Below are 97314 nucleotides of genomic sequence, written 5' to 3'. Positions count from 1 at the left end.
CGCGCAACGGCACGCCTGTGATCAGCATGTCGTCGTTAATTCGGCCGTTCAACTTAAGCGGCCACCCGGCGCTAAGCCTTCCAATGTCGATCAAAGGCTCCCGACTAAAAGCGGGATTGCAAATCGTTGGACGTAAGGGCGCCGACGAACAAGTATGCGCAATCGCCGCAAGCTTCGAGCAGGCGCTGGCTCGGTAACCATCCGCCGCTACCGGAGCGGCTCACTATATTATTCCAACTCAGGAGTCAATTTATGTCTAAAAGAGTGGTGATGGTAACCGGAGCGGCACGCGGCTTGGGCGCCGCGATCGCAGAACGATTTCATGCCGCGGGATATCTTGTCGCTATTGCCGACATCGCCGAGAGTCAAGCCTCAAAGCTCGCAAGCATGTTAAGCGCGGATGGCTCGAGCGCGTGCGCTATCGCCTTAGATGTCACCTCGAAAGCCGCTTTTGGGGCGGCCCGCGAAGCACTTTTAGCGCGGTGGGGACGTATTGACGTACTGGTTAATAATGCCGGCATGTCAAAAGTCACGCCGATCATGGACATCACTGCAGAGCAATTTGACCATGTGATAAACGTCAACTTGCGTAGCGTCCTTTTTGGATGTCAGGTATTCGGACAGTACTTCGCAGACTTGGGCATAGGGCGAATTGTCAATATCGGATCACTCGCTGGACAGAATGGTGGCTCGGCAACTGGTGCTCACTATGCCGCGGCGAAAGGAGGCGTGCTCACGTTAACCAAAGTATTTGCCCGCGACCTCGCGTCGTCCGGCGTCACTGTCAATGCCATCTCACCGGGCCCGATGGACTTGCCGATAGTCTACGAGAGTGTTCCCGCAGACAAGCTCGATGCAGTGATTGCAAATATCCCAGTCGGCCGATTGGGTTCACCCGGAATGTGGCAGACATGGCCCTACTACTTGCATCTGAGCAGGCGTATTTTGCCAACGGCGCATGTTGGGATCTCAACGGCGGGCTATTCATGCGCTAAGACTGTACGCATCGCTTCCTGCAATGCGAGGCCGTCGTGTGCAAAATGATTCAGACCTTTGCTGCGCCCGTCTCCCTGGCCTTCCGCATATACGAGCGTAAGGTCTCGCAACGCATCGACCGCTTTACGTGCACCGTCGAGAAAACGCTGCTCTATCGCGATTGCGATTTCCTCCGCAAAGCCGATGCCATCGAAACTACTCGTGGCCACCGTGTCTCCCGAGCGGATCAGTTGCACAGCCTCCCACGCCGAGACGATTTTTCCCGTCTCTGGACTGCGTGGGAAAGACGGGAACTGCGAGAACACGGTTGTCATGGTGGATCTCCGGCAGAGTCCGTCCGCCCGTCCGGTCAGCCTCTACGAGCCCCCCTCGGCGACGTCGTCTTGGTCAAAGGGCAAGGCGGCCGCTACAACTCGGCACAACCGACGTTTATCCCTGTTCCACCAACCACACAAGGTGCAGTATGAAACGTACGCCTTATCACGAGGCTTTCTTGGCCGTGCTGGAAGTAACACCGTCGCGTAGTGGTTCACGAATTCCTGCGTCGTGCGTCCCAGCCCCGGTTCGTAGCGGTCGGGCTGCACATTCAGCGCACGCGGATTATCCGGGACAAGCAGGCTCGGGGCGCCTCCATAGAACCATGGCACCGATAAGCCCGCCGATCCAGTCGTGCGTACCCTCCGAGCGCGTCGCACAGGTATACGTGTGATTTGCCCGTTTATGCGGAACTCTGCATAAACGGGGAACTGGTTGTTCGCGGGTTCTCTGCGTGCTGGTCAACGAGCCGCGCCATCATGAGCCTGTTGCGTTCCGCACAACTCAATGGGCACGACCCGTACGTCTACCTAAAAGATGTCCTCACGCGACTACCGACCCAGCGGGCCGACCAGATCGCCGAATTGCTCCCGCATCACTGGGCGCCACCTGTCGCCTGATCGAGCCCACCCTGCCTTTACCGAGTGCTTACAGACGACGTCCGAAACTCACGAATTCGTCAACCTTTTCTCGTGCACTTCCGCTCGAAATTGCTCGCCGCGCCGACACTACACCAGCCTCGATCGAATCCACAGCATTCGATGCAAAGAGGGCGATGGCCGCATTCAGTACGATGCGATCACGCGCGCCACCCGGTGAATCGTCGAGGGCCTCGAGGAGAAGTTTTGCAGATTCTTCTAGATCGCACCCTGTCAGCGCGCTGTCTGCCATTCTCTTCAGACCAAAGTCCTCTGGCTGAAGCTCGTACTCGAGCACTTTATCGTTCCAAAGTTCACCGACGGCGATGGGGCCTTCAAGTGACACCCCGTGCACCCCGTCGCGGCTATGAACGACGAGTGCATGTACGGCACCCAACTGCTGAATCACGCGAATCTGACATCCGATCATCTCTTTCTGAGACACAACGATCATGTGGTGACGTACATCCGCAGGATTGGTGAGCGGAAGTAGGAGACTGAAGATATTGCTCGCACCTAGCTCGTGAGCGACGGGCGCAATCCTTTTCATCACCGAATGTTGGGTTGCCGATGATAGGAAACCCATCCCCGTTGCAGCGATGGATTCGCTAACCGTCCGCACGGAGACGTTTCGATTCAGGCCAAGCACCTCGAACAAGTCACCGCCACGAGGGTCGGCCGGCATGGCGTTGCACGCGTGCATTGCGACCTGAACACCCGTGGTCGCGACGACGAACATGGTTGCGGTCAACACCCCAAACGCGTTCGAGATGCCGTTGCTCGCGATGTTCAGCGCGTAACGGCCTTCATCGATTTGTACGCGAGGCGCAAACTCGCGCATTGCATTCACCATAGCGACAAGTTCATTCACGCTGCGTCGTTTTGCCTGCAAACCGACCAGCAACGCTGCCATCAATATCGGCGCCGGCTCAGTGCGCTCCATCAGGCGCATCACATCAGCCATATCGCTCGTCGAAATCTCTCGCCGATCGAGGATCCGCTGCAGGACGTTCTGGGGGGAAACAATCATGTCCGAAGTTCCCTAAGAGTCGCGCCATAGCTGCGTCGTGCAGGAGATGGGGCGTCCGCGCAATGACGATGCGATTCGCTTGCCGCCAAGACGGGCTCGTCGATCACCTCAATGCCCGATACCGTCGCTGCGTCGTGCGACGCCCCAATCAACGACAAGTCATCGAAACGGAAAAGATACATCCGGGTCGCCGGGGTCTGTGACCGAAGGGCTCGATATAGCGCCAAAGGATCGCTTCGATGCGACGTCGACACGTTCTGAGTAAGTTGCATAGACCCCCGCTTTCCTGCTGAGATCTCCTCCCGCGCGTCATTGACGGCTCGGATGTAGTGGCGCTGCAAACCAACGTCATATGATCGAATGCGCGGATGCTCGGCATCTGGAGGCAAATGCTCTCTCCCGTGCAAGCGGGATTGCAATTCTCGCAATCGCGATACCCCGCGCGCATAAGCGCCAGGCTCGGCAGGATCCACGTAGATAACCAGATAGAGCTTACCCGCGAGCCGGTCGAGTATCGCAAGCTCCTCCGTCAAAAGCAGTTGCATGTCGGGCAACGCCGGGTGATCACGGCACACCCGGCTGACCCTACCTTGACTGCGAATGTTCATCTCACTTGGAGTAAAATAACCGCTCAGTGAGACACATGGCAGCGAAAAACTCGGATGCTTCGCATATTGCAGGCGAGCCTGAAACCGCGCAGCGAATGCGAGGAGATCGCCGTTGCGAGCCTCAATCACCTCGCGATCCCGCACTACCTCGCCGGCTACGACGCCGTCAATATATCTGGCGCGTAAAATTGTTCGCGCAGGTAGGCCGATATAGGCATACCGGCTGTAGCACTGGCCATCGACAACGGATTCTGCCAGGAAAGAGTTTGCACCGTTGCGCTCACTTTGCGCGAGCTTGTAATACAAGGATATGGGTGTCTCCAGATCCGCCAGTGCAGTTGCTATCAAAGGAATGCGGTTAAAGCCGGCACTCGCCAGATGGTCGAATTCGTGCTCAGTCATGTTTGACATGTCTCGTCCGCCGTAGGCCATTTTTTGGCGCAGCGCGAAAAATGGTGTAACCGATCACTGATGTAGAGGTGCAACAACGAACACGCCCACGACAAGGCGAACAATGCCCAATCAGACCCCCATTCCATACATCATCTTGCCAATCCGCCGGCGTATGCCTCAGCATAGCGACCCATCAAATTTGAAAGGGATGCCGGTACACTCACGCAAAAATGACGATGGGAGATCAAACAGCGACAACAAAAAACGAAGACGACCCGCCTGAATGCAAGGCCATCAGTCAGTGTCCAGTTCAACGCCGCCAGCAACGCCAAAACCAGATGGCTAGGTCGCTAGGCAGTCGACTCCGTTTTTTGCTCATAAACATGAGGAAGACCAATTATTTGACTGATGTACGGAACACACTATAAAACAAGTGGTTCGCAAACATGATCCACAGACCGGACGAAAGGAGCAGCACCCATAGACTTGTACCTGCGTCAGTCGTCAGCGGACTCGTCTCCGCCCTTTATGGCAGACGGGTGAACCGCATAGACAGAATATTGCAACGTTAGTCCCTCCTTTTTCCCCTGTCCGACCGCAATGACCTTGTTGAGCCAATCGTACCGGACATCGCTCGTCTCGAACTCGGGTGTTGTAAAAAAATAAGGCGACGAACCAGGTTGTTGTCCCGGAGAAAAAGGTGCAGGAAAATTCGTAGAATCGTGACGGATACCACGATGGCGATAAGCAATCCCGGCACCATCGTCAGTCTGCAGTAGGAAGCCGACATCCTGCACGATAACGCCATCTTGCCGGACTCGGAGCCAGTCGCCCCCGTTAATTAACTTACCTTTCAATCCAGGACCGGAAAACCAACCAGTTGCACCGAAATACAATCGACGCTCACCTAACGGGACTTTTCCCAGCAGGTGTTCCTCGGCCACGTTGACATACAGATCAAACAGAAGCGATAAGTCGATGGGAAGAGATTGGATTGCCATTTGAACTTATCTCCGCCGGAAGCGTTGAAGTTTTTCTTCACTAAGTGTTACGCCCAGTCCGGGGCCATGCTTGACCCAGATACGATTATCCCGAATTTCAACAGGATCTTCGACAATCTCTTCCTTTAGCCAAATCGGGCCGATTTGTTCAGATCCATACGTCGCATTCGGCAGTGCACATGCAAGGCTTACCATAGCGGAAGATCCAATCGAAGCCTCCAGAAAGCAGCCTGCAAAGCAGGGAACACCGGCTGCTTCTGCAATACCCGCGATTTTCTGTGCCGCGAGAATGCCTCCGGACTTCATCGCCTTTAATGCAAACGCATCAGCGAACCGCAAGCTGCCGATTTTCAAAGCATCCTGCAACGTACATACTGATTCGTCTGCGAGCACCTGCGCGGAATATTTCCCCGTAATGCGTGCCATTGCTTCGTGGTTCCATCCTTGCACGGGTTGCTCGATCACTGATACTCCAGCGTCAATCATCACGGGTAGCCAGCGGTGCGCTGTACCTTCATCCCACGCCTGATTGATATCTACTCGTACCGTAGCGCCGCGGCTCAAGAGCGCACTTGCGAGGCTGCACGCAAATGCGACGTCTTCTTTCGGTTCGCGGTAGCCCATCTTGATCTTGAACTCCTGAGCCAGATTCTCGCTCAGCAAATGTTCCGCTTCAGCGACATCACGATCGATATCACCAATAGCGAGCGGCCAGCACGTCTTAACCGACTCACGCGCAAGACCGCCTAGCAACTGGTGCAGTGGCGCGTTAAATACCTTGCCTTTAATGTCGAAAAGCGCCATCTCAATACCAGCTTTGGCGAAGCTGTTCAAGGCGGCAATTTTGTTAAGTTTTCGGAGTACTTCGGGAATCTGAAGAGCGTCGCTCCCGATTAGCGCTGGTGAGAAATAAGAATCAATCATCAGCTTCATTGATTCGACCGATTCACCTAGCCACCAGGGTCCGCCCGGCGTCGTGGACTCGCCGATTCCAACCACGCCGTTGCGCGTCCGTATCCTGATCAACAGAATAGCTTGTGTAGTAATCGACGTAGCGGAAAATTTGTGGACCCGCTTGATGGGGACGTCAACGATAATTGACTCGACCGACTCGATCAGTTCGGAACTCATTTTAGTTGCCTGCTTGAAGGTGGAGACTAGTCTTTAAGCTACGTTCTGACACGCTCTAGGTTTGCCCTCGCGAGCCGAAGGTATCCCGTAGGCGCGAGATCAGCGTCTGTATTCAGATCCGATCAAGATAAAAGTCCTTTCGGATAACTTTCTTCCCATCGCTAAACTCAAAATCGTAGATGAGATCGGCACGAACGCTCTCAGCGCAGTCGGTATCGTTGTACTCCCCTTCCCTGAAATAGATTTGCGTGACGTGCTGCATAAATCCGTCTGCGTTGACGATAAAATGCAAATGTGCTGGCCGCCACGGGTGACGACCCATTGCTTTGAGCAGAATGCCTGTGGGTCCGTTATGCGGGATGGTGTAAGCATACGGAACTGTGCTTAGCAATCGGAAATTCCCGTCCTCCGGAATATGTACACGGCCGCGATAGTAGTCGTTTTTTGGCATATAGTCACAAAAGCCGCTGTAATTTCCGTCCGGGTCCGAATGCCACACGAAGAGCTCGGCACCTGGAATCGGGCGGCCGTCCACGTCCATCACGCGCCCCTCAATGATCAAAGGATCACCGTTCTTCTCAGGGAGCACCTTGAGTTCGGTGGTAACCGTTGGACAGTCCCCCTTGAAATACGGGCCCTGAGTGTTCGTCATAGACCCTTTCCGATGCGTCATCTCGGCATCGTGCACCGTGGCATCGAAGAATATATCCAATGCAAGCGGAATCTCGTACGCCGGAGCAGACAGGAACGTTGCCAGAAACGCCTGCGCTGCCAGATATTCGCTGTGTGTGACATCGTGTTTTAACATGACCTCCCGAACAGCTTTTATAATGTCGTACACCACGATATCAACTCGATTTTCTTTCATCGCCGTCTCCTTTACAATTTGTTAGATATACGAAATGTTTAAGGTTATTTCATAAATCAATAAGCTTTATTTCGTTTTCAAAATTAATTAGTATTTCTCGCCTTCATTTTGTCAATCGATTTGGAGGGCGCCAATCTTCTAACGTCCGAATTCCGGACAACGCGCTTACCACTAAACAGGCGAAACCGGACGCGACACTTTGGGTCGCTCCATTGTGAATCGACCTTCCTCGGAAATCTCAAAATAATCACCAGCGCCTCCCGCTCGTAGAATCGGACGTGCAGTTTCCGTCCTGTAGACTCCGTCGATTAGCAATGCCTTCGATATATGAACACCGATCACTTCACCAAGGATCACCCAAGTCGGAATCGAGGTGCCCGCAACATCCACTAACCTAACGATTTGCGTGCATCTGCATTCGAACGAAACGGGGCTTTCATCGACCCGCGGCCCGGCCACCAGCCTTGACGGCGTCGGCGTCAAGCCGGACAAAGAAAACTCGCTGATGCCGCTGTCGACCTCGGCGCAGGTCGCGTTCATCGCGTCGGCCAAAGCCCGTGTTGCCAGGTTCCACACAAACTCTCCGGTTCGCTCGATGTTGCGAAGAGTGTCCTTGCGGCCTAAGCTCGCGAAACCGATTATGTGCGGATTGTACGAAAATGCATTGAAGAAGCTGTATGGCGCAAGATTGAGGACTTCGTCCTTCGACACAGTCGATATCCATCCAATCGGCCTCGGTCCAACGATCGCGTTAAACGGATCGTGAGCGAGGCCGTGCCCGGCGTGCGGTTCGTAAAAATGCGTTTCGGTAGACATGGCAGAGTCGTTGGTTAACTTATACAATTCAATTCAGGAGCGCGCTTAGCGAATAGCCTGGATCTCGCATCCTCCGGATATCCACCTCGGTGCCTTTTTTCATCAACCTACGGGCAATAGCCACGTCCTTGCCTCGATTAACCGAAGCGATCGCCTCAAGCTTCCCGCCTTCTCCAACACCGTACACACTGAATTTACCGGAGTGAGGATCACCGCGCACAAGCCACTCCTGCGAGCGGTCGAACAACCCCAATGTCTGAATATTCCAGTCATATTGGTCGGTCCAGAGCCATGGAATCTCTTCGTACCGGAGTTCGCCGCCAGCCATATTGCCAGCGGCAACCACAGGCTGATTTTCTGCAATCTGCCATGACTCTATGCGGACATGCCGACGCAAGACGGGGCTGTAGTGAGCAGTAACGTCTCCCGCAGCGAAAACATTGCGATCGGCTGTCCGGCACGCTTCATCAACGACGATTCCGTTGCTGACATCTAAGCCTGCTAGCGCCGCCAACTCGACATTGGGTTCAGCACCTACGCCTGCCACGACAACATCCGCCCTAAGCTGACCACCGTCAACGTGGACGAGCAGCGATCCACAATCCCCGAGGCCGATGCGATGTGGCTGATTGCCCATCAGAAACCGTACTCCCCGAGCCTCGTGCATCCGCAGGATCCGTTCTCCAACTACGGTAGGCATCGAACGTTGCAACAACTGCTCATTTGGTTCAATTACCGTAACTTGGCAGCCCCTGAGAACCGCAGACGATGCGACCTCGAGACCAATGAACCCCCCTCCCAGGATAATTACCGCCCGTCCTGGCTCCAGGTTCTTTCTCAGTAGCTTCGCATCTTTCATGGTCCGCAGGTAGTGCACCTCGGCGCCGGGGTCGACTCGGCACGCCAATGTCCGCGCACGCGAGCCCGTCGCAAGAAGAAGCGCTCCGTAACCGATGGTGTCGCCATTTCCAAGCTCGATGTTTTGCGCATTTCGATTAATGCAAGTCACCCGCGTATTCAATAGCAACTCAATCTCACGATCCTGGTAGAACGCAGCGTTCCGAACAAATGCATCAATTTCCTTCTCCGGTTCAAGCAGGATCTGCTTGGACAGCATCGGACGATCATATGGGGCTACCGCTTCCTCCCCGATGATCAGAATCTCCGATGTGGAGTTTATTTTGCGCAGCTCTTCCGCAGCACGACGCCCAGCCTGACCACCACCCACAATTACATACTCTGAAGTACCGCGATGGCGATAAGATTTGCTAATTTTCGAGTCAGTCATTGGGAATATTAGTGACAATTGTGATCGCGCTCACCTGCGGGCTTCGATTTCAAATGTCGCCCACAGGAAAATCTTTTTCCCGTCTTTCTGCATGCTGCCGCTAGCCGTCAGACTGTCGTTCCTGCACGGCATTCGCTAGCGCGATGCCGATTGGAATATTCGATCGATGTTCTTATCCATCGGATAAGAGTACCCGAATTGCTTCAACCAGCCGATCCGCGAGCACGACCAACGTTTTAAGATTATTGAACCGGACGATTCATGTCCAATGCTATCTAAGACACTGCAATTACCTTTTAGGTATCAGTCGTGTGGATCGTGAAGCCAAACCGCGTGCATGATTTGTCGCTCCTCAAAAAATTTCCGCGCTTCAATCGTGGATATCGTCTGCCCGTACATGTAACGCCTGTTCGGTCGCGTCGAACTGCCTGACTGTTTCGAGAAATGCTTTGACGCTTGGACGTTCATCGTTGCGACGCACGACGCACCAAAGCGGGCTCGTCGGCCTTGGATTGGCGAGACGAATAAAACGCACGTAGTTGTTATGTGCGGAAACGGCCGATGCTGGCACGAGGCCAAGGCCAACATCGGCTGACACCAGCGCCAGGCACGCGTCAACATCATCGGATTCGTCAACGATGTGGGCCTGAAAGCCCGCTTTGTCACAAAGCAGGATCACTTCATCGGCGAAACCAGGACGCGGTGACCCTGGATAAACGACGAATGCAGAGTTCGCCAACTCGCGCAACGCTACCGATTTCCTTCCGGAAAACTCATTGCGCCGCGACACCGCGACGAACAGCGGCTCGTCTAGGACAAGCTGCGTCAGCATGTCCGGCTCAGGTCGGTAGGAGCGGCCAAATCCTATGTCAATCCAGCCCTGCCGCAACGCGCGGATCTGTTCGTCTTTTGCCATTTTTCTCAGACTGACCGATATGTGGCTTCTCAACTCCCGGAAGTCTGCCAGAATGCGCGGTATAACCTTGAATATGACTGAGCCGTAGTACGCAACATTCAGATGACCCTGCTCGCCGTGCTCTATCCTTCGGGCTTTTTCGATCGCTTCCCTGGTGAAGTTCAGTATCCGCCTAGCTTCTTCCAAAAAAACAGCTCCCGCTTCCGTCAATTCGACACCTCCTGCTGTCCGATTTAACAGGACAGCGCCTACCTGCTCTTCGAGCTGCTGTATCTGCCGGGACAAGGGAGGCTGTGACAGATTCAGGCGAATCGCTGCCAGCCGAAAGCTTCGTTCCTCTGCAACTGCCACAAAATATCTCAGGTGCCGAAGCTCCATTCCTGCCACCTCGCGAAACTTCCTATTCGGACGGTACGACTAGCGAACGGCCTCTTGCCAATCTACGACGGCCTCTCAAGATCGCTCAGAAATACCTCCACACGTCCGTTCAGAATACGGATCGGGTAGGCCCTAACCGGCGTCGTGACCGGCGCCCGACAGGCCGCGCCGGTGCGCAGGTCGAACGTGCCCTGATGGAGAGGACATTCGACACATCCATCTTCAACATACCCCTCAGACAATCGTGCCGCGCCGTGCGTACACAGATCATGTAAGACGAACAGTTCTTGTCCCTGTCGAAATACTGCAAGCGGGATGCCGCCGACCGTCACCGAGACGGGCTCCTCTTCGGAAAACAACTGCGGTGTCCCAACATCGTGCCAAACGTCCGTCATACTCTCCCCTGCTCCTCAGATAGGCGTCGCCAGAAGCGTCTGCACCCGGGAGGTGTCATACACCACCCGCTTGCTCCGATACAGCCACCGTCCGTCTACACGAACCACTTCATCGCGGTAGCAACCGGCTTGATAGACGGCGGAATCGCCGACCCGACTGGTATTGACCACCACGTAGCTGCTTGTTGTGTGAACAACATCGTCTATCGCAGAAGTGATCACCAGACCGGAGGTCATGTGCCGATACGTGTGTGCGTCATAGATGTTGGCGTTACGAAGCGACACCACGCGGTCCCTGAGCATCTTTTTGTTCACGCAATAGATCACAGGTGCCGGTAAACCCAGATCGACATTTTCCTTAGGGATGATCTCGTAACGGCATTGTTCCGTGAAATAGTCGGGCCATTCTTCGAGACGATCGTTGTCAAGTGCGCTGACATATCCATGCTGTAGCGCGCTCAATTCGGTCCACAATTGAAGATTGTTGTTCATAGCTCAATACCCCATCAGCTTTTGGTAGCCTTTCCAGAAACGCCTGATCATGTTTTCGGTAATTGCCGAGTTAGCCTCAGCCGGAACATCGAGCGCCATCCCCATGAAGGAATGCTTTTGCGGATCCCGAAGCGTCGCCCGCTGAACGAGCTCAGTGGCCTCTGTGTCTTCCATTGAGATGTATCCTGCCGGTCCAACGAGGTTGGCCTGAAGCAAACGGAGTTCACGCAACTCCGGCGTGTCGTCCTCATACCCGAAAAAATGGAAGACCAGTTCGAAATTGCCCGGACCCTTTGCCAGTAGCTGACGGGCTACCAGAGTATTGTGAATCTGCTGTACGACGAGCTGAGGAAAGATTGCCTGGATATTGTTCGTGGTAATTTCGTCATATTCTTGGGTCTGACCCAGCAACGTCGGGTCCTCCAGTGAGAAACCGCTGTCCATCGTTCGCAGCTTTTCAGCAGAGTACGCCGTAGTCGTATCTGCAGTGACGTCAGGCTTTGTCGAAGTAAAGATACTGTGCAGACCCGTTGCCTCGTCCGCGATGGAACGCACTTTCATCCCGACACGAAAGATATTGAATGTCGTGTGAAAGAGATGCAGGAGGCTGGCGTGGTAGCCGTCCTTTACGTTCTCCATGTACAGCTTCCAGTTAGATTTGGAATACTGTCGCGTGCATCCCAGATAGACGATCGGTTTATGAAATATACGATCGATCCAAGGCCGCATTTCCGGTCCGATGTATTCCGCTAATTGTGGCGTATCAGGTGAAAACGTGGCGAACAGGAGCCCTTTGTAGCTATCGACTCGCAGCTTCTCAAGGCCATGATCCGCTTGCACGAAATCACGTGTCATCCCTGCCATTCCCTTCTGGCCGCGCTTGAAAGGGATACCCTGCAGGTCACCGTTGGACGCGTAACTCCACTGATGGTAAACGCAGGTGTGCGACGTAGCGTTGCCGCGGCTCTGCCGGCACACCATCGCGCCTCGATGGGCGCAACGATTGACCCAGCACGCCAGCCCATCGACAGTTCGGGTTACAACAACGGGGGTGTCGCCAACAAAGGTGCTCTTGAAGTCTCCAACCTCTGGAATTTCGCATTCAAGACCGAGAAAGCTCCAGGTTGGCCCTCTGAAGATACGTTGCTGTTCCAGCTCGTACACCTCGAGAGAGCTAAACACCGCATAAGGTACGCGTGAGCCATCGGGTTGCGCAAAATCGATGCTACGCTGCGCGGAGGCGGGGGCATTTAAAGTCGCTTCGGACATCGACGTCTCCATATTGGCTTGATATGGAGCGCAGTTTAGAAACGACAAAAACACGTCGCTATCCGTTTTGCGAATCAAAACATCGAAACATTATCCGTTTCGCGCGCCCGGGCTAAACAACTGTTCCTTAGTCCGCAACTGGAGCCGTCTGAGCCATTCGTACCAGTGGCGATGTCACCGGTGTGCCGGGCCGCTTGTGGCGCTTGGAAGCTCGCCGAACCTGTCTCGGTAGTATGTCGCGAAACGCCCGAGATGGTTGAAGCCGAACCGAAACGCAACCTCCGTAACGTTCGCCGTATTGCCTTCGAGTAAGCTCGCCCGGACTGCATCGAGACGAATACCGCGCAAGATTTCGATTGGAGTCATGCCGCGCTGGTTCAGACATAGGGTTTGCAACGTACGCGGACTCACCCCCGCCGCACGGGCAAGGTCAATCAGCGAGAAGGGCGCGACTAAACGTCGTCGAATGTAGTTCTCCATCGCCTCCACGCGACTCGACGCGTTCATGAAGAGCATATCGTCATTCCCAGGCCCATCATCGGGATCACCGGAACCCGAACCTGCCAACCCGATGACGACTGGCGAGCCATGCGCGATTAGGAAAGCACCTACCACACGCTCAAAATGATCCAACCACTCGTCACCTGCCGCTGAACACGTCGGGCCTGACGCGGCATGTACCAGCGTCTGGATAAGCGACCGCCATTGCGGATCGAAGATCTTCGGCAACATCCCGATCGGTGCAAGATCGATTGATTGATCCGGATTTTCGCGCGTTCGCAGCAATTGGTTGGGGATTTTGAGAATCAGTTGCTCCGCTCCAGACTGCCAGCGCATACGCCAGGTTTTACGCGGCGCCATCCAACCCGTCCGGCCTTCGGTTAGAAGCATCCGATTACCATCGGCCACAACCTCCGCGGATCCTTTGAGCGACAGGTGCACCACCATAAAACCCTCAGTGGGAAGGGGTGTTATTTCCACCTCAGGGCCATAGCGCAGAGCAAATATCTGCATCTGCCGAACTTCGGCCTTGTACATCACTGTATCGACCACACCGCGTTGCCACCGCAGGCTGTGCTCGGCCAACTCATGTGCCGCCAGGACGTGCGAGTCCACCGCCCGGTCGGAACGAAACAGACAGTGTTGATACAGATATGAGAGATCCAGGGGCTTTTCGTGCATTGGCGAAGCAACAGTTAGAAACAGCAAAGGTACGAATACTCTACTTTAGAACTCCGAATCGGCAAAAGTGACTGTCATCGTACTATCCTTGGCCCAACCGTTTGCCAGGACAAAGGTGGCGCGGCTGCTTGCGTCTCCAGACGGGAACCGTACCGACAAAACACACGCGCAATCTGAAAGTTCAATGCGCTACCGTTCGGCAGAGACCGATTCAATGCTTGCCATCATGCGCGCTTCAAATTCTGCCGAGTCGCAGTGCGCAATATTCAATCTTAGTCCGTTTGAATCGCGATGGTCAGGCGAGAAGATGCTGCCGGGCGCCAAGACAAGACCGTGATGCGAAGCCGTCTTGGCGAGAGCCAGGGTTCCTCGCCCATCGGACCACTGCCCCCAAAGGAAAAATCCTCCCGCGGTTTGTACCGGCGTGTCGAATCCCAGCGATCGCAAACGACTGGCGACCCGCGGGCGCGTATCGGCGAGCCTTTCGCGCAAGCGCTCCATGTGGCGACGATATGCACCAGAAGTGAGCAATTCCGCAACTATACGTTCGCTTAATTCGGAGGTGGCGAGACACGTGAGCAACTTGCGTGCAGCGAGCCGACGCGCGATTTCGGTACCGGCAGCGAGGAATCCCACCCGCAAGGACGGAGAAATAGTCTTCGCGTAGCTCCCCACATAGATCACGCGTTGGAGTTGATCAAGATTTGCCAGACGGAAAGCCCGCCCCTCATAGAAATCGCAGTAGATATCGTCTTCGACAATTAGGAAATCATAACGCTCAGCAAGGCCGAGAATCTTATGCGCATTGATCGTACTAAGCGTACTACCGGTTGGGTTATGCAAAACCGAATTCAGGAAGAGCAACTTCGGTTCATGCAGACGGACTGCCTGCTCGAGCGCGTCGATATCTATCCCGTCGAACCGTCTAGGCACCGTTGCAAACCTAATGTTCGCTGCCTCCAGGTGCGAGAACAGCGTGTAATAACCAGGGTCCTCTATCAGAACCGTTGAACCCGCTGGTAATAGCGTACGCAACGTCAGATCAATCGCATGGCTTGCCCCAGCCGTCGTCACAACTTGTTCAGATTGAACCGAAATCCCGAGATCAATAAGCTTCAATGCAACCAAGTCGCGCAACGGACGATAGCCCAAAGGGCTCGGGTATTGCGAGAAGGAGTCCCCAGAGTGACGGACCGCAAAGCGGGCGCTCTGCCTAATCATCTCGCTGTCTATCCAGTCTGTCGGCAGTACACCCGCTCCAGCTTTGATCGAACCATCCTGCTCCTTGATCGCGCGAAAAAGCCACGGTGCGTCGATCGCACTCCCGGCAAGCAACGCTGGATCTTCCAAGTGACTCAGACTTTTCTGCGCTACGAAATAACCGCGGGCGCGTCGAGACACCAGATAGTTGGACGACACCAATCGATCGTATGCCGTTACAACGGTGAAAGTGCTGACATTAAGTTCCTCCGCCAACTGGCGGACCGACGGCACCTGCGCACCCGGCTTCAGATGACCACGCTCTATTAAAAGGCCGACCTGACGTTCAATCTGCCGCACTGCGGGACCAGAGTCATCAAGAGTGATAGGAAGCATCTTGTCCCATGTTTTGTGCAAAATACATAACAGATAGTTGATTTACCTAACAACTGTATATGGTTTTCATATTTTTCGCTCTATATATTCATTTCAACTTTTGCTATCAAAGCGCCTTCCCGTGAACATCTACCGCCACATAGTCGACACAGCCACCCTTGAGCGCGAGTACTCCCCGAGCTCGTACGTTTCCGACCTGCCGGCGATCCTTCGCGACTACGACCAACGCAGCTTGGCAGCACGGCGTCACCTGCCGCCGCGCACCTATCGCTATGGCCATACGGATGCTGAAACACTTGACTTCTTCACACCCGCGGGCGACAGGCGACAGATAGCACCGCGCTCAGTTGCCATTTATATTCATGGAGGCTACTGGCAGGAACTGAGCAAAGATCAACATTCATTTCCTGCTTCCGGGTTCGTCGATCAGGGGATGGCGTACATTGCGGTCAACTATGGTCTTGCGCCAGACGCAAGCCTGGCCGAAATGATCGATCGGTGCCGTCGCGCACTGTTATGGGTTGTTTCTCACAGCGAGGAGTTGGCCATTGACCCGCGTGGCATCCATCTTCTGGGCTGCTCCGCAGGTGGTCATCTGGCAGCAATGTGCGCGCTCACAGACTGGACAACGCTCGGGCTGGCCCAAAAGCCTATCCGGTCTGTGACACTATTGAGCGGCGTGTTTGACTTGCGCCCGCTGTCATTGACATACGTCAACGACGCCATCGGCATGACTACTGCCGATACTCTTTTACACAGCCCCTTGTTATTGGTTGATACAGCGTCGGCTCCATTGCCGCCCATGCTGCTGGTAGTTGGTGAAAACGAGACGAGCGAATTCAAGCGTCAGTCTCAGGACTTCACCGCGGCACTTCATCGCCGTGGCGCAAAGGCGCACCTGACGCAAATCTCGTTGCGCAACCACTTCGATCTTCTGTTCGACCTGAACGACCGACAGAGCGAGCTGGCCTCGATGGTCTTCAACCATATTGCCTCATCCTATATTTATGGAGCTTGAACGATGGACTCAAAAGACCTTCAGCAAGAATTGCGGGAGTTGCTCGGAGACTTGCCGCAAAGGGCGATACCAACCCAGACTGATGAAGACAGGGCACAAGCAGCGGCTAACACCGGCGGCAACCCTATTCTCGACGTAGCCGCCCACAGCAACGCGGGCAGCACGCCCTTCATCGACTACCTGAATGGCGACATCCTGCATACCCTGCAGCAACCGCGCAGCGACGAACCCGAGGAAATGACTTTCATCAGCCTCGCCCACGTCATGGAGGTTCTCTTCAAACTGCTGTGTTATGAAATGCTGCGCGCCAAAGACTCCATCGCTCGCGATGCACTCGACGAGACCCGCGTCACCCTACGTCGGGTGCACAAGACACTCGAATTTCTGGGGCAAACCTGGGGCGTGCTGTCCACGATTACGCCGCACGGGTATCTTGGGTTTCGCGATTACCTGGGTATTGGCTCGGGGTTCGAGTCCTTCATGTACCGGCGCCTCGAGTTTATGCTCGGTAATAAGCAGCCTCGGATGCTTGAACCTCACAAGCATGTTCCCAGTGTTTATCAGACACTGAAGCGAACGCTCGAGACGCGAAGTGTGTACGACGAGGTTATTGCCCTGCTTCATCGTCGCGGCTATCCGATCGACGCGCAAGCGCTCGATCGCGACTGGTCACAGCCCTATCAGTCTAACGAGTCGGTCAAAGCAGTGTGGGCGGACATATACCGTTCACTTCCTCCACACCACGAGTTGTACGAGTTTGCTGAATCGCTGGTCGATTTCGGAGACCGTTTCAAGCTCTGGAGATTCCGGCACTTCGTGACCGTCGAACGCCTCATCGGCTTCAAACCCGGCACCGGGGGTACCGCAGGTGTCGGATGGTTGCGCCACATCGTTGACCAAAATTTCTTCCCCGAACTGTGGGAAATCCGCTCGCAACTGTGAACCATCGTGAAAGCTTTCTGAAGATCCGACATCATGCCCATTTCCGCCACCGACGCAGATGCCCTTGATCGGGCAGATCCACTGCACTCCTTTCGCGCCGACTTTGATCTACCAGAGGGCGTTATCTATCTGGATGGTAACTCGCTGGGCGCGTTACCCCGTGCCACAGCCGAGCGCATGCATACAGTTGTAACCCAAGAATGGGGACACGACCTGATTCGCAGCTGGAACGCCCACAACTGGATCGATGCGCCCACGCGAGTGGGCGACAAGATAGCGCAGCTAATCGGTGCGGGACCGGGTGAAGTGGTGGTAGCCGACTCCACATCGGTCAACTTGTTCAAGGTGCTAAGCGCCGCATTGCAGATCAACCAGGGGCGTTCAGTAATCCTGTCTGAGCCCGGCAATTTCCCGAATGATCTTTACATTGCTCAGGGCCTCCAAGCACTGTCCGGCGGCCGGGTGGAGCTGCGCATCGTGGAGCGAGAACGGCTAGCAGAAAGTATTGACGAGGATGTGGCTGTCCTGATGCTAACGCACGTGCACTACAAAACTGCCGCAATGCATGATATGTCAGCGCTCACCGGCCTGGCTCACTCACGTGGTGCGTTGGCTGTCTGGGATCTGAGTCACAGCGCCGGCGCCGTACACGTGGACCTTGAAGCCGCACAGGCCGATTTCGCCGTTGGATGCGGTTATAAGTATCTGAACGGTGGTCCCGGCTCTCCAGCTTACCTGTACGTCGCCCGTCGGCACCAGGCGTCGGCAGTTTCACCCATAGCCGGATGGTTGGGACATAAGCAGTCGTTTGAATTCGTTGACGAATACCAGCCCGCCGCAGGTATCGAGCGCTATCTCGCAGGCGCGCACCCTATTCTGGGGATCTGCGCGCTGGAAGTTGGAGTCGATCTAATGCTGCGCGCGGCCCCTGCAACGCTATACGCAAAATCGAAACAGCTGTGCACCCTGTTTGCAGAACTGGCGCAGCAGCGATGCGGTATATACGGCGTAGAGTCGGTTCTCGCCGCGGATTCCACGTCACGGGGGAGTCACGTGTCGCTGCGTCATCCCCACGCGTACAGCATCATGCAGGCACTCATCGCTCGCGGCGTTATTGGAGACTTCCGTGCGCCGGACATCCTGCGCTTCGGCCTCACACCACTTTACGTTGGTTTTCGCGACGTGTGGGATGCGGTAGACATTCTCGCCGACGTGCTGCGCACAAACGTCTGGCAACTGCCCAAATTCCAGCAACGCCATCGCGTCACCTAAAAACAGGCGCAAATATATTAAAAAATGATGACCGTTTTTTGCGTCCAAGGCAATTGACCGGTCATCACAAATCTTAACTGGAGGAGAACATTGTGGATAGTCAACCTGGAAAGCCGGGTTTAAGGCGCGGACTTAAGAATCGGCACATTCAATTGATCGCTTTAGGCGGGGCAATCGGCACCGGCCTGTTTCTCGGCTCGGCGAGCGTGTTGCAGGCAGCCGGGCCGTCGATGATTCTGGGTTATGCAATTGGCGGCATCATTGCGTACATGATCATGCGACAACTAGGCGAAATGGCCGCGCAAGAGCCTGTGGCAGGGTCATTCAGCCATTTTGCGTGCAAGTACTGGGGCGACTTTTGGGGCTTTCTGTCCGGCTGGAATTACTGGGTGCTGTATGTGCTTGTTGGCATGGCCGAGCTGACTGCAGTCGGCACCTACGTGCACTACTGGTGGCCGGGTGTGCCTGCCTGGGTATCGGCGCTGGTGTGCTTCGTCGGTATCAACGCGATCAACCTTGCTAACGTCAAGGCGTACGGTGAATTCGAGTTCTGGTTCGCAATCGTCAAGGTAGTAGCGGTAATCGGCATGATCGCGTTCGGCGGCTACCTTCTGATCAGCGGTCACGGCGGTCCGCAAGCATCAGTTACCAATCTCTGGGCGGATGGCGGCTTTTTCCCGCACGGCTTTCATGGCCTGTTCATGACGCTGGCGGTCATAATGTTCTCGTTCGGTGGGCTGGAACTGATTGGCATCACGGCAGCCGAAGCTGACGATCCGCGCAAGAGCATTCCGAAGGCTGTGAATCAGGTGATCCTGCGTATAGCGATTTTCTACATCGGCTCACTGACGGTATTACTGTCGCTTTATCCATGGAATCAGGTCGCCGCAGGCGGCAGTCCGTTTGTGATGATTTTCTCGCAGATCGGTTCCATCCTTGCAGCGAACATCCTCAACCTAGTGGTGTTGACTGCTGCGCTGTCGGTGTACAACAGCGGCGTGTATGCGAACAGTCGCATGCTGTATGGATTGGCCGAACAAGGTAACGCCCCCAAGATTCTGATGAAAGTGGATCGACGCGGTGTACCCGTGGCTGCGATTGGCTTGTCGGCACTCGCGACGGGCACCTGTGTGCTCGTCAACTTCCTGATGCCAGCCAACGCGCTCGGTATGTTGATGGCCCTCGCGGTAGCAGCCATGGTAATTAACTGGTCGCTCATCAGCTTGACGCATCTCAAGTCCCGCAAGGCGATGGTCGCGCAACAACAGACCCTTGTGTTCAGATCCTTCTGGTTTCCTGTCAGCAACTGGATCTGTGTGGCATTCATGGTCACGATTCTAGGGATACTGGCCGTCACTCCGGGCATCAATATCTCTGCTTTCCTCGTGCCGGTGTGGTTGTTCTTGATGTGGGCAGCGTATGTAGTGAAGCGGCGTCGATCAAAGCTGGGACTATCAGTAGTTAGCCAACCGTGAAAGTGTCTTGACCAACCTCGCCTGAAGTCCGGGACGTTTGACATGCTTGATAGCCATCTTGTCAAATTAGGATAACTACATGATTGACGCGGACGCGCAGGCCCTGTGTGGTTTGGGTTGAGATAGACGAGGTAGTGCCCGATCCGGAAAGATGTGAACGTCATTGTCGGCGATGCGACGCATGCGCAGTTGCGACGGATGAAGGTTGCTCTTGAAGCCACCAACTATAGGAACCGCCATATTCGATATCGGAAAATACTAAGGATAGCGACAGCTTGTATCCTGCCCGCTCAGTTCCATGGTTACATGTGCGAGCTTGTCAAGTTGCGAGGATTAGTTAAGACCTCCGTTTGACCGAGGGCGTCATCGCACTCACCTCGAAATCCCCCCAAAGTGACGAACTTTTAAACGACAAACAATGGAGAAGCAAATGAAGAAAATCCATCTTGTGGCATGCTCCGGTGCAACCGCACTCATCCTGTCTGCTCCCAATGCATTCGCTCAGAGTTCGGTCACGCTGTACGGCGTCGTCGATACGAGTGTCCGTTACCTCACGAATGCAGATTCCGCGAACAACAGTCAAGTCGCAATGGGGGAAGGCGTCGAAACTCCGAGCCGCTGGGGTTTGAAAGGCAGCGAAGATCTGGGCGGCGGCCTGTCGGCGATTTTCCGGCTTGAGAACCAGTTCCAGCTCTGGTCGGGCAAGCTCGACAACAGCAGCAGCCAGCTGTTCCAGCGTCAGTCTTATGTCGGGCTTTCGAGCAACCAGTACGGCGCGCTTACCTTCGGCGGCCAGCAGACACCGTTCTTCGACCAGATGGGCAACACCTACGACCCGCTGACGGTCGGCGACTTTTGGCAGGACAGCTACGTGTATAACCCGGTCGGGCCATTCCTCACCACGAACAGCTCCGTCAAGTACAACGGTCATTTCGGTGGCCTCCAGGTCGAGGCTATGTACGGTTTTGGTGGCGTGCCGGGCAGCGTGGGCGAGAACAGCATGTACGGCGTAACGGCGTCGTACACCCTAGGCAGCCTGTCGGCCGACGTCGGCTTCCAGCAGAACGACGTCTCGGGCAAGAAGTTCAACATCGTGAACGTGAGCACCACGTACGCCTTCACCCCGGCCGTGAAGGTCCTCGCGGGCTGGCTGCATTCGCAGGACAACACCGGCCTCGCCGATGCCGACATGCAGCAAGCGGGCGCGCCCAAGCTTCCGTTCGTGAGCCCGAACCGCATCGACGACAGCTTCTACGTCGGTTCTACCTGGCAGGTAGCGCCACCTCTGGCACTGACGGCAGTCGGCTACTATGATCACGCCCGCAATGCGGCCATGCTAAACGGCACGCTCGGGGCCGGTATCAACTACTCCGCCACGCTGCTTGCCGAATACTCGCTGTCCAAGCGCACCGAAGTGTACGGCACGGTCGACTTCACCCGCGGAACCGGCGCGTTCCTGGCCGACTACCCGGGTCGGAATAACCAAACCGGCATCGCAATCGGCCTGCGTAATATTTTCTGATGTTACGCCATATCCGACGGGCGCCGCTTGTTTCACGCCACCTCGTCGGGCGCGATGCATGCGAATTGACGTACGTTGGTCATTGGATCCTCAAGGTGGTCGACATTGGAATGGTCGTGTCCCGCCACGCAGATTTGGGATGAGATCAAACGTTTGAAACAGGTCGAACTGAGACGGACGATGACCGTCTCAGTTTTCCTACGCAGCCGTTGGTCAAGCTCCAAAACAGATGTTCACAAGAGTACGCGCCGCACACCATTTGGCGCGACGAGATGGCCTTGGGACCGGAGACGTCACTGACCGTCCACTCGCATTGCCTTCAATACTTGATGGTTGCGCGGTGGGAAGAGGCGACCGACACACGCTTGCTATGCTCGAAGCATACGAACGTAGTCCCATGACACGGTTGACTTCAACAAGGTGTCCGGGATGGCAACGGTTGGGTTGCCCGGAAAGAACAATCAAATCGGTGATGAGCTTGGTATGAGACACGCTCTCTAGTGTAAAACGGCATACTTGGCCGAGCTTTTTTAGCGAAGTACGCGCTGACCGAACGCAGTGAATATCGTTCTTTCTCGGTTTCGCCATCGAGCGAACCCAGAAAAGCACCAACAATTGTGAGCAGGCTAGATGGAGTTCTGCCGTATCAGCAGTCCAACAGTACATTTTCAGTTTGCTTCGACGCACTCCTTAAAGGGTAGTGGTTTGCGGGAGTCCGTCGCCTGAATCGCCAATTTTTGCAGAGCAAAAATAAACAATGTTTACATCGATTCGATCCCGCATTATCGCTATCTCTGCCGCCACCGTGGTGTGCGCGCTCATTGTCGACACCTTCATGAGCTACTCCATCGCGAAAGCTTATGGCGACGACACGATTAGCGACAACCTTACGTCGATAGTGGCCGGACATGAGGCGGGAGTCGCCGATTGGGTTTCATCAAAAACGCAAATGATCGTCTCGCTCGAGGACGCCACCCTCCAAGCCGATCCCGCTGTCGCACTGAAACAGGTGGCTGCCGCCGGCGCATTCACAAGCGTCTATGTAGGGTACCCTAACAAGACAGCGAAGTTCTCCGATCCGACCGGTGTTCCCACCAACTACGACCCCACTGTCCGCCCGTGGTACAGGCAAGCAGTCGATGCAGGAAAGCCCGTAGTGACTCCGCCATACATCGACATGGGGTCCGGAAAGCTGGTGGTCACCTTCGCCGCTCCTATCCTGCGTGAGGGCATCTTGAAGGGCGTGGTGTCGGGAGACGTCACGATGGATAGCGTGATCGCCAACATCAAGTCGATTCACCCGACACCAGCCAGTTTCGGCATGCTGGTCGACGGACACGGCCGTATCGTTGCGCTCAATGATCCGAAGATGACGCTCAAGCCCGTGACTGATCTCTTTGCTGATCTCAAATTTACAGACCTTGTCTCGTCGTCAAGTAGCACGCACGTCGCTCCGATCGAAGCGCATGTCGGAAACAGTGCCAAACTGCTACGCGCGCGCGGCGTGACGGGAACGGACTGGATGATCGTGACTGCACTCGACAAGAACGATGCAACAGCGGGAATCCTCTCGCAGTTGCACGCGTCACTGATCGCACTGGTTATTCTCGTAGCGGTCGCGACATTGGTCATCAGTACGGTGACGGGTGCCGTCTTCAGGCGGCTCTCGCGCGTTCGCGATGCAATGAACTCTATCGGCTCAGGAACAGGAGATTTGACACAACGCCTGCCCGACGACGGAAGCGATGAGGTCTCGCAAATCGCACGTTCATTCAATAGTTTCGTCAGCCTACTTAATACTGTAATTAGCCAAATTCGCGACGCCAGCGAGACAGTACGTCTCGCTGCCAACGAAATCGCGGCGAGTAATTTGGACCTATCAGGCCGGACGGAATCCGCCGCGGCCAGTCTCCAACAGACCGCCGCCTCGGTCGAAGAGATTACGGCGACTGTTATGCAGTCGGCGCGTGCTGCGGATACCGCGAACGAAAAGGTAAAGTCGGCTTCAAACATTGCATTTCAGGGTGGTCAGGTTGTGCAGGAGGCTGTCGGCGCGATGCAGGTAATCGAAGTGGCGTCCAGCGAGATTGGCGAAATCATCGGTGTCATTGACGGCATCGCATTCCAGACCAATATCCTGGCGCTCAATGCCGCGGTCGAAGCGGCGCGCGCCGGGGAACATGGCCGAGGTTTCGCCGTTGTCGCAGGCGAGGTGCGCAATCTTGCGCAGCGCAGCGCATTGGCCGCGAAGGAGATCAAGACATTGATCAAATCGACGGTAGATAGCGTAGCTTTGGGTTCAAGCCACGTACGCCAGGCCGGTAACGCAATATCGCAGATCGTCCACAGCGTTTCCGATGTCACGGCCATCATGGGCGAAATTACTGACGCGACCAGTGAACAGACACGCGGCATTAGCGAAATTAATCGTGCAATCACGCAGCTTGACCAGATGGTCCAGCAGAACGCGGCCTTGGTTGAAGAATCCGCAGCAGCTACCGTCACATTAGAGACTCAAGCGACGCATCTTGCAGAAACGGTCGGACAATTCAAGCTGTCCTAAGCGACGATTGATCGGCAATACGGGCTGAAGTTTTTTCAGAGTACCGGAACGCCTCATGATACTCAAAGTTGGTTAAAACCTTGCGTCTGGACGGCGAGCCACTCCTTTCGTTGAAGTCCAACGGCACCGCACGAAATCATCCGAATATTGGCGACACTCCGCATCGCGAATGCGAGCGTTCTAAGCGACAAATAGGGATCTCTCAGGTCGGCTGCAGTGATCGGAGTCGAGGAGCGCAACGGTTTCCGTTTGAGAAAAAGAATTCGATTTTTACTAGTGACGAAGCGGCGGCATATCTGAAGGCTTTTTTGCGTTGTGGCCGTGAAAGTTCTTTCACCTGAAGTGACATTACTGCCTTGTAAATAGTTCGCAATCGACGAAACGTGATAGTGCCCGCGATTCATACCGACATCGCAATCAGTTCTCAAAGGAGCGTTAATGATGAAGATTCAAACGTTTTGCGTCTCTCTTGCAATTTCGATGGTCGGCTTGGTCGCACCAGTCGTGTCAAGAGCTGAAACAATTATCGGGATCGGCCACGTTGCCCCTCTAACCGGTGGCATTGCTCACCTGGGTAAAGACAATGAAAACGGCGCTCGTCTTGCGGTTGAGGAAATCAACCAGAAGGGGCTGACGATCGGCGGCCAGAAAATCACACTGCAACTGGACACACAGGACGACGCGGCTGACCCCCGTACGGCGACTCAAGTGGCGCAGAAGCTTGTCGATGACAAGGTCGTCGCTGTGGTCGGCCACTTGAACTCGGGCACGTCGATTCCGGCGTCGAAGATCTATAGCGACGCAGGCATCGTGCAAATCTCACCTTCATCCACCAACCCGACCTACACACAGCAAGGCTTTAAGACAACCTACCGCATTGTCGCGACGGATGCTCAGCAAGGGCCAGCGCTAGCCAACTACGCCAAACAGATAAAAATCAAGAGCATCGCGATCGTCGACGACTCGACAGCCTACGGCCAGGGCCTTGCAAATGAATTCGAGAAAACCGCGAAGTCGCTCGGCCTGAACGTCATGTCGCATGACGCGACAAACGACAAGGCGGTTGATTTCCGCGCGATTCTGACGAAGATCAAGGGTGAAGGCCCGGACGCAATCATGTACGGCGGCATGGACGCAACCGGCGGCCCATTCGTCAAGCAGGCAAAACAACTCGGCCTGCGAGCGAAGGTGCTGGCCGGCGACGGCCTGTGTACTGAGAAGTTGTCTGAACTCGCCGGCGATGCTGTCGACAACGTCGTCTGCTCGGAAGCGGGCATGGCGCTCGAGAAGATGGAAAGCGGCCCCGCATTCGCTGCCAAGTTCCAGAAACGGTTCGGGCAACCACCACAACTCTACGCTCCGTTTACGTATGACGCGGTATACATCATCGTTGACGCGATGAAACACGCCAACTCGACAGATCCGGCGAACATCCTGGCCGCCATGCCGAATACGGACTACAAAGGCGTCATCGGCGAAACCACGTTCGACTCGAAGGGCGACCTGAAGCACGGTGTGATCTCGCTATACAACTACAAGGCGGGCAGGAAGACACTTTTAGATGTTGTGAAGATGTAATTCAGGTGAAGGTCAATGACCGCGACATGGGCCACGATGCACTGTCACATCAACGAGGTAGGAAGGTGGCAGTGCGCTGCGGGCGATGGTTCGATCGGCGCACGCAGAGTACGCTGAATCGCCGCTCCCGCCGCATTGCTATCGTCGTGGTGGTGCTGCACATCCCGATTGCACTGTGACGCTATTCGGACGGCGGCGGGATACCCGAACCCACGCGCCTCCTGAAATCGCGAGCTTCCGCAAGCATATTCAAGCCCCTGCGGAAGTTGGAGGATGGTCTTCCGCAGTGTCACGAGTTATAAATTCGCACACGAAATCTACGCCCAATTGACCACGAACACGTTGTCGCGATAACCCTTTATAAATCGTGCGAAGCGACCGAACTCCTTGGGTACAACCTGCGTAGTGAAAATGGAACGTCGGCCGGCCGCATCAGCGGAAACGGGATTGAAGGAGAAAGGCAATGGAAAAAGCTGAAAGGTCCTTGCGTTTCATGGTGGATAAATGGCTTGTGATGGCTCCTGCCATGTCGGTTCGGGTAACACGAGGAAGTCGCGCACGCTCGAATCAGAGGCGCTGTGTATGCCTCGAAGCATCGCTATCGACAGGTGCATTTGCAATCTATTTCTTTCGCCAAGGCGACGGTACGTGGGGAGTGTTCCCGCCTGATGCCCCTGATGCCGAGCGCTCGGTGATGAGTGTTTTTTGAAGTGCGGCGCGATAGCGATATCTACGGACCAGACCGAGCGCCAGTCGCGTCTACGACCGAGAGGGAGTTTGCTATGTTGGAAGAATCGAATCAGCTACCGCGCGAGTACGAGCGAGATCTAGACGCGTGGACATGTGCTTGGTACGACGCAGCCATCGCAGCGGACTTTATCCGATCGCCCTACCACGCCGACGCCGCAACCGTGGAGCGTCTTCAAGGCTACTTCCACGCCAAGCTGACGCCCTCTGAAGCCGCTGAAGCATGCTTCGCGCGAAAACACTGAAAGGGCGCTGCCTTATCGTATCGTTGTTCGATCAAGACCCACTATGCAAAAGACAAACAACGAGAGAAATAATGTAATGAATTTAGGTTCGTCAGTAAAAAGTGTGGGTGGATGGAGGCTCGGGAAGCTTGCCAAGTGCATGATAGAGCGCGATTTCTGTGGCTCGGAAGGTTCGGAAGCCGTACGCTTTTCTCATAGTGACTTTGGCCTTGTTGTTCAGCCCCTCGATAACGCCGCTGGAGAACTGCTTTCTGGCACGGAAGTAGTTGAGGATCAGCTCCCGGTGCGAGCGCACGGTCCGGGCAAACTTCTTCATCGGCTCGATGCGTGAGCGCATCACCTGCTTGCACCACTGGTCGAGGAACTTGCCCGCCCAGACAGGAGAGATGTAGTCCCAGAGTTGCTGGAATTCTTCTTTGAGCAGATAGGCACGTACGCTACGTAAGTTGTACTGGAGTAGGTCACGCAGGCGAACACGTTGTTTGCCAGTAAGGTTCTCGCGTCGCGCAAGCAGGCACCAGCGGGATTTTTTGAGAACAGGCTCATAGCCATCACGCGACATGCGCCTGGCCTCATCGGCTCGCACCTCATCGATCGCTTTGTTCATCTTGGCAACGATGTGGAAACGGTCGAGGATGTTCAGGGCGTTCGGGCAATGACGCGCTATCATTTCGAGATAGGGCTTCCACATGTCGGAACACACGAATTCGACCTTCTCGCACAGCGGCTTGCCGATCATGGCAAAGAACTTCGCGAAGCTTTCCTTAGTACGTTCCTGTCCGACCCAGAGCAGTCGCGTGCAGCCGGCCTCGATCTGGTAGACGAGCGTGAGGTACTGGTGCCCTCGGCCATACTGGATCTCGTCGACGCCGAAAGCGCGAATCGTCCCGAGCTCACGATGGTTCAGCCCCCAGTCGACGACCCATTCCACGGCATTGAAGACCTTCTCCCAGCTGGTCCTGAAACTCAGCGCGGTTTCTTTCCACGACAGCTTACGAGCCCACTGGGCCAGAAAAAGCATGTATGCCTTGGTCAACGTATGCTTGCCGATGGCGCACGGTACTGTCTCAACCTTTACGCCGCACTGACGGCAATCGACACGACGCATCGAATACAGCAGAATGACGGCAAAACCCCAGATCGGGATGAACTCGAAGCGACGTTCTCCGAGCGTATCGTAGCCGCTTGCGCGCTCGTTGCAGCACGAACAAACTGGTTTGGATCCCTTACGTGGGCGCACGTCAATCTCAATGGTCTGCGTCCTTTCGCACAGCCGCGCCCCTTCATAAACGAAACCGGGGAAATGATGACAGGAATTGAGCAAGCGGGTCAAAAGCATGGCTAGCAAGCGAAAAATCGTCGGTAATACCGCCATTGTCACACCCGAATCAAGCGATCTTGAACGACTCGTTCCCGACCTGCAAAACTGGCCCAAGTCCTGGAGCTTTGAGCAACAGGACATTCCGTTCGGACAGGATCTCGTCAAGATATTCACACCGTATCTCCTGCATCTTCTGGACAGCGGTTACAGCCGAAAAACCCTGCACCAGCATCGGGACTTCATCTGGATGCTCGGTGGTCGTCTCGTTGAAGAGCGGCAGCTTTACCGCGAACTCAGGAAGCTGGACGCCCGCTCGATACTGTTACGGTATATCGACGAGCAAGACGGTGGCCCGCTCCTGGATGACCACTCTGAGCGCGAGCAAGGCCTCTTCGATGCCACCTGCCGAAAGCTATGTCGTTTCCTCAACGCCGCCTGAATCCATCGATTTCACCCACAGATTCCCCCGACGATCCTGAATTTAAAACCCCTATCCTATCGCCCATATTGAATCCAGTCCTTTCACGCGCGACCGCAGTACACGCCTGTACTTTCAGTTTCCCTTTTGCCCTCCATTATTGGTGAGTTTGTTCATGCTGATCGTGCCGCCAGTTGGGTTGCGCACTTTGACCCTAGGAAATTCAAATGTTCTACAAACCTGAAGATGGACACGGCCTACCTCGCAATCCGTTGGTTTCATGTGTCGTGCCGCGGCCTATTGGCTGGATCTCGACACTAGATGTTGACGGCAAGCCCAATCTCGCCCCGTACAGCATGTTCAACCTCGTCCGCTACGACCCGCCGGCGGTCATGTTTAGCGCGAATGGAGCCCACCGCGACGGTGGCCTGAAAGACACGGTGGTCAATGCGCGAGCGACGGGCGAGTTCGTCTACAACATGGCAACTTGGGAATTGCGTGACCAATGCAATGATTCATCGACATTCTTCGACCGCGGCGTCAATGAGTTTGACGCAACCGGGTTAGCGACGTTGCCTTCGCGCATGGTGAAGCCGCCGCGCGTCGAGCGGTCACCAGTGCAGTTCGAATGCCGCGTTTCGTTCATCATCAACTTGCCGGGCGCAGAAAACAATAGCATTGTGTTTGGTGATGTCGTTGGCATCCATATCGCAGATTGGGCGCTAAAGGATGGACTCGTCGATATTGAGTCGATCAGGCCGCTGGCACGCATGGGCTATCTTGACTTCACCTCAGTGGACAACGTTTTTCCGATGCCCCAGGTTGGTGTTGCGAAGACGTAAGCCAATGGAACCGAAAAGCGAGCTGACGGCCGCCCCCACAAAATAACTTATGGAGACAATGCAATGCATCGTAGATACTGAATTTACCTTTCCCGGTTTTCGTTCACGGTTATCAATTACGTAGAGCGTGTTGCCCTGTCCATTGCATCGTCTCAAATCAGCAAGGAGTTCTCCTTCGCGCCGGTCATGCTCGTCCATCTGTCCTCCTCATTCTTGTGGCTGTATTTCCTCGCTTTAATTTCAATGGGCTTGTTGGTCGACAAGTTCGGAACAAAGCGTCTAAATACTTGGCGGACACGGCTTGCAGAAAGCTACGCCCCAACGCCCACTCTATGAGACGCCGTGCCAACGGAAGCACGGGTCGCCCCCTATGCATGCTAGCCTAGACAGGTGACAGCGCCCGCGGATCCAGCAGATTCGCATTGAAATCGCAGCACTTCTGCGCAAGTTGCGCGACCTGATTGCTAAGCGAATAAGCGTGCTCTGCTCGGTGGAGCGCCACGTAATGGACCGGCGGAAGAGCGGGCTTCGTTTTGATAATCTTCAGGATACCCGCCGTGACCATATAGTTAAGACAGGTCTTCGGAAGGTAGCTCACGCCCATTCCTGAGACTGTCAGCCCAATCTGAGCGACCAGATTATTTGCCACCAGGATTTTCGCCGTGCTCACTCCGTTCTCGGATAAAAACTGGGAGTAAGTCAGCCCGGTCCCTGAGAGGTTGCCTTGCAGAAGCAAGGGAAGCTGGGCAATGTCCACGATAGGTATCGTCGCTTTGCCCGAATGAAGCGAGGGAGAACACATCCATGCATTCTCCACGGTGCCGACCGGGATGCTGGTAAAGCGCTCGCTCGCTGCAGCCTGTGGAACAACGATCAGGTCTACGGTATCGGTTGCGAGCCGGTCTCTCAGCGTGGCGCTCAACTCAACCTCAGCCTCCACAATGACCTTTGGATAGGTTTCCTTAATAACAGATATCAACCGCGGTAACCACGTAAGCGCCGTCAATTCGGTAACGCCGATCCGGACGCGCCGGACGAGCATTTCCTTGGCGCTTACCCGCTCAACAATTTCGTCCCGCCGCTCCAGCAGCTCCTTCGCATACTCGAACAGCTCACTGCCCTTTTCAGTGAGCCGGGCAGCACGCGACGTGCGGTCAAATACAAGGAAGTCGAATGTTGACTCAAGTTCGTGTATCCGTTTCGATATCGCCGACTGGCTCGTGTTCAGTTTCCCGGCAGCTGCCTCGAAGGACCCCAACTGGACGATCCAGTACAACGCTTCCATCTGTTTGAAAGTAAGCATGTCGGTCCGAGTGTAGGTGCAGAAGAGATGTTATCAGCGACAATAACATCTCTTTTCAGACTCAGTCCACTCTTCGCGATCCGGCGGTTTAAGCGGATCTGCAAACGGACCGCGAGGCTACACGTTGACGCGTTTGAGAGCCGCCTTCTCAGCGATATCGGCAGTCACCTGGAGAAATGCATCAATGTCTTCGGGTGAATTGCAGTGCAAGGGTGAGATGCGGACCGCCCCCGTCAACCCGAACGATTCGAGCATACGCTTCGAATAGAGGCTTGTTGAAACCCGCTCATAGACAATCACGCCCCGACGCTCATATTCCCTGACCACCTCGACCTCGGAAAGGTCTACGAATGCAATAGCGAGAATCAGGTCACGGCGAGTCAGGTCGCTGTGATCCAGCAACACCTGGACGCCCGGAAGACCGCGAAGCCCGCACACTTCTCTGCTTCCGTTGAGCATTCTTGAAAGCAGCGCCCGCTCGTGTAATCCGATAGCCTTCATGCCAGCCGCATATTGCGCCCTGCGATCGGTCGAATCCACACACTGACCTCCGAGCCAACATACATAGTCCACTATCTCGGTTACGACGGCGAACTGCGCTGGTGCCGAACTGCCCAGGTCCCAGTAATCTTCCGGTTTTGCGGCCAACTTGTGATGAGGCAATTTCGCTGCGCGCGTAGAGAGCCAGGTGATGCCCGACCCTCTGCATCCAAAAAATTTGTAGGGTGCAAAATTGATACCGTCAACGGGCGTCTTTTTCAGATCGATCAACCCGTGGGGAGCGTGCTGCACGGCATCAACAACAATGTACAGATCCGGTTTGATCGCTCTCGCTTCCCGCACGATCCGCTCGAGGTCTATTTTTGCGCCTGTGATGTTCGAGGCATAAATAAGGCTAAGCAGGCATGTCTCAGAGTCAATCAGGCCAAGCACCTCCTCCACGTCGATGCCCCCTGTAACCCGGTTGCTCTTCGCTACACGAAGCTCTTTGCCGAGCTCTCCCGCGTAGAGGGCCATGGCATCGTACGAGGACGGATGCTCCAAAACCGTCGTCACCATGTTGGTCCCCGGAACGGCTCCCGCAATTGCCTGGACCATCTGGAACATGGCGCCCGAGGCGGTCAACGAGGCATAGATAGTTCCATCTGTCGCGTTCAGGATCAGGCGGGCATCTTCCGCCCCCTTCTTTTGTATTGCCTGCAACGCGCGGGCGACTTCATGGATGCGCTCCGGATTATCCGGAATCAGGTCGACTTCGGCGTATCGCTCGACTGCCCTCTTCAAGCGATAGGAGCCGCCCGCGTTGTCAAAGTAGAGCCGTTTGCGCCCCGTGAAGTCCGAATCAACATAGTGAAACCTCTCCCTGACAACGCGCATCAGCGCGTCGCTGAAAAGTTGCCCCTCGGCGCTTTCCATCGTCTATCCCTTTATCGTCGTCATTCGCAAGACACTCTCGCGACATTTCGGGTCCACGATAAGTCCCGCAAAACTAGACGAAAAGCGATTTTTTTTGATGTTTTATCATCGCTTTATTTCCGGTCTCTTGATGAATAAAAGCGATGCAACACTATCTAAAAATATCACTTTTTAACGGATTTTCTGCGTGAAAGAATGATTTCCAACAGGGTCGCACGGCACTAGGCAATAACCCTGAAGCCATGCGCTGACTTAACTCTCGTCCTTTTGGAGAACTCTAGTGAACCGATACAAAACATGCGTCGCGGTAGCCGCGCTTGTCGCCCTCGTGACCGGTGCGGAAGCGGCGAACGCCGACCAGCTTGCCGACATCAAGGCGCATGGCACGCTCGTATGCGGGGTTCTGAGCAACGGCGCGCCCTTCGGCTTTCAAGACCCCGACACCCGCGAAATAGTCGGCTATGACGTCGACTTCTGCAAGGGAGTAGCGAAGGAACTAGGCGTTAAACCTGAACTGAAAGTCCTGTCGCTGGACGCACGCATTCCCGAGCTGACGCAAGGGCGCGTCGATATTCTTGCCGCTGTCCTAGGGTACAACCCGCAGCGCGCGCAACAAATTACTTTCTCGGACACTTACTTTGTCAGCAACCAGGTGATTGCTGCGTCCACTGGAAGCGCGAACAAGACGCTCAACGACCTGGCCGGAAAACGGATCAGCACGATCAAGGGTTCGAGCAACATACCCATGGTGCAACACGCATTGCCCACCGCACAAATTGTCAGCTATGACGATGCGCCCTCCGCATTCATGGCCCTCGCTCAAAAGAAGGTCGACGGATACGTGCTGTCGGAGAGTCTCATGCACCGCTTTATCGACAAGCTGGGCGCCAACGCCAGCACGATCACCATCCTGAACCCACCGGTCGGCCGCGAATACTGGGGGCTCGGAATGAGGAAGGGCGAACCCGCGCTAGCCGATGCGGTCAACAGCGCATTGGTGAAGATGCAGGCGTCCGGCGAGTCGCAGAAAATTTTCGACAAATGGCTGGGAACCGCTTCGTCCTTCAAGATGAAGCGTGATTTCACTACTGCACCCATTCCCGGCTAACTGGATATGCGTAGTCAGTGCGACCTGAACGAAGGAGTGAAGCATGCTTGGACGCCTTGATTTCAGCACGATCTTTGCCGGACCTTTTGCGCATCTGCTTGTGTCTGGCGCGATCACGACCTTCGAGCTGACGGCAACGAGCTGGACTCTGGCCGTGGGACTGGGCGTGGTGCTCGCAGTCCTGCGTGCATCAGGTTTTCCCGTAGCAACCAAAGCCGTCGCTGCATTCGTTGCCTACCACCAGAACGTTCCCATGCTCGTGCAGATCCTGCTTTGGTATTTTGGCGTTCCGACGCTCCTTCCGGACGCCACGCAGTCCTGGATCAATGCACACGACGGGGAGTTGATCTTTGCATCGATTGCGGTCGGCTTATGCATGTCGGCGTACTTCTCCGAAGACCTCCGCAGCGGTTTAAGGTCGGTGCACCACGGCCAACAGGAGGCGGCACGGTCGCTGGGCCTTAGCTTTTTCGGCACTATGCGTTATGTGACGCTTCCACAAGCCATTAGAAATGCGCTGCCCACATTTATCAACCACACCGTCCTGCTGTTCAAGAACACGAGCCTGGCGATGACCATTGGCGCCGCGGAAATGACGTACGTCGTTCGTGAGATCGAGAACGAAACGTTCAGGACGTTCGAGGCTTACGCCGTTGCGACATTGTTCTATCTCGCCGTGTCCCTGGGTCTGATGGGACTGGGCGCCCTGGTTGAAAAGCGTATTCAGAACCAGGCGAGGTAACCCATGCTCGACATCATCCAAGACAACTGGTTGCTCCTGCTGGTCGGACAGTATCCGAGAGGCCCGCTTGGTGGCCTTGCCCTGACGCTCATTCTTTCCGTGATGGGCCTGGTTCTGTCTTTCCCCATCAGCATTGCAATCGCACTATGCAGGACCTCGCCCATCAGGTTTCTCTACGCGAGTTCTACCGTACTGGTCTACATCGTGCGCGGCGTTCCCCTGGTGATGTTCGTTTTCTGGGGATACTTCCTTGTGCCCGTCCTGGTCGGTCATAGCGTGACTGCATTCACAACGCTCATCTGCACGCTCATCGTCTATGAGTCGGCCTATCTCTCCGAGGTCGTTCGCGCAGGCATCCAGGCCCTTTCGAAAGGACAGGTCGAGGCATCGCGCGCGTTGGGAATGGGATATTGGAAGACGATGCTGTGGGTGATCATGCCGCAAGCGCTCTACAACATGGTGCCAAGCATCATCAGCCAATTCGTCTCCATCATCAAGGAGACATCTATTGGGTACGTCATCAGCGTGCAGGAGTTGACGTTCTCGGCGAACCAGGTGAACAACAATTTGCTGACGCGCCCATTTCCCGTTTTTCTCATTTTGGCCATCACTTACTTTCTCGTGTGCTTCGTGCTCACACAATGCGCTCAACACCTGGAGCGCACCATCACGCGCAAGCGAACCCCGAAGATTACGCAGCTCAGGAGCATTGCAAATGATTCAGTTCTCGATGGTCAATAAGTGGTACGGGGAATATCAGGCGCTCACGGACGTGACGGCCGAAGTGAAGAAAGGCGAGGTCGTCGTCATCTGTGGCCCATCCGGCTCGGGGAAATCCACGCTCATTCGGACCGTGAATCGCCTCGAAGAGATCAAGTCCGGCGTTATCCATGTGAACGGACAGGATATTCATGCACCCGGCCTGCGAATCAATGGCTTTCGCAGTGGCATCGGCTTTGTGTTTCAGTCGTTCAACCTCTTTCCGCACTTGTCTGTGACCGAGAACGTCTGCCTGGCACCAGTCCGCGTATCGGGACGGAGCAAACGCGAAGCTCGAGAACAGGCCGTGGCTTTGCTCGACCGGGTCGGACTCGCCCACAAGGCAAACTCCTATCCGCAGCAATTGTCCGGCGGACAGCAACAACGAGTCGCGATTGCGCGAGCGCTCGCCATGAACCCGCCAGTCATGCTGTTTGACGAGCCGACAAGCGCGTTGGATCCTGAGATGGTCGGCGAAGTCTTAAGCGTCATGAAGTCGCTTGCCAAAGACGGCATGACCATGGTTTGCGTGACCCATGAAATGGGATTTGCGCGCGAGGTGAGCGACCGCGTCTGGTTCATGGACCACGGCGTTATTCTCGAAGAAAACGCTCCGGACGCGTTTTTCACGGCGCCACGACATGAGCGTTCGAAGGCTTTTTTGTCAGATCTTCGATCACACTGAGCACTCAGACCATAAGCCTAGCGCGAGGTGACAGCGATAGCTGAGCTTATCATCGCCCATACCAACGCTACTATTTTAAGGACGCCATGCTTGCGTGCCGACGCAGGTACGTGATGCGAGCACCGGAAAACCCGATCCACCGGTCGACCTACCTGTCCTGGCCTCCAAGGCGTACAACAAGCCTTAGCAAACTCCCTCGGTCTGATTGTTCGGATGCCTTCTTACCGCCCCTTGCCAAGCATCGACCAGACATCAGCATCAACCCGAGTGAAGGTTTCCTTGGCGACTACATGGTTGTGGTAATTCGCCCATCCGCGTAATACCAGATTAAGCAGCCCAAACAGGTTCGCCTGTTTAGGTGCCCGCATATATTTTCACACCCTATCGGACGCGCTAAGCCGAGGTATTTGGCGTCCCGCGCGATGGTTAAATCCACCACCGACTGTTACTGCGGAATCCACGAGCAGCCATAGTAGTCGGCGGCCCGAGCCTTCGGAACCCATGCACAACCATAGTAATGCTTATTTTTATTAGGCATACTATCCGAAAATCTGCTGGATTCCTGCATCGATGACACCACGCCACCCCGATCGACGTCCCTGGCTGCACCGTCGAGTACTGCTGCGTTCGGTGCTGCATGCGCGTTCAATATAGCGAAGGCCAAGCACGCTCCTGCACAGAATTTCATCATTGCATTTCTCCCTAGCGGGGCATCAAAGCGACGCCCTCGACAAACCCATTCTAGCTAGGAGACGCACTCCGATTGTTGCTGGAGAGAAAACAAGTTTTTCATGAAATACGACCCGAGCGCTCGGGGTCGCACCCGCACAAGTTCCGTTTCTGTCTTTTTATTGCGTTGTAACTTTCGAGAGCAGGACTACACGTGCCCGAGATCACTACAGCTTGCGAAATTGCGGCATAAAAGCGCACAAGGCGCATACAGCCGGCAGCGCAATGTTGGCAACGATGAGAGGCTATGTGAAGCTCTTATCAAGGTCAAAGCCGATGCGGATCACAACAAGTCCAATAGCGAAACCGATCATGAACGCAGCAAATACCCAATCGAGGCCCTGTCTGAAACGTCCGAGGCCGAACTAACGACCAATTGGGTAACCCAGCAAGTCAGATTTCGTTCCTGCACCAAATCCTTGCAGAGCGGCGCTCACAAAAGCTGCGCTGGGGGATGATATTGGCAACAAGCCGACCCATCCGGCACAAGACAGCACAAAGATGCCAATTGCCGCCCGTGGTGCAAACACGCGGTCGAATAAGTAGCCAGCGGCAACCGGTCCAACGACCTCGAACGTCGCGACTACGATTGTCGCCGACGCCGCACTCTGCGCATGCCGGGCCGTCGATATCATGGGCAAATCAATGGTGCATGGTCTTTAGACCGGAAATTTGAGAGATATCGTTCTCTCGGGTCGCCGTTCGGGCTGTTAGGCCAGCCTTCCCTTGTGACCCTTTGCTTGGAAGTCTACTGACTAGCAAAGGAATTGCTTAGCGAAAAAACAACGACCCCACGGTTCTGTAAGCGAGCGTCACGACCATTCCCGCTACGAAGGTTCGTCTTAACGCATGAATTTCGTTAGCTCATGCATCGATGATTTTTCGGTTGTAGCTGAAAAAATGACGACCTACATTCCCCTAACCGGACGGCGATCTGAATTCTTACTCCGGCCAATTACCAGATGAGAACAGAGATAGACCGAGCCGGGAGAGTTTAGTTTGCTGCCACCCACGGTCAAAAACGATAAAAGGCAAGAAACGGCATCGAGACCCTGAGAATCGGGGGAATGCTACGTACCGCAACGGGATCGCGATCTGATTTGTGATGATGTTTCGCTGGTCGCAATTGGTTAAATAAGCTACAGGTTGGAGATTGATGAATGAAACATAAACTTTCGTGTTTTGCCTTGTTATCGATGTTCTCAACATATGCCACAGCACAGTCAAACGTCACGCTGTATGGAGTTCTTGATGAAGCGATCGCCTTCGCTAACAACGCCGGCGGCAGCCATACGGTGCAGACCATCGACAGTTATCACTGGAACACTGCATTCGGAATCAAGGGAACGGAAGATCTGGGGGGCGGACTGAAAGCGCTTTTCGACGTCACCAGCTACTTTGACGTTTCCAACGGAAAACAGTTCAGCTCAAGTACGTTCTTCAGTGGGGGTTCATGGGTGGGACTGTCAAAGTCTGAATATGGAACCGTGACTGCCGGGCGCCATTACGATTACTCGGTCTTTCTTCTGGGAAACACGCCCGGTTACAACTCCACATTCTCGTTTACACCAGCAAATGCAGATCATATGGGCGGGGGGTATCTGGACAATTCGGTTACGTACCGCTCTCCAACGTTACAAGGATTCACGTTCTCGGGCATGTATGCCTTGCCTGGCGGATCGACCGACGCTTCAAATCGTGGCCGTGGCTTTAGCTTTTCGTTGACGTACGCAGGCGACCGCTTTAGGGCCGCAGCCGTGGCGACCAAAATCAACGGTGTCAACTTTACCCCGACGTTGGCAGGAATGAAGACGTTCCTCGGACAGCAAGTAACTCCATATCGCTCGTTTGCTGTCGACTCGCAAGACATCTACGGTGCCAGCGCATCATACAAAGTCACCGAAAATTTGACAGGCGAGGTTGGCTACACCTATGTAGCGTTCAAGGGTTTTGGAGAATACGAATCGATTCGAAGCGCGACAGTTGCCGCTGTGTACGCATTCCAGCCTGATTTGAAATTGACGGTGGGATACGGTCGCGATGGCATTGGTTCCGGGCGACTGTCCAACTACAGCCTCTTCCTGGACAAATTCTTATCGAAACGTACGGATGTTTATGTCGGCACAAGTCTCGCTGCTTCGTCGGGTGCAACCCAGTCGGCAGTGCTGTTCCCCTTGGCGCCTTCGTCAACGACTCGGCAGCTTGCTGTTGCCGTAGGCATTCGTCATTTTTTCTAACGCCATCTGCAACGACGGGCACGTCTAACTAACAACTAGACGTGCCCGTGCCAGCACCCCACCAATCGTTAGGCATCGCCCCCCGCTCTACCCCATTTACAGCCGACCGTTACCGGTCACGCATGTCCGGATAGGTAGTTGATGGCCGGACAGCAGGTCACGGCACTGCGATCGATGTTGCGCTTACGGACCTTGGCAAGACAAAGAAGAGCTTCACCGCTCGCTTCATGCCGCATTGCGCGCGGCTGAAGGCGTCACGTGTCGCTCCTCGACTCTTGACCATATCTCCATGCCGCGTCCTCGAATGCAATGCCGCCCGCTTGAAAGAAGCGCAGCACCGGCATCCCGCGTCTGCATACGAGTAAGGCCGCTTTTCGACAACAATGATGAATAAGCGACAGATTGGTTTTGTCGCGATAATGGCGTAGGTCAATCAAACGTCGAAGTACTAAACCGCTGACGCGGTAGTGGGAGGTAGGCACAGGTCCGTGGCTGACGTTTCATGAAGAGGGTTGTCTGGCGCTGAACCCCGGCGAGGTGGTGAGTGGTATCGCCGGGAGCAGTATGTGAACGCCCGGTTGGGCATTCCACCCACTGCTTCCAGGAGGCTCGCCATGACGCCACTGCGCCAACGCATGCTGCATGACATGCAGATCCGCAACCTTGCAGAGAATACCCAGAAGTCCTATCTGATTCAGGTAGCCAGTTTCGCCCGCCACTTTCGCCGTTCGCCCGAACTGCTGGGTCCCGAGGAGATTCGGGCCTGGCTCATCTACCTCAGCGAAGAACGCAAGCTGGCACCCGCCAGTCTCGGCGCAACGATCGGCGCACTCCGGTTTCTCTACCGTGTGACGCTCAAGCGACCCTGGAGCGACGAGGACTTTCCGTTACCGAAGAAGCCGTTCCGACTGCCAGTCGTCCTCAGCCTGGAGGAGATCACCACCTTCTTCGAGTCGGTCGCCAGTCTCAAGCACCGCACCATCCTGATGACCGCGTACGCCGCCGGACTGCGTGTCTCCGAAGTCGTGCATCTGAAGGTCACTGATATCGACAGCAAGCGCATGGTGATCCGTGTGAACCAGGGGAAGAACCGTAAGGATCGCTATGTAATGCTCTCGCCGAGGCTGTTCGAGATCCTGAGACTGTACTGGCAGGACGCCCATCCGAAGGAATGGCTCTTTCCAGGCAGCATTCCGGGGCGGCCCATCACCCGCCATGCCGTGGGCGACGCATGCGAGCTTGCACGCAAGCGCAGCGGCATCACCAAACCCGTGACGCCCCATTCTTTGCGACACGCGTTCGCCACGCATCTGCTGGAAGCCGGTACTGACGTGCGCCGGATCCAGCTGCTGATGGGCCACAGGTCCCTCTCGACAACGTCCCGGTACTTGAAGGTTGCCACCAGCACCGTGTGCGCCACCACCAGTCCCTTCGACCTGCTGCCGCACCCTGCACCCATTCCATCCCCGCCACCTGCACCCCAGTACTTCTGAGCGCAGTCATGCGACCGGCGCTCGAAGTGGCGGACATTTTCCGCCAGTGTGGGCCCAGTTTCCGGCTATCCCATGCCGGGGGGCTCAGTCGTGTGCAGCGACGCGTGATGAGTGCCATCGAGCTGTGTCGTACCGCAGCGCTTGGTGCCCATCTCGAGCAGTGCGATGCATGCGGCTATCAGCGCATCAGTTACGACTCGTGTCGTAACCGGCACTGTCCGAAGTGCCAGTCACTCGCCCGCGCGCAATGGCTCGAACGCCGGCATGCGGAGCTCCTCCCCTCGACCGAGTATTTCCATGTCGTCTTCACGCTTCCCGAATCCATCGCCGCTCTCGCGTTCCAGAACAAGAGGACGCTCTACGATCTGCTGTTTCGCGCCAGCGCCGAAACGTTGCGCACGATCGCCGCCGATCCGAAGCACCTGGGCGCCGAGATCGGCTTCCTCACGATCCTGCATACGTGGGGACAGAATCTGCAGCATCACCCTCATGTGCATTGCGTTGTGCCGGGCGGCGGCATCTCCCCGGACGGCGAGCGCTGGATCGCCTGCCGTCCCGGCTTCTTCCTGTCCGTGCGGGTCCTGTCACGGCTCTTTCGCCGCCTGTTTCTCGAACAGCTGCGCCGCGCTTACGACGCCGGCGGGCTGCGCCTGCACGGTCAGTTCGAGTCCCTAAGCGATCCCGTCGAATTCGCAGCCTGGCTTGCACCCGCGGCTCGGGCGGAGTGGGCGGTCTACGCCAAGCCACCCTTTGGCGGTGCCGAACACGTGCTCGAGTACCTGGGCCGCTACACCCACCGCGTCGCCATCTCCAACAACCGGCTGCTCGCCTTCGACGGGCACACCCTGCAGTTCCGCTGGAAGGACTATCGGCACGAGTCCAGACAAAGAACCATGACGCTCACCGCCGACGAGTTCATCCGTCGCTTCCTGCTGCATGTGCTACCTGACGGCTTCAAGCGCATTCGCAGCTACGGGTGGCTCGCCAACTGCCACCGTGCCGACAAGCTCGCCACCTGCAGGCGGCTGCTCGGTGTCGAGGCTCCCGCCGCTGCCGCAGTCGAGCCCGGGGAAGACTACCGTGACCGCTACCAGCGACTCACCGGCAAGTCACTGCGCGACTGCCCCGTATGTGGCAAGGGACACATGCTCCGCATCGAAGACATGCCCGGCAGCCTTCCACGAGCCCCGCCAGGTCCCACCCATGCGCGCTAGTTGCCATCGCACCTGTTTCCGTACACGTTCGCCTTTCCTGACGAGGCCAACGCGGCTGCACTCGTGCCTTCGATCTGCTGGCGCGCCAGCGTACTCCAAAATGGCGGGTGATTTGCCGGTTCACGCGCACATTCGCGCTTCCTTTACACGTGATGTTTCCCACTCTCGCCGGAAGTCCGTGTTTGATCGCCCCTGCAAGACTTCACAAATTACCGCGGCGTTCATTCAATGCCCATAGCGGCCACCGCCTGTGGAGCGGTTTAGCACAAACATTTTTTTGATTACCGGTCGCGGATCAGGTCCGACGACATGGCGATGCGCTGGTTGCCGCGACCGCCAACCAAAAAAATCTCTGCCATATGATGAGGATTGCTTATGCTAGCCAAGATTAGAATGGATCAGAAGCAGAAGGCTCTGTGCCGCGAGCACACTTCATTTGTCCCTTGACGATCATATGCATGACTTCGATACCGCCCAGAAGAATCCTGGCGCAGCGAAAAGTCTTAAATCCGCGCATCAGTCGAGTGCATCGGTTGATCACCCGGTGATCCTGTTCAACAATATTGTTGACATACTTGGCCTAGCGGATCTTGATCGGCAATCTCGCGATCGGCGTTCACGGCGCGCAGCCCGGCGAGGTCAGCGCCGCTCCTGTCCAACCTTACCGTTTTGGGAGCAGTATTCCGTCCGGTGGCCTTCTCGAAGGACTGTCGCGCAGCTTCCTGTCCCGCTTCGCTCGAAGCAGGAAGTCAACCGTGTTACCCGCCTTGTCGACGACGCGATAGAGATATGTCCATTTGCTGCGGACCTTGACGTACGTTTCGTCCATCCATCAAATTCGGCCAACGGCTGGGCTGTGGCGGCGAAACGCCTTCTCCAGAACCGGCGACGCCTTGATGGTCGAGCGGTACACCGTCAAATAATCGACATCAATCCCGCGTTCGACCATCATCTGCGCAAGAAGCCACAGGCTCAGCGGATAAGCCACGTACCAACGGCACGCATAACAGGATGATATCCAGTGGATCGTGCGGGCGCTTGAGCACCTTCTTCACAGCAGGATTCAGGTCTTGCTTCATCGATCAATTCGTTCGTCGTCACGCCCTAAGCAAAGCAAAGCGCCTTACGCGACAGGACAGAACGGAAGCCTTCCCGCGAGAACGCGATTGGCCAAACACGTGTTCCCGAGCGATAGGCTGAACCAACTCTCTGCAAACCGCTGCGAGCTCTTCAAAAGCGATTTCGCTGTGGAACAAACACGTTCGATGATCGGTTAGGAGCGACGGATCGATCATATGGCCAGTCCAACTCCGCGGGCTCGTCTTCAGTTGCAAACTACCCGCGGCTTTTAGGCGTTCTCTTCTCTACGGCGCCTGATTCTTAAGGCGCAGAGCTCGCTTTATCGGTGGGCTTCCGTGGGCTTAGCTTTGGTGCCGATTGAGTGTCGTACGGCGAAGCGGTTCGATCGGTGTCTTGTTTAAACGCACCTTTATCTAGTTGCCTGAGTTGAGAGCGATTTGCCGTACGCGCCTGCTCCCGCTCGTGCTTTCTTGCGTCCTTCGCGGCCCTCTTAGCCTCCTTCGTACTTTGTACGTTCGACGCTTGTTCATCGGCATAGCTACTTCCAGAAGCGATGCTTAGCCCGAAAAGTGCAACGCACAGTGCGAGCCCAACTCTATTAGTTCGCATATACCGCCTCGTAAAGGATACATCTTTGGGGGGGAAAGGACATATTTCGTTGGTTCATTACGTCGCAACATGAGTTGCGATTCCGGCTTGTGATCATAAAAGATGAAACTTGCTCAGACAAGTGAGTTTCGCGCACATGACGGATCAGTTTTCTAGCGATGTAGCTTGCGTCTGGCAATCACATAGCCAACCTCCTTCCGATCGAGTAGCAACGGCCCGTAGAGTCAAGGTCAGACTGACCGACTTGACGGACAGGAGGCGCGGCATGGACAAATTTGGCGCAATAGACCTGCACTCGAACGACGTTGTGGTGGTGATTTTCGACGAGGCTGATCGGATTGTCTACCAGCGGCCCTTACGGAACGATCTGATACAAATTGGAGCGGGCCTGAAGCCATATCGTGAAGAGCTAGTGAAGGTCGTAATCGAACCGATCGGCGCTATCACGTAGCAGTGCCGATCACAGAAGACGACCTTGTCGCCCTTGACATTCTGTGGCCACTGAAGCCGAGATTATCACCTCCTTTCCTGGTTGCTGTGGTCGTGCCGTCACCGTGGATGAAGGTGATGTCCAGACGATCGCCTAGCCCAAGCTTGAACACCGAGCCGTCGAAAATGGCATCAAAACAGCCATCCGCTTGCCACCACCAAAAGGCGCATTAGATGCGCGTGTAGTGGATCTCCGGATGGCCCAGCCCATTCTTTTCGATCGGCAGATCCTTTCACTGGCAGCCCAGGTAGAGCAAACGCAAAATGTAGTAGAAGATCGCATGAAAGCTCATTTTCTTCGCGGGGCCGCAACGCGACGGCCCCTGCTTAGACGCGGCAAAACAAATTGCTCGAACTGCGCCACGCTCAAATTCGTTGGAATCCCTTGCCCTAGCTGGGGTTTCGCCATTTCGATCACCAAAGCAACGGGATTCTAAACTAACCGGTTCGCTCGTATCTACGTAGTCTCTTTTCTGTTGCGGTTTTTAGGCCAATCCAGTGCTGAAAAACCCCGCAACCAGTTGCGGAAGAGTTTCATTGCGAATCGACGATGAACGCGTCGTCGCGCAAAAATCCGATCGTGAACATCGCAAACTCGCGAGGTGCTTCGATCATCACCCAGTGACCAACGTGGGGAACGATGAATCCCCAGGAATTTTCAAGTAATCCCAAATATCCGTAGGTTCTTGCAAGCACGGCCACCTTGTCCTCCTTCCCACCGACGACAAGTGTTGGCACTTTCACCGAGGCGATTTGTTCGCGTTCATAGGTTAACTTCGACTTGACAATGTGTTGAATCGCCACTCGTGCATCTTCGTTCTGCATGATCTCGTGACGATACTCAACCAATAAAGGATCGACGACATGCCGCGAACCAACCATTGCATGCATGATTCGCTCCATCCCTTCGAGCGTGAAATCATAGCCTTGCAGGTTCTTCATGTAAGACGGGTCAGGATTGGCGATGCCCAAACCGGCACTGCCCATTAACACCAGTTTCTGTACGCGTTCAGGATGTTCAATCGCCAGACCGAGCGCTGTCGCGCCTCCCATCGAATTGCCGATGAGGTTCACTTTATCGAGACCTAGTGACTCGATGAAGCCGAACAGATGAAGGTTCCGGTTCGCCTGTGTGTAGGCATAGGCGTCGGGCGACGGTTTATCCGTGCGTCCAAATCCAGGCATGTCAAGGGCGATGACCCGGAAGTATTGAGCATATTCAGCAAGGCAGCCCCGCCAGTTACCCCAACCATCCGCACCGGCCCCACCTCCATGAAGCAGAATCAGCGGTGTGCCCGAGCCAATATCAAGATAGTGTGTGTTGATTCCATTCACTTCGACAAACCGACTTGCAGATTGAATATGTGTAGGCAATGCGGGATAGGTCATTGATGATCCTTGTTTGCAAATATTGAAGATTCGAAGCGCGGCAACAACTGTTGTTTCAGGTTGCCTCGATGTGCATCAATACACCTCCCATTCCCGTCCACCACGCGGTCATTTCCTCGTAGTAGATCTGCTCACCCGCACTGTCGCCGGAGGCCCCCGCCATGAACGCCCACGTTGCAATCTCGAGGCCGCCATTGCCACCATCAAGCATGATCGATTCGAACGAGAGGTCGGCAAGCGCCGCACCATTACCTGAAATCACCGCCTCGATGATCTGCCGATCCCAATCGCCGTTGACCGTCCCTGACTCCGGCAAGCAGATCCAGTGCGATAAACCTCCCGTCGCCACGACCGCAACGCGTTCTCCATCCGGGCGAGCGACCTGCACATACTCTCGGACGGCCTTTCCAAATTCATAGCTTCGTGCGCAGGTCGGAGCGGGTGTCATCACGGTGTTGATGTATATCGGCACGACCGGAATGGTCGCGCCTCGATTGACGATCGCGTTCGGCATCGCAAGCCCGTGATCGGGTCTGATGTTCTCAATAGCCACCAGATCGAAATTCTTACGGGCACCAAAGTTGATCAGACCATTCGCAAAGTGTCTGTGCCCTGAAAAGGAGTCAGGCGGCACGCCTAGGTCGCCGAGCGGCGTCCACCGGTCAGAAATTCCGACGGCCAGCGGGATCTGGCAATCGAGTGAGAAGTTGTTCAGATGGTCGCTGGTCACGATCAACATGACATCGGGCCGAGACGCCCGAATGGCCCGTCCAATCGTATCGATCCCGTCGAAGATGCGCTGAGCCTGTTCTTCCACTCCGTCCGCCACACCGAACGTGTGAGACGTCGCGGCGGCGCTAACTATCTGTCCCATCGCTGCGGTCCCCCTTCTCTAGAAACGATTGAATCGACGCGGGCGCGAGTTTTAGCAGGTGACACGCGCCGAGGAACTTGAACTGCAAATTCGGATGGACATGCAGGTCCCTTAGTGCTTTTCGTGGATCCTCCTTGAGTTGCAAGCGCTGCTCGAGAGGCACGCCAAATTGTTCGTAGACGGCGTCTGGCTCCTCCCGCAAACGCCGAACCGTTTCCGGACTATGAACAAGCGCGAAGATGAGTCGATGCAACTCAACCGGTGGACGTCGTTCTTCGTGCACGAGGTGCTCCTCAAGTTCCAACACGCATCGGGGAAGACATTTTTCGCAACAGCGCAAGAACACTTTGGGCCGTGATGCGACCGGTCTTCGGATTATTCGTAGGGATGTTTTCGATTGACATTGAAAACAGCGCAGCATCCGACTCGACCGTAATGGTGTGCATATTCCGCGTGATGTCGGGATCGGCCCATATTTCCAGCTTGGTTTGATCGGGCCCGATACCCGCCAGCGACAGCGCCACCGCCACATTCAGGTTGGCCGGGAAGCCTTTTGCAGCCTCTCGAGCGGTTCCCGAGAAAATTCTTGTGCGCTCGACGATACCGTCGAGCGTGATGCCTTGTTCCGCGAGGTACGGCGCGCCAAGCAGGCCTTTCACCGGCTTTCTGGTGACCATTTTGACCGACGTAATAGTGCCTTCTGCGGCAGCGGTCACGGCATCAAGACCGAGCAACGCCCCCGTGGGGATGATGATCTGTCCACCGTGTTCCCGAGCCATGTCGATCAGCTCGTCGTGGCCGAGAAGCGCGCCACAACTCAGCACGACAATCTGCTTCCCCGCAGTCAGCACCGGGGCGGCGATTTCAGTCAACAGTTGCGCCGGCGCGCATTCCACCACGATGTCACACAGCTCAGCCATTTCCTCGAACCCAACCAGTCGCGGTTTTCCGCTCAGCTGTGCTGCGATCCACTCTTCAGCAGCCGAGGCATTACGTGCCGCGACAGCACTCAGTTCAATGCCCGGGATGCCTTGATCCAACGCTTTAGCCAAGGATTTTCCAACCGTTCCAAGTACTGCAATTCCGACGCGTTTTGGCCGGCTACCTTTACGTTCTTCCGTATGCATCATTCTCTCTTATCCATTTATGACTGCGGTCGGGGTGCGGCCAACGCGACCGCAAGCTCATCAGCCGTCCATCAGAAACGGATCATAAAAATGCAGCAGTCGCATCACAACCGATTTATTTGCGCGCGACCAACCACCATTACTCATGCGTTAGAGGTGGCCTGAATCGAGCCACATCGGTGGCTACGACCAGGTCGCAAAGGCCATCGCGCAGCCCGTACCTGCCGGGCTCCGATAGCATGGGATATAGTCGATCAGGTCCATATTCATGCCGTCAACTGCACCGGCCAACGCCGACCAGCAACGAAATTCCGAATTGCCTGATTGCAGTTTCTTGAGTGGGAGATCGGCGTGCGGTCGCACCCCGCCAATAGCAAGTTTCTGAAGAAAATCGCGATCGAACGCTTCGTCGACAACGAAGTGACTCAAGCCGCCCGTCGACATGACGACCACCCGGAGATCCTCATCCCACGATTCGACCTGACGGCGAATCGATTCGCCGATTTGATAGGCGCGCAGCGGCGAGACGTTGTTCGGCGGGTAATAGGTGTTGATGCTGACGGGAATCGCGGGAAATACCTTGTCGGTCATCAGCTTATGGTAGACGTATCCGAATGAATGACTCATTGCCTGATCGTCCTTGAAATATTTCGACTGTGCGATATCGAATCCGTCGTTCATCATGCCTCGGATCAACCGTTCGGCTTGTACCGACGCCACCGGGTAGTCCTTCTCTTCCTGCGGATACCAGAGCTCCTGATCGAGATCCGGGTCGTATTTCCACTTCATAATCCCTTTGGGCCGATAGGGGATCGTCTCGCCCCAATAGACTGAAAGCGCGGGCATGTTGTCGTCGTGGAACACCTCTTTGTGATCGTCACCGATGATGACCACGATGTCTGGATCGACTTCTTTGAGAATCGCTGCCAATCGCGCTACGGCCGCCTGATTTTGCGCGTGCCGCTGCTCCAGCTTGTCCCGCGTAATCTCTTCGAGAATCGCCGGATCAGCCTGCTCCAATAGTTCCGCGTAAGTCACGCGCGCACCCGTCTTGTCGTGCAGCACAAAAAAATTCTGATCATCCGTCGCCGCCCGCGCAAGCCAGGCCGAGGGTTTCATTAAAAGGGTCGGACTGTGCGAAGACCCGATACCCATCACAATCTTTGCCATTGATAGTTCCTCTAATATTGAAACGATTGAACACCGTATACAATCAATCTTGCCTGAGTTGAGTCGGGAAGATTTTCTCTACGACCCGTCTCAGGTTGGCTCTTCCACCGTACGTTGTTATCGACTGATGGTAGAAGGGCAAATTCTCCTCAACAAACGATTTTTCCTACGCCCAACGTGCGCAGAAGTCATGCGTCACGCAAACGATGACTACCATGTCAGCCGGCGGGCAAGAGAGTCAGTACGGAAACGGGTGCAACACATGAACTATCGCCTTCCTCCTCTCCTTGCATTACGGGCGTTCGAAGCATCCGCTCGGCATCTATCGTTCACCAAAGCCGGCACTGAGTTACATCTGACTCAGGGCGCCATCTCAAGGCAGATCCGGCTGCTCGAGAGCTTCCTCGGCCACAAGCTCTTTGTTCGCCTTACTCGCAAAATCGAAATGACCCACGCCGGGCAGGAATATTTCGAATCCGTGCAGGAAGCGCTAACCATCATTTCCCATGCAACACGCAGGGCAGTCCGGGATACGCATCGCGTACTAACACTGGACGTCCTGCCCACACTTGCCACCCACTGGCTCATGCCGAAGCTCGCGCATTTTACGGAGCGCCATCGCGACATAGAGGTACGTCTAATCTCGTCGATCGAACCGGTCGACGTGCATAACGAAGAAGCGGACATCGCCATTCGTGTGGGCAAGGTTCCGGGGACACGTTACGACCGGAGTGCTCCACGAATCGACCTCGATATGACCGATAATTGGAAGGGTTTATATATCGAGTACCTCTTTCCGGACGTGCTTATTCCCGTTGTTTCACCCCAGCTCATCAATGACGTTGGTCCGATCGATACGCCTGATGATCTTCTGCAATATCGCTTGATCAATACCGCAAGCCGGCGCTATGCGTGGACCGACTGGCTTGCCTGCCATGGGCTGCAACAACCTGTCGACGCACACGCTCTCGACTTCGGTCACTTTTTTATGGCACTGCAGGCAGCCCGAGACGGAAAAGGTGTTGCAATCGTTCCCCAAGTTATCTTTGAAAACTATGAAGGCCGTAGTGAGCTAGTCGCGCCTTTCCCGGGTGGGATGCAAAGCGCGGGAGCCTATTACCTGCTTGCGCGCGAAAGCGCACTGCAGGACGAAGCCATTCGCCTGCTCTGCGAATGGCTCACCGAAGAAGCGGCTCACTTCTCACTGCAGGCCGATCAAACCACTTCGGTATAGGCAGCAGTTCCGGAATGAAAATCGACGCCGTGACTAAGAATCGCGGCAGCTGATCGCACCCGGTACCATTCCGGATGGTTAGCGACGTCAAGTTGCCCCGTGTTTTCCAACTGACTCGCGAGCTTAAGCAGCGTGCGCCGAAATCCGACAATCGCGGCATCGCCTGAACCCAAATTCTCCTGCGAACGGTCTACGATCGCGCCCATGCTTTCCTGAACGGCAGTGTCCTGCATGCCGATCCCGTCGATGCCCGTCGAACTATGAAGTCGCTGCCGGGCACGATCGATGCCGTAGTCGGTATCCGCCGCGACCAACGGCCGGTAAGAACCGTCGTCCATCACTTCCGAGTGCACTGCGCCGTGATCCAGTTCTTCCTGACTGAGAGGCCTGTCGCTGTTCCAGGTCATGGTAAAGACCCAGCAGTTATAGTCATCGATCGGAGTCCATGCATGGCCCATGTAAGCACGGCCCTCCTTGATCGGCGCGATCATCGTGTAAAAAGGTGCGAGGAATTGCGTCACACGCCAATAGTATTCGCTCTCGCCTGCGTTTCGGCGCGCACCGATAGCCATGCCGTAGTTCGTCGGACGGACGAAGAACTTAGGCGCTGTATCCGAAGCGAGGTACGGAATAGCCAGATTTGGTGAGACCTGGCGCTGTCGGAACGGCAGTTCGGGGTGTTCTGCGTTGAGGTGACTGTGGAGAATACCGACATGGCTTGAATCGATCCCGCCCTCCACGCCTTGCGCATAATTCGTGCGCTGAAGACGTTTGGTAATAAAGCGGAAATTCGCAGGCACCAGTCCCCATTCGAGTTCCGGCAGTTTCGGCGGCATCAGTGCCGGATCGCCCATATACGCCCAGATTACCCCACCCCACTCAACGACCGGATAACTCTTGATACGGGTATCACTTTTCATCTGAGTGTTTTCCGGTTCCGCAGGCATGTCGACGATAGCACCGGACACATCGAACTTCCATCCGTGATATACGCAACGCAAGCCACATTCTTCATTGCGTCCAAAAAACAGGTCGACACGACGGTGCGGGCAGTACCGGTCGAGCAAGCCAATCTTCCCGTTTGTATCCCGAAACGCAACGAGATCTTCACCAAGCAAACGGACCCGGATCGGCGGGCAATCAGGAGCCGGTAATTCTTCGGGCATCAGAAACGGCATCCACATGCTTCGGAATGCCTTACCCATCGTTGTGCCCGATCCGACGCGGCACAGTTTTTCGTTATCTTCTTTGCTGAACATGACGGCAACCTCGCAATTGAATACTGCGTTGGGGACGCAGCTAGGTGTTATCGACCGCGCTCACTCGATCAAACCGAATATTTCGTCGCCTTCTTCAACGACTCGGTACGTTTTGAGCGGCGCGGTGCACGGTTTCTCGACAGCCTTTCCCGAGCAGATATCGAAGGCTCCCCCATGCAGCGGGCAATAGATAGTCGTGCCTTGCAAATCACCGCCAGAAAGAGCGACCATGCCGTGCGTACACATGTCTTCAGTGACGTAGATCTGCCCGTCGACGTTATAAACCGCCAGACCGTCATCCACTTCTTTCGGACAAACCTGAATCACCCCGTCGTTCGGAACGTCCGTCTTACGGCACAAAAATATCTTCTTTTCCATAATCGATAACCAATTCTCTTTAATATCCACGAACCAGATCGACCTTGCCAGTGGGCGTTAGCCCGCTCTCGATCGCCGCAATTTTTCTTGCAACCTGCTTGATGCTCTCATCGAGAAGCGTTTGAGCGGATATATGCGGCGTGATCGTGATGCGCGGGTCGGTCCAGAACGGATGCATGGATGGGAGCGGTTCGACACTGAATACGTCGAGCATCGCGCCTGAAATCCGACCGGTCCGAATAGCGTGCATCAGTTCGTCCTCGACTAGATGAACCCCACGGGCCAGATTTACGATGTAAGCGTCTTCGCCCAACTTCGCGAAAGTTTTCGCGCCAAGGACTCCGCGTGTTTCTGGCGTATTTGGCAACAGATTGATCAGCACCTGCACGCCTTCGAGAAAAGCGTCGAACGACGCCTCTCCGCAGAAACAATGAACGCCTTCCACCGATTTGGGGGTTCGGCTATGACCGCGAACGGCTAGTCCGAAAGAAGCGAGCTTTGCAGCCACCGCGGCTCCCAGGCTGCCAAGACCCAGAATGCCGACCACAAAATCGCTTGCGACGCGCGGTTCGAGCGGCTTCCAGAGACACTCTCTACGTTGGAGCTCATAGTCGTCGAAGCGTCGGAAATAGCGCAGCGTCGCATAACAGGCGTACTCGACCATTTGCGCCGCCATACCGGCGTCTTCGATACGATAGATCGGGACATCTTGCGGAATAGCGCCGGGATGGTTCGCATCGAGATCAAGGATCCCATCAACGCCCGCACCCATATTAAAGATTGCACTCAGGCCCCCCTGGCCGCGTAAGACTGCCGGCGCCGGCTTCCACACCAACGCGTAGTTCGCCAACGCGCTGTCGCCTTCAGCCCACACGCGTACCCGCGCATCGGGCAACGCCTGGCGTAATGAAGTCAGCCACGGTTCCGGATCTTTCCCAGTCATAGCCAATAAGAGTTCCATGCTTAGGTCGCCCTCTACTTGGCAAAGAGTTGCTTGAGGTCTGTCAGGGCCTTGAATTCCAGTGCGTTGCCGCATGGGTCTATGAAGAACATGGTCGCCTGTTCGCCCACTTGCCCTGTGAAACGAATCTGTGGCTCGACCACAAATTGCACACCTGCAGCGCGAACGCGCTCTGCCAGTTCACTCCAGTCGTCGAGTGCAAGCACGACGCCGAAATGGGGGATCGGGACCTCCTTGCCGTCCACATCGTTGGTCGCAACTTCTCGCGAACCGCGGCAAAGATGGGTCACAATCTGATGCCCGAACAGATCGAAGTCGATCCAGTGTTCGGAGCTTCGCCCTTCGGAGCAGCCAAGGACGTTGCCATAGAAGTTGCGCGCCGCCTCGAGATCGTTGACAGGAAACGCAAGATGGAAAGGCCGTATTTCGAAAGTCATTGTTGCAGCACCCTTGCAATTTTGGGGATGCGTTAATCGCTAACGCGTTCAATGCTCTGGTCGGATCCGCTAAGCGGACACAGTCGGACGCCATTTGGCAAGATCCGTTTGCGGATCGGAGAGTGTGGCGTCAGGCACTCGCGCACCGGCACGAACCAATGCTTTTCCTGCTCTCATGTCCCGAGCGGCGTTGACCGAACTCACGCCACGAACTGCGTCGTCAATCACGTGGAAGATCGCGAAAGATCCTGTAGCGGGATCACCCCTGAGCACGTCACGCTCGCCGTTCGCCAGACCGAACGACTGAACGCTGAAGTCGTACTGATCTGACCAGTAGCCGCAAATCTCTTCATAGTCTGGCGCGTCCGACACCATAGCGCTGCCGACGTGCTCGCCATGGGCTGCTGCGTGATGCCAGTTTTCCTGCCGGTCCAGATTTGCTATTCGCGCGTTGTAGTGAAACGCAACTTCGCCGGCCGCGTAGATGCGCTTGTCCTCCGTCAGTCCCTGGCCATCGACATGGATGCCGGCTGCGCTCGTCTTAAGGCCGGCCGATTGCGCCAACGCGATGTTCGGCACCACACCGACACCAACAACGATTGCGTCCGCCTCGATGACGCATCCGTCCGAGAGCGCCACCCTGTAGCCGGATCCAACACGGGTGACGCCGATGATCGTCTTCAGCGTTCGGATGTCCACATGGCGCTTGACGTGTTCCCCCACGATGAAATCGCAGAGTACTGGACACGTTGCTCGTGCCATGGGTCGTGCCGAAGCCTCCAGGACCGTCACAGCGATGCCTAGACCCGACGCCACCGCGGCGACTTCCAACCCGATCACGCCGGCGCCAACCACAAGCAGACGTCGGATGCCCGGAAGGGCATCCCGCAGAGCGACTGCGTCCGCAAGCCGTCGAAGGTAAAACACGCTTTCCATCCCTGGCGGCAGGATCGGCAACGTGCGCAAGGACGAGCCAGTCGCTATCAGCAACTTATCGTACGGGACACAAGTCCCGCCCGAGAAATGGACCCGCTGGCTTTCGCGGTCGATACGTTCCGCGGCACTGCCGAGTTTCAACTCTATTTCGTGCTCTACGTAGAATGTCTGATCGCGCAGGTCGATGCGGCGTGCCTCCTCCGGGTCCTGAAGCACTTTCTTTGACAGCGGGGGGCGGTCATACGGATTCTCCGCCTCGTCTCCCGCCAGAATGACACGGCCATCAAACCCCGCTTGGCGCATGCCCTCAGCAGCGTAAACGCCTGCCAATCCTGCACCAACAATAAGAATAGTTTCAATACTTTCCGCGCTGCTCATTCAGGTACTCCCGGACAAGAGACCGACTGCTCACAGATGCTCAGGCTTTTGAATGCCGCGTGCATTGCGATGACACAACTCCCGCCACTTGATCAGCGGAGAATCCCCTTCGATCAGCATCTCATCGAGCCACGCCGTATCGCGCCTGTAGAACTTCTGCAGCGCAAGGCGGGCCTCGATATCCTGTGCATTGAAATTCTCGAAACCAACCGGTTTCCACCGGTTCCAGAATTCGTGCGTAAAGTGCGCCTTCTCCTGTTCGGTCGAGACACGCTTTCCAACGAGCATGACGTATAGGTGCCGTTCCTCCGTTATCGGGACATAGAACTCAAACTGCGTGATGTCCTGGTCCGGAAAATCGTCAACTCGCAAGCCACACGGCATCCACAACGATGCGGCCGTGGTCCGGGTCGGCTTCTCGGATACCCGTTTGGTGCCGGTCACGACCACTTCTCCGTCGACCTTGCCTTCCCAGATGCTTGTGTGATTCGAAAACGAGTCGTAGACCCCTTTGGGAGCGCCATCCACTTCATGCACTTCGACTTCGCCTGATTGCGCCAGATGGCCGATGGGCAACGAGCGCATCGTGTTAGGTACGAGTTCTGAAGCCCGATGAATGTAGACGTGTAGCCCATCGAAGCCGTTCTCGCATGCGACACGCCAGTTCGACTCGACCTCATAAATCGCACAGTGCATCTCAAGGTCTGCGTCGAGAAACGTAGGCGGAACGTCTTCTGCAAGCGGCGGCGCCTCGACGCCGTCGTCGCCGACGAACACAAAAACAAGGCCCTTCGCTTCCTGCACCGGGTAGGTTCTTACGCTCCGCCGCCCGATTGCCTTGCTGTCAGGCGAGGCGAGGATATCGCAAAGCTTTCCGCTGTCCCATTTGTACGTAAACCCGTGGTACCAGCAGGTGATGGTGTCCGGCGTGTAGCATTCTATTTTTTCTGAAAACTTGACGCCGCGATGCAGGCATCGGTCGCGAATGGCCTTCACTTCACCGTCAACCCGTTTGAGGAGGATTTCTTCACCACATACCGTTGCCTGGGATACCTTTCCCTCGAGAACGTCACCAGAAAGCTTGACTGGGTACCAGTGATTCCTGAAACCCAGCTTCGCCGCCAGATAGTTGCGCCAGCGCGGCACCTTATCCAGCAAGCTGGCATCCACGAAAAACGCTTCTTCACTCATTTTCGATAACTCCGGGTGGTTTGGTCCCTATTGCGTACTGTATGCAATGAAAATTGCTCGCGCAACCGCGGCCACCGTCCCAAGTGTGGACGATGCAACGCGAAACGCACCAGCAGAATGCGTCGCGCAACGGTTGGTTACATTGTATGCAGTATGCAATAAAATTATTAAATTATCGCGAGCCTGCACGTGTACCGATGACACAAGGCGCTAGACGATCGATATATCGTAGATGGGTACCTAGCAGGCAACAACCGATTTCAAAACCCCGCATGCATTAGTCTGCTTCATGCGTCATCGGATACTTGCGGAACCGCTTGCGCAGATCGTCGTCGCATCGCATCATTGGATGCGGGTTTCATCGTAGAATTGATATTTGCAACACTCTCCTGACCTAATCGAACGCCATGAGCACCACTCGTAAAGTTATCCAAAGCGATCGGCTGCGCGATCAGATTTACCAGCTACTGCGGGAAGACTTGCATGGTGGTGTAATACCAGCAGGCTCGCGGCTCGTCGAACTGGAACTGGCCGGGCGCTATGGTGTGTCCAGGACACCCGTTCGGGAAGCGCTGTTCCAACTGGCGCGTGAAGGGTTACTCGTGCGAACGGATCGCGGCTACTCACTCATGACCGATACGCCGCAAGACTTCTTGCAACGAATGGAGGTCAGGCTGTTGCTGGATCCGCCGCTTGCGGAGCACGCTGCGCAGTATGGGACTGCGAAACAGATTGAAGCGCTCGAAGTCGCGTACGGAAAAATGAAGAAAGCTGCAGAAGGATCACGATTTGCGGCATTCGTCGCCGCGGCCCATCAATTCCGCACGCTTCTGCTAGACATGAGTCATAACATCGCATTAGCCCGCGTGTGCGCCGTTCTCGAAGATCAGTTTCTTTTGGTGCGCAATGAATACTACAAAGATGAGGAAAACCGTAAGATCTCGGTGCATCGAGACGGATTGCTCCTAGAGGCGATCCGCGCTCGCGATTCGAAGGGTGCGGGACGAGCGGCGAGAGACTACATCGAAATTCTCATCGCAACGCATGCCCCGGCGACAGCTGCACCGTCGAGAAAGCGCCGTGCCATTGGTGATATTCCTGCGTGATCTCACGAGACGCCAGGTGCTTGCCCTTTTGTCGCGTCCGCGACATGGATCGAATGCGCGAGCCGGAGCGGCCCCTGTCGCTCCGGCGAGGTATAAACGTCTACCGCCGTCGAGCCCGCCGCACACCCCGCCATGAGATTGCCAATGAAATGACGGGTCTCTAATTCGGCAGCCTCTGCGTCTTCGCGTTGAAATGTGCCGACCAGGGCGCAGAGGTGTGTCAGAGTATCTACGCGGTTCCTCGTCGTCTGAAAGAGTGCCGCTCTAGCGGCAATGAAATCGTCTTCGATGACCTCGCAACATCGCCCCAACGCAGCGTTGGTACACATCTGGGTCAACCGCTTCTGGAAGCGATGCACGACGCAGGCAAAGTCGCCCAAAGAACCATTGAGCAGCAGCGAGCGAGCTTCGGTCGTCAGAGTTGAAAGCATTTCGATCTGCGCGCGCGGACCCGCGTGCGCGACCTGAGCCGCCATGACAGGATCGAGCAAGCGCTTGACGTTGAGTCGTTCAAGCACTGCAGCAGCTGGCATAGCGGGAAGACCGTAGCCGCGCTCGAGCGGCTCCAGAAGACCTTCGCGCGCGAGCTGAAAAAGCGCCTCTCGAACCGGCGTCCGGGACACGCTGAATCGCAATGCCAGATCAGCTTCAGTGAGTCTCTGTCCGGGCGCGAGTTTTCCGCACTCAACCATATCGCGCACCGAATCATAAACCTGATCGCGCAGACGCTTTCCGGCGACGGATCGAGACCCGCCAGTCATACCCCGGCTGGCAACGGAGCCTTGTACCCGCCAAGCAGGTCAAGGGCGACGTCCACAATCATATCCTCCTGTCCGCCAACCATCTTGCGACGACCAAGTTCGGTGAGAATCGATATCGTCGGAATGTCGTACTTGTGTGACGCCGCCTCTGCATGTCGCAGGAAGCTCGAATAGACTCCGGCAAACCCGAGCGCGAGCGTTTCGCGGTCCACTCTGACCGGTCGATCCTGAAGTGGTCGGACCAGATCGTCCGCAGCGTTCATTAACGCGTAAAGGTCGCAATCGTGAACCCAGCCCATGCGCTCGGCGACCGCGACAAAGGCCTCCAGCGGCGCATTACCGGCCCCTGCACCCATCCCTGCGAGGCTAGCGTCCACGCGATCGCATCCTTCCTCGACCGCCACGATCGAATTCGCCACTCCAAGAGAGAGGTTGTGGTGCGCGTGAATACCAGTCTCGGTCGCAGGAGAAAGGGCATCCTTGAACGCTCGCATCCGTGCGCGAACGCCGTCCATGGTTAGCGCCCCTCCTGAATCCACCACGTAGACGCAGGTCGCACCATAGCTTTCCATCAGTTTTGCTTGTTTGGCCAGTTCTGCCGGTTCGATCATGTGACTCATCATGAGAAAGCCGACCGCCTCCATGCCAAGGTCACGCGCCTTGCCAATATGCTGTCTGGCGACATCCGCCTCCGTACAATGCGTTGCTACCCGCACGATTCTCGCGCCAGCGTCATACGCGTTGCGCAGATCATGTGTGGTGCCAATGCCGGGTAATAGCAGAGTTGCCACCTTGGCATGCTGAAGCGTTCCGGCAACCGCCGCAATCCACTCGACGTCACTATGCGCTCCAAAGCCATAGTTGAAACTGGACCCAGCCAGTCCATCTCCGTGGGCCACTTCGATTGAATCGACCCTCGCCTCGTCAAGCGCGCGTGCTATCGCTTTGACTTGTGCAATCGAATACTGATGTCGTACAGCGTGACTGCCGTCGCGCAGTGTCACATCAGAGATGTAGAGCTTCTTGTTCATATCAGGAACCTTTGAGCAATGAGGCGATTTGCTCGCCACAAGCGAGCGCGGCCGACGTCATGATGTCCAAATTCCCCGCGTAGGATGGCAAATAATGTCCGGCGCCCTCGACTTCGAGGAAGACGCTTGTCTTCAGGGCGGCCCGCGAATCTGAGACGCCGATGCCCGCCGGCATGTCATCGAACTGCACTCGCTGCTTCAGGCGATATCCCGGTACGTATCGACGCACGCGTTCGACCATCGCCTCAACTGCGTCTTCGATCAGTTGCCTGTCGGCTGCGTCGGACAACGTGTACACGGTATCGCGCATGATCATCGGCGGCTCCGCAGGATTCAACACAATGATGGCTTTACCTCGCGTCGCCCCGCCCACCACCTCGATTGCCTTTGACGTCGTCTCGGTAAATTCGTCAATATTGGCGCGGGTGCCGGGTCCAGCTGACTTGCTCGATATCGATGCCACAATTTCCGCGTAGTGAACCGGTGTTACTGACGAAATGGCAGCTACGATGGGGATCGTCGCCTGTCCGCCACACGTGACCATGTTGATATTGGGCGCGTCAAGATGCGCGTCAAGATTGACTGCAGGCACTACGAAAGGGCCAATCGCAGCAGGTGTGAGGTCGATCACCCGAACACCATGCGACTGCAGGAGCTCGTGGTGACGTGCGTGTGCCCCAGCGGACGTCGCGTCAAACGCGATACCGATGCTAGAAAAGCCTTGCATCGCGAGCAGTCCGTCAATACCGGCAGCCGTTGTTGCCACGCCGAGCCGGCCCGCGCGCGCGAGGCCGTCTGATGCCGCATCGATACCGACCATCGCAGCCATTTCAATCCCTCGCCCGTGACGAAGTATCTTGACCATCAGATCCGTCCCGATATTTCCCGAGCCGATGATCGCTACACGTATTTTTGAAGCGTCCGTCGTATTCATTTATTCGATCCTTCCTGCAACCATGCGCCGACGCGCGTGTTGAAAGCGTCCGGGTCCTCGAAATACGCGGAGTGACCCGCACCAGGCAAATTGATCAACGTAGCACCAGGGATGCACGCGCAGACCTCGGCGACCACGTCTTCGGGAAACAAGACGTCCTCAGTGCCCACGACAAATGCAATCCGCACACCCGTTGCTGCTAGTTTTTGCAACGTGTGTGCGGGCTGCTGGCCGACCAGTGTTTTAACGGTATAGCGGTTAAAACCCGCGATCTGTAAATACAACGTGGTCATCGCTGGCGCGCGAGCAAGATGAGTTCGCCCCAAAACACGCTCCGCCTGGCTCAGATCCGCCGTCTTGTTCAGCACATCCTTCATCCGTAACGCTAGCGAATCAGGCAATGTCAATCCGACCAGCGAGTCGGCGATCACGACGGACACGACACGCTCTGGAAAGCGGCAAGTGAAGTCGATGGCAGTACCAGCCCCCATTGATTGGGCGACGATAGACACCCTATGAAGTTGGAGTTGCCCAAGCACGGCCAGCAGGTCGTCGGTGAACCTAGAGCGTCCTTCCAGTTCGGCGTCATTCGATTTTCCAAAGCCCCGTGCATCAATAAGGATCAGTTGAAAACGGTCCCGCCATACCGCCACCTGATTGAACCAGCTCGCATGATTCCCTCCTACGCCATGCAATAAAACGAGCGGAGGTCCTTTGCCATGCACTTCGAAATAGAGCCGGCTGCCCAACTGTTCAACATAGGGCACAATGGCCTCCTCTTCGCTGACGCGATGTTTTTGAAATACTCAGAATGTAAAGTGTTCGCAAGACCAGGGCAGCGCAAGGACACGTTAGGGCAACGCAGCAGGCGCATCGAACGAGACTGAAACCGTCCCGAAACCACCGACCGTCGCGCGATAGGTGTGACCTTTCTGAACTTTGACCATTGGACCTAGAGCACCACTCAAGACCAGTTCGCCAGCGCGAATCGGCCGCCCCACTTTCACCATTTTCCGCGCAAGCCAAAGCGTCGCGATGAAAGGATTGCCTAAACACGCCGCTCCGCTACCGCTCGAGACGACCCTATCGCCGTCATAGAGTTGCATCTCGCAGTCCACGACATCGCTTTCGCTTGAGATGGCCGTCTTGGAACCGATAACGAATCTACCTGACGAAGCGTTGTCCGCAATGGTTTCGACAATTCCAATGCGCCAGTCCACGATCCGACTGTCGACGACCTCAAGCGCTGGAGCAATCCAGTCGATACACGCCACGAGCCCGTCGACATCGAGGTCAGCATCGGTAACGTCGCGGGAAAATCCAAAGGCGATTTCAGCCTCGATTTTGGGTTGCAGCAAGCCCGCCACGGTGTCGTTCCGGGAATCTTCAATACGCATGTCGGCAAACAGGACGCCAAAGTCAGGCTGATCTACACCTAACTGCTTCTGCACCGCGACCGAGGTCAGTCCAATCTTGCGTCCGACAATCGAGCGCCCCTGAACTTCCACAGCATGTTGGGTGTTGATGTTCTGTATCCGGTAGGCAGCTTCGACGCTGCCTGCAAATGCCGCCGAAAACGGTTCGATCGGATCACCCGCGTAGGCCGCCCTGAGTCGTGAAGCGGTTTGCAGTTCCAGTTCGACGGTGTTCATACCACTCCCGAAAGTCATAGCGCGTATCGCAGAGCCATTCGACCGCTCTACGTCTCGCTAAGGAGAAAACGATAGTTTTGTGCACTGTATGCAATGTGTCAACGCACCATGCACGCTTAATTTGCCGTGTAACGACTACGTCTGGTAATGCATACACTCGACCCAGCAACCACCCGGAGCCGCTACTGCTCCGGGAAAGCGAGTCACGATCCCCTCGTGCGGGACATTCCTGATCCGATAGCAAAGGATGCGGACAATTGACGGTCTGCCGACTAGCAGTTCTTTCTAAACCTGACAACCGAAAAATCGGCTTTCCAACCCGCATTTTGAATCGCGTGTTTGTCGAAAGATGAGGGAGTAAAAATGATTGGTTCAACACGTTCGTGTCACGCGGTGACTGCGAACCGGGCGAACATGAAGGGGGAAACATGAGTGTGCAGCACGATACAGCTCGGGAAAAAGACCAGATTTCCTATATGATCACCCGAACTAACAAAACTGAAATTGCATATGCGAATGCCGCGTTCGCACACGCAACGGGATATGCGATTCAGGAAGTGATTGGGTCGCCGTTCGTTCGCTACCTCGATCCGGCAACTCCAAAAGCGGTGGGCGAGGATATTTCGGCCACCGTCCTGGGTGGCGCCCGCTGGGAAGGTGTCTTGGGGGTGAAACGGCGCGACGGCTCGTGTCTCTGGGCACTAACAAGCATCTCGCCGTGGTACGAGAATGGCCAATTGACTGGGTCGACAGCCGTACGCACACACGCAAGTGCCAAACAGATCGCGAGTGCTCAACGAATCCACCGTCTGATCACAAAACATCCCCGACGCTATGAGGTGAAGGCCGGAAAGCTGCAGTTCGCCGGACTGGCGGCTATATTCAACCTCTTTCGCGCTGATCGATTCGCCTTCTTAGCGGTTGTATCCGCGGTCACTCCCGCGTTGATCCTCACCGCGCTGAACGCTGCCCTCGCCGCGGTCGGAACGCAAACAACACCCTTCGAACTCATCGGCGCAGGGCTCGCGCTGTCTGCTCTCGCGGCTAGCGTCGTCGTCACCGTGGTCCGCAGAGAGGTCACAGCGCCACTACGACGCGCTATAAACGGCCTGCACCTCCTCTCCTCTGGCGAATTGCAATCGGAGGTGAAAGCGCAGAGTCACGGTGACCTTGCAGCGCTCACGTATGCACTTCGTCTTACCCAGGAAAGTTTGGTCTCGATGATCGAAGAGATCCGCGCCGGCATCGCTTCGATGACCGTGTCGACGACCCAACTGTCCGCAGGCAACAGCGATCTTTCACGACGCACCGAGAGTCAGGCCGCGGCGACTGCGCAGATCACAGCAAGCCTCGGCGGCCTGATGGACCTCGTCTCGCGAACTGCGGCAAGTGCCGGGAACGCGGAACGGCTGGCGGATTCGGCCGCGCAGACATCGAGCCGTGGAAACCTCGCGGTGGAGGCCGTTGTCGAATGCATGCATGAGATTGCACAGGGTGCACGCCAGATGACCGAGGTCATGACGACGATCGAAGCCATTGCCGCGCAAACCAACCTCCTGGCGCTCAACGCCGCGGTCGAAGCCGCACGCGCCGGAGAACACGGACGCGGCTTCAGCGTCGTCGCAAAGGAGGTGCGAGTCTTGGCGAATCGTGCTGTTGAAGCTAGCTCGCACATTCGGAAACTGATTGGAGCGTCGCTTAAACGGACCGAAAGCGGCCAGACGCGGGTGAATGCCGCAGCAAAAGCGATCGATGAACTCGGCGGTGCGATATCGAATGTCAACGCGCTAATGGCAGAAATTGCAGCCAGCAGCGTGCATCAGAACGATGCATTAGACGAGATCCACCAGGCTCTAGCCGATATCGACGAGACGACACAACAGAACGCCGCTTTGGTCGAAGAAACGAGCGCGGCGACGGAATCGCTGGCAGCTCAGGCCCGTGCGCTTGCCATGACGGTAAAGGTGTTCAGATGAGTCACCTATATGAGCATTCTTGAGGACATGCACCTTTTCGTCGAAGTTTCCAACGCCCGAAGTTTCACTCGCGCGGCCGCGGTGCTCGACATGCCTGTTTCAACACTCTCCAAACGGATCAAAAGATTGGAAGAGGCGGTCGGCGTGCGTTTGTTCAGCCGAAGCACAAGAATAGTCGAACTGACAGAGCTCGGCGCAACCTATTACGACACGTGTCGCCGCATCGTTGGGGACGCGCAGTCGGCACATGAGGCCCTCGCCGGCCTCGCCGCGGCGCCGACAGGTTTGCTACGAGTCGCCTTGCCTGTGGACTTTTCGACTGCATTCCTCGACGTGCCGATTGTCCGCTTCATCAAGCGCTATCCAAACGTTCACCTGCACCTAGACCTGACGTCGCGCCGGGTGGATCCCATTGCGGAATCCTTCGATGTGGTGATCAGGATTGGCCATCCTGCCGACAGCGGCTTCATTGCGCACCACCTCGCTGAACTCACCCAACACTTCTACGCTAACGCGGACATTGCCTCGGAACTTTCGAGTTCGAGCACACCGCTTGATCTTGATCCGACCCGTTGCATCGGGTTAGCAGGCAACACGATAGAGACCTGGAACGCCTCTAACGGCGTCGAGGATGTCGCATTGACTCCTGCAGGCCCAATCAGCGCCAACAACGTGGGTCTTTTGCGGCGGCTCGTAGAGAAAGGTGCCGGTGTGTCGGTCTTCGCCGAACCAATGGTTCGCACTGCAATAGCGAGCGGTGCATTGGTCCGGATTCTTCCTGCATGGCAGATCGATCCTACGCCCGTCTATGCCTTCACTCAAAGCCGGATGTTGCCGGCAAAAATCCGTCTGTTCGTTCGCACGCTAGCTGACGCGCTGCGCGACGGTATCTAACGCTCGGGCCGTACGACTCCAGACGCACCACGATTACTGTGGAACCCATGCGCAACCGTAATAGTCAGCCGCTTGCGCCTTCGGAACCCACGCGCAACCATAGTTATCCTCATGCTTGCCGACTAAGCGATCAGAACGCGTGCCGGAATCGTGCGAAGACGACACCATCCCGCCGTGATCGCCCTCACCTGTATGGTTCGCGCTCTCTTGGGCGTTCACAACAACGCTTGCATTCAACACAGCCACAAATACACACGCTCTTGCAAGGAATTTCGCCATTGCCATTCTCCTTAGCGGGGCATCACCACGACGCCCTCGACAAACCCATTCTAGCGAGGAGGATCGTGCGGATTGTTGCTGTGGAGAAAAACGGTTTTGACCGACATATTCGCTAAATAGTCGCGAGCACAAGCACTTGGCGTATTGAACCCAAGAGTGAGGTCCACAAACTAGCGGACCCACATACCGATCGTGTTCGAGATTACTCAAATTTTCTAAATCGCGGCATCATCGCGCACAATGCACAAACGAGGAGCAGAGCTATGGTGGCGCCGATCAACGGCCATGCATAACTTTTGAACCGGTCGAAACCAATCCCGAAAGCGACCGGACCTATCGCGGATCCAATCATAAATGAGGCAAACACCCAGCCGAAAATTTCCCCAAAATGCTTCAACCCAAAATAGCGGCTGACGAGATATCCCAGCAAATCGGACTCCGCCCCTGCGCCGAACCCAAGCAGCGCTGCACACACGTACACAGCCTCAGGCGAAGGCAGCAGCAATAGACCTACGCAGCCCGCACAAGACAGCATGAAAATGCCGATCGCGGCCAATGGTGCAAACACACGATCGAACACGTAACCGGCGGCGACGCGCCCAACAACGGCAAACGTAGCAAGCACCGTCGTCGCCAGCGCAGCGGATGGCAACGTCAAGCCGCGATCCATCAACATAGGGACAAGGTGAGTCTGTGCACCGTTGATCGCAACCGCCATAAGAAACGCAGCAACCCCAATCAACCAAAGCGTCTTACTGCGGGCCGCCTGCGACGTGTTGATTCCCGCAACGAAGTCGTCCACTCTCGCCGATTCCTGACTCCCGTGCGCGACAGGCGCCTCGCGCAACAGAAACATGCCGAGTGGGATGCCCAAGACAATGGGTATTGTGCCGAGGCCATAGTACCCTGCAGACCACCCGAACCGTTGTGTCAGCAGAGCGGCAAACGGCGCTGCAATTGCTCCCCCGAGAGCGACGCCTGCCATGCTGATTCCCAAAGCCAGCCCTCGCGAGCGATCGAACCACCCGGAGATAACTCTTAAATAAACGACGGTATTCGAACCAGCACTAAAAACCCCGATCAATAGGAAATCAAAATAAAATCCAGACAGTCCCCATTTACGAATAAACAACGGGAGTGCCATCACGGCAAGCCCGTAAGCCAGCAGCGATCCGACCAGGATCGGCCGAAGCCTGAATCGGTCAATCAGCGCACCAGTAACCGGCGTGGCCAGGCCTAACGCGAGGGCGCATATCGAGAGAGATACAGTTACCTGCGCTCGATCCCAACCCAATGCAACGCCTAATGCCCGGATGAACACGCCGCTTGTCATCAGCACAATCGGCGTACTACAAACGCCTGCGCCAACGGTGGCCACGATGACCATCAACCACGCTCGAACTTGAGTCGCATCCCTGAGAACATCTCCCTCGATTTGGGCATCAAAGATATCTTCCATTCAACATCTCCTTCGTATCGCGTTATGACAGGTCAAAAACTGGCCTCGCCGATTGGCCGCTCGTCGATAGAGGACGATCACATGGTGCGCTAGTGTCCCTGCCTCGGTCATCGAAACGTAAGGCCTAAAGAAATAACCAACGAATGATTTGTGTCGGTTGCATGCATTACTTCTGCGCACGGCACCGAGCAACCGAAGTACGGAGCGAAGGTAAGCACACTCGCGAACGCAAAGGAGTTGTTCCGATGAGCTAAGACGATTCGAGAACTCATCATGTCGCTGGCACTCCTGCGGCTGTCCGCCGCCCTTCGCCACCTCTAACGCATCAATATTTACGGGTCATCACGAGACGAATTTTCAGTTGTAGCGAGAAAATTGGACTCCTATCTTCAGTATCGAGCAACGGCCCACGGCCCCCGAGTCTCCATAGTGTCAGCGAGCCGGAGACCACATGAAAATTGATGACAGAGGGAGCTGAAAGGCATTGGCGACTTCTAAATATATCGTCCCCCGATTCCCATCGACGTTCGGAGCCTGGGCAGCGAGGTTGTCCGAACACGTCGCTATGGTCTAAAGATAAATAGATGAAGTATCGACTGTTTTGCATCGCACTACTGTCCATCTTTGCAGCATATACATCAGCTCAGTCCAACATCGCCCTGTACGGAGTCTTAGATGAAGCGGTCGTGTACCAAACAATGCTGGTGGCACTCATACTGTTCAAACCATCGATGGTGACCATTGGAATGCGGCGTTTGGAATCAAGCTTAACTGGCTTGGTGGAAAAGGGAACGTCAACAGGCTGCATCAACTGAAACGAGATTGAAGGAGAAGCCGGTGGAGGAGACTGAAAGGTGCTTGCGGTTTATGGTGGAAAAATGGCTTGTGTTGACTTCCGCAATGGCGGTTCGGGTAACACGAGGAAGTCGTGCCCACCCCCGCCGGATACGCTATGTATGCGTCGAAGCATCGGTATCGACACACACATTTGCTATCTATTTCTTCCGTCGAGGCGACGGTACCTAATGCGTGTTCCCTCCTGAGGCCGAGGGCCCGGCGATGGGTATATGTTGACGCGTGACGTGACTAGCATATCTGCAGGCGTCACCCAACATCGGTTGCGTCTACGGCCGAGAAGGAGTTTGCTATGTTTGACAATTCGAACCAGCTACCTCGCGAGTACGAGCGAGATCTTGAAGTGTGGACATGTGCCTGGTACGACGCAGCCGTCGCAAGGGACTTTATTCGATCGCCGTACCATCCCGACGCTGCGATCGTGAAACGTCTTCAAGGCTACTTCCACCACAATCTAACGCCCGCCGAAGCCGCTGAAGCGTGCTTCGCGCGAAAGCACTGACAGAGTGTTACCTTGCTTATTTTCGTTCGTGCAGGAGCACTGTGTGATCGCGGTAGGGGCGATGGTTACCCATCGCCTCACGCACATACATGTTCGCGATGCCGTCAGCAAACTCGAACTTCCGTACTCGGTAGGCATCCAGTCCAGCACCCGGATGGGCGGGCGATCATCAAGCTGATCGCAACAAGCACAGCCTCGGTCTTGGTCTCAAAGACCCGGGTGGGTGCATGGCATTCGAACGCCTGACTGCGCAAGCGGACGTCCTTGTTCACAATCCGGCTGCGGCGAAGCGGTTCGGACTAGACTGGACTCGATTGCGGAGATTAATCCGTCTCTAGTCCTTTGCGCCGCGCTTGGCTTCGCGTCGTATGGCGAGGTCCAGTTCAGCGCCCGGACACGGGCTTGACAGCAACTCTCACATCGATCTGGGCGAAACGCGCCGCTTCTACGCCTTTTATTCAAGCGCGCGCAAATTGGTTCGTGCTGTCGCGCAGAGCGGCTACCTTCAGCACGCTCCTTGAGGGCTGGCCGGGATTCTTCAAAAATCCGCCACATCTTCAAATAAGTGCTCAGGCGAAATTGATTTGAAATTTGGTGCCATAGTCGCTGAGCGGAGCGCGTACTTCATCGTCGATGGTTTCCTTCGTCCAGGTGACGAAGTTACGCCAATGATATTTGGCCTACTTCCAGACAATCTCAATGAGGTTGAGTTCGGGACTGTATGGCGGTAGATAGAACAGTTGCATGCGATGCTCGCGTAGCCAGCGCTCATGCACTTCAGGATCAATGGCATGACGGATCGAAGTTGTCGAGTACCACCACGCTCGGACGTTCATCGCCTTGCTGTGCGATCTGCTCGAGGAACTCGATGACAGTGCCGTCTTTGATCGACGAGATCGTGACATGGTGAGTCAACGCGTTCGTGCCGAAGTCGAGAGCGCCAAGCACCAAGCGCCTGCAATGCAAGCGTGGTTCGACACGATGAGGCAGGCCGCGCGGTGACCACGCTCTTTGCACCGGAGGTGACGCGGCAAAGCCCGCTTCATCAAAATAGACCAGGCGTACTGCGTTGGCGCGAGCGGCGCATTGCAGTTTGTCCAGGGTGGCTGATTTCATCTCAAAGTCTTCCTGATTGCGCTTTTTTTAGCGAGAAGCTGTTGCGCTTAAAGGAGAAGCCTTCCCGCCGAAGCGCGACCGACAAGGTTTCCAGCGCGCACGGCATCGGCTCTCCATACACGACTTCGATGCGCTTCGCGATTTGTCCGAGCGTCATGGACTCCGTGCGCGCAACCTCCGTCGCAGTGGCCAGCATGCCTTCGGACAACGCGCGGGGACGACCACCTTTGTGGCCCGTGAGCAAGCCGCAAACCCCTTGCTTACGCCACGTATGCGCCCAGTTGTAGGCCGATTGCCCGCTGACGCCAAGCTTGGAGGCAATCTCGGTCAGCTTGACCCTGCGTCCGAGCAACAGCACGCCTGCGGCCCGAGTGCGCACGCCCCGATGTTTGTGGTTCACGGACAACCGGTGCAACGTCTGATTCTCGGCTTCGGTCAGTTCTACGACACACTTCATCGGTAGCCCGGCGTAATGACAACGCCGAAAGTTAACAAAATTCAAACGCGCTTACCAGCAACACTTAAGCTACTGATTTTAACGATAAAATTTGACCGACCGCCCCCTAGTTTTTCGAGTCTGGCAGCGTAGAGCACGGTAACGATGTCACCTTCCACCCATTTTTTCTTGTGGGATAACGGCCGCACCTATGAAAAATATCCCCTCGTCGGAGGCACCGGACAGTGAATTCCAATTTCTTGTGCAAGGTAAGATGCCTCTTAAATCGGACGCTCGAGGACAATCCGATACCGTTTTATTTTCGCGTAGAGGGCCGGTTTTGAAATGCCCAGCAGCGACGCACAGCGAGTAACATTAAATCTGCAAGCTTCCAGCGCCTGTCTGACGGCGGTCCCCTCCTGATCTCGAAGGGGCCGAACATCAACTTGCACCTTTCGAGCACTGCCAACCACGACATTGCCGGGCTCCAGATGCGCCTGCTCAACCCCTGCGTCGAGCCAATTCCTCAGTGAATCTACTTCCACTGCTTCAGACAGATTCACAATGCGCTCAATCGTATTTTCAAGCTCGCGAATGTTCCCAGGCCACGAATATGCCAGCGCATCAGCAATCGCACTCCTGGTCAGTCTACAGGCCGGCTTATTAAGCAATCTTGCATACTTGGCGAGGAAATAGTCAGCGAGGACCGGTATATCGCTAGTGCGCTCACGTAGTGCTGGGATCTGGATTCCAAGTACGTTGCATCGGTAAAAGAGATCGCTTCGAAACTCGTTGCGAGCAACCATCGTTCGTAATTCACGATTGCTCGCGCAAATAATACGAACATCAATGGGGATACCGGCGGTGTCACCGATTCGAACGATCTCTCGCTCTTGAATCACCCGCAAAAGTTTAGCTTGCGCGTTCATCGGGAGCTCAGAAATTTCATCCAAAAAGATCGTTCCGCCGTTAGCCGATTCGAATTTCCCCGGTCGTCCTTCGCGTGCAGCGCCCGTGAAGCTACCAGGCAAATAACCAAAAAGTTCACTTTCAACCAGGTCGCGCGGTAGCGCCGAACAGTTCACGGCAACGAAGGGCTGAGTGGCGCGCTTACTCGCATTGTGAATTGCTTGGGCAAACACTTCCTTGCCCACTCCGCTTTCGCCTTCAAGAAGGACATTCGCACTTCCTTTTGCCGCGCTTCGTGCGGCCTCGATAGCTGCAAGCAGCGCTTGGCTGCGTCCAACTAGACTCTCAAATGTGTATCTTGCGTGGCTGCCTGCGTAACGGCTCGCTACCTTGCGGACACGTTCGACCTCCCGGAATGTGTTCACAACGGACACGACTTCACCTGCGCCATTTTTAATGGGTATTGCCGTGTCGAAGATGTGCAAGTGCCGTTGCGGCGAATCGATGATCAATTCGCGGTCCGCGTAGCCAATGCCGGTAGTGAAAACGGGGTTGATCACCATGTCGAAGTCGAGCAGATCTCGCAACGGCCGTCCCACACTTTTTGCTGGAAGCCCAAGCATCCGGGTTGCTGCCGCGCTAGTGTACCGAATCGTCCCGTCTCGGTTCAGAACGAGCAGTCCGTCGCCGATGTGCTCAACAATGGCTCGTTGTTCCTCAATCAAACGACTTTGCTGTTGCGCGTCTGCCCACGCTCTGTACGCACCCGTGAGCGTTGCCGCCAACAGACTAACGAAGTCGCGTTTTGCTGCGCTTGGTGCCCCGCCGATGCTACCCGCCAAGATGTAGCCGAGGATGGTGTCTTCGACACGAACGGCGATGCCTAACGCAGAGCTTTGACGCTCCGCATGTAGGTCAAAATATAGCTCTGTCGGAATTCCGACAGAGCCAAGTGTCGCTTCAATAACAGTCGCATCGCCTTTCGCGATTCGCTCGCCGTTGGTCCCGGCATCGCGTCTGATCGTGGGTAGACCAGACGCAAAGATACTGCGTTTCGCCACCGAGGAGTCTGCAACCTGTCCCGAAGAATCTAACAAAAGTACGGACATCTGCTCGTGCTGTGTCGCGTACCGCTTCATTAATTTCCACGTCGACTGGCTTACCAACGAAGACAGCGGGCAGGATTCACCAGGGTCAACGGAAACCAAACGTGTCGCCGTTTGCCGGGCCCGGCGTGGTGGAGCGTTTGCCATAGAAATTCCGGGTGACATCGTCTTTAATGAAGCATGCACCGCCAAAATTACGCCGGCTAGAGATAGCAGAATATTCCATTTAGCGAAAATTTACTGTCCGATCGTTAAAAAATATTACGGCATAAATTCTAACGCTTTTGCCTCTGGCATCCTGAAGACTGTCGTACCGCCATATGCAGTGGGCGCCGCCATCAATTGGCACTGGCCTTGCCTTTCTTAAGTGTCGTACCTCGATACTCAACTTGGAAAGGACCGCCTTCATGAAAGCGCAACACCTGGCCCTCGTGGCCGCAATTGTGGTTGGCCCACTCTACATGTCTAGCGCGCGCGCGGACACTGTGGTGAAAATTGGCGTAGCTGGACCGCTTACCGGGAGCCTCGCTCAAAGCGGTAAGGACGACGAGCGCGGCGTTCAACTCGCGATCAACGAGTTGAACGCTCAAAAGATCTCGATCGGAGGAGAGCCGGTGTCGTTTCAAATCGACTCCCAGGACGACCAAGCAGATCCGAAGGTCGGTGTAACGGTCGCCCAACGCCTTGTGGACGATGGGGTTAAAGCAGTGATTGGGCACTACAACTCCGGAGTGACGATTCCCGCCGCCAAGATTTACAACGACGCGCACATCCCGATGATTACCGCTACGGCATCGAATCCCCAACTGACGAAGCTTGGGTTCTCGTACGTGTACCGACTCGGTGCGAACGACAACACGATGGGTGCACGCATGGCGGTCTTTGCTGCCTCAACGCTTCACGCGAAGCGCGTGGCCGTCATCGACGACCGTACGGCTTACGGCACGGGCGTAGCGGATGTATTTGTGGAAGCTGCGAAGAAAGCGGGCCTGGAAGTTGTTGGTCGCGAGTACACAAATGATAAGGCCACGGACTTCAAGGCGATCCTTTCGAACATCAAAGCTGAGAAGCCAGACGCGATTTTTTATGGTGGCTATTACACGCAGGCTGGATATCTGGGTCGTCAACTTCGATCCCTCGATGTGAACGCGCCACTCCTGGGAGGCGATGGCATCTGTGCGCCGGATGTCGCAAAGTTGTCCGATGGAGCATTGGACGGTAAGTTGTATTGCGCTCAGGGAGGTGTTCCGTTGAACTCGCTGCAGGGCGGCGATGCTTTCCGTGACAAATTCAAGAAGACTTTCAACGCAGACGTGGACGTGTATGCCCCTGCATGCTACACGGCCGCGCTCACGGTGGTTAAGGCTATGCAACAGGCGAATTCGACGGATCCGCTGAAATTCGCGCCGCTGCTGAAAAGCGAGAGCTTCGCGAGCATGCTCGGGCCTGTAAAATTCGATGCCACGGGCGAGTGGGTGAGTCCTGCTGTGACGGTCTACAAACTCACGGGCAACAACCTCGTGCCTCTAACTGCGAAGTAAGCATTGAGCTCGCGACCAGCCGGAAAGCGAGCTCTCTGCTCCGGACTCGTCCCGTTCGGGCACCGATTGGCGCCCGTCCTCCGATGTCGTAACCGAGGCCGCCACTACCGTTTGCGGCGACCGTCGGAGAATTGGCTAGCCCGCATCGCCGCATCCGGCCGTGAGAACGCCTCGATCGCCGCTTGAGATTCCAGAGCCATACTCCGCGTAAGTTGAATGCTCAGCTCGCGATTGACGAGCCGCTTCAATCGGCTAACAGAGAACTCCGACTGTTCTGCGATCGCACGCGCCAATCCCAACGCCGTCTCGATCAACTTCTCACCTGGCACGACACGATTCACCAGGCCAAGCTGCAAAAGCCGGTCAGCTGTCTGACGCTCACCTAATAACCACAGTTCCATTGCACGTTGATATCCGACGCTTTGGGTGAGAAGGTGCGATATTCCTCCGGTGACAAATTGACCCCACTTCGTCTCTGGGAAAAATGCGACGAGATCATCGGCGGCCACGATGAGGTCACAGTTAAGCATCCACTCGAATCCACCACCTACCGCATATCCATGGACTGCTCCAACGACGGGCTTGTCGCCAAACATCAAATCCGTTGTGATCTGCTGGATTCGCTCGATGTGCTCTACGATGTTTGAATGACTTGCCGATTGCCGCGTGAAGTCCTTTAGGTCATCACCGGCACAAAATGCTCGACCGTTTCCGGTCAGAACAAGCGCACGAAGGTCCGGATTATTCATGGCTTCCATCAGCACGTCGTGAAAAGAAGTGAGCAGCTCACCATTGATCGCATTCAGACTTTCGGGACGGTTCAATGTAACGATTCCCACCGCATGATCTCTTTCCAACGTAACAAGGTTCATTGTTCGCGCTCCCGGTTTCTATCCAGGAAGGCAGATCGTTGTGCGGCTCGATCCTCGATGGCTTCCCGATGAACGATCGCTCTTGCATGCGTTCCACCGCCAATTGCGCCGGAAGCGTCGCTCGCAGACACGTCGAACAAGAAAAGGCCACCTTCTTGTTTGATGAATGTTGCCGTTGCGCTGTACATCTGGCCAAGCGCTGTCGGTGCACGGTGATCGAATTTCGTTTTGACGCCCACTGAGAGCTGCTCGTCACCCAGTTCGTCTTTTAGCAATTCCGCGCAAGCGCGCTCCATCAATGACAGCATAGCGGGCGATGAGAGCACTTTTGGGTAATGTTCGTCAGCGACGTCTGCGTGAGACGATGCGAGATCCGTCTCCGTGACTCGCCGTGTAAGCGTCGCCGACTTGTTTTCCAATGGCATGTTGTTCCTCAGCACTGTTATCTATAGGTTGTGCGTTTCAACGACCGAGCCAGATTGGAGAACGCTTCTCCAGAAAGGCGCGTGGACCCTCTGCAAAATCCTCTGTCTTACTCAGGCGCGACCAGGCTTCATCGCTCATTCGAACGAGTTCGCTTTCGGTAAGGTCCGAGGTCCGGCGAGCGATAGCAAGACTTTCCCGCACGGGGATCGGCGCATTCCCGGCGATTCGGGTAGCCAGTTCAAGCGCTATGGTCACGGAATCGCCCGCAGGGGCAACCGAATTGACCAAGCCAAGACTAAATGCGCGTTGCGCGCCTATTGATTGACCCGTTGCGATCATCTCGAAAGCAATCGCGGGAGGAATCACGCGTGGGAGCCGAAAGGCACCTCCCGCTATCGCTACAAGTCCGACGCGCACCTCCGGAAGGCCGAACGTCGATCGCTCGTCGGCCACAATCATGTCACACGCTAAGGCCATTTCCAGTCCGCCGGCCAGGGCCGCTCCGTTGACGGCCGCAATCCACGGTTTAGTCCGCTTTGCGAAAACGAAACCAGCGAAGCCCGCATCATCCGTCCAAAGATCATCAAGCTGACCGCTCCCGACTGTGGTGAGATCGGCCCCTGCGCAAAAGGCCTTGTCGCCGGCGCCAGTGAGAACGATTACCCACACGTCGTCGGCGTTGAGCGCCTGAACAACATGCCCTAGCTCCGAAGTGATTGCAGGGTTGATCGCGTTTCGGACCTCGGGACGATTCAGTGTGACCACGGCGATATGATTCGGTAGCCTTTCCACTAACACCAAGTGAATGCTATCAGGTAGCTCGTCGCTCATCTTGCGAAGCTCCATTCGTAGAGTCCATCGGACGCACGTTGTATCTGGCCCAACTTTCCGATTGGCGACTCGTCTGGGGAGGTCAGTAAATCAAGCGCTGCTTGACTCTCCTTAGAGATCCGGGCAATAGCACGCTCACCGGACTGGACACGCACGATGACGATGCCATGCCGTACAGATTGATCGCGCTCGAAAAGTACCGTGTGCGTTTCGATTTTCGCGCTGTCACCGGCACCGATGTAAAGGCCTGGCGACGGCCCGCGCCGCGCGTCAGCGTCAGCCTGTACGCTGTGGTCCCCGCATAGTTCGAAATCGGGTGGCGACTTAGTGCCCAGAACGAGGGCATGATGTTTGGTCACAAACTCTCCTTGCCCGTACAAGAGCCCGGAATCGACGCTGCCGTCGCGCAAGCGCCTGACCATTTCGCAAGCAGCGTGCGTCATATAGTTGTTCAAGGGAGCGCCGAAGAAGGTCAGGCCTCCAGTCACCGAAGGCGCATGTTGGTCAGCAAAATGGAGCGCCTGTTGAACCATCTTGGGCACGCAAGGGAAGCAGCTATACAGTTCCATCGCCCCAATTTTCTGACCCGCGCTTTCGACAGCCCGCGTGCATTCGTTCAGCACAGCCTCCATTGCCGGTGAACGTACAAACTGATCTCGTAACAGGTAGTCGCGCGGGTCGACTGCCGACGCACCGGACCAAAAGAAAACCATACGTTTGGCTGGTACACCAAGTTGTCGAGCTCGCGCAAGGGAGGTGATCAGAACTGCCGCACCTTGATTTACCGTAGGATTGGCCATCATTAATTTCGGGTAGGGCCAAGCAATCATCCGGTTTGCGACGGATGTCGACGCAATCTCGTCAGCGCTTACTGGGCGGCGGATCCACGAGCAAGGGTTCTGTAGTGCGATCTCGGCATATTCAGACCACAGCTCAGCCGAGCGGCGGCGCCCTTCCGATGGTGTCTGTCCCAATGCGGCTTGCAATGCGTTTTCGAAGAATGGGTAGACGGTAGAAGGTTGCGCTACGCCTAACGCCACGGCATGCGGATGACTATGTCGCGCGAGCAGGTCATACCAGCTATTGTCAGCCGGTGGCCACGGCAGATTTACGCCGGTACGTTCGGCGTGGTAACGGGCATAGCTTGCTTCAGCCCCACAGATGATCGCGGTTTCACTTAGCCCTTCGGCAATTCGCATTGCTGCCTCGTGAAGCAGCCTGACAGGACTTTCACCACCGAGCGCTCCATGAATCGCTCGGCGGGGCGATATCGAAGACAGCACGGACACGCGAGACGGCAAGTCGTCATAGCGACAGGTGACCGAGTTGACTACATCCAAAGAGTCAACAAATGGTAGAAGAGTACTTCCGCCAGTGTCCCGGTCTGCTCGACGCAAAGCTTCGGCGATCAGCGCCGCTGGCTCCAGGGAATTTTCGAGATGGGCCGGACGATCCGCTATTTCGCCGACACCGACGATAACTGGCGTGCGTGCAGGATCGAGCGAATGGTTTAACGTCATTGAGGGACAGGATTTCGGCATTTCATAGGGGCAGCTCGTAGCTTCAATTTCGGCGCGACGAGCAATGGATCGGGCTGCAGGCGCCCAATGGAGGGAGCTTGCCCGTGTTAAGCATGCGAATAACTATTCTCGCGAACGGGAAATAAATTTGGCCACGCGCTCGCCCGCCTCGGGGCGCAGGAACGCTTCGATCGTGGCGCTTTCTTCGAGCTTTACCGCTCGCCACAAATCTTCGCCCAGGTCCCCGTGAATCGTCGCTTTTAGCCTGCGCACTGAAAATGCTGACTTTTCGGCGATCCGTTCCGCGATCTCAATCGCCCTATTCAGCATTTCGTTGACTGGCACAACCCAATTCACGATACCGAATTCACGCAGCCGATCCGCCGATTGACGCTCGCCCAGCACTAGTAGCTCGATGGCTCGTTGATAGCCAACCGTGATTGGCAGAAGGTGCGTAACGCCACCCGTGCAGAAATTTGCCCAATCCATTTCGGGGAAGAAAGCCGTGAGGTTATCCCCCGCGACAACCAAGTCACAATTCAAGATCCATTCAAAGCCACCACCCACCGCATACCCATGGATCGCCCCGACCACCAGCTTCCGGCCGCCGAGCAAGAGCTTGGTGATACGTTGAATTGCTTCGATATGCTCCCGGACACTCCCTTCGTTTTCAGCTTGTAGTTCAAACTCTTTGAGATCATCACCGGAACAAAATGCTCGACCGGCTCCGGTCAAGACAATCACTGATGTTGCTTCATCATCCTGCGCCGCTCGCAAAGCGGTCTCAAAAGCGGTGAGCAGCGCGCCACTGATCGCGTTAAGACGATCAGGGCGGTTCAACGTTACGACGGCAACGACGCCGCGTTTCTCGAAAGTTGCGAAGCTCATTTTTAATGCCTCTCAATTAAAGTTGTTTTTCCGTCGGTACGGGGAAGACTGTCGGCAGCGAGCATCGTTACGCTCGTTGATGCGCCGGCGTGATGCTTTACTGCCATCTCGATCTCTCGAGCAGCTATGTCCCAGTCTTTTTCCAGAAGGTCGTGGACCGCTTCGACTTTTAAATTGACTCGATCCCAAGGACCGGATCCTTCGAGTACGATGCGAAACTGCCCTGAGGTGAGATCCGGTCGACTCAACACTCCCTTTTGGACCGCGGTAGGAAATACATTTATGCCGCGCACGTTGAACATGTCGTCCGTGCGGCCGGTGACGCGAAAGCGCCAGGAAGTACGGCCGCAATCACACCGCCCCGTGGTCGTGACAGTGATGACATCTCTTGTCCGATAGCGAACAAGTGGCTGACACTCTTTCTGCAAATGGGTGCACACGAGTTCACCGGTGCTTCCTTCCGCGATGGGCAAGCTGTTTCCCTGCCCGTCAAGTATTTCGGGGAACAGCGCATCGCTGCCGTGAAAATGCAGGTCATTGGTGTGCTCGCATTGACTGGCGAAGTTGCTCAGGATTTCGGACATGCCGTAATTCGCATTGCGCACGCCAAATCCCCATGTTCGCTCCATCCCATCTCGAAAATCTTGATTATCGAGGCCCGCCTCACCACCAAATAAACCTAGGCGTAGAGCTAGGTCTTGCGGACTGCGTCCACTATCACGGAGAATTTTTTCCAACAGTGCTGGGTAAGAGGGGGTGCAAGATATTGCATTGATGCTGAGGTCAGTGATCGTTTCCAACAGCTTCTGCGTGTTGCCAACACCAAAAGGAATAACGCAAGCGCCTGCCGCTTCTAGTGCCATATGATCAGTCACGCCACCGGTCCACATGCAGTAGTTCAAACAATGAACGACGCGATCTCCCGGTCGGAGCCCGGAAGCAAATAGAGCCCGGCCGCCAATGCGGGCGATAACCTCGACGTCGCGCTGACTGTTAGCCAATTGAAGCGGCCTACCCGTTGTGCCCGACGTCATGTGCAAGCGCACTGGCTTGTCGGTGTCGCAGGCGATGTAGTCACCGAAGGGGTAGACACGTTCTTGGCTTTGGCGCAGGTCGTCCTTCTCGGTGAAAGGCAACTCGGCGATGGCCTCAAGGGAGGCATCCTTGCTGAGATGTACGCCCAGTTTCTCCGCATAGAAGCGTGACCGACCACGAAGGTGTGACCATTGGGCTGTCCACAAATCGCTTTGAAGGCGACGGATGCGATCTTCCGAGAGGGTTTCAATTTCGGGGTGCAGCATTGTCTGGCTCACGTCGTCTCCACGCTTTAAAGGAAAGTCTCCCTTTAAAGGCAGCATCCGGGCCAGAACTCAGAGTTGAGCATAACTCTTTGAAAAATATCTTATTTTTATTGATTAAATTTGGAATGTCCTCTTGAGTTTAGTTTTTTACCGTAAATATTCTTAACGTTCGTTAACTATATTTTCGGTATACGCAACATCCCGTATCGACCGGTTAAGGTGTCGGACAGGCTTATACTCTGATCGCCAAAGGCGAGAAACGCCGTCGTTCGAAGTTGGAAAGCGACTACCGCGCGCTTCCAAAACCTTCGTCGGACGACGTTATCTAGGCATACTAATCTTTGTTCGGTGTTTGTCTAGCGAGTCGACAACTAGCGACATTCCCGTCCCGAGGAGTAACGCCAGACCAATGCTCGACCATACGAAAAACATTAACTTCGGCGAAAGAGACGAACACCTCATGCTGACGTCTGTTAAACGCGAAAGTTATAAATCACCAAAAACCCATGCGAGCACAACCAGTGCGACCGTGACGCTCCGAGACGCGGATATTCGCGCGGCGAGTTTCACTACTACTCCTTCCGGAGAGGATGCCTCAATTTAGTTCTTTCGAAAATCCACACAGGGAATACACAATGCGCCTATCTCTGGATATATTGCCCGGTGGCATTCGAACAAATGAAGGCGGTCGTTTACGACTTCACCGAGAGCCGCGCCAGAACATGCGCGAGCCTTCCTCGATCCATGGTGCGGCCACTTGGTGTGCGATGACTTCGCGGGCTACCAGCGGTCGCGCCGAGTTGTGCGCATGAGCGCGCTGTCGGCAATCACCAAGGCTCGGTCACGACATTTTAATGATGCAATGGGGTTCAACCAAGCTCAGTCAGATGAGGGGAATTCCACACACTTAAGGTCTTCGCTGCGAAACTTGCTTCAGCCAAAAAAACTCAAGGCTCTAATCATTGGCCACTGTGTTGCGCTTCGGTTTGAGACCGCCCTACGGGGACGCTTCGTCCCCAAGCGGATCCAGACCTATACGCTTAATGCAATTCCATCTCGGGTAAGCCAACGTCTGCCGAGGAAATCAAGTTGTCGATGTCAACGAGAATGAGCATCCGTTCATGCGCGTCGCCGGGCGCCGTACCGATTCCTGTGATGAAGCCAACATCGGCTGCGCAGCCAAGTTCCGGAACGGGGCTGATCTGGCCGCTATCCAGAGCCAGTACATCGCTGACCGAATCCACCACGACGCCAACGACACGCTTGCCGACATTCACCACAATGACGACGGTTAGTTCATCGTATTGCACCGACTTGAGGCCAAATTTGATCCTCAGATCCAGGATCGGTGTAATAACGCCCCGTAGATTGATCACCCCTTTGATAAAAGCAGGCGCGTTTGCGATGCTGGTCGGGAGATCATACGAGCGAATTTCCTGAACGTGCTGGATTTCGATGCCGTACTCTTCGGCCCCCAGGTTAAAAATCAGGAACTCGCCACCGGCTTGGGACGCGGCCACCTGGGGTGGGTGCCCCGCTTGCGCGGAGGACGCTGCCAAGACCGTTGCGGCGTGAGCGCCCTCTTGAATCGTGTCCATGATCAAATCCTCCGAGTGCGCAATGTGAGCCGGGTTCAAAACGTTTCCCACGCCGCGCTGGTGGACGCCGTGGCACCTGCGGGGGCGAGTACGGCTCGCGCGGTCGACCGCTTGGCGAGCGGCGCCGCTGTCTTGGTGGTCGGCGCTGTCTGGCGCTTAGCCGGTGCCAAGCGGCGCGGCGCCACGGTTGCTCGATCGGCTGCGTGATCGTGAGCCGCCGCACCGAGGCGGAAAAAAGCCACGGACTCCGTTAAACGCCGACCCTGTTCTTCCAGCGATTGAGAGGCCGCCGCTGCTTCTTCCACCAGCGCAGCGTTTTGCTGCGTGACTTCGTCCATCTGTGTGATCGCCTGATTGACCTGCTCGATTCCGCGGCTCTGCTCCCCGGAGGCGGCAGCGATCTCGCCCATGATGTCGGTCACGCGCGAGATGGCCTGCGTGACGTCGGACATCGTCTTGCCAGCGTCTGCGGCCAGCGCCGAACCATCCTGAACCTTCTGCACCGAGGTCGCGATCAAATCCTTGATTTCCTTCGCCGCGCTCGACGAACGTTGCGCGAGGCTGCGCACTTCGCTCGCGACAACCGCGAAGCCACGCCCCTGCTCACCGGCACGCGCGGCTTCGACTGCCGCGTTCAGTGCAAGGATGTTGGTCTGGAAGGCAATCCCTTCGATGATCCCGGTGATATCCGCGATCTTTGTCGAGCTTTGGCTGATTTCACCCATCGTGTCGACGACCCGGCTCACCACCACATTGCCCTTTTGCGCTACTTCGGATGCGTTGGCGGAAAGTGAGCTCGCTTGCTGCGCGCTCTCGGCGTTCTGCTTCACCGTCGACGTCAGCTCTTCCATGCTGGCTGCCGTTTCTTCCAGCGATGCTGCTTGTTCTTCGGTGCGCGAAGACAAGTCCACGTTGCCCGCCGCAATCTGGCTCGACCCGCTGGCGATGCTCTCAGCCGCACTTCGAACCTGACCGATCAGCTTGACCAGGCTGCCTTGCATCTCGCCCATGGACGCGAGCACACTGCCAGCCGGCGCGTGCTGTACACCCGGCACGGGACTCAAATCGCCACCGGCGATGCGTTCAGCGACCTCGCCCAGGGCTGCAGGCTCGGCACCCAAGGCACGCGTCAAACCGCGAGTAATCAGCACACCAGCTAACGCGGCCACCCCAAGCGCAGCTACACAGATTGCGATCAGCAGATTGCGCTGGCTCGCGCCGTGCTGAGCGCCCTCTTCCACCATCTGCGCCGCACGGCCAGCGGTGAACGTCGAATAAACGTTGGTCGCCTTGATCAATGCCGCAAGCAGTGGTCTTCCTTCCTCGTTTATCTTCGTCACGGCTTCGTCACGCTTGTTGTCGAGAGAGAGATCGACAATCGCCTGCGCTACCGGCCCATAGGCCGTTTCGATACGGTTGATCTCGGCCACGAGACTACGGGCTTTCTCGCTCGTGTCAGTCGCGCTGGCTATCATTTCATTCAGCTTACGAAGACGGGACTGGACGTCATCCCGCGCCTGGATGACCGCGGCCTTCTCGGTTTCGAGGTCGGCGGGTTTGGTTAACAGTACGAGATTATTGGTGGCGATGACGCGCCGATCGACGGCGGTCCGAACACGCATTGCCATGTCAGCGCGTGCGCTGATGCCTGCAACGTAGCTAGAAAATCGCTCGTTCGAGTCGTTCAATGCTTTCACTGACAGGCCCGATACAACCAGAACAATAGCGGCAAGCACGCCAAAGCCCGTGCTCAATTTCGCCTTGACGGTCATCTGTCTGAGATTCATTTGTTTTTGCTCCCGTCTACATGAAATGAGAACGCCCAATGGCCGGGAACGCGCTTTTGTTCTGTCAGCATGCGTGGTACATCTGACATAACAGCGCTCTTTGCGGCAAACGGTAGGCGGTACGTCTGCCTCTGCTTTACGGCAGCGCAGTCCTCCCCTTTAGAGGAACAAACCCTCGCCGAGCACATGCCAACATGCACGTGTAATTGAATCCATGGACCTGATGCACTTGGCACGTCGTCGTGGTGCCCTCACCGTACTGCGCATCAAACCACATTGACCTGCTATGGCTCGGCCTCGATTCTGAGACGTTCGGCAAGACGGGGACGGGGCTGTTCAAAGCCTGCCTCGGTACGCCGCCGACCTGGCCTTGGCTCGAGGCACCGCTCATAAACCGACCGATCCTCGTCCTGTTCGACGCGTCTCAAAGGTCGACAATGCGACCTTTGCCAGACGACTATCGCGTCGACATATTTTATGGCGCAGGTGCGAGAATTTCGGCTTAGGGAGTTGGCAACGTACGTCGTTTGCTTCCTATGTCTTCTTGCCGATCTCCATGGCGTTGGCTAAAGAATCCGGATAGCTCGCCGTAAACATGACAATCGCGGATAAGAAGTGTTCGAAGATTACCGGTGCCTGGGACAGGTTGGCATCCCTTGCGCGAACGACAGGCAGGGGATCTTCGCCGCGGTGACCGACAAGCAGACGCGTGCAATGGCGAAGCAAATCGTCTCGTAGATGGATCCGCGCTGATCTCTCGAACGATGGGGACCCATTGCGGCCGGACTGCATACGTTCCTTGTCTTCGGTATCAAGCAGGCTTGGGAAGTCCAGCATGAACATGCCAATGCATGACGAATCAACATCGACAGCTGCGTCATCAACGCAACCCCTCGAGGAGGCTGAAGGCCAGACGGTCATCCTCTCCCGTTTGGGCGATGTCACTTCCCGTCTGTTCCAAAGCCGGCCCGAGCGAGCTCGCGCCTATGAGATCCGTCGACGTCTGATATTCATGTTGTTCGGGCGTGCGAGCAACGTTCTGATGGTCGGGTTAGCAAGCATCATGTGCGGTGCCGTTGCCTTTGCACGTCGCGACGACGGCTTTGTGTTGGCAATGACTATTCTGTGCAGCACGCTGCTGCTCATTCGCTGCGAAATTATCGTTAGCTTTAAACGCCTTACGCAGACAGATGCATGGATTGACCTTGAACAATCAGTCTTGGCTTTTGGAGTGACGGCCGTTGGATCGTCGATTTGCTGGGGAGTTTTAACTTTTTATTGTCTGGCGTACTCCCATGATCCCGTTATCTATCTGATCATGGTCGTGTCCAACGTAGCTACGGGCGGGGCGGTCGCCGTCCGCAATGCGGCGTTGCCGCGTCTTGCCAGGTGGCAGTTGCTAACCAGCTTAGTGCCCGTCATGGCGGGGTCGGTGCTAACCGATGATAAGGGGTACGCGTTGCTAGCCGTGCTGGTTCCCCTTCTGATTATTGGACTTTTCATTCTTGTCGCCGAAACCAATCGGCAGCTTGTAGAACTCTATGAGTCGCAGTTAAAGCTTTCACTACTTTCAAATATCGATCACCTCACCCAGATTGCCAATCGACGGTGTTTTGGCGAACATCTCAAAGAAGCGATAGCGGGATGTCGCGCATCGCGACAACCACTCGCGATCTTGATGATTGACGTCGATTTTTTCAAAGCTTTCAATGATCAATATGGCCATCCCGTCGGTGATGTATGCCTTCAGAGGGTCGCAGCGGTTCTGAACGCGAATCTGAGAAATGCGAACGATCTTGTTGCGCGCTATGGCGGTGAGGAATTTGCGGTGCTGTTGCGCAATGCCAATCAAATTGATGCACGAGTCGTAGCGCAACAATTGTGCGATGCCGTGGTGAATGCGGCACTACCGCATGGCGGTCGAGACGATGGCATTGATGTGGTGACAGTCAGCGTCGGCGCTTCTTCGACGACCAACCTTGGCGAAGGTCCGGAAGCAGTGATCCAGGCAGCCGACGATGCACTCTACCGGTCAAAACGCCGCGGACGCAATTGCGTGAGCTTATGAAAGGCGTTGATAGCAATGGGCATTGGCAACTTGCCGGGACGCTCGCATAAGATCGGGCGATGAGAAAAAATGATTGCAATGAAAATCATACGGGCCGGTGGGTTGTGTTCGGATTTTGACGAGCTCGAACCTGCAATGAGTAAGCTGAAAAACATGGACTTTTTGTTCAACGTCCGTCACTTCGACCGCGAAATCACGGTCTAGGTTTGCACTGGGGCGCCAGTTACAGGCTCCGCCTTGGTTTTGATAATCATATAGCGGGCCTGCCTCCGTCCCAGTAGTAGAACCGCAGGCGTAGCGTCGGGGTGCGGACAGGCGATGAAAGACCGCACGCGCAACTCGCAGCGCGTAGGTGCTTTGCATCTGAACCCGGATTGCATTGATGACCAAGGCGTCGCCCCACAACCGCCGTAACCAGGAGACAATGGTTCCCTGAACGCAGTCGTTGAGGCAACAGCTACCTTGAAAATTTCCGTAGCGGAACGCCGTACTGCAACAGAACCTTCGCAAGGGTCAGTTCGACTTATCCGTTCTTGGATTCAAGGATACCGCTGAATCCGCCGTTTGGAACACCGTTTCGTTAGATAAATAAGGCATCCTTATTTATCTGAAAATCTCGATCCATCGACCATTTTCACCAGAGCAATTATTAGCTTGTCCATTCGTGCGTTCGCAATTCAATCAGGCAATATTTTAACCGATTCGCCCTCGCTATTTGCCACGGCATTAATGGGGACGTTTTCAGGCTAAACTCGCCTTCATGAAAACCCACTTCGCTCGCCCGCTGCTTCTGCGCAGCCACCGGACGACTTTCCCTATGCCGATATGCTGGCCACACTGCGGGCGTGGTACGCGGGTCTGTCCGACCGGGAAGCGGTCGTCCGCTACTTGCCCGGTAGAGACGAGGAGCCGTCCGCGCGCGGAGTCGTTGGGCGCATCCGCCACCAGCGCGTCGCCGCTGCCTGCCAGCTTCACCGTGGCGATCTCGTCACGCTTCTCAAACATCCGAAGGCTGAACCCCTCGAACGCGCAACGGCTGTCGCACATGCGATCGACGTCCTGCGCGCATCGAAGATACCTGTGCGCCCTACGCTTGGACGGCAGACTTTTCAGCTCGACGAGATGCAGACCAGCCTGGTGGCTTCGCGCTCGCCTGTGCTATTTGCACCTACAACTGACATCTGCAGGGCCATAGGAGAGAATCATGCGCGTGATGTTTCGACTACTCCTTTGTCTGCTGCTCGTTTGGCATGGGGATGTCGCCGGTGCCGAAGTCGTTCGCTTTCCGAAGCCCGAGTTTGAGGGCGATCATCGCTCCGACTATGCGTTACGGCTGTTGCAGCTTGCGTTGTCAGAAACCGGCGTTAACTATCGGCTCCAGACCGCCGAGTTCCCCATGAGCCAGGAGCGCCAAGTGCGGGAACTTGCGGCCGGTCGAACGATCGATGTCGCCCCGATTCCCAGTTCTCCCGAACGTGAGGCACGCTTGCTGGCGATTCGTATCCCGATCAACAAGGGCGTGCTGGGATGGCGCCTCGGTTTGATCCGAAAAGGCGATCAAGGCGCGTTCGCCGGCGTCAAGACGCTGGCGGACCTCAAAGGCGTACGGCTCGCGCAGGGGCAGGATTGGCCCGATACTGAGATCCTCGAAGCGAACGGGATCAACGTGATCACCGCTCCGAGCTACGAAGGCTTATTCAAAATGCTCGAAGTCAAGCGCTTTGACTACTTTCCTCGCAGCATCATGGAAATCTGGGACGAGCAGGCGAACGTTGCGGATACCTTGCAAGTGGAGCCCCATCTTGCCCTGCACTATCTCTACGACGCCTACTTCATGGTGAACCGCAACAACACCAAGCTTGCGCAGGAAATCCGCAATGGGCTCGAGAAGGCCATAGCCGACGGCTCGTTCGACAAGCTCTTCCAGGAATACTATGGCGAGCGCCTGCGCAAGGCGCGCCTTGAAACGCGCACTGTGATCGAACTGAACAACCCGTTGCTGACACCCGGCACGCCTGTCGGTCGTCCTGAGCTATGGTACGACTTCAGACGAAATCCCTCGACTCCAAAATAAACTCTCGTCTACCCAGACCGGTGACGACGCACCATTGCGGCGATGCGAGCTAACTCGTGGGCGAAAGCGTGGGCCATCCGTCTCCGGTAGCCGTTCGCGCCCTCCGATACTGTGAATTATCAGAGATTGCGGGTGATCGCAATGACAGAAGATATCAATGAATTTGAAGCGTATCTCAACCATCTGGCACAAGGATCAAGGATCAAGACACGCGCGTCACGCCGGCATCAAGGGCTGCCGGTCCCGCTGGGTGATGCTGCTGTGACGAAAGAGCGCGAGCCGCCAATCGCGCAACTTGATCCGGTTCATGCAAGTGCGAACCATCGGTCTCTGCACCGTTTTTTGTCAAGGCAGCGTCGTCTGACCAGGCGATCTTACAGCGGGTGCAGCGGCTTCTTAGGCGGCGACGATTGCTGGCGCCTCGGGGAGCCGCTTTAATGCATCCCGCAGGATCGAGTTGTCGTCTGTTATCAGATTCCTGAGCATCGTTGTGGTTCGTCGCTTAGAGGGACGTGAATCGAAATCCCCGTACCCGTGTCGGGCGCGCTTTCGATCTGCAGCGTTGCGCCAATCAGCCGGGCTCGCTCCCTCATGCCGAGCAGTCCGTAGGAGTATCCCTCCGCCGCGGCCTCCGCATCAAAACCGCAACCGTCGTCGCTGATGTGGAGGTCAAGCGACGTGTTGCTGGCTGTCAACGTTACGTCTGTCCGCGACGCCCCAGCGTGACGTGCGACATTCGTCAGTGATGCCTGCACGATACGGAATATGGCCGTCGCATGCGCGTCCGGCAAAACGGGTTCACAGCCATTGGTCCTCAATTTGCAGGGAATGCCGTTGCGGCGACCAAAGTCGTTGACTAGCCACTCGAGCGCCGACACGATGCCATAGTTCAGCGCTGCGGGCCGCAGATGGTTCGCCACATTGCGCACCATCCAGATCGTCTTTTCAACGAGCTCACGCATCTCGTCGGTCTTCTTCACGGCGTCCGGGTCGCCGGAAAGCCGCATCCTGAGCAACGACACATCTATCTTCAGCGCGGTAAGCAGTTGGCCCAGTTCATCATGAACCTCCATGGCAATGTGCTTTCTTTCCTCTTCCCGAATCGCCTCCAGGTAGGCGGATACCTCGCGCAACTGTTCGCGCGACTCGAATAGCTCCTGCTCGATTCGCTTGCGCCCCGTGATGTCGTTCAGGCCGACATAGATTGCCGGAGCATCGTCATACGTGGCGACGCGGGCCGTCACCATTGCCCAGAATGTCGTGCCGTCCGGTCTGCGGAAATGCACCTCGGTGTCGCGACAACTCTCCTCCTGGCGCATATGCTCCACCAACCTGTCGCGCTCGTCAGCATCCACGTAGAGGTCAACGACGTTGCTGATCACGTGGTTGTGTGAATCGAGTCCGAACAGCGCGCGCAACGGCTCATTCGTGTAGAAGATCTCGCCGGATGGCATCGAGACAATGCACAGTGGCACCGGGCTCGTCTCGACAATGGCGCGAAAGCGCGCCTCGCTCGACTGCAGTCGAGCATCGATGCGCCTACGCTCTTCGATTTCGGACCGTAGGCTCTCATTCGCTCGCGCGAGTTCCTCTTCTACCTTCCTGCGTTCGGTCACGTCGCGGGCAATACCGACTGTGCCAGCCAGTTGTCCATTTCCATCGGCGAAAGGTGTCTTGATCGTGTCCACCCATCTACAGCGACCATCCGCCTCAATATGCGTCTCTTCGATCCGCTTGCGGCGCCCGGACTCCATTACCTCGACATCGTCGGCACGGTATGCCGTTGCGCGTTCAAACGGGTGCAAGTCGTAGTCGGTCTTGTCGATCATGTCAGACGGTTCAGCGTAGCCTAGGGCACGCGCCATGGCTCGGTTGGCTCCCACGTATCGACCGTGCGTGTCTTTTACCCAGGCGATGTCTGGAATGTTGTCGAGGATCGCCGCCATCTGCGCGTTCGCACTGCGGAGTTCGGCAGCGTGCTGCTCGAGTCCCTCGAACATTGTGTTGAGGACATCGACCAGCTGATCCAGTTCGTCGGATCTCCGCCGTATCCGGCGCAACCGCAATGGGCCCATACCGCCGTCCGGTGCGCGTCCTCGCAGCGTCGCAGCTATATCGACAAGATGGCGCGTCGCGACCCTGTGTACCATAAACAGGATGAACAGCGCGACCAGAAACGTTTTCGCCGCGTTGCTCACCAGAATCACCAACGCCTGGCGAAACAGATCACGATAGATGTCAGTCAGGCTACCTTCCAGATGCAGGATCCCGATCTCGTGGCGGTCGTTGCCACAGCAATAAACAGGAAACTCTCTGACGACCGCGTTCTCAACCTTTGCAGAACCTCGCGAGACCGTCAGCGGTTGCGCGTCCTGCGTTTCGCGGACTTCAGCGTAACGGATCAGGGGCAGATGCAGCATTCCGTCGAGCTGGTCCTCCAACCGTTTGCGATCGACGGCCCACAGCGCGTTGCCCAGACCTCGCGCATACCCTTCCTCAATTTCATTGAAGCGATTCTGCAACCCAAACACCGCTGCCTGGTAACTCAGCAACAGCTGAAGGACAGTCACCAGCAGCGTCACCACCGTACTGAACAGCAAAACGCGGCTCAGGAGGGCGACAGCAATTCCACCCCTTAGCGTACTGAATTTTTTAGGCAACGAGCCAGTATGCGTAGCCGGCAAGATCAGCTCCTGGTAAGACGGCCATCATAAACTCAACTTCTATGCCGCCGGTACAGTCCACGCGCTGATGCCACATGCGGCATCAGACATGATGTTTGATTGCGTTCCTGCAAAATGGCTTTGGCCGCCTTCACGTCGCGCTTGGTACTGAGCCTGGTGTCAACCGTCTGACCGACGAGCTCAGCCGCCCGATACCGGTGAACCCGCCCGCGAATCTTCGGGTGGATTTCGTCGACGCACCACGATTGCACAGCGGCCATGCCGAAGCGGTTTCAGCGCGCGACGAACTCCGGCGTGTAACACTTCACCCCGCGCAGGAGCGTCGTGCGAGCCAGCGATAAGACTCGCTCCCAACTAATGGAATGGACGCCCCCACCCGAAACGGCATCGATGTGCCAAAGTGGAAGTGTCAAAGCAACCACCTGAACGAGGGAAGCGTCCACCATGAAGATTACGACAATTGGCATCGATCTGGCGAAAAGCGTTTTTGCCGTGCACGGCGTAAATGAGCATGGCAGAGAGGTACTGAAGAAAGTGTTGAAACGCGATCAGGTTGCGAAGTTCTTCGCCAATCTGCAGCCCTGTCTGATCGGAATGGAGGCCTGTGGGAGCGCTCATCATTGGGCGCGCAAGCTGCAGGGTTTTGGACACGACGTGCGCCTGATTGCGCCGCAGTTCGTCAAGCCCTACGTGAAGACCAACAAGAACGACGCGGCTGATGCAGAGGCGATCTGTGAGGCGGTGGCGCGGCCCAACATGAGGTTCGTGCCGGTCAAGAACGTAGAGCAGCAAGCCGTGCTGGCACAGCACCGGGTGCGCCAGGGATTCATCAAGGCGCGCACCGCGCAAGCCAATCAGATCCGGGGGTTGCTCGCCGAGTTCGGGCTCATCATTCCGCAAGGCATGGCGAACATCGCCAAGCGAGTACCGGAGCTGCTCGAGGACGCCGCCAATGAGCTACCGGGCTCGTTTCGCCTGCTCGTACAGCGATTGATGGAGCACTTGAAGGAGTTGGACCGCCAGGCTGGTGAAATCGAGGCTCAGATCGTCACGTGGCATCGGGACAACGAACTCAGCCGCAAGCTGGCGGAGGTTCCGGGCATTGGACCGATCACCGCCAGTGCTCTGGTGGCGACGGTGAGCGATGCGAAGAACTTCGACAACGCACGTCAATTCGCAGCGTGGATAGGCCTTGTACCGCGGCAGAACTCCAGCGGCGGCAAGAACGTGCTGCTCGGCATCAGCAAACGCGGGGATACCTATCTTCGAACACTGTTGATCCACGGTGCGCGCTCAGTGATTTGCGCCTTCCAGCGCAAGAAGGACAAGGTCGGCGGCTGGCTGGCAGCGCTGCTGGCGCGGAGAAATCCCAATGTGGCTGCCGTTGCGCTGGCCAACAAGAATGCGCGCATCGTGTGGGCACTGCTGGCTCACGACCGAGAGTTCCGGCCCGGCTACACGAGCGCCCAGGCGAGCGCGTAACCGGGGCGGCCGCCCAAATCTGAAAACAGCAATCAAGCAAAGGAGATTCAAACCACCGATTGCTCAGGCGATCAAGCAGTGATGGCAAGACAGGTCAGACCGTGGTCGATCAAACCCGACGCAACCAACGCACGATTGCAGTGCGCCCAACTGATTGGGAGTCGACCAGCGGATTCCATCAGGGACCGGCAGGCATGCGCCTGACATTGAAGTCCGGATGCATGGCTGCAATCTATGCCTTCAAACCATCACCAATGAGAGCTTGGCAAACCGGGGGCGTCCATGCATGGTTGCGGGTTTTCCGATGGGGCTTAATTTGTCTGCGAGCCTCGTTGGGACTGGTTATGACGCCTTGCACGCTCGGATCGGTTAAAGTTCAGATCTGCGAATATGACGGATGGCTGGAAGTCAGTACAGGCAAGCGATTCCAACGAAATTAAGCATTGAACAGTTTGAACAATTTGTCTTGAGCACAGGCGATCAAGATGAACGCCCGAGGCCTCCCCGAGATTCACTACACATGCGCATCTATCGAATACTACGGCGCTGGCAGAACGATGGCTGCATCGAGCAGATTTTTGCCGGCTCGGTGCGCAAGCTTCACCAGGACGGGCGGCTGGATCTCACGGTCATTCACGGCGACGGCACCACCACGGCGGCGAAGAAAGGCGGCGACAACCTGGGGATACAGCGGACGCAAACATCTCAAGGGTGACAAGGTCGTGGCCTTCTGCGATCGCGACTGCAACATCATCTCGCCATTCATTGCCGCTGCGGGCAATCGCAATGAATCGCCCTTGCTGCGTGATGCGCTGCCCAAACTGAGTGAGATGGCCCGCGCCATCGGCATGGACCGCGCGGTTCAACGGTGAGCCTGGACGGTGTACGACTGCCGGGCCAATCGTAAGTCCATCTTCAACCGGAACATACGTCCCAATACTCCCGAAAATCGACGGGGCCGTAAAACACCCAAGCGAGGCCGCAAGCGGCACTTCAACGCGGCGATCTTCGCGGAGCGCTTTCGCACGATCTAACGCGTGTTCGCCTGGGAGGACAAGTTTCGGCGTCTGCTGCTTCGCTTTGAGCGGATTAGCCAGGTGCACTATGCGTTCAAGACGCTCGCCTACACACTAATCAATCTGCGGCACTACTGCCGCAGTTAAGCTCGTGCACCCAACGCCCGTGTTTTCTCGCGGCGCATCGCACCGTGGTTGCGCTCGTTTGTGGCATGCCAACGAATCCGCAAAACGACTCATCTCTTCGCACCTCACGTCTGATCATCGCCATTCATAATTGCTCGTAGGCTCTCACAACCATGCTACGGACGATCAGGCTCGAAACCCGCAGCCAGTTGCACGCCAATGCGCTCGGCTTCCTCGCCGCTCAACGTCTCGCACAGCAACAGATAATATTTGGCCTTCGCCATGCCGCAAAGGAGTAGCCGAATCAGCGTCGCGTGATCTCCGGCTGCCACCCCAAGTTTCGTGTGCCCGTCGATCAGCTTAGCTGACTTTGCGGCGATTGAAATGTCGGCCAATAGTGCGACGGTCAGTCCCGTGCCGACTGCGGCTCCGTTGATTGCCGACACTATCGGACAGTCGCAATCCATCATGCCCTGAGCGATCGCCCGCGCTTCCGTCAGCACGCGCAGACGCGACTTCTCGCTGCTGACCATTTGCTTCACAACGTCGAGCGTACCGCCGGCGCAAAAACTCCTACCCTCACTACGCACACGATGGCCCTGATGCCGTCGTGTGCGTCCAGACGCGACCAGACTTTCGCAAGTTCGCGATGACCTCGGGCGTCGGTAAAGAGCATACTGCCCGGAGCACCGAACACCAACTCAGCCGCGCCATCAAGCAGATCGACCCGGAAATTGTCCGTGTCGACCTCAAAGCGATCATTCATCAATTTACCTCCGCCACGTGGGCCCAGGTGCGCATGCGCAGCAATAGGCTGGCACGGTAACGCTCTCCCCGATACAGCGAGTGCAAGTGATCGAGCATCATACATATGGTAGTTGGGCCGAGCAGGCCGAGCCAGTCAAACGGTCCGCCCGGATAGTTGGTTCCCAGCTTCATCGCAGTGTTAGCGGAAACCTCGTCGCACGCCTCCTGCAATACCGCCTCGGCAGCCTCGTTGACTATCATGGCTACCGTGCGCGCCACCACTAGTCCAGGCGCGTCGCCCATTTCGACGGGCATTCGGCCGGCAGCCTGCAACATGTTGTGGACCAGCGTTCGCTGTTGCTCCCCACAGGCAGGAGAAAATGCGACACAAACCGAGCCTGGTGTCTGGTTGAGGATAAGATCGATCACAGCGAGATGCTGCCGGCCGAGTTCGGCAGCCAATTGCGACGCCGGGCGTCCGTCACTAACGCAGACGAGCGTATCGCTAACGACAAAATAGTCTGTGACCGGCAGATGAGCACCATTCGCCGCTTCGCCTGGATCGGCGCTGGCGTGTTCGACCTGCCAGCCCGCCAAAGAAAGCGCGCTGCTCAGACTACAGATCGTTGTGGAATCGCCAATGGCGGACACACACCCCGGCTCGCTTTTATGCGCTGTGCTCGCAACGCTACCGGCTCCATGCGCCGGCTGCACGTCGCGATAGTCATAAAACCCCCGACCGCTCTTCTTGCCGAGAAATCCGCCGTCTACCAAGTCGCGTTGAACGACAGACGGGACATAGCGTTTGTCGAAGAAGCTCGCAACAAACATAGATTCAGTCACTGCGAAGTTCACATCGTGGCCGATCAAATCCATCAGTTCACACGGGCCCATCCGGAAGCCTGCGGCCCGCATCGCACCGTCAATTACCGAAGGCGTCGCATAACCATCTTGCAGCAGCAACAGCGCTTCGGCATAGAAAGGCCGGGTATACGGTTGACGACAAAGCCGGGCGTCGAACGCGCGTGAATCGGCACCTTGCCCCACCGTTGCGCGAGCGCCGCCACGGCCTCCGCCACGGCCTCCGCCACGGCCTCCGCCACGGCTCGAACCGTGATCGTCCCCGACACTACCTCGACCAATTTCATGGCCAGCACGGGGTTAAAAAAATGCATCCCGACAAGCCGTTGCGGCACTCGGAGATACCGACCGAGCGCGGTAATCGAAAGCGACGAAGTGTTCGTCGCCAATATTGCCCTGTCGGAAACGATACGCTCAAGCTGCGCGAGTAGCTCACGTTTTAAATCGAGGCGCTCGACGATCGCTTCGATTGCAATGTCGACGTCGCCGAAAGCGTCGAGCGCGGCAACTGGCTCAATGCGGCTCAGTAACGCCTTACCTTCCCCGTCAGAAAGTCTGCCGCTGCTGACTCGGCGTTGAAGGTCCGCACCGAGACTGTCTACAGCCCGCGAGGCCGCCCCTTCGACCGCATCGAAAAATTTGACCCGATGCCCTGCTGCAGCCGCGACCTGCGCGATGCCCGCACCCATCGTACCTGCACCGATCACCCCGACTACTGCTGCGGTGCTGCTCACCAGGTTCGCCGCTGCGCTCATTTAGCACTCCACACAGCAGGCCGCTTGTCAAAGAATGCGGCAAAGCCTTCCCTAGCTTCGTCGGTCGAACGCACGCGCGCAATAGTCTGCGCGGTCAGCGCGGATACATCCGCGTTGATGGGCCGCGCAGCAAGATTCGCGAACAGGTTTTTGATCTCCATTAGCGACGTCGGACCGTTGCCAAGCAGGTCCGCCACCGTTTGTTCGACGTGTTCGTCGAGTTCCTCCTGTGGCACCACGCGATGGACTAGACCGATAACCATCGCCCGCGCGGCGTCGACAAGCGTTGCGGTCAACGCCAGCATCCGTGCTTCGCGCACGCCCACGGCCTCGATCAGATACGGACCAATGACCGCGGGTAAAATACCGAGCCGGGCTTCCGTGACGGCGAACTTAGCCTGTTCGCTCGCCACCACGATGTCGCATGCGCAGATCAAGCCAACGCCGCCACCGAACGCCCCGCCCTGCACACGCGCCACAATCGGCTTCGAACATCGATGCAGCGCTTCCATCATCGTCGCAAAACGCTCGGCATCTTCGCGATTCGCCGCAGCGCTATTGGCACTGGCTCGCTTCATCCAGTTGAGGTCGGCACCTGCGCAAAAAACCTCGCCTGGCGACACGAGTAGGATTACACGAACGTCGGCGCGCGACGACAATGCGACGAAGCACCGGGTTAGCTCCGCGATCATCGTTTCGTCAAAAGCGTTGTAGATGTCCCGTCGATTCAGATCAACGCATGCTACGCCACGTTCGTCTACGGTGCAGCGAATCGTCTCGAAGCTCGTACCGGGCGATGAGTTGTCTGTCATTTTCTGCTTACCCTATAAGAAACCGGCGCGACGCCCTCATATAGGCATAAGCGAAAATGCATCGGCGCAGGGCAAGCGCATCGACGCCGGTAAGGAAGTGACGTTGTCGGTCAATACGTCTCGAGATGCAGCCGCCCTTCGTGCCTGAGACGCGGCCACAGCGCCTCCCAATCGAGCCCATTCCGTCCTGAGATCTCCTTCAGCGCTTGCAACACACCGTCTTCCATGCCCTTCAGGCCGCACACGTAGATGTAGGTGTTGTCGTCCTTTAGCAGTTGTGCGATATCGACAGCGCGCTCGCGCATCGCGTCCTGGACGTAACGCTTCGGCTGGCCTGCCGTGCGTGAAAACGCCAGGTTTGTATCGATGAAATCCTTCGGCAGGTTCACGAGCGGTCCGAAGTAAGGCAACTCCTCCTTGGTCCGCGCGCCGAAAAACAGCATCAGCTTGCCGGTCGCGCCCTTCAAGCGCCTGCGCCGCCGGTATTCCGTCATCGCACGCATCGGGGCCGAACCGGTGCCCGTGCAGATCATGAGCAGATGCGAGTTCGGGTGGTTCGGCATCAGGAAGGTGCTGCCGAACGGACCGATCACATTGACCTTGTCGCCCTTCTTCAAGTCACACAGATAGTTCGAGCAAACGCCGTCCGCCTCATTGCCGCGATGATCCTGCGTAACCCGTTTGACCGTCAGCGACAAGTTGTTATAACCCTCGCGTTCGCCGTCGCGCGGGCTCGCGATGGAGTACTGACGAGCGTGATGCGTCTTGCCGTCTTTCGTTGTGCCCGGCGGCAAGATGCCGATCGACTGGCCTTCGACAACCGGAAACGGCGTGGTGCCGAAATCCAGCATGATGTGACGAATATCGCTCTCGGTAGACTCGCTGGTAAGCCGGTAGTTGCCGACCACGGTCGCCACCACCGGCAGCTTGTGCGTGTACAAATTCACATAAGGCTTGGCCGCCGACCAAGGCGGCAGAGTCGAGCCGCGCACCGTATCCACGTCGATACCTTCCGGACCTTCGTCGGGGTTGTCGGTTGTGTCGGTATCGGCGGCGGTTGGAGCGGGGTTATCCAGCGTCGCACTTGCCGTGGTGTTCTGCGCCGGCAGTTCGTCCCAGGTGAACTGCTCTTCAATGCTATACGCCTGCGACTTCAGCACCGTGCGCCAGTTGTCGATAGAGCCGGTCGGGCACGGCGAGATGCATGCCATGCAACCGTTGCAGACCTCAGCCTTGACGACGTAGTTGTTAGCATCGTGGGTAATGGCGTCGACCGGGCACGTCTCTTCGCATGTGTTGCAACGAATGCAGATCTCCGGGTCGATCAGATGCTGCTTGAGGACTTCCATGGGGGCTGGACCGTTCATTGTTATCTCCCTCTGCACCGGGACCGCAACGAAGTTTCGTAGCGGTCCCGACGCGCCTGCTGAATGCCTTACTTAGTTGAAGCGCACGTAGTCGAAATCGACTGGCTGGCGATTGATGCCCATCGCCGGCGGTGCGATCCAGTTGGCGAACTTGCCCGGCTCAACCACGCGGCCCATCAGCGAGGCGACATACGCACGATCTTCCGGCGTCGGCAGCCATTTTGCCTCGTTTGCTTTCCATTCATTCTCGTTGACCACTCGACCATCCGGCGCTATGCGCACGCCGGCAAAGGTGCCGATCTGACGATTGAAAGCCTTGTGCGGCACGCTCAGGCGAACGTCGATACCCGCCTTCTCCAGCACCTTGTTCCAGCGCCCGACGCCCGCCACGGAATCCCTGATGTAGTCGTCACGCAGCACTTCATTCATGGCATTGAGCATGGGCACTTCGCGCTCGACCAGCTTGCCGTCCTGAATGTCGAGCAGCTTGTAGCTCTGGCCGTTCAACTGATGATCGTCGTCGCGTTTGGTTTCTTCGTAACGGCCCTTGAGGCCCGAGCTATAGAAGGTCGCCGCATTCGATGAATGATCCGCACCAAACAAGTCGATGGTCACCGAGTAGTGGAAATTCAGATAACGCTGAATGGTTTCAAGGTCGATCACGCCGGCCGCGCGAATCTTGTTGACATCATCGGTCTTCAGTTCGTTCATGACCTGCGAGGTACGCTGGATCACGCGCGAGACACCCGATTCGCCCACGAACATGTGATGCGCTTCTTCCGTCAGCATGAACTTGGTCGTGCGCGCGAGCGGGTCGAAGCCGGACTCGGCGAGTGCGGACAACTGGAACTTGCCGTCGCGATCCGTAAAGTAGGTGAACATGAAAAACGCCAGCCAGTCCGGCGTGCGTTCGTTAAACGCACCGAGAATGCGCGGATTGTTTTCGTCGCCAGAACGACGGTCCAGCAATGCTTCGGCTTCCTCACGACCATCACGGCCGAAGTAACGATGCAGCAGATACACCATCGCCCACAAATGACGTCCTTCCTCCACGTTGACCTGGAACAGGTTACGCAGGTCGTACATGGAGGGCGCCGTGAGTCCCAGATGCCGTTGCTGTTCGACCGATGCAGGCTCGGTGTCTCCTTGCGTCACAATGATGCGCCGCAGGTTCGCACGATGTTCGCCCGGCACCTCCTGCCATGCCGCCTCGCCCTTTTGCTCTCCGAAACTGATCTGCCGGTCCGCGATGCCGGGCGTGAGAAAAATGCCCCACCTGTAGTCCGGCATCTTCACGTGATCGAAATGCGCCCAGCCACCGGCGTCCACGCTCACTGCCGTGCGCAGATACACATCGTAGTTAGGCGAGCCTTCCGGCCCCATGTCGCCCCACCATGCCAGGAAGTTGGGCTGCCATTGCTCGAGCGCGCGCTGCAGCGTGCGGTCATCGGCGAGATTGACGTTGTTGGGGATCTTTTCGCTGTAGTTGATCGTTGAGTTGAGCGTGGACATGGTTGTTTCCTTATAGCCGTGACGTTGATGAACGCTGGATGCATGAGGACCGGAACGCAAGACGCGTCAGACGCGATTGAGGTCGAACTGCGCCTTGCTGCCCTTGCCGTACACCTTGAGGGCGCCCTTCTCGCCCACCGCGTTCGGCCGGTTGAAGATCCAGTTCTGCCACGCCGACAAGCGTCCGAAGATGCGCGTCTCCATCGTCTCGACACCGTTGAAGCGCAGGTTGGCCTCAAGCCCGGTGAGCGCATCCGGCGACATGGCCGCGCGCTCTTCAATGGCAATCCGGATCTCGTCGGCCCAGTCAATATCGTCCGGCGACGCCGTCACCAGTCCCAGGCGTTCCGCCTCGACCGGCTTCACCGGCTGCCCGATTTGGTCGCGCGCGGCGTTCATCGGCTCCGTTTCGTCATAGAAACGGCGGCCGAGGCGCGACTGGCCGGTGACCATCGGGTAGAGGCCAAAGTTCGCTTCCGAGAGCGTCAGCACCGGCTCCTCCTCCTCGTTGCTCGGCAACGCCGCCATGTAGCTGCGGTCGCAAGCAAACGCGAGTTCGGCGAAGGTACCGGCGAAACATGAACCTGGCTCGATCAGCGCGAACAGCGTGCGCGACGAGACGTCGATACGTGCCAGCGTGCGGCGCAACATGCCGATGGTTTCGCGCACGAACCAGTGATCGCGATGCGCGAGAAGCGTGGCGTCGGCGGCGAGCAGCGTGCGTGCGTCGCCTTCGGTCTTGAAGATCCAGGTGCCGATATCGAGTTCATTCGTGCGCATGCACAGGATGGCGTCGTCGAGTTCGCGGGCGAACTGCAGGGGCCACCAGTTGGCGCCGGCCGCGACGATTTCATCTATGTTCGACTGCGGATTCACCGACGGCGCTTTCGCGGTAAACGTTGCGGTACGGCGGGCTCGGTCAATACTGATATCGACGGTCGCATAGCTCAGGCCGTCGTCGCGATCCGTGCGCTCTATACGCGTCAGGACAATGCCCTGCGCGCCGGCCGGCCGATCGCTTTGCGCGGCCAGTTCCAGCGCGCGGGCCTGCACCGTTTCCTTGAATACATTCGGCTTCACGACTTCATCGACCAGACGCCATTGCTTCGCACGCTCGCCGCGCACCCCCTCAACTATCGTGCAGAAGATGTCGGCGCGGTCGTGGCGGACCTTGCGTTTATCGGTCACGCGAGTGAGTCCGCCGGTGCCGGGCAGCACGCCGAGCAGCGGCACTTCGGGCAACGCAACAGACGAAGAGCGGTCGTCGACCAAATAGATTTCGTCACACGCGAGCGCCATTTCATATCCGCCGCCAGCGCACGCGCCGTTGACTGCCGCGAGGAATTTGATACCGGAGTGGCGCGACGTATCTTCTATACCGTTGCGCGTCTCGTTGGTGAACTTGCAGAAATTGACCTTCCATGCATGCGATGAAAGGCCGAGCATGAAAATGTTGGCGCCCGAGCAGAACACGCGGTCCTTGAGACTCGTCACCACGACCGTGCGCACTTCCGGGTGCTCGAAGCGCACGCGCTGCAAAGCGTCGTGCAATTCAATATCGACACCCAGGTCGTACG

At 56.3% G+C, this 97314-nt stretch carries 87 protein-coding genes and 11 pseudogenes (1 of these 98 only partly in view); 34 read left to right on the top strand and 64 right to left on the bottom strand.

Annotated features, from left to right (window positions below; translation table 11 throughout):
- Together FH08_RS51180 and FH08_RS51175 are read left to right on the top strand one after the other, a co-directional pair.
- Nucleotides 1-197: pseudogene (locus tag FH08_RS51180) on the top strand (amidase family protein); the annotation flags it as partial.
- Nucleotides 198-252: 55 nt separating this feature from the next.
- Nucleotides 253-995: pseudogene (locus FH08_RS51175) on the top strand (SDR family NAD(P)-dependent oxidoreductase).
- 27 nt (nt 996-1022) lie between these two features.
- Here FH08_RS51175 and FH08_RS0146700 read toward each other — a convergent pair.
- Nucleotides 1023-1310 (bottom strand): annotated as a pseudogene (locus FH08_RS0146700) (acyl CoA:acetate/3-ketoacid CoA transferase); the annotation flags it as partial.
- Between the two features lie 153 nt (nt 1311-1463).
- Nucleotides 1464-1710: pseudogene (locus FH08_RS51170) on the bottom strand (IS21 family transposase); the annotation flags it as partial.
- A gap of 30 nt (nt 1711-1740) precedes the next feature.
- Here FH08_RS51170 and FH08_RS51165 point away from each other — a divergent pair.
- Nucleotides 1741-1931 (top strand): annotated as a pseudogene (locus FH08_RS51165) (transposase domain-containing protein); the annotation flags it as partial.
- Between the two features lie 28 nt (nt 1932-1959).
- Here the strand turns inward: FH08_RS51165 and trpD are convergent.
- The 13 genes from trpD to FH08_RS0146635 form a co-directional block, all read right to left on the bottom strand.
- Nucleotides 1960-2979: an anthranilate phosphoribosyltransferase gene (gene trpD / locus FH08_RS0146695; RefSeq protein WP_031364950.1), complete on the bottom strand. Its 1020-nt coding sequence runs from the start codon at nt 2977-2979 to the stop codon at nt 1960-1962.
- Complete coding sequence (locus FH08_RS0146690; RefSeq protein WP_051889051.1) at nt 2976-3989, bottom strand: chorismate-binding protein; 1014 nt, start codon at nt 3987-3989, stop codon at nt 2976-2978. Before FH08_RS0146690 ends, trpD begins: the two co-directional genes overlap by 4 nt.
- A gap of 488 nt (nt 3990-4477) precedes the next feature.
- Nucleotides 4478-4981 (bottom strand): DUF3237 domain-containing protein, encoded by a 504-nt coding sequence (locus tag FH08_RS0146685; RefSeq protein ID WP_051889050.1) that lies wholly within the window; start codon nt 4979-4981, stop codon nt 4478-4480.
- 6 nt (nt 4982-4987) lie between these two features.
- On the bottom strand, nt 4988-6112 hold the full coding sequence (locus tag FH08_RS0146680) for a muconate/chloromuconate family cycloisomerase (RefSeq protein WP_031364947.1): 1125 nt from the start codon (nt 6110-6112) through the stop codon (nt 4988-4990).
- Between the two features lie 112 nt (nt 6113-6224).
- Nucleotides 6225-6980: a dioxygenase gene (locus tag FH08_RS0146675; RefSeq protein WP_031364946.1), complete on the bottom strand. Its 756-nt coding sequence runs from the start codon at nt 6978-6980 to the stop codon at nt 6225-6227.
- A gap of 171 nt (nt 6981-7151) precedes the next feature.
- Nucleotides 7152-7796 (bottom strand): flavin reductase family protein, encoded by a 645-nt coding sequence (locus FH08_RS0146670; protein WP_031364945.1) that lies wholly within the window; start codon nt 7794-7796, stop codon nt 7152-7154.
- Nucleotides 7797-7824: 28 nt separating this feature from the next.
- Entirely contained in the window at nt 7825-9084 is a 1260-nt protein-coding gene (locus FH08_RS0146665) for an NAD(P)/FAD-dependent oxidoreductase (protein WP_051889049.1), read from the bottom strand.
- A 370-nt stretch (nt 9085-9454) separates the two neighbouring features.
- Nucleotides 9455-10378, bottom strand: a complete 924-nt coding sequence (locus tag FH08_RS50140; RefSeq protein WP_063771282.1) for a LysR family transcriptional regulator — start codon at nt 10376-10378, stop codon at nt 9455-9457.
- A gap of 62 nt (nt 10379-10440) precedes the next feature.
- Complete coding sequence (gene andAb, locus FH08_RS0146655; RefSeq protein WP_031364942.1) at nt 10441-10773, bottom strand: anthranilate 1,2-dioxygenase ferredoxin subunit AndAb; 333 nt, start codon at nt 10771-10773, stop codon at nt 10441-10443.
- 15 nt (nt 10774-10788) lie between these two features.
- Nucleotides 10789-11265 carry an anthranilate 1,2-dioxygenase small subunit AndAd gene (andAd, locus tag FH08_RS0146650; RefSeq protein ID WP_031364941.1) on the bottom strand — a complete coding sequence of 159 codons (477 nt, stop codon included), beginning with the start codon at nt 11263-11265 and terminating at the stop codon, nt 10789-10791.
- A 3-nt stretch (nt 11266-11268) separates the two neighbouring features.
- Nucleotides 11269-12534, bottom strand: coding sequence for an anthranilate 1,2-dioxygenase large subunit AndAc (gene andAc / locus FH08_RS0146645; protein ID WP_035568947.1), 1266 nt, complete (start codon nt 12532-12534; stop codon nt 11269-11271).
- A gap of 174 nt (nt 12535-12708) precedes the next feature.
- The gene (locus tag FH08_RS0146640; protein ID WP_152603111.1) at nt 12709-13743 is read right to left on the bottom strand and encodes an AraC family transcriptional regulator; all 1035 of its coding nucleotides are present in this window, start codon (nt 13741-13743) and stop codon (nt 12709-12711) included.
- 162 nt (nt 13744-13905) lie between these two features.
- On the bottom strand, nt 13906-15312 hold the full coding sequence (locus tag FH08_RS0146635; RefSeq protein WP_051889047.1) for a PLP-dependent aminotransferase family protein: 1407 nt from the start codon (nt 15310-15312) through the stop codon (nt 13906-13908).
- Nucleotides 15313-15433: 121 nt separating this feature from the next.
- On the opposite strand from FH08_RS0146635, the gene FH08_RS0146630 reads away from it, so the two are divergent.
- The 8 genes and pseudogenes from FH08_RS0146630 (at nt 15434) to FH08_RS51160 (ending at nt 26391) form a co-directional block, all read left to right on the top strand.
- Entirely contained in the window at nt 15434-16330 is an 897-nt protein-coding gene (locus tag FH08_RS0146630) for an alpha/beta hydrolase (RefSeq protein ID WP_051889046.1), read from the top strand.
- A gap of 3 nt (nt 16331-16333) precedes the next feature.
- Entirely contained in the window at nt 16334-17272 is a 939-nt protein-coding gene (locus tag FH08_RS0146625; RefSeq protein WP_035568945.1) for a tryptophan 2,3-dioxygenase, read from the top strand.
- A gap of 33 nt (nt 17273-17305) precedes the next feature.
- A complete protein-coding gene (gene kynU, locus FH08_RS0146620; RefSeq protein ID WP_031364935.1) occupies nt 17306-18544 on the top strand; it encodes a kynureninase in 1239 nt (412 codons plus the stop codon).
- Nucleotides 18545-18636: 92 nt separating this feature from the next.
- A complete protein-coding gene (locus FH08_RS0146615; RefSeq protein WP_031364934.1) occupies nt 18637-20019 on the top strand; it encodes an amino acid permease in 1383 nt (460 codons plus the stop codon).
- Nucleotides 20020-20449: 430 nt separating this feature from the next.
- Entirely contained in the window at nt 20450-21541 is a 1092-nt protein-coding gene (locus tag FH08_RS0146610; protein ID WP_031364933.1) for a porin, read from the top strand.
- Between the two features lie 757 nt (nt 21542-22298).
- Complete coding sequence (locus FH08_RS0146605; RefSeq protein ID WP_031364932.1) at nt 22299-24104, top strand: methyl-accepting chemotaxis protein; 1806 nt, start codon at nt 22299-22301, stop codon at nt 24102-24104.
- Between the two features lie 528 nt (nt 24105-24632).
- A pseudogene (locus FH08_RS0146600) lies at nt 24633-25682 on the top strand (branched-chain amino acid ABC transporter substrate-binding protein); the annotation flags it as partial.
- Between the two features lie 463 nt (nt 25683-26145).
- Complete coding sequence (locus tag FH08_RS51160) at nt 26146-26391, top strand: hypothetical protein (RefSeq protein WP_075583471.1); 246 nt, start codon at nt 26146-26148, stop codon at nt 26389-26391.
- 374 nt (nt 26392-26765) lie between these two features.
- Here FH08_RS51160 and FH08_RS0146585 read toward each other — a convergent pair whose 3' ends face one another.
- Nucleotides 26766-28013, bottom strand: coding sequence for an ISL3 family transposase (locus FH08_RS0146585; protein ID WP_031364929.1), 1248 nt, complete (start codon nt 28011-28013; stop codon nt 26766-26768).
- On the opposite strand from FH08_RS0146585, the gene FH08_RS0146580 reads away from it, so the two are divergent.
- Nucleotides 27991-28434, top strand: coding sequence for a hypothetical protein (locus FH08_RS0146580; RefSeq protein WP_152603110.1), 444 nt, complete (start codon nt 27991-27993; stop codon nt 28432-28434). The two genes, FH08_RS0146585 and FH08_RS0146580, sit on opposite strands and share 23 nt — an antisense overlap.
- A gap of 206 nt (nt 28435-28640) precedes the next feature.
- The gene (locus FH08_RS0146575) at nt 28641-29255 is read left to right on the top strand and encodes a flavin reductase family protein (protein ID WP_031364927.1); all 615 of its coding nucleotides are present in this window, start codon (nt 28641-28643) and stop codon (nt 29253-29255) included.
- Between the two features lie 382 nt (nt 29256-29637).
- On the opposite strand, the gene FH08_RS0146570 is transcribed toward FH08_RS0146575, so the two are convergent.
- Nucleotides 29638-30558, bottom strand: coding sequence for a LysR family transcriptional regulator (locus FH08_RS0146570; RefSeq protein WP_031364926.1), 921 nt, complete (start codon nt 30556-30558; stop codon nt 29638-29640).
- Between the two features lie 117 nt (nt 30559-30675).
- The gene (locus FH08_RS0146565) at nt 30676-31974 is read right to left on the bottom strand and encodes an aminotransferase class V-fold PLP-dependent enzyme (RefSeq protein WP_031364925.1); all 1299 of its coding nucleotides are present in this window, start codon (nt 31972-31974) and stop codon (nt 30676-30678) included.
- Between the two features lie 280 nt (nt 31975-32254).
- Here FH08_RS0146565 and FH08_RS0146560 point away from each other — a divergent pair, with 280 nt between their 5' ends.
- From FH08_RS0146560 to FH08_RS0146545, 4 genes are read left to right on the top strand one after another with little or no spacing between them, the layout of a single operon-like run.
- The gene (locus FH08_RS0146560) at nt 32255-33082 is read left to right on the top strand and encodes an ABC transporter substrate-binding protein (protein ID WP_031364924.1); all 828 of its coding nucleotides are present in this window, start codon (nt 32255-32257) and stop codon (nt 33080-33082) included.
- A 43-nt stretch (nt 33083-33125) separates the two neighbouring features.
- A complete protein-coding gene (locus FH08_RS0146555; RefSeq protein WP_031364923.1) occupies nt 33126-33824 on the top strand; it encodes an amino acid ABC transporter permease in 699 nt (232 codons plus the stop codon).
- Nucleotides 33825-33827: 3 nt separating this feature from the next.
- On the top strand, nt 33828-34565 hold the full coding sequence (locus FH08_RS0146550) for an amino acid ABC transporter permease (protein WP_031364922.1): 738 nt from the start codon (nt 33828-33830) through the stop codon (nt 34563-34565).
- Nucleotides 34540-35268 (top strand): amino acid ABC transporter ATP-binding protein, encoded by a 729-nt coding sequence (locus tag FH08_RS0146545; protein ID WP_031364921.1) that lies wholly within the window; start codon nt 34540-34542, stop codon nt 35266-35268. The genes FH08_RS0146550 and FH08_RS0146545 overlap by 26 nt, the downstream gene beginning before the upstream one ends.
- A 221-nt stretch (nt 35269-35489) precedes the next feature.
- Here the strand turns inward: FH08_RS0146545 and FH08_RS54620 are convergent, their stop codons facing one another.
- The gene (locus FH08_RS54620) at nt 35490-35636 is read right to left on the bottom strand and encodes a group II intron maturase-specific domain-containing protein (protein ID WP_200878888.1); all 147 of its coding nucleotides are present in this window, start codon (nt 35634-35636) and stop codon (nt 35490-35492) included.
- A 1521-nt stretch (nt 35637-37157) separates the two neighbouring features.
- On the opposite strand from FH08_RS54620, the gene FH08_RS0146535 reads away from it, so the two are divergent.
- From FH08_RS0146535 to FH08_RS0146520, 3 genes are all read left to right on the top strand, one after another.
- The gene (locus FH08_RS0146535) at nt 37158-38234 is read left to right on the top strand and encodes a porin (protein ID WP_031364919.1); all 1077 of its coding nucleotides are present in this window, start codon (nt 37158-37160) and stop codon (nt 38232-38234) included.
- Nucleotides 38235-38848: 614 nt separating this feature from the next.
- On the top strand, nt 38849-39727 hold the full coding sequence (locus FH08_RS0146525; protein WP_031364918.1) for a tyrosine-type recombinase/integrase: 879 nt from the start codon (nt 38849-38851) through the stop codon (nt 39725-39727).
- 8 nt (nt 39728-39735) lie between these two features.
- On the top strand, nt 39736-40941 hold the full coding sequence (locus tag FH08_RS0146520) for an IS91 family transposase (protein WP_031364917.1): 1206 nt from the start codon (nt 39736-39738) through the stop codon (nt 40939-40941).
- Nucleotides 40942-41329: 388 nt separating this feature from the next.
- On the opposite strand, the pseudogene FH08_RS49200 reads toward FH08_RS0146520, so the two are convergent.
- Nucleotides 41330-42020, bottom strand: a pseudogene (locus FH08_RS49200) (IS6 family transposase).
- 875 nt (nt 42021-42895) lie between these two features.
- Here FH08_RS49200 and FH08_RS0146510 point away from each other — a divergent pair.
- The gene (locus FH08_RS0146510; RefSeq protein ID WP_031364916.1) at nt 42896-43081 is read left to right on the top strand and encodes a hypothetical protein; all 186 of its coding nucleotides are present in this window, start codon (nt 42896-42898) and stop codon (nt 43079-43081) included.
- A gap of 572 nt (nt 43082-43653) precedes the next feature.
- Here the strand turns inward: FH08_RS0146510 and FH08_RS0146505 are convergent.
- The 5 genes from FH08_RS0146505 to FH08_RS0146485 all read right to left on the bottom strand — a co-directional run bounded on the left by FH08_RS0146505 (nt 43654) and on the right by FH08_RS0146485 (nt 47679).
- Nucleotides 43654-44508 carry an alpha/beta fold hydrolase gene (locus FH08_RS0146505; RefSeq protein WP_051889045.1) on the bottom strand — a complete coding sequence of 285 codons (855 nt, stop codon included), beginning with the start codon at nt 44506-44508 and terminating at the stop codon, nt 43654-43656.
- A gap of 55 nt (nt 44509-44563) precedes the next feature.
- Complete coding sequence (locus FH08_RS0146500; RefSeq protein WP_031364914.1) at nt 44564-45382, bottom strand: hypothetical protein; 819 nt, start codon at nt 45380-45382, stop codon at nt 44564-44566.
- Nucleotides 45366-45665, bottom strand: coding sequence for a hypothetical protein (locus FH08_RS0146495; RefSeq protein WP_152603109.1), 300 nt, complete (start codon nt 45663-45665; stop codon nt 45366-45368). The genes FH08_RS0146500 and FH08_RS0146495 overlap by 17 nt, the downstream gene beginning before the upstream one ends.
- 10 nt (nt 45666-45675) lie before the next feature.
- Nucleotides 45676-46512: an aspartate dehydrogenase gene (locus FH08_RS0146490; protein WP_419178062.1), complete on the bottom strand. Its 837-nt coding sequence runs from the start codon at nt 46510-46512 to the stop codon at nt 45676-45678.
- A 180-nt stretch (nt 46513-46692) separates the two neighbouring features.
- Entirely contained in the window at nt 46693-47679 is a 987-nt protein-coding gene (locus FH08_RS0146485) for a hypothetical protein (protein WP_031364911.1), read from the bottom strand.
- A 262-nt stretch (nt 47680-47941) separates the two neighbouring features.
- Between FH08_RS0146485 and FH08_RS0146480 the strand changes: the two genes are divergently transcribed.
- Entirely contained in the window at nt 47942-48913 is a 972-nt protein-coding gene (locus FH08_RS0146480) for a LysR substrate-binding domain-containing protein (RefSeq protein WP_051889043.1), read from the top strand.
- On the opposite strand, the gene FH08_RS0146475 is transcribed toward FH08_RS0146480, so the two are convergent.
- The 6 genes from FH08_RS0146475 to FH08_RS0146450 form a co-directional block, all read right to left on the bottom strand.
- A complete protein-coding gene (locus FH08_RS0146475; RefSeq protein ID WP_031364909.1) occupies nt 48895-50172 on the bottom strand; it encodes a Rieske 2Fe-2S domain-containing protein in 1278 nt (425 codons plus the stop codon). The genes FH08_RS0146480 and FH08_RS0146475 overlap by 19 nt on opposite strands.
- 60 nt (nt 50173-50232) lie before the next feature.
- Nucleotides 50233-50580 (bottom strand): non-heme iron oxygenase ferredoxin subunit, encoded by a 348-nt coding sequence (locus FH08_RS0146470; protein ID WP_235210729.1) that lies wholly within the window; start codon nt 50578-50580, stop codon nt 50233-50235.
- On the bottom strand, nt 50570-51511 hold the full coding sequence (locus FH08_RS0146465; RefSeq protein ID WP_031364907.1) for a 2-hydroxyacid dehydrogenase: 942 nt from the start codon (nt 51509-51511) through the stop codon (nt 50570-50572). Before FH08_RS0146465 ends, FH08_RS0146470 begins: the two co-directional genes overlap by 11 nt.
- Nucleotides 51512-51525: 14 nt before the next feature.
- Complete coding sequence (locus FH08_RS0146460; RefSeq protein WP_031364906.1) at nt 51526-51948, bottom strand: VOC family protein; 423 nt, start codon at nt 51946-51948, stop codon at nt 51526-51528.
- Nucleotides 51949-52017: 69 nt separating this feature from the next.
- Nucleotides 52018-53262, bottom strand: a complete 1245-nt coding sequence (locus FH08_RS0146455; RefSeq protein WP_035568937.1) for an NAD(P)/FAD-dependent oxidoreductase — start codon at nt 53260-53262, stop codon at nt 52018-52020.
- Between the two features lie 30 nt (nt 53263-53292).
- On the bottom strand, nt 53293-54453 hold the full coding sequence (locus FH08_RS0146450) for a Rieske 2Fe-2S domain-containing protein (protein WP_031364904.1): 1161 nt from the start codon (nt 54451-54453) through the stop codon (nt 53293-53295).
- A 407-nt stretch (nt 54454-54860) separates the two neighbouring features.
- On the opposite strand from FH08_RS0146450, the gene FH08_RS0146445 reads away from it, so the two are divergent.
- Entirely contained in the window at nt 54861-55559 is a 699-nt protein-coding gene (locus FH08_RS0146445) for a GntR family transcriptional regulator (protein WP_051889042.1), read from the top strand.
- Nucleotides 55560-55561: 2 nt separating this feature from the next.
- Here the strand turns inward: FH08_RS0146445 and FH08_RS49935 are convergent, their stop codons facing one another.
- The 6 genes and pseudogenes from FH08_RS49935 to FH08_RS0146420 form a co-directional block, all read right to left on the bottom strand.
- Nucleotides 55562-56050 carry an FCD domain-containing protein gene (locus FH08_RS49935; RefSeq protein ID WP_235210728.1) on the bottom strand — a complete coding sequence of 163 codons (489 nt, stop codon included), beginning with the start codon at nt 56048-56050 and terminating at the stop codon, nt 55562-55564.
- 132 nt (nt 56051-56182) lie between these two features.
- Nucleotides 56183-56251, bottom strand: a pseudogene (locus FH08_RS54615) (hypothetical protein); the annotation flags it as partial.
- A 65-nt stretch (nt 56252-56316) separates the two neighbouring features.
- Nucleotides 56317-57351 carry a 4-hydroxy-2-oxovalerate aldolase gene (dmpG, locus tag FH08_RS0146435; protein ID WP_031364901.1) on the bottom strand — a complete coding sequence of 345 codons (1035 nt, stop codon included), beginning with the start codon at nt 57349-57351 and terminating at the stop codon, nt 56317-56319.
- Nucleotide 57352: 1 nt separating this feature from the next.
- Nucleotides 57353-58285 (bottom strand): acetaldehyde dehydrogenase (acetylating), encoded by a 933-nt coding sequence (locus FH08_RS0146430; protein ID WP_031364900.1) that lies wholly within the window; start codon nt 58283-58285, stop codon nt 57353-57355.
- Nucleotides 58282-59052 (bottom strand): alpha/beta fold hydrolase, encoded by a 771-nt coding sequence (locus tag FH08_RS0146425; protein WP_051889040.1) that lies wholly within the window; start codon nt 59050-59052, stop codon nt 58282-58284. Before FH08_RS0146425 ends, FH08_RS0146430 begins: the two co-directional genes overlap by 4 nt.
- 84 nt (nt 59053-59136) lie before the next feature.
- A complete protein-coding gene (locus FH08_RS0146420; protein WP_031364898.1) occupies nt 59137-59937 on the bottom strand; it encodes a 2-keto-4-pentenoate hydratase in 801 nt (266 codons plus the stop codon).
- Nucleotides 59938-60413: 476 nt separating this feature from the next.
- Between FH08_RS0146420 and FH08_RS0146415 the strand changes: the two genes are divergently transcribed.
- Nucleotides 60414-61913, top strand: coding sequence for a methyl-accepting chemotaxis protein (locus FH08_RS0146415; protein ID WP_160172576.1), 1500 nt, complete (start codon nt 60414-60416; stop codon nt 61911-61913).
- A gap of 9 nt (nt 61914-61922) precedes the next feature.
- The gene (locus FH08_RS0146410; RefSeq protein WP_031364896.1) at nt 61923-62807 is read left to right on the top strand and encodes a LysR family transcriptional regulator; all 885 of its coding nucleotides are present in this window, start codon (nt 61923-61925) and stop codon (nt 62805-62807) included.
- 33 nt (nt 62808-62840) lie between these two features.
- On the opposite strand, the gene FH08_RS0146405 is transcribed toward FH08_RS0146410, so the two are convergent.
- A complete protein-coding gene (locus FH08_RS0146405) occupies nt 62841-63086 on the bottom strand; it encodes a hypothetical protein (RefSeq protein ID WP_031364895.1) in 246 nt (81 codons plus the stop codon).
- 202 nt (nt 63087-63288) lie between these two features.
- Nucleotides 63289-64545 carry an MFS transporter gene (locus FH08_RS0146400; protein WP_031364894.1) on the bottom strand — a complete coding sequence of 419 codons (1257 nt, stop codon included), beginning with the start codon at nt 64543-64545 and terminating at the stop codon, nt 63289-63291.
- Between the two features lie 584 nt (nt 64546-65129).
- Between FH08_RS0146400 and FH08_RS0146395 the strand changes: the two genes are divergently transcribed.
- Both FH08_RS0146395 and FH08_RS54610 read left to right on the top strand, forming a co-directional pair.
- Complete coding sequence (locus FH08_RS0146395; protein WP_031364893.1) at nt 65130-65360, top strand: hypothetical protein; 231 nt, start codon at nt 65130-65132, stop codon at nt 65358-65360.
- 724 nt (nt 65361-66084) lie between these two features.
- Nucleotides 66085-66240, top strand: a pseudogene (locus tag FH08_RS54610) (CoA transferase); the annotation flags it as partial.
- Between the two features lie 342 nt (nt 66241-66582).
- Here FH08_RS54610 and FH08_RS54605 read toward each other — a convergent pair.
- The 4 genes from FH08_RS54605 to FH08_RS0146375 form a co-directional block, all read right to left on the bottom strand.
- A complete protein-coding gene (locus tag FH08_RS54605; protein ID WP_081889849.1) occupies nt 66583-66738 on the bottom strand; it encodes a transposase in 156 nt (51 codons plus the stop codon).
- Nucleotides 66686-67018: a transposase gene (locus FH08_RS51135; protein WP_075583470.1), complete on the bottom strand. Its 333-nt coding sequence runs from the start codon at nt 67016-67018 to the stop codon at nt 66686-66688. Before FH08_RS51135 ends, FH08_RS54605 begins: the two co-directional genes overlap by 53 nt.
- Before the next feature lies 1 nt (nt 67019).
- A complete protein-coding gene (locus FH08_RS0146380) occupies nt 67020-67475 on the bottom strand; it encodes a helix-turn-helix domain-containing protein (RefSeq protein WP_031364891.1) in 456 nt (151 codons plus the stop codon).
- 260 nt (nt 67476-67735) lie between these two features.
- Nucleotides 67736-69472: a sigma-54 interaction domain-containing protein gene (locus FH08_RS0146375; protein ID WP_235210727.1), complete on the bottom strand. Its 1737-nt coding sequence runs from the start codon at nt 69470-69472 to the stop codon at nt 67736-67738.
- 404 nt (nt 69473-69876) lie between these two features.
- On the opposite strand from FH08_RS0146375, the gene FH08_RS0146370 reads away from it, so the two are divergent.
- Nucleotides 69877-71010: a branched-chain amino acid ABC transporter substrate-binding protein gene (locus tag FH08_RS0146370; protein ID WP_031364889.1), complete on the top strand. Its 1134-nt coding sequence runs from the start codon at nt 69877-69879 to the stop codon at nt 71008-71010.
- Nucleotides 71011-71114: 104 nt separating this feature from the next.
- Here FH08_RS0146370 and FH08_RS0146365 read toward each other — a convergent pair whose 3' ends face one another.
- The 6 genes from FH08_RS0146365 to FH08_RS0146340 all read right to left on the bottom strand — a co-directional run bounded on the left by FH08_RS0146365 (nt 71115) and on the right by FH08_RS0146340 (nt 76860).
- Entirely contained in the window at nt 71115-71882 is a 768-nt protein-coding gene (locus FH08_RS0146365) for an enoyl-CoA hydratase/isomerase family protein (protein WP_031364888.1), read from the bottom strand.
- A complete protein-coding gene (locus FH08_RS0146360) occupies nt 71879-72307 on the bottom strand; it encodes a thioesterase family protein (protein ID WP_031364887.1) in 429 nt (142 codons plus the stop codon). The genes FH08_RS0146365 and FH08_RS0146360 overlap by 4 nt, the downstream gene beginning before the upstream one ends.
- Before the next feature lie 37 nt (nt 72308-72344).
- Nucleotides 72345-73139 (bottom strand): enoyl-CoA hydratase-related protein, encoded by a 795-nt coding sequence (locus tag FH08_RS0146355; protein ID WP_031364886.1) that lies wholly within the window; start codon nt 73137-73139, stop codon nt 72345-72347.
- Nucleotides 73136-74659 (bottom strand): acetyl-CoA acetyltransferase, encoded by a 1524-nt coding sequence (locus tag FH08_RS0146350; protein ID WP_031364885.1) that lies wholly within the window; start codon nt 74657-74659, stop codon nt 73136-73138. The genes FH08_RS0146355 and FH08_RS0146350 overlap by 4 nt, the downstream gene beginning before the upstream one ends.
- Before the next feature lie 123 nt (nt 74660-74782).
- Nucleotides 74783-75547, bottom strand: coding sequence for an enoyl-CoA hydratase/isomerase family protein (locus tag FH08_RS0146345; RefSeq protein ID WP_031364884.1), 765 nt, complete (start codon nt 75545-75547; stop codon nt 74783-74785).
- Nucleotides 75548-75549: 2 nt separating this feature from the next.
- Nucleotides 75550-76860: a phenylacetate--CoA ligase family protein gene (locus FH08_RS0146340; RefSeq protein ID WP_031364883.1), complete on the bottom strand. Its 1311-nt coding sequence runs from the start codon at nt 76858-76860 to the stop codon at nt 75550-75552.
- A gap of 618 nt (nt 76861-77478) precedes the next feature.
- Between FH08_RS0146340 and FH08_RS52410 the strand changes: the two are divergent.
- Nucleotides 77479-77635, top strand: a pseudogene (locus FH08_RS52410) (IS66 family transposase); the annotation flags it as partial.
- 253 nt (nt 77636-77888) lie between these two features.
- Here FH08_RS52410 and FH08_RS0146335 read toward each other — a convergent pair.
- From FH08_RS0146335 to FH08_RS0146325, 3 genes are all read right to left on the bottom strand, one after another.
- The gene (locus FH08_RS0146335) at nt 77889-78446 is read right to left on the bottom strand and encodes a chemotaxis protein CheW (RefSeq protein WP_031364882.1); all 558 of its coding nucleotides are present in this window, start codon (nt 78444-78446) and stop codon (nt 77889-77891) included.
- A gap of 35 nt (nt 78447-78481) precedes the next feature.
- Nucleotides 78482-80233: a methyl-accepting chemotaxis protein gene (locus tag FH08_RS0146330; protein ID WP_031364881.1), complete on the bottom strand. Its 1752-nt coding sequence runs from the start codon at nt 80231-80233 to the stop codon at nt 78482-78484.
- A 534-nt stretch (nt 80234-80767) separates the two neighbouring features.
- Nucleotides 80768-81076 (bottom strand): hypothetical protein, encoded by a 309-nt coding sequence (locus FH08_RS0146325; RefSeq protein WP_031364880.1) that lies wholly within the window; start codon nt 81074-81076, stop codon nt 80768-80770.
- On the opposite strand from FH08_RS0146325, the gene FH08_RS49930 reads away from it, so the two are divergent.
- Nucleotides 81069-82301 carry a GGDEF domain-containing protein gene (locus tag FH08_RS49930; RefSeq protein ID WP_081889846.1) on the top strand — a complete coding sequence of 411 codons (1233 nt, stop codon included), beginning with the start codon at nt 81069-81071 and terminating at the stop codon, nt 82299-82301. The two genes, FH08_RS0146325 and FH08_RS49930, sit on opposite strands and share 8 nt — an antisense overlap.
- A 741-nt stretch (nt 82302-83042) precedes the next feature.
- Here FH08_RS49930 and FH08_RS0146310 read toward each other — a convergent pair.
- On the bottom strand, nt 83043-83348 hold the full coding sequence (locus FH08_RS0146310; protein WP_031364878.1) for a hypothetical protein: 306 nt from the start codon (nt 83346-83348) through the stop codon (nt 83043-83045).
- A 157-nt stretch (nt 83349-83505) separates the two neighbouring features.
- Here FH08_RS0146310 and FH08_RS0146305 point away from each other — a divergent pair, with 157 nt between their 5' ends.
- Nucleotides 83506-84375: a substrate-binding periplasmic protein gene (locus tag FH08_RS0146305; protein ID WP_031364877.1), complete on the top strand. Its 870-nt coding sequence runs from the start codon at nt 83506-83508 to the stop codon at nt 84373-84375.
- Between the two features lie 470 nt (nt 84376-84845).
- On the opposite strand, the gene FH08_RS53945 is transcribed toward FH08_RS0146305, so the two are convergent.
- The 3 genes and pseudogenes from FH08_RS53945 to FH08_RS49925 form a co-directional block, all read right to left on the bottom strand.
- A complete protein-coding gene (locus FH08_RS53945) occupies nt 84846-86321 on the bottom strand; it encodes a PAS domain-containing sensor histidine kinase (protein WP_268810850.1) in 1476 nt (491 codons plus the stop codon).
- 288 nt (nt 86322-86609) lie between these two features.
- A pseudogene (locus FH08_RS54110) lies at nt 86610-86906 on the bottom strand (hybrid sensor histidine kinase/response regulator); the annotation flags it as partial.
- A 185-nt stretch (nt 86907-87091) separates the two neighbouring features.
- Complete coding sequence (locus FH08_RS49925; RefSeq protein ID WP_051889037.1) at nt 87092-87319, bottom strand: DDE-type integrase/transposase/recombinase; 228 nt, start codon at nt 87317-87319, stop codon at nt 87092-87094.
- A 184-nt stretch (nt 87320-87503) separates the two neighbouring features.
- Between FH08_RS49925 and FH08_RS0146285 the strand changes: the two genes are divergently transcribed.
- The 3 genes from FH08_RS0146285 to FH08_RS53930 all read left to right on the top strand — a co-directional run bounded on the left by FH08_RS0146285 (nt 87504) and on the right by FH08_RS53930 (nt 89413).
- Nucleotides 87504-88541 (top strand): IS110 family transposase, encoded by a 1038-nt coding sequence (locus tag FH08_RS0146285; protein WP_031364874.1) that lies wholly within the window; start codon nt 87504-87506, stop codon nt 88539-88541.
- A gap of 520 nt (nt 88542-89061) precedes the next feature.
- Nucleotides 89062-89256 (top strand): hypothetical protein, encoded by a 195-nt coding sequence (locus FH08_RS53935; RefSeq protein WP_235210726.1) that lies wholly within the window; start codon nt 89062-89064, stop codon nt 89254-89256.
- A 7-nt stretch (nt 89257-89263) separates the two neighbouring features.
- Nucleotides 89264-89413, top strand: coding sequence for a hypothetical protein (locus tag FH08_RS53930; RefSeq protein WP_235210725.1), 150 nt, complete (start codon nt 89264-89266; stop codon nt 89411-89413).
- Nucleotides 89414-89859: 446 nt separating this feature from the next.
- Here the strand turns inward: FH08_RS53930 and FH08_RS53925 are convergent, their stop codons facing one another.
- From FH08_RS53925 to boxC, 8 genes are all read right to left on the bottom strand, one after another.
- Nucleotides 89860-90216 carry an enoyl-CoA hydratase-related protein gene (locus FH08_RS53925; protein WP_235210724.1) on the bottom strand — a complete coding sequence of 119 codons (357 nt, stop codon included), beginning with the start codon at nt 90214-90216 and terminating at the stop codon, nt 89860-89862.
- 5 nt (nt 90217-90221) lie between these two features.
- Nucleotides 90222-90449 carry a hypothetical protein gene (locus tag FH08_RS53920; RefSeq protein WP_051889035.1) on the bottom strand — a complete coding sequence of 76 codons (228 nt, stop codon included), beginning with the start codon at nt 90447-90449 and terminating at the stop codon, nt 90222-90224.
- On the bottom strand, nt 90449-91393 hold the full coding sequence (locus FH08_RS54275) for a 3-hydroxyacyl-CoA dehydrogenase family protein (RefSeq protein ID WP_326929021.1): 945 nt from the start codon (nt 91391-91393) through the stop codon (nt 90449-90451). The genes FH08_RS53920 and FH08_RS54275 overlap by 1 nt, the downstream gene beginning before the upstream one ends.
- Entirely contained in the window at nt 91357-92046 is a 690-nt protein-coding gene (locus FH08_RS54270; protein ID WP_326929020.1) for a 3-hydroxyacyl-CoA dehydrogenase NAD-binding domain-containing protein, read from the bottom strand. Before FH08_RS54270 ends, FH08_RS54275 begins: the two co-directional genes overlap by 37 nt.
- Nucleotides 92043-92858, bottom strand: coding sequence for an enoyl-CoA hydratase-related protein (locus tag FH08_RS0146265; protein ID WP_031364873.1), 816 nt, complete (start codon nt 92856-92858; stop codon nt 92043-92045). Before FH08_RS0146265 ends, FH08_RS54270 begins: the two co-directional genes overlap by 4 nt.
- 110 nt (nt 92859-92968) lie before the next feature.
- Nucleotides 92969-94225 carry a benzoyl-CoA 2,3-epoxidase subunit BoxA gene (gene boxA, locus FH08_RS0146260; protein ID WP_031364872.1) on the bottom strand — a complete coding sequence of 419 codons (1257 nt, stop codon included), beginning with the start codon at nt 94223-94225 and terminating at the stop codon, nt 92969-92971.
- Between the two features lie 72 nt (nt 94226-94297).
- On the bottom strand, nt 94298-95737 hold the full coding sequence (gene boxB / locus FH08_RS0146255; protein ID WP_031364871.1) for a benzoyl-CoA 2,3-epoxidase subunit BoxB: 1440 nt from the start codon (nt 95735-95737) through the stop codon (nt 94298-94300).
- A gap of 66 nt (nt 95738-95803) precedes the next feature.
- On the bottom strand, nt 95804-97314 hold the 3' portion of the coding sequence (gene boxC, locus FH08_RS0146250; protein ID WP_081889843.1) for a 2,3-epoxybenzoyl-CoA dihydrolase. Its footprint extends 244 nt past the window's final position; the window shows 1511 of its 1755 coding nt (coding positions 245-1755); its start codon lies beyond the right edge, outside the window — the gene reads right to left on this strand; its stop codon occupies nt 95804-95806.

Source organism: Caballeronia sordidicola (genome assembly GCF_000729995.1).
Lineage (GTDB): Bacteria > Pseudomonadota > Gammaproteobacteria > Burkholderiales > Burkholderiaceae > Caballeronia > Caballeronia sordidicola_A.
The sequence above is the reverse complement of the archived record's forward strand: the minus strand, read 5'-3'. Positions and strand labels throughout refer to the sequence as shown.

Coding starts and splice junctions, on each gene's coding strand:
- FH08_RS0146460 (WP_031364906.1), bottom strand. CDS start 51,948: ATGACTTTCGAAATACGGCCTTTCCATCTTGCGTTTCCTGTCAACGAT.
- kynU (WP_031364935.1), top strand. CDS start 17,306: ATGCCCATTTCCGCCACCGACGCAGATGCCCTTGATCGGGCAGATCCA.
- FH08_RS0146350 (WP_031364885.1), bottom strand. CDS start 74,659: ATGACGTTAAACCATTCGCTCGATCCTGCACGCACGCCAGTTATCGTC.
- FH08_RS0146555 (WP_031364923.1), top strand. CDS start 33,126: ATGCTTGGACGCCTTGATTTCAGCACGATCTTTGCCGGACCTTTTGCG.
- FH08_RS0146680 (WP_031364947.1), bottom strand. CDS start 6,112: ATGAGTTCCGAACTGATCGAGTCGGTCGAGTCAATTATCGTTGACGTC.
- FH08_RS0146525 (WP_031364918.1), top strand. CDS start 38,849: ATGACGCCACTGCGCCAACGCATGCTGCATGACATGCAGATCCGCAAC.
- FH08_RS0146690 (WP_051889051.1), bottom strand. CDS start 3,989: ATGACTGAGCACGAATTCGACCATCTGGCGAGTGCCGGCTTTAACCGC.
- FH08_RS54620 (WP_200878888.1), bottom strand. CDS start 35,636: ATGCGGGCACCTAAACAGGCGAACCTGTTTGGGCTGCTTAATCTGGTA.
- FH08_RS0146510 (WP_031364916.1), top strand. CDS start 42,896: ATGGACAAATTTGGCGCAATAGACCTGCACTCGAACGACGTTGTGGTG.
- andAc (WP_035568947.1), bottom strand. CDS start 12,534: ATGTCCGAAGCGACTTTAAATGCCCCCGCCTCCGCGCAGCGTAGCATC.
- FH08_RS53945 (WP_268810850.1), bottom strand. CDS start 86,321: ATGGCGGCGATCCTCGACAACATTCCAGACATCGCCTGGGTAAAAGAC.
- FH08_RS0146305 (WP_031364877.1), top strand. CDS start 83,506: ATGCGCGTGATGTTTCGACTACTCCTTTGTCTGCTGCTCGTTTGGCAT.
- FH08_RS0146610 (WP_031364933.1), top strand. CDS start 20,450: ATGAAGAAAATCCATCTTGTGGCATGCTCCGGTGCAACCGCACTCATC.
- FH08_RS0146335 (WP_031364882.1), bottom strand. CDS start 78,446: ATGGACACGATTCAAGAGGGCGCTCACGCCGCAACGGTCTTGGCAGCG.
- FH08_RS0146450 (WP_031364904.1), bottom strand. CDS start 54,453: ATGAGTGAAGAAGCGTTTTTCGTGGATGCCAGCTTGCTGGATAAGGTG.
- FH08_RS0146310 (WP_031364878.1), bottom strand. CDS start 83,348: ATGTGCGACAGCCGTTGCGCGTTCGAGGGGTTCAGCCTTCGGATGTTT.
- FH08_RS0146410 (WP_031364896.1), top strand. CDS start 61,923: ATGAGCATTCTTGAGGACATGCACCTTTTCGTCGAAGTTTCCAACGCC.
- FH08_RS0146365 (WP_031364888.1), bottom strand. CDS start 71,882: ATGAACCTTGTTACGTTGGAAAGAGATCATGCGGTGGGAATCGTTACA.
- FH08_RS0146345 (WP_031364884.1), bottom strand. CDS start 75,547: ATGAGCTTCGCAACTTTCGAGAAACGCGGCGTCGTTGCCGTCGTAACG.
- FH08_RS0146360 (WP_031364887.1), bottom strand. CDS start 72,307: ATGCCATTGGAAAACAAGTCGGCGACGCTTACACGGCGAGTCACGGAG.
- FH08_RS0146475 (WP_031364909.1), bottom strand. CDS start 50,172: ATGTTCAGCAAAGAAGATAACGAAAAACTGTGCCGCGTCGGATCGGGC.
- FH08_RS0146330 (WP_031364881.1), bottom strand. CDS start 80,233: ATGAATCTCAGACAGATGACCGTCAAGGCGAAATTGAGCACGGGCTTT.
- FH08_RS51160 (WP_075583471.1), top strand. CDS start 26,146: ATGGAAAAAGCTGAAAGGTCCTTGCGTTTCATGGTGGATAAATGGCTT.
- FH08_RS0146485 (WP_031364911.1), bottom strand. CDS start 47,679: ATGGCAAAGATTGTGATGGGTATCGGGTCTTCGCACAGTCCGACCCTT.
- FH08_RS0146675 (WP_031364946.1), bottom strand. CDS start 6,980: ATGAAAGAAAATCGAGTTGATATCGTGGTGTACGACATTATAAAAGCT.
- FH08_RS0146415 (WP_160172576.1), top strand. CDS start 60,414: ATGATCACCCGAACTAACAAAACTGAAATTGCATATGCGAATGCCGCG.
- FH08_RS0146585 (WP_031364929.1), bottom strand. CDS start 28,013: ATGCTTTTGACCCGCTTGCTCAATTCCTGTCATCATTTCCCCGGTTTC.
- FH08_RS53935 (WP_235210726.1), top strand. CDS start 89,062: ATGCGCATCTATCGAATACTACGGCGCTGGCAGAACGATGGCTGCATC.
- FH08_RS0146535 (WP_031364919.1), top strand. CDS start 37,158: ATGAAACATAAACTTTCGTGTTTTGCCTTGTTATCGATGTTCTCAACA.
- boxB (WP_031364871.1), bottom strand. CDS start 95,737: ATGTCCACGCTCAACTCAACGATCAACTACAGCGAAAAGATCCCCAAC.
- FH08_RS0146375 (WP_235210727.1), bottom strand. CDS start 69,472: ATGTCCGTACTTTTGTTAGATTCTTCGGGACAGGTTGCAGACTCCTCG.
- FH08_RS0146265 (WP_031364873.1), bottom strand. CDS start 92,858: ATGACAGACAACTCATCGCCCGGTACGAGCTTCGAGACGATTCGCTGC.
- FH08_RS0146670 (WP_031364945.1), bottom strand. CDS start 7,796: ATGTCTACCGAAACGCATTTTTACGAACCGCACGCCGGGCACGGCCTC.
- FH08_RS0146545 (WP_031364921.1), top strand. CDS start 34,540: ATGATTCAGTTCTCGATGGTCAATAAGTGGTACGGGGAATATCAGGCG.
- FH08_RS0146550 (WP_031364922.1), top strand. CDS start 33,828: ATGCTCGACATCATCCAAGACAACTGGTTGCTCCTGCTGGTCGGACAG.
- FH08_RS0146355 (WP_031364886.1), bottom strand. CDS start 73,139: ATGAGCGACGAGCTACCTGATAGCATTCACTTGGTGTTAGTGGAAAGG.
- FH08_RS0146405 (WP_031364895.1), bottom strand. CDS start 63,086: ATGGCGAAATTCCTTGCAAGAGCGTGTGTATTTGTGGCTGTGTTGAAT.
- FH08_RS0146685 (WP_051889050.1), bottom strand. CDS start 4,981: ATGGCAATCCAATCTCTTCCCATCGACTTATCGCTTCTGTTTGATCTG.
- FH08_RS0146505 (WP_051889045.1), bottom strand. CDS start 44,508: ATGACCTATCCCGCATTGCCTACACATATTCAATCTGCAAGTCGGTTT.
- FH08_RS0146380 (WP_031364891.1), bottom strand. CDS start 67,475: ATGAAGTGTGTCGTAGAACTGACCGAAGCCGAGAATCAGACGTTGCAC.
- FH08_RS0146665 (WP_051889049.1), bottom strand. CDS start 9,084: ATGACTGACTCGAAAATTAGCAAATCTTATCGCCATCGCGGTACTTCA.
- FH08_RS0146445 (WP_051889042.1), top strand. CDS start 54,861: ATGAGCACCACTCGTAAAGTTATCCAAAGCGATCGGCTGCGCGATCAG.
- FH08_RS0146285 (WP_031364874.1), top strand. CDS start 87,504: ATGAAGATTACGACAATTGGCATCGATCTGGCGAAAAGCGTTTTTGCC.
- FH08_RS0146400 (WP_031364894.1), bottom strand. CDS start 64,545: ATGGAAGATATCTTTGATGCCCAAATCGAGGGAGATGTTCTCAGGGAT.
- FH08_RS49925 (WP_051889037.1), bottom strand. CDS start 87,319: ATGGCCGCTGTGCAATCGTGGTGCGTCGACGAAATCCACCCGAAGATT.
- FH08_RS0146570 (WP_031364926.1), bottom strand. CDS start 30,558: ATGCTTACTTTCAAACAGATGGAAGCGTTGTACTGGATCGTCCAGTTG.
- andAb (WP_031364942.1), bottom strand. CDS start 10,773: ATGACGGACGTTTGGCACGATGTTGGGACACCGCAGTTGTTTTCCGAA.
- FH08_RS0146325 (WP_031364880.1), bottom strand. CDS start 81,076: ATGTTCATGCTGGACTTCCCAAGCCTGCTTGATACCGAAGACAAGGAA.
- FH08_RS50140 (WP_063771282.1), bottom strand. CDS start 10,378: ATGGAGCTTCGGCACCTGAGATATTTTGTGGCAGTTGCAGAGGAACGA.
- FH08_RS0146605 (WP_031364932.1), top strand. CDS start 22,299: ATGTTTACATCGATTCGATCCCGCATTATCGCTATCTCTGCCGCCACC.
- FH08_RS0146520 (WP_031364917.1), top strand. CDS start 39,736: ATGCGACCGGCGCTCGAAGTGGCGGACATTTTCCGCCAGTGTGGGCCC.
- FH08_RS0146420 (WP_031364898.1), bottom strand. CDS start 59,937: ATGAACACCGTCGAACTGGAACTGCAAACCGCTTCACGACTCAGGGCG.
- FH08_RS51135 (WP_075583470.1), bottom strand. CDS start 67,018: ATGAAATCAGCCACCCTGGACAAACTGCAATGCGCCGCTCGCGCCAAC.
- FH08_RS0146500 (WP_031364914.1), bottom strand. CDS start 45,382: ATGGGACAGATAGTTAGCGCCGCCGCGACGTCTCACACGTTCGGTGTG.
- FH08_RS0146455 (WP_035568937.1), bottom strand. CDS start 53,262: ATGAGCAGCGCGGAAAGTATTGAAACTATTCTTATTGTTGGTGCAGGA.
- FH08_RS0146480 (WP_051889043.1), top strand. CDS start 47,942: ATGAACTATCGCCTTCCTCCTCTCCTTGCATTACGGGCGTTCGAAGCA.
- FH08_RS0146575 (WP_031364927.1), top strand. CDS start 28,641: ATGTTCTACAAACCTGAAGATGGACACGGCCTACCTCGCAATCCGTTG.
- andAd (WP_031364941.1), bottom strand. CDS start 11,265: ATGAACAACAATCTTCAATTGTGGACCGAATTGAGCGCGCTACAGCAT.
- FH08_RS0146565 (WP_031364925.1), bottom strand. CDS start 31,974: ATGGAAAGCGCCGAGGGGCAACTTTTCAGCGACGCGCTGATGCGCGTT.
- FH08_RS49930 (WP_081889846.1), top strand. CDS start 81,069: ATGAACATGCCAATGCATGACGAATCAACATCGACAGCTGCGTCATCA.
- FH08_RS54605 (WP_081889849.1), bottom strand. CDS start 66,738: ATGAACGTCCGAGCGTGGTGGTACTCGACAACTTCGATCCGTCATGCC.
- FH08_RS0146430 (WP_031364900.1), bottom strand. CDS start 58,285: ATGAATACGACGGACGCTTCAAAAATACGTGTAGCGATCATCGGCTCG.
- FH08_RS0146395 (WP_031364893.1), top strand. CDS start 65,130: ATGAAGTATCGACTGTTTTGCATCGCACTACTGTCCATCTTTGCAGCA.
- trpD (WP_031364950.1), bottom strand. CDS start 2,979: ATGATTGTTTCCCCCCAGAACGTCCTGCAGCGGATCCTCGATCGGCGA.
- FH08_RS0146625 (WP_035568945.1), top strand. CDS start 16,334: ATGGACTCAAAAGACCTTCAGCAAGAATTGCGGGAGTTGCTCGGAGAC.
- FH08_RS0146490 (WP_419178062.1), bottom strand. CDS start 46,512: ATGATGCATACGGAAGAACGTAAAGGTAGCCGGCCAAAACGCGTCGGA.
- FH08_RS0146635 (WP_051889047.1), bottom strand. CDS start 15,312: ATGCTTCCTATCACTCTTGATGACTCTGGTCCCGCAGTGCGGCAGATT.
- FH08_RS53920 (WP_051889035.1), bottom strand. CDS start 90,449: ATGAATGATCGCTTTGAGGTCGACACGGACAATTTCCGGGTCGATCTG.
- FH08_RS0146465 (WP_031364907.1), bottom strand. CDS start 51,511: ATGGAACTCTTATTGGCTATGACTGGGAAAGATCCGGAACCGTGGCTG.
- dmpG (WP_031364901.1), bottom strand. CDS start 57,351: ATGAACAAGAAGCTCTACATCTCTGATGTGACACTGCGCGACGGCAGT.
- FH08_RS53925 (WP_235210724.1), bottom strand. CDS start 90,216: ATGGTCAGCAGCGAGAAGTCGCGTCTGCGCGTGCTGACGGAAGCGCGG.
- FH08_RS54270 (WP_326929020.1), bottom strand. CDS start 92,046: ATGAGCGCAGCGGCGAACCTGGTGAGCAGCACCGCAGCAGTAGTCGGG.
- boxA (WP_031364872.1), bottom strand. CDS start 94,225: ATGAACGGTCCAGCCCCCATGGAAGTCCTCAAGCAGCATCTGATCGAC.
- FH08_RS0146370 (WP_031364889.1), top strand. CDS start 69,877: ATGAAAGCGCAACACCTGGCCCTCGTGGCCGCAATTGTGGTTGGCCCA.